Origin of the sequence: Falcatimonas sp. MSJ-15 (assembly GCF_018918265.1) — a bacterium.
Lineage (GTDB): Bacteria > Bacillota > Clostridia > Lachnospirales > Lachnospiraceae > Falcatimonas.
In genome coordinates, this window is the sequence record NZ_JAHLQC010000003.1 from 1 (window position 1) to 115,343 (window position 115,343).

The 115,343-nt window shown below is 34.1% G+C and carries 105 protein-coding genes, 4 tRNA genes, 1 rRNA gene, 1 pseudogene and 1 riboswitch (1 of these 112 running past the window's edge); of the genes and pseudogenes, 92 read left to right on the forward strand and 19 right to left on the reverse strand.

Annotated elements, in window-relative coordinates; genetic code table 11:
• The 9 genes from KQI85_RS02325 to thiE form a co-directional block, all read left to right on the forward strand.
• A 23S ribosomal RNA gene (locus KQI85_RS02325) occupies positions 1–119 on the forward strand; the annotation flags it as partial.
• Positions 120–193: 74 nt separating this feature from the next.
• Positions 194–265 (forward strand) — tRNA-Asn (locus KQI85_RS02330).
• 4 nt (positions 266–269) lie between these two features.
• Positions 270–341: transfer RNA gene (locus tag KQI85_RS02335), tRNA-Glu, on the forward strand.
• 58 nt (positions 342–399) lie between these two features.
• Positions 400–470, forward strand: a tRNA-Cys gene (locus tag KQI85_RS02340).
• Positions 471–516: 46 nt separating this feature from the next.
• A riboswitch (TPP riboswitch) is annotated at positions 517–628 on the forward strand.
• A 117-nt stretch (positions 629–745) separates the two neighbouring features.
• Positions 746–2,056, forward strand: coding sequence for a phosphomethylpyrimidine synthase ThiC (gene thiC, locus KQI85_RS02345; protein WP_216574719.1), 1,311 nt, complete (start codon positions 746–748; stop codon positions 2,054–2,056).
• Positions 2,057–2,284: 228 nt separating this feature from the next.
• On the forward strand, positions 2,285–2,839 hold the full coding sequence (gene thiW, locus KQI85_RS02350) for an energy coupling factor transporter S component ThiW (protein ID WP_216574498.1): 555 nt from the start codon (positions 2,285–2,287) through the stop codon (positions 2,837–2,839).
• Positions 2,840–3,010: 171 nt separating this feature from the next.
• The gene (thiD, locus tag KQI85_RS02355) at positions 3,011–3,793 is read left to right on the forward strand and encodes a bifunctional hydroxymethylpyrimidine kinase/phosphomethylpyrimidine kinase (RefSeq protein WP_216574720.1); all 783 of its coding nucleotides are present in this window, start codon (positions 3,011–3,013) and stop codon (positions 3,791–3,793) included.
• A gap of 69 nt (positions 3,794–3,862) precedes the next feature.
• Positions 3,863–4,738 carry a hydroxyethylthiazole kinase gene (locus KQI85_RS02360; protein ID WP_216574499.1) on the forward strand — a complete coding sequence of 292 codons (876 nt, stop codon included), beginning with the start codon at positions 3,863–3,865 and terminating at the stop codon, positions 4,736–4,738.
• Between the two features lie 188 nt (positions 4,739–4,926).
• Positions 4,927–5,541 carry a thiamine phosphate synthase gene (gene thiE, locus KQI85_RS02365; protein WP_253293717.1) on the forward strand — a complete coding sequence of 205 codons (615 nt, stop codon included), beginning with the start codon at positions 4,927–4,929 and terminating at the stop codon, positions 5,539–5,541.
• Positions 5,542–5,693: 152 nt separating this feature from the next.
• Here thiE and KQI85_RS02370 read toward each other — a convergent pair whose 3' ends face one another.
• Positions 5,694–6,677: a C39 family peptidase gene (locus tag KQI85_RS02370; protein ID WP_216574500.1), complete on the reverse strand. Its 984-nt coding sequence runs from the start codon at positions 6,675–6,677 to the stop codon at positions 5,694–5,696.
• Positions 6,678–6,866: 189 nt separating this feature from the next.
• Between KQI85_RS02370 and KQI85_RS02375 the strand changes: the two genes are divergently transcribed.
• The 11 genes from KQI85_RS02375 (at position 6,867) to KQI85_RS02425 (ending at position 16,030) form a co-directional block, all read left to right on the forward strand.
• Positions 6,867–6,940: transfer RNA gene (locus tag KQI85_RS02375), tRNA-Met, on the forward strand.
• Positions 6,941–7,272: 332 nt separating this feature from the next.
• Positions 7,273–7,995 (forward strand): NAD-dependent protein deacylase, encoded by a 723-nt coding sequence (locus KQI85_RS02380; RefSeq protein ID WP_216574501.1) that lies wholly within the window; start codon positions 7,273–7,275, stop codon positions 7,993–7,995.
• A gap of 74 nt (positions 7,996–8,069) precedes the next feature.
• The gene (locus KQI85_RS02385) at positions 8,070–8,270 is read left to right on the forward strand and encodes a DUF951 domain-containing protein (RefSeq protein ID WP_216574502.1); all 201 of its coding nucleotides are present in this window, start codon (positions 8,070–8,072) and stop codon (positions 8,268–8,270) included.
• Between the two features lie 162 nt (positions 8,271–8,432).
• Positions 8,433–8,723: a 30S ribosomal protein S6 gene (gene rpsF, locus KQI85_RS02390; RefSeq protein ID WP_216574503.1), complete on the forward strand. Its 291-nt coding sequence runs from the start codon at positions 8,433–8,435 to the stop codon at positions 8,721–8,723.
• A gap of 46 nt (positions 8,724–8,769) precedes the next feature.
• A complete protein-coding gene (locus tag KQI85_RS02395) occupies positions 8,770–9,228 on the forward strand; it encodes a single-stranded DNA-binding protein (protein ID WP_216574504.1) in 459 nt (152 codons plus the stop codon).
• Positions 9,229–9,249: 21 nt separating this feature from the next.
• Positions 9,250–9,519, forward strand: a complete 270-nt coding sequence (rpsR, locus tag KQI85_RS02400; protein WP_216574505.1) for a 30S ribosomal protein S18 — start codon at positions 9,250–9,252, stop codon at positions 9,517–9,519.
• 181 nt (positions 9,520–9,700) lie between these two features.
• A complete protein-coding gene (locus tag KQI85_RS02405; RefSeq protein ID WP_216574506.1) occupies positions 9,701–10,843 on the forward strand; it encodes a glycerate kinase in 1,143 nt (380 codons plus the stop codon).
• 373 nt (positions 10,844–11,216) lie between these two features.
• On the forward strand, positions 11,217–13,262 hold the full coding sequence (locus KQI85_RS02410; protein ID WP_216574507.1) for a DHH family phosphoesterase: 2,046 nt from the start codon (positions 11,217–11,219) through the stop codon (positions 13,260–13,262).
• A gap of 1 nt (position 13,263) precedes the next feature.
• Positions 13,264–13,713, forward strand: a complete 450-nt coding sequence (rplI, locus tag KQI85_RS02415; RefSeq protein ID WP_216574508.1) for a 50S ribosomal protein L9 — start codon at positions 13,264–13,266, stop codon at positions 13,711–13,713.
• 57 nt (positions 13,714–13,770) lie between these two features.
• Positions 13,771–15,099, forward strand: coding sequence for a replicative DNA helicase (dnaB, locus tag KQI85_RS02420; RefSeq protein WP_216574509.1), 1,329 nt, complete (start codon positions 13,771–13,773; stop codon positions 15,097–15,099).
• Between the two features lie 253 nt (positions 15,100–15,352).
• Positions 15,353–16,030, forward strand: coding sequence for a helix-turn-helix domain-containing protein (locus KQI85_RS02425; protein ID WP_216574510.1), 678 nt, complete (start codon positions 15,353–15,355; stop codon positions 16,028–16,030).
• Between the two features lie 279 nt (positions 16,031–16,309).
• On the opposite strand, the gene KQI85_RS02430 is transcribed toward KQI85_RS02425, so the two are convergent.
• Positions 16,310–16,480 (reverse strand): DUF362 domain-containing protein, encoded by a 171-nt coding sequence (locus KQI85_RS02430; protein WP_216574511.1) that lies wholly within the window; start codon positions 16,478–16,480, stop codon positions 16,310–16,312.
• A 388-nt stretch (positions 16,481–16,868) separates the two neighbouring features.
• Here KQI85_RS02430 and KQI85_RS02435 point away from each other — a divergent pair, with 388 nt between their 5' ends.
• Entirely contained in the window at positions 16,869–17,072 is a 204-nt protein-coding gene (locus KQI85_RS02435; RefSeq protein ID WP_216574512.1) for a DUF1858 domain-containing protein, read from the forward strand.
• Between the two features lie 160 nt (positions 17,073–17,232).
• On the opposite strand, the gene KQI85_RS02440 is transcribed toward KQI85_RS02435, so the two are convergent.
• Entirely contained in the window at positions 17,233–18,033 is an 801-nt protein-coding gene (locus KQI85_RS02440) for an adaptor protein MecA (protein ID WP_216574513.1), read from the reverse strand.
• Between the two features lie 1,182 nt (positions 18,034–19,215).
• Between KQI85_RS02440 and KQI85_RS02445 the strand changes: the two genes are divergently transcribed.
• From KQI85_RS02445 to KQI85_RS02470, 6 genes are all read left to right on the forward strand, one after another.
• Positions 19,216–20,928, forward strand: coding sequence for a glycosyl hydrolase family 18 protein (locus KQI85_RS02445; RefSeq protein WP_216574514.1), 1,713 nt, complete (start codon positions 19,216–19,218; stop codon positions 20,926–20,928).
• 100 nt (positions 20,929–21,028) lie between these two features.
• Positions 21,029–21,916, forward strand: coding sequence for an N-acetylmuramoyl-L-alanine amidase (locus KQI85_RS02450; RefSeq protein ID WP_216574515.1), 888 nt, complete (start codon positions 21,029–21,031; stop codon positions 21,914–21,916).
• Positions 21,917–21,945: 29 nt separating this feature from the next.
• Positions 21,946–23,004, forward strand: a complete 1,059-nt coding sequence (locus KQI85_RS02455; RefSeq protein ID WP_216574516.1) for an L-threonylcarbamoyladenylate synthase — start codon at positions 21,946–21,948, stop codon at positions 23,002–23,004.
• Between the two features lie 147 nt (positions 23,005–23,151).
• Complete coding sequence (rpiB, locus tag KQI85_RS02460; RefSeq protein ID WP_216574517.1) at positions 23,152–23,583, forward strand: ribose 5-phosphate isomerase B; 432 nt, start codon at positions 23,152–23,154, stop codon at positions 23,581–23,583.
• A gap of 65 nt (positions 23,584–23,648) precedes the next feature.
• Positions 23,649–24,278 carry a uracil phosphoribosyltransferase gene (gene upp, locus KQI85_RS02465; RefSeq protein WP_216574722.1) on the forward strand — a complete coding sequence of 210 codons (630 nt, stop codon included), beginning with the start codon at positions 23,649–23,651 and terminating at the stop codon, positions 24,276–24,278.
• A gap of 210 nt (positions 24,279–24,488) precedes the next feature.
• A complete protein-coding gene (locus KQI85_RS02470) occupies positions 24,489–24,977 on the forward strand; it encodes a dCMP deaminase family protein (protein WP_216574518.1) in 489 nt (162 codons plus the stop codon).
• A gap of 107 nt (positions 24,978–25,084) precedes the next feature.
• Here the strand turns inward: KQI85_RS02470 and KQI85_RS02475 are convergent, their stop codons facing one another.
• Positions 25,085–25,573: a DUF402 domain-containing protein gene (locus KQI85_RS02475; protein ID WP_216574519.1), complete on the reverse strand. Its 489-nt coding sequence runs from the start codon at positions 25,571–25,573 to the stop codon at positions 25,085–25,087.
• A gap of 232 nt (positions 25,574–25,805) precedes the next feature.
• Here KQI85_RS02475 and KQI85_RS02480 point away from each other — a divergent pair, with 232 nt between their 5' ends.
• From KQI85_RS02480 to KQI85_RS02560, 17 genes and pseudogenes are all read left to right on the forward strand, one after another.
• Positions 25,806–26,024 (forward strand): AtpZ/AtpI family protein, encoded by a 219-nt coding sequence (locus tag KQI85_RS02480; protein ID WP_216574520.1) that lies wholly within the window; start codon positions 25,806–25,808, stop codon positions 26,022–26,024.
• Between the two features lie 2 nt (positions 26,025–26,026).
• Positions 26,027–26,428 (forward strand): ATP synthase subunit I, encoded by a 402-nt coding sequence (locus KQI85_RS02485; RefSeq protein WP_216574521.1) that lies wholly within the window; start codon positions 26,027–26,029, stop codon positions 26,426–26,428.
• Positions 26,429–26,432: 4 nt separating this feature from the next.
• Entirely contained in the window at positions 26,433–27,176 is a 744-nt protein-coding gene (gene atpB, locus KQI85_RS02490; RefSeq protein ID WP_371820520.1) for a F0F1 ATP synthase subunit A, read from the forward strand.
• 44 nt (positions 27,177–27,220) lie between these two features.
• Complete coding sequence (gene atpE, locus KQI85_RS02495) at positions 27,221–27,490, forward strand: ATP synthase F0 subunit C (RefSeq protein WP_216574522.1); 270 nt, start codon at positions 27,221–27,223, stop codon at positions 27,488–27,490.
• Positions 27,491–27,535: 45 nt separating this feature from the next.
• On the forward strand, positions 27,536–28,051 hold the full coding sequence (atpF, locus tag KQI85_RS02500; RefSeq protein WP_216574523.1) for a F0F1 ATP synthase subunit B: 516 nt from the start codon (positions 27,536–27,538) through the stop codon (positions 28,049–28,051).
• Entirely contained in the window at positions 28,039–28,587 is a 549-nt protein-coding gene (atpH, locus tag KQI85_RS02505; RefSeq protein WP_216574524.1) for an ATP synthase F1 subunit delta, read from the forward strand. Before atpF ends, atpH begins: the two co-directional genes overlap by 13 nt.
• 32 nt (positions 28,588–28,619) lie before the next feature.
• The gene (atpA, locus tag KQI85_RS02510; RefSeq protein ID WP_216574525.1) at positions 28,620–30,125 is read left to right on the forward strand and encodes a F0F1 ATP synthase subunit alpha; all 1,506 of its coding nucleotides are present in this window, start codon (positions 28,620–28,622) and stop codon (positions 30,123–30,125) included.
• A gap of 35 nt (positions 30,126–30,160) precedes the next feature.
• Positions 30,161–31,018 (forward strand): ATP synthase F1 subunit gamma, encoded by an 858-nt coding sequence (gene atpG / locus KQI85_RS02515; protein WP_216574526.1) that lies wholly within the window; start codon positions 30,161–30,163, stop codon positions 31,016–31,018.
• 93 nt (positions 31,019–31,111) lie between these two features.
• Positions 31,112–32,503 (forward strand): F0F1 ATP synthase subunit beta, encoded by a 1,392-nt coding sequence (gene atpD, locus KQI85_RS02520; protein WP_216574527.1) that lies wholly within the window; start codon positions 31,112–31,114, stop codon positions 32,501–32,503.
• A 12-nt stretch (positions 32,504–32,515) separates the two neighbouring features.
• A complete protein-coding gene (gene atpC, locus KQI85_RS02525) occupies positions 32,516–32,926 on the forward strand; it encodes an ATP synthase F1 subunit epsilon (protein ID WP_216574528.1) in 411 nt (136 codons plus the stop codon).
• Between the two features lie 236 nt (positions 32,927–33,162).
• Positions 33,163–33,315, forward strand: a pseudogene (locus KQI85_RS02530) (transposase); the annotation flags it as partial.
• Positions 33,316–33,576: 261 nt separating this feature from the next.
• Positions 33,577–34,002: a hypothetical protein gene (locus KQI85_RS02535; RefSeq protein WP_216574529.1), complete on the forward strand. Its 426-nt coding sequence runs from the start codon at positions 33,577–33,579 to the stop codon at positions 34,000–34,002.
• A gap of 69 nt (positions 34,003–34,071) precedes the next feature.
• Positions 34,072–34,899, forward strand: a complete 828-nt coding sequence (locus KQI85_RS02540) for a hypothetical protein (RefSeq protein ID WP_216574530.1) — start codon at positions 34,072–34,074, stop codon at positions 34,897–34,899.
• A complete protein-coding gene (locus KQI85_RS02545; protein ID WP_216574531.1) occupies positions 34,896–35,657 on the forward strand; it encodes a hypothetical protein in 762 nt (253 codons plus the stop codon). The genes KQI85_RS02540 and KQI85_RS02545 overlap by 4 nt, the downstream gene beginning before the upstream one ends.
• Before the next feature lie 2 nt (positions 35,658–35,659).
• On the forward strand, positions 35,660–36,307 hold the full coding sequence (locus KQI85_RS02550) for an ABC transporter ATP-binding protein (protein WP_253293718.1): 648 nt from the start codon (positions 35,660–35,662) through the stop codon (positions 36,305–36,307).
• Positions 36,304–36,966, forward strand: coding sequence for a hypothetical protein (locus tag KQI85_RS02555; RefSeq protein ID WP_216574532.1), 663 nt, complete (start codon positions 36,304–36,306; stop codon positions 36,964–36,966). The genes KQI85_RS02550 and KQI85_RS02555 overlap by 4 nt, the downstream gene beginning before the upstream one ends.
• A gap of 103 nt (positions 36,967–37,069) precedes the next feature.
• On the forward strand, positions 37,070–37,351 hold the full coding sequence (locus KQI85_RS02560; protein WP_216574533.1) for a hypothetical protein: 282 nt from the start codon (positions 37,070–37,072) through the stop codon (positions 37,349–37,351).
• 16 nt (positions 37,352–37,367) lie between these two features.
• On the opposite strand, the gene KQI85_RS02565 is transcribed toward KQI85_RS02560, so the two are convergent.
• Complete coding sequence (locus KQI85_RS02565) at positions 37,368–38,876, reverse strand: leucine-rich repeat domain-containing protein (RefSeq protein ID WP_216574534.1); 1,509 nt, start codon at positions 38,874–38,876, stop codon at positions 37,368–37,370.
• 156 nt (positions 38,877–39,032) lie between these two features.
• Positions 39,033–40,718 (reverse strand): AAA family ATPase, encoded by a 1,686-nt coding sequence (locus tag KQI85_RS02570; RefSeq protein WP_216574535.1) that lies wholly within the window; start codon positions 40,716–40,718, stop codon positions 39,033–39,035.
• 203 nt (positions 40,719–40,921) lie between these two features.
• On the opposite strand from KQI85_RS02570, the gene KQI85_RS02575 reads away from it, so the two are divergent.
• The 4 genes from KQI85_RS02575 (at position 40,922) to KQI85_RS02590 (ending at position 46,555) form a co-directional block, all read left to right on the forward strand.
• Entirely contained in the window at positions 40,922–41,662 is a 741-nt protein-coding gene (locus KQI85_RS02575) for a YwmB family TATA-box binding protein (RefSeq protein ID WP_216574536.1), read from the forward strand.
• Between the two features lie 147 nt (positions 41,663–41,809).
• Entirely contained in the window at positions 41,810–42,964 is a 1,155-nt protein-coding gene (locus KQI85_RS02580) for an SAM-dependent methyltransferase (RefSeq protein WP_216574537.1), read from the forward strand.
• Positions 42,965–42,970: 6 nt separating this feature from the next.
• Entirely contained in the window at positions 42,971–45,460 is a 2,490-nt protein-coding gene (locus KQI85_RS02585; protein WP_216574538.1) for a hypothetical protein, read from the forward strand.
• A 69-nt stretch (positions 45,461–45,529) separates the two neighbouring features.
• The gene (locus KQI85_RS02590) at positions 45,530–46,555 is read left to right on the forward strand and encodes a nucleoid-associated protein (protein ID WP_216574539.1); all 1,026 of its coding nucleotides are present in this window, start codon (positions 45,530–45,532) and stop codon (positions 46,553–46,555) included.
• A 222-nt stretch (positions 46,556–46,777) separates the two neighbouring features.
• Here KQI85_RS02590 and KQI85_RS02595 read toward each other — a convergent pair whose 3' ends face one another.
• Positions 46,778–47,308 carry a hypothetical protein gene (locus KQI85_RS02595; RefSeq protein WP_216574540.1) on the reverse strand — a complete coding sequence of 177 codons (531 nt, stop codon included), beginning with the start codon at positions 47,306–47,308 and terminating at the stop codon, positions 46,778–46,780.
• 208 nt (positions 47,309–47,516) lie between these two features.
• On the opposite strand from KQI85_RS02595, the gene KQI85_RS02600 reads away from it, so the two are divergent.
• The 8 genes from KQI85_RS02600 to KQI85_RS02635 all read left to right on the forward strand — a co-directional run bounded on the left by KQI85_RS02600 (position 47,517) and on the right by KQI85_RS02635 (position 58,843).
• The gene (locus KQI85_RS02600; protein WP_216574541.1) at positions 47,517–49,793 is read left to right on the forward strand and encodes a YceG family protein; all 2,277 of its coding nucleotides are present in this window, start codon (positions 47,517–47,519) and stop codon (positions 49,791–49,793) included.
• Positions 49,794–49,797: 4 nt separating this feature from the next.
• Positions 49,798–50,946 carry a toxic anion resistance protein gene (locus KQI85_RS02605; RefSeq protein WP_216574542.1) on the forward strand — a complete coding sequence of 383 codons (1,149 nt, stop codon included), beginning with the start codon at positions 49,798–49,800 and terminating at the stop codon, positions 50,944–50,946.
• A 27-nt stretch (positions 50,947–50,973) separates the two neighbouring features.
• Complete coding sequence (locus KQI85_RS02610; RefSeq protein ID WP_216574543.1) at positions 50,974–51,555, forward strand: TerD family protein; 582 nt, start codon at positions 50,974–50,976, stop codon at positions 51,553–51,555.
• Between the two features lie 221 nt (positions 51,556–51,776).
• Positions 51,777–52,358 carry a TerD family protein gene (locus KQI85_RS02615; RefSeq protein ID WP_216574544.1) on the forward strand — a complete coding sequence of 194 codons (582 nt, stop codon included), beginning with the start codon at positions 51,777–51,779 and terminating at the stop codon, positions 52,356–52,358.
• Positions 52,359–52,393: 35 nt separating this feature from the next.
• On the forward strand, positions 52,394–52,987 hold the full coding sequence (locus KQI85_RS02620) for a TerD family protein (RefSeq protein ID WP_216574545.1): 594 nt from the start codon (positions 52,394–52,396) through the stop codon (positions 52,985–52,987).
• Positions 52,988–53,232: 245 nt separating this feature from the next.
• Positions 53,233–55,905, forward strand: coding sequence for a calcium-translocating P-type ATPase, PMCA-type (locus KQI85_RS02625; protein ID WP_216574546.1), 2,673 nt, complete (start codon positions 53,233–53,235; stop codon positions 55,903–55,905).
• A 349-nt stretch (positions 55,906–56,254) separates the two neighbouring features.
• Positions 56,255–57,163, forward strand: a complete 909-nt coding sequence (locus KQI85_RS02630) for a LysR family transcriptional regulator (RefSeq protein WP_216574547.1) — start codon at positions 56,255–56,257, stop codon at positions 57,161–57,163.
• A 489-nt stretch (positions 57,164–57,652) separates the two neighbouring features.
• Positions 57,653–58,843, forward strand: a complete 1,191-nt coding sequence (locus tag KQI85_RS02635; protein ID WP_216574548.1) for an MFS transporter — start codon at positions 57,653–57,655, stop codon at positions 58,841–58,843.
• 330 nt (positions 58,844–59,173) lie between these two features.
• On the opposite strand, the gene KQI85_RS02640 is transcribed toward KQI85_RS02635, so the two are convergent.
• Positions 59,174–59,659: a QueT transporter family protein gene (locus tag KQI85_RS02640; protein WP_216574549.1), complete on the reverse strand. Its 486-nt coding sequence runs from the start codon at positions 59,657–59,659 to the stop codon at positions 59,174–59,176.
• Positions 59,660–59,987: 328 nt separating this feature from the next.
• On the opposite strand from KQI85_RS02640, the gene KQI85_RS02645 reads away from it, so the two are divergent.
• Positions 59,988–60,458, forward strand: coding sequence for a methylglyoxal synthase (locus KQI85_RS02645; RefSeq protein WP_216574550.1), 471 nt, complete (start codon positions 59,988–59,990; stop codon positions 60,456–60,458).
• Between the two features lie 157 nt (positions 60,459–60,615).
• Here KQI85_RS02645 and KQI85_RS02650 read toward each other — a convergent pair whose 3' ends face one another.
• The 4 genes from KQI85_RS02650 to KQI85_RS02665 all read right to left on the reverse strand — a co-directional run bounded on the left by KQI85_RS02650 (position 60,616) and on the right by KQI85_RS02665 (position 64,877).
• On the reverse strand, positions 60,616–61,620 hold the full coding sequence (locus tag KQI85_RS02650; protein ID WP_216574551.1) for a LacI family DNA-binding transcriptional regulator: 1,005 nt from the start codon (positions 61,618–61,620) through the stop codon (positions 60,616–60,618).
• 39 nt (positions 61,621–61,659) lie between these two features.
• Positions 61,660–62,490 (reverse strand): carbohydrate ABC transporter permease, encoded by an 831-nt coding sequence (locus KQI85_RS02655; protein WP_216574552.1) that lies wholly within the window; start codon positions 62,488–62,490, stop codon positions 61,660–61,662.
• Positions 62,490–63,332, reverse strand: coding sequence for a carbohydrate ABC transporter permease (locus KQI85_RS02660; protein WP_216574553.1), 843 nt, complete (start codon positions 63,330–63,332; stop codon positions 62,490–62,492). The genes KQI85_RS02655 and KQI85_RS02660 overlap by 1 nt, the downstream gene beginning before the upstream one ends.
• 210 nt (positions 63,333–63,542) lie before the next feature.
• Positions 63,543–64,877 (reverse strand): ABC transporter substrate-binding protein, encoded by a 1,335-nt coding sequence (locus KQI85_RS02665; RefSeq protein WP_216574554.1) that lies wholly within the window; start codon positions 64,875–64,877, stop codon positions 63,543–63,545.
• Between the two features lie 583 nt (positions 64,878–65,460).
• On the opposite strand from KQI85_RS02665, the gene KQI85_RS02670 reads away from it, so the two are divergent.
• From KQI85_RS02670 to KQI85_RS16890, 7 genes are all read left to right on the forward strand, one after another.
• Entirely contained in the window at positions 65,461–66,195 is a 735-nt protein-coding gene (locus tag KQI85_RS02670; protein ID WP_216574555.1) for a type II toxin-antitoxin system PemK/MazF family toxin, read from the forward strand.
• 590 nt (positions 66,196–66,785) lie between these two features.
• Positions 66,786–67,514: a hypothetical protein gene (locus tag KQI85_RS02675; RefSeq protein WP_216574556.1), complete on the forward strand. Its 729-nt coding sequence runs from the start codon at positions 66,786–66,788 to the stop codon at positions 67,512–67,514.
• Between the two features lie 295 nt (positions 67,515–67,809).
• Positions 67,810–69,201, forward strand: coding sequence for an asparagine--tRNA ligase (asnS, locus tag KQI85_RS02680; protein WP_216574557.1), 1,392 nt, complete (start codon positions 67,810–67,812; stop codon positions 69,199–69,201).
• Positions 69,202–69,281: 80 nt separating this feature from the next.
• A complete protein-coding gene (locus tag KQI85_RS02685; RefSeq protein ID WP_216574558.1) occupies positions 69,282–70,331 on the forward strand; it encodes a DNA repair exonuclease in 1,050 nt (349 codons plus the stop codon).
• A 211-nt stretch (positions 70,332–70,542) separates the two neighbouring features.
• The gene (locus tag KQI85_RS02690; RefSeq protein WP_216574559.1) at positions 70,543–72,105 is read left to right on the forward strand and encodes an ATP-binding protein; all 1,563 of its coding nucleotides are present in this window, start codon (positions 70,543–70,545) and stop codon (positions 72,103–72,105) included.
• 124 nt (positions 72,106–72,229) lie between these two features.
• A complete protein-coding gene (locus KQI85_RS02695) occupies positions 72,230–74,554 on the forward strand; it encodes a transglycosylase domain-containing protein (protein WP_216574560.1) in 2,325 nt (774 codons plus the stop codon).
• A 225-nt stretch (positions 74,555–74,779) separates the two neighbouring features.
• A complete protein-coding gene (locus KQI85_RS16890; protein WP_216574725.1) occupies positions 74,780–74,863 on the forward strand; it encodes a hypothetical protein in 84 nt (27 codons plus the stop codon).
• 27 nt (positions 74,864–74,890) lie between these two features.
• Here the strand turns inward: KQI85_RS16890 and KQI85_RS02705 are convergent, their stop codons facing one another.
• From KQI85_RS02705 to murC, 4 genes are all read right to left on the reverse strand, one after another.
• On the reverse strand, positions 74,891–76,075 hold the full coding sequence (locus KQI85_RS02705; protein WP_216574561.1) for a ribose-phosphate pyrophosphokinase: 1,185 nt from the start codon (positions 76,073–76,075) through the stop codon (positions 74,891–74,893).
• Positions 76,076–76,221: 146 nt separating this feature from the next.
• Positions 76,222–77,211, reverse strand: coding sequence for an ATP-binding protein (locus KQI85_RS02710; protein ID WP_216574562.1), 990 nt, complete (start codon positions 77,209–77,211; stop codon positions 76,222–76,224).
• Between the two features lie 147 nt (positions 77,212–77,358).
• Complete coding sequence (locus KQI85_RS02715) at positions 77,359–78,633, reverse strand: DnaD domain protein (protein WP_216574563.1); 1,275 nt, start codon at positions 78,631–78,633, stop codon at positions 77,359–77,361.
• 339 nt (positions 78,634–78,972) lie between these two features.
• Positions 78,973–80,358, reverse strand: a complete 1,386-nt coding sequence (gene murC, locus KQI85_RS02720) for a UDP-N-acetylmuramate--L-alanine ligase (RefSeq protein WP_216574564.1) — start codon at positions 80,356–80,358, stop codon at positions 78,973–78,975.
• 706 nt (positions 80,359–81,064) lie between these two features.
• Between murC and KQI85_RS02725 the strand changes: the two genes are divergently transcribed.
• The 3 genes from KQI85_RS02725 to spoVG all read left to right on the forward strand — a co-directional run bounded on the left by KQI85_RS02725 (position 81,065) and on the right by spoVG (position 83,833).
• A complete protein-coding gene (locus tag KQI85_RS02725; protein WP_371820522.1) occupies positions 81,065–82,336 on the forward strand; it encodes a glucose-1-phosphate adenylyltransferase in 1,272 nt (423 codons plus the stop codon).
• Positions 82,336–83,457, forward strand: a complete 1,122-nt coding sequence (gene glgD / locus KQI85_RS02730; protein WP_216574565.1) for a glucose-1-phosphate adenylyltransferase subunit GlgD — start codon at positions 82,336–82,338, stop codon at positions 83,455–83,457. Before KQI85_RS02725 ends, glgD begins: the two co-directional genes overlap by 1 nt.
• Positions 83,458–83,545: 88 nt before the next feature.
• Positions 83,546–83,833: a septation regulator SpoVG gene (spoVG, locus tag KQI85_RS02735; protein ID WP_216574566.1), complete on the forward strand. Its 288-nt coding sequence runs from the start codon at positions 83,546–83,548 to the stop codon at positions 83,831–83,833.
• Positions 83,834–84,000: 167 nt separating this feature from the next.
• On the opposite strand, the gene KQI85_RS02740 is transcribed toward spoVG, so the two are convergent.
• A complete protein-coding gene (locus KQI85_RS02740; protein WP_216574567.1) occupies positions 84,001–84,279 on the reverse strand; it encodes a DUF2442 domain-containing protein in 279 nt (92 codons plus the stop codon).
• A gap of 167 nt (positions 84,280–84,446) precedes the next feature.
• Between KQI85_RS02740 and pth the strand changes: the two genes are divergently transcribed.
• From pth to KQI85_RS02765, 5 genes are all read left to right on the forward strand, one after another.
• On the forward strand, positions 84,447–85,016 hold the full coding sequence (gene pth, locus KQI85_RS02745; protein ID WP_216574568.1) for an aminoacyl-tRNA hydrolase: 570 nt from the start codon (positions 84,447–84,449) through the stop codon (positions 85,014–85,016).
• 109 nt (positions 85,017–85,125) lie between these two features.
• Positions 85,126–88,650 (forward strand): transcription-repair coupling factor, encoded by a 3,525-nt coding sequence (gene mfd, locus KQI85_RS02750; protein WP_216574569.1) that lies wholly within the window; start codon positions 85,126–85,128, stop codon positions 88,648–88,650.
• 60 nt (positions 88,651–88,710) lie between these two features.
• Positions 88,711–89,814, forward strand: coding sequence for a hypothetical protein (locus tag KQI85_RS02755; protein WP_216574570.1), 1,104 nt, complete (start codon positions 88,711–88,713; stop codon positions 89,812–89,814).
• Positions 89,815–89,882: 68 nt separating this feature from the next.
• Positions 89,883–90,827, forward strand: coding sequence for a magnesium transporter CorA family protein (locus tag KQI85_RS02760; protein WP_216574571.1), 945 nt, complete (start codon positions 89,883–89,885; stop codon positions 90,825–90,827).
• Between the two features lie 169 nt (positions 90,828–90,996).
• Complete coding sequence (locus KQI85_RS02765; RefSeq protein WP_216574572.1) at positions 90,997–91,422, forward strand: hypothetical protein; 426 nt, start codon at positions 90,997–90,999, stop codon at positions 91,420–91,422.
• A 71-nt stretch (positions 91,423–91,493) separates the two neighbouring features.
• On the opposite strand, the gene KQI85_RS02770 is transcribed toward KQI85_RS02765, so the two are convergent.
• Positions 91,494–92,951: a TrkH family potassium uptake protein gene (locus KQI85_RS02770; RefSeq protein ID WP_216574573.1), complete on the reverse strand. Its 1,458-nt coding sequence runs from the start codon at positions 92,949–92,951 to the stop codon at positions 91,494–91,496.
• Positions 92,952–92,967: 16 nt separating this feature from the next.
• Positions 92,968–94,356, reverse strand: a complete 1,389-nt coding sequence (gene trkA, locus KQI85_RS02775; RefSeq protein WP_216574574.1) for a Trk system potassium transporter TrkA — start codon at positions 94,354–94,356, stop codon at positions 92,968–92,970.
• A 248-nt stretch (positions 94,357–94,604) separates the two neighbouring features.
• Here trkA and KQI85_RS02780 point away from each other — a divergent pair, with 248 nt between their 5' ends.
• From KQI85_RS02780 to fliW, 20 genes are all read left to right on the forward strand, one after another.
• Positions 94,605–94,868, forward strand: coding sequence for a DUF4160 domain-containing protein (locus KQI85_RS02780; RefSeq protein ID WP_216574575.1), 264 nt, complete (start codon positions 94,605–94,607; stop codon positions 94,866–94,868).
• A gap of 14 nt (positions 94,869–94,882) precedes the next feature.
• Positions 94,883–95,191, forward strand: coding sequence for a DUF2442 domain-containing protein (locus KQI85_RS02785; protein WP_216574576.1), 309 nt, complete (start codon positions 94,883–94,885; stop codon positions 95,189–95,191).
• Positions 95,192–95,339: 148 nt separating this feature from the next.
• On the forward strand, positions 95,340–95,600 hold the full coding sequence (gene spoIIID / locus KQI85_RS02790; protein ID WP_216574577.1) for a sporulation transcriptional regulator SpoIIID: 261 nt from the start codon (positions 95,340–95,342) through the stop codon (positions 95,598–95,600).
• Positions 95,601–96,055: 455 nt separating this feature from the next.
• Positions 96,056–97,051 (forward strand): rod shape-determining protein, encoded by a 996-nt coding sequence (locus tag KQI85_RS02795; protein WP_216574578.1) that lies wholly within the window; start codon positions 96,056–96,058, stop codon positions 97,049–97,051.
• Positions 97,052–97,062: 11 nt separating this feature from the next.
• Positions 97,063–97,839 (forward strand): flagellar basal-body rod protein FlgF, encoded by a 777-nt coding sequence (gene flgF / locus KQI85_RS02800; protein ID WP_216574579.1) that lies wholly within the window; start codon positions 97,063–97,065, stop codon positions 97,837–97,839.
• A gap of 32 nt (positions 97,840–97,871) precedes the next feature.
• Positions 97,872–98,687: a flagellar basal-body rod protein FlgG gene (flgG, locus tag KQI85_RS02805; protein WP_216574580.1), complete on the forward strand. Its 816-nt coding sequence runs from the start codon at positions 97,872–97,874 to the stop codon at positions 98,685–98,687.
• Between the two features lie 141 nt (positions 98,688–98,828).
• Positions 98,829–99,185, forward strand: coding sequence for a rod-binding protein (locus KQI85_RS02810; RefSeq protein WP_216574581.1), 357 nt, complete (start codon positions 98,829–98,831; stop codon positions 99,183–99,185).
• A 326-nt stretch (positions 99,186–99,511) separates the two neighbouring features.
• Complete coding sequence (locus KQI85_RS02815) at positions 99,512–101,731, forward strand: ATP-dependent RecD-like DNA helicase (protein ID WP_216574582.1); 2,220 nt, start codon at positions 99,512–99,514, stop codon at positions 101,729–101,731.
• Positions 101,704–102,438, forward strand: coding sequence for a ComF family protein (locus tag KQI85_RS02820; RefSeq protein ID WP_216574583.1), 735 nt, complete (start codon positions 101,704–101,706; stop codon positions 102,436–102,438). The genes KQI85_RS02815 and KQI85_RS02820 overlap by 28 nt, the downstream gene beginning before the upstream one ends.
• Before the next feature lie 12 nt (positions 102,439–102,450).
• Complete coding sequence (locus KQI85_RS02825; RefSeq protein WP_216574584.1) at positions 102,451–102,858, forward strand: flagellar protein; 408 nt, start codon at positions 102,451–102,453, stop codon at positions 102,856–102,858.
• Positions 102,859–103,101: 243 nt separating this feature from the next.
• Positions 103,102–103,380, forward strand: a complete 279-nt coding sequence (flgM, locus tag KQI85_RS02830; RefSeq protein WP_216574585.1) for a flagellar biosynthesis anti-sigma factor FlgM — start codon at positions 103,102–103,104, stop codon at positions 103,378–103,380.
• A gap of 15 nt (positions 103,381–103,395) precedes the next feature.
• Positions 103,396–103,911 (forward strand): flagellar protein FlgN, encoded by a 516-nt coding sequence (locus KQI85_RS02835; RefSeq protein ID WP_216574586.1) that lies wholly within the window; start codon positions 103,396–103,398, stop codon positions 103,909–103,911.
• A gap of 17 nt (positions 103,912–103,928) precedes the next feature.
• Positions 103,929–105,725, forward strand: a complete 1,797-nt coding sequence (gene flgK, locus KQI85_RS02840; RefSeq protein WP_216574587.1) for a flagellar hook-associated protein FlgK — start codon at positions 103,929–103,931, stop codon at positions 105,723–105,725.
• 15 nt (positions 105,726–105,740) lie between these two features.
• Positions 105,741–107,324 (forward strand): flagellar hook-associated protein FlgK, encoded by a 1,584-nt coding sequence (gene flgK / locus KQI85_RS02845; RefSeq protein ID WP_216574588.1) that lies wholly within the window; start codon positions 105,741–105,743, stop codon positions 107,322–107,324.
• Between the two features lie 78 nt (positions 107,325–107,402).
• On the forward strand, positions 107,403–108,872 hold the full coding sequence (gene flgL / locus KQI85_RS02850; RefSeq protein WP_216574589.1) for a flagellar hook-associated protein FlgL: 1,470 nt from the start codon (positions 107,403–107,405) through the stop codon (positions 108,870–108,872).
• A 186-nt stretch (positions 108,873–109,058) separates the two neighbouring features.
• Positions 109,059–110,900: an NTP transferase domain-containing protein gene (locus KQI85_RS02855; protein ID WP_216574590.1), complete on the forward strand. Its 1,842-nt coding sequence runs from the start codon at positions 109,059–109,061 to the stop codon at positions 110,898–110,900.
• A complete protein-coding gene (locus tag KQI85_RS02860) occupies positions 110,830–111,552 on the forward strand; it encodes a phosphocholine cytidylyltransferase family protein (protein WP_216574591.1) in 723 nt (240 codons plus the stop codon). Before KQI85_RS02855 ends, KQI85_RS02860 begins: the two co-directional genes overlap by 71 nt.
• Before the next feature lies 1 nt (position 111,553).
• Positions 111,554–113,077: a BCCT family transporter gene (locus KQI85_RS02865; protein ID WP_216574592.1), complete on the forward strand. Its 1,524-nt coding sequence runs from the start codon at positions 111,554–111,556 to the stop codon at positions 113,075–113,077.
• The gene (locus tag KQI85_RS02870; RefSeq protein WP_216574593.1) at positions 113,070–115,103 is read left to right on the forward strand and encodes a sulfatase-like hydrolase/transferase; all 2,034 of its coding nucleotides are present in this window, start codon (positions 113,070–113,072) and stop codon (positions 115,101–115,103) included. Before KQI85_RS02865 ends, KQI85_RS02870 begins: the two co-directional genes overlap by 8 nt.
• A 176-nt stretch (positions 115,104–115,279) precedes the next feature.
• A protein-coding gene (gene fliW, locus KQI85_RS02875; RefSeq protein WP_216574594.1) for a flagellar assembly protein FliW crosses the window boundary here: on the forward strand, positions 115,280–115,343 show its 5' end (the start). 401 nt of this gene lie beyond the right edge of the window; only the first 64 of its 465 coding nucleotides appear in the window; the start codon lies at positions 115,280–115,282; its stop codon lies beyond the right edge, outside the window.

Sequence of the window (115,343 nt, forward strand, 5' to 3'; positions counted from 1 at the left end):
TGAGATATCCCAAGCGCAAGCTGTAAGACCCCTTGAAGACGACAAGGTAGATAGGACAAAGGTGGAAGCGTGGTAACACGTGCAGCTGATTGTTACTAATAGGTCGAGGACTTAACCAAAAGAAGAGGTTAACCTCAGAAAAAAAGGATTCTAAAAGATATAAATTCAGCGTGTAGTTTTGAATATATAATAATCCTCGATAGCTCAATGGTAGAGCGCACGGCTGTTAACCGTGATGTTGTAGGTTCGAGCCCTACTCGGGGAGTTTTGGCTCCATGGTCAAGCGGTTAAGACACCGCCCTTTCACGGCGGTAACAGGGGTTCAAATCCCCTTGGAGTCATTAAAAAATATATTGACAAAGCAGAAGATATTTGTTATTATATAAAAGCAGTTTGTTTGGCGACATAGCCAAGTGGTAAGGCGTGGGTCTGCAACACCCTGATCATCAGTTCGAATCTGATTGTCGCCTCTAATTACTTGAGATGAGAATCTCAAGTATTTTTTTTAACTAAATATTTTAATTTACGGGGAGCTTGTCGCTACAGGCTGAGAGGAATGATTTGAACGATTTCGACCCATGTACCTGATACGGATAATGCCGGCGTAGGAATAGTAAATTTATTATCTTATGTAGATTTTATAAGAGTGTACAGAATAATGTACACTCTTTTTTGTACGCCTGATGTTATCTTGTTTAGTATTAATACGTTAATATTATTTTTATATAAGGAGAATAAGATGGCTATGAGAGATTATAAGACACAGATGCATGCAGCAAGAATGGGGATTGTTACAGAAGAGATGAAATCTGTAGCAGAAAAAGAGAATATGCCAGTTGAAGAACTAAGAGAGTTAATGGCACAAGGAAAGGTTGTAATACCAGCTAATAAGAATCATAAATGCATAGATCCTAATGGTGTAGGTTCTATGTTAAAGACGAAAATAAATGTTAATCTGGGTGTTTCAAGAGACTGTAAAGATATGGATATGGAGATGGACAAGGTTAATAGTGCTGTTGAACTTGGTGCCGAATCCATAATGGATCTTAGCTCATTTGGCGATACAAGAAAGTTTAGAACAAAATTAACATCAGAATGTAAAGCTATGATTGGAACTGTTCCTATATATGATGCAGTTGTATATTACCATAAGGCATTAAAAGATATAACTACACAGGAATGGTTAGATATTGTAAGAATGCATGCAGAAGATGGTGTAGATTTTATGACAATCCATTGTGGCATTAATAGAGAAACAGCTAAGAGATTTAAACAGAATAAGAGACTTATGAATATAGTATCAAGAGGTGGCTCGATAATATTTGCATGGATGGAGATGACAGGCAACGAGAATCCATTCTATGAACACTTTGATGAAGTTCTTGATATATGTAGAGAATATGATGTTACATTGAGTCTTGGTGATGCATGTAGACCAGGATGTATCGAAGATGCAACTGATATATCCCAGATTGAAGAACTTATTGTACTTGGTGAACTTACTAAGAGAGCATGGGAAAAAGATGTTCAGGTAATTATTGAGGGACCTGGTCATATGCCACTTAATCAGATAGAAGCCAACATGAAGATTCAGCAGACAATATGTCATGGAGCACCATTTTATGTATTAGGACCATTAGTAACAGATATAGCTCCAGGATATGATCATATTACAGCCGCTATTGGTGGAGCTATTGCGGCAACATACGGTGCATCTTTCTTATGTTATGTAACACCTGCAGAGCATCTGAGACTTCCATTTATTGAAGATGTAAAAGAAGGAATTATGGCATCTAAGATTGCAGCACATGCAGCAGATGTTGCGAAAGGTATAAAAGGAGCAAAAGAATGGGACTACAAGATGAGTGCTGCACGTAAAAAACTTGATTGGGATGAGATGTTCGAACTATGTATAGATAAGGAAAAAGCTGTCAGATATAGAGCTGACGCAAAACCTGAAAAAGAGGATACATGTTCTATGTGTGGTAATTTTTGTGCAGTAAAAAATATGAATAGAATTCTTGATGGAGAGATTGTAAACATATTTGATGAATAATATAAGAACGGCAATAAGAAACAAATAGACATTCATAAGAGTCAAACAAGTGTCAATAAGATAGACAAGCGTCAATAAAATAGACAAGTGTCAATAAGATAGGCAAGCGTCAATTATAATACAGTTATCGTGTTAAGTATGTAGAAAAAAGAGAAAGGAAAATACTGTAAAACTATAATATAGTTAAAATGGTTAAGATTTTTATAGGTTTTCGGTAATGGATTAGCGATGAAATGTGAAAAACAGGAAGAACAGAAACGTATTGATAGTAGATGCAATAACATCTTAGCAAAAATAATACCGGAGAATAGAATTGTTAAGCTTACAGTTTCAGCTATGTATGTAGCATTAACTGTAGTATTATCAGCTCTGTCCATACCAGTAGGTGTAATGAGATGTTATCCTGTACAGCATTTTATTAATGTATTAAGTGCAATTACACTTGGACCAGAATATAGCATATTGATAGCATTTGTAACATCACTTATAAGGAATATTCTTGGAACAGGCACATTATTAGCATTTCCGGGAAGTATGGTGGGTGCATTATGTTGTGGCATGGTATTTAAGTATACACAAAAATACTACCTTACATATTTAGCTGAGATAATAGGAACAGGCATAGTGGGAGGCTTAATAGCTTTCCCTGTGGCTGCTTTTGTTATGGGCAAAAAATGTGCAGTTTATGCTTTTATATTGCCTTTTTTAGTAAGCACTATAGGCGGAACTATTATTGCAGCTATATTAATAGGTGTATTGAGAAAAATTAAATTTACAATATAGAGTATATAATATAGAGGTCAACTCCCCACCGCCTAAAGGTAGTGGGAGGAGCCTATGACAAACGAAAGAATTTTATATATGAAAGAATGTGATATTATGGAAAAGTGCAATATAAATGAAAAATGCACAGGGTTTGGAAATATGGGGAACAAGAATAGTATATTGCAAAAAATACCAACGGCACTTACAATTGCAGGTTCGGATTCAAGTGGTGGTGCCGGAATACAGGCAGATCTTAAGACTATGACAGTTCATGGAGTGTATGGAATGAGCGTGATAACAGCTATTACAGCACAGAACACAACAGGAGTATTCGGTATTGAAGATATTGATGCAAAGATGGTGGAGATGCAGATGGATGCAGTTTTTTCTGATATATTTCCTGGTGCAGTTAAGATTGGTATGGTGTCGAATGCACAGATTATAGAGTCAATTGTTAAGAAACTTAGAGAATGGAATGCCCAAAATATCGTAGTTGATACAGTTATGGTATCTACAAGTGGACATGATCTTATAGATCAAAGTGCAATGGAAGCACTTAAATCTAAATTGCTTCCAATCGCAGATATAATAACACCTAACATACTTGAAGCACAAAAATTGGCAAATATGGAGATAAAATGTAAAGATGATATGATAAAAGCTGCAAATATGATTAGGCAATATACAGATGCCAGTATTTTGATAAAAGGTGGGCATCTTGAGGAAACTGCAGATGATCTTTTGTGTTGTAAATCTGAAAATATATGGTTTAATAAAGAAAGACTTAATAATACTAATACGCATGGAACAGGATGCACACTTTCATCATCAATATGTTCTAATCTTGCAAAAGGCATGGATATTATAGATGCTGTTCGATGTGCTAAGGAATATGTATATGGTGCGATAAAAGACGGAATGGATATCGGAAAAGGAAATGGACCGCTTAATCATATGTACCAATATGTATAGGATTAGGAATTTAGTATATGTGTATAGGCTTTTTATGATATATGCTATAGGAGATAGGATGGTAATATTATGAATAAAAATGTAAAATTAAATTTAGATTTAATAAAAAATGAAGTGCAAAAAATAAGAGATCTAAAACCAAGAATACATATGATTCCTAATATTGTGACAGCAACTCTTTGTGCTGATGCACTATCAGCTGTTGGTGCAAGACCTATTATGGCAATGTATGCAGAAGAGCTAGAAGATGTTATACAACAGGCAGATGGCTTTGTTGCCAATTTAGGACAACTAGATGAAGATAAAATAAAAAGTGTGCATAGAGGAATTATAGCTGCTAATGAAAGAGGTATACCGATTGTTATAGATCCGGTTGGATGTTGTGCTACAGAGTTTAGAAAGAGATTTGTAAAAGATATATTAAGGTATGATTTCACTGGGATAATAAAGGGAAATTATGCAGAGATATCTAGCATACTTAATGGAGAAAGTATTAAAACCGGAGTAGATTCACAGTTACAAGCTGAAGACTTTGATAAGTTGCTTAATAATTATATTCAAAAGTCTAGAGAAGATATAGACGATAATGATAATAATAAGGATAAAAGAGTATATATAGCAACAGGTGAAACGGATTATATTTTAATAAAAAAGACAGCTAAAGGAACTGGAATGATAGGAACATCAATGTTAGACATAAGAACATCTGAATCAGAAATGATAGATGATAAAGCAACAGCATTAACATTACGATGGAATGTTACAGGAACGGGTTGCATGTATGGAGCATTACTTGGAGCCGTATATGCAGTAAATCCTAAAGAACCGGAAAAGGCAGCATTAGTAACGTCAATGTTGATGCGATATCTGCTTGCTAATGCAGATAATACCAGAGGATATGCGACTTATAAAAATAGCCTGTTAGATACATTAAGCCTTGTGTAAAAGTAAAAATTGCAGATGTAGATAATTATCTTATAAAAGCAGAAAATACAGATGTAGATAATTATTTTATAAAAGCAGAAAAATACAAATGCAGATAATTACCTTATAAAAGCAAAAAATACAGATGCAGATAATTAACCTTATAAAAGCAAAAATTATAAATATTAAAAATTATGGAGGATAGCATTATGATGAAAAAGACCGGAATATTGTATCTCATAACTGATTTTAGTTATGGAATAGATAAGATAGAAGAAGCATTAATGGCTGGAGTTGATTATGTTCAGCTTAGAGAAAAAGACATATCTTCAAGAGAGTATCTTCTAAGAGCAAGACTAATTAAGGAATTAACAAAGAAGTACAAAGTACCACTTATTATAAATGATAGAATTGATATTGCACTTCTTAGTGAAGCAGATGGTGTACATCTTGGAACTGATGATGTACCTATAAGAGATGCAAGGCATATTCTTGGAGAACATGCGATAATTGGTGCAACTGCAAGGAATGAGATAATAGCAAAGCAAGCACAGCAAGATGGAGCTGATTATCTTGGCAGTGGAGCATGGTTTGTAACTAATACTAAGAAAGATGCTGTTCCAATGGAAAAAGATACTTATAAAAGAATTCTTAAAAGCGTTACAATTCCATCTTTGGCAGTAGGTGGAATTAATATTGATAACTGTAGTGTTCCGCTTGAATGTGGAGCAGATGGAATTGCAGTATCAGCCGGAATAATGAAATCTGCAGATATTAAATCTACAATTAATATTTACAGGGACGTTATGAAACATATAAAATAGTATAGGTAAAATGATAGACATAAGATAGACATAAAATAAATGTAATACTACGATTAAGTCTGTCCTTCCATTGCTATGCCTGTATCTTGACATACTTCATAAAATAGGAGTAATACTACGATTAAATCCATTTTATGATAAGTATGTAACAGTTAGGAATAATAATCGATTACAACAGCTTGTCGTCCTAGTTCAACATAATATTCTAAAAATGCATTATAATCATATGTACATACTCCTTTTAGGGGATCATTTATTGTTACGGTATTGTTGGCGAGATCAAAACCCGTAAGAACCATACAGTGTTCGTTGGCGGGCCATTTGAGAATCTCACTATCTACAATCCAGGTATTATTATATGTTATATTAATATTAGGATTAAGTGATCCCCATATAATTACGGGAAGTCCACATCTGATATTATCAAATAGTTCATTAAGTTCACTTCCGGTAAGATTATAGGCATGAAGGGAACTATTTTGTTCAGTAAGGTATTTGTTGGCAGCATTTACTATTACCGGTGCAAAACAACCATAGGAGTTTGAATCTTTAGGATCTCCAAGAAATACTTTTTTATAGCTGTCAATACCGATAGTTCCTTTATCAAGGTAATTATCAGAGAGTGTAACTTTATCTATAGAATATCCCATATAGTTAAGAACCATATCAAGAGATGTTATCTCACATCCTGTTGGCAGTTCTGGAAGCTGATATATAACATTAACATCTATATTTACCTGATCGGACATATTTTTTTCGGAATCATTATGTTCTTTTCTGGAAAAATCAGTATTGTTACTAGTGGTTGTATTGGCAGATATAGAATTAGTATCTATATTAGTATCATTAGATGATGGTTCTAAGGATGCACTATTGTCGTTACTGTTGTTACTTGTATCAGGGACAATAGCAGAAGTGGATTCACTAATCTGGTTAGATGATTCTTCATAAGAAGCAGAAGTGTTCTCGCCAGAATTTTCAGTATATATTTCGCTATTGGTAGTATTGGAGCTACCTTGGGTTGATGCAGAAGATTTGAAAAATTTGAAAACAGCAAATATGCCTGCAAGGGCAATTAATTCTAGTACCAGTATTATTATTAAAATTTTGGTGAATACACTTGTTTTCTTTTTCATAAATAAAATCCTTTCATTGAACATATATATATGTTAATCGGTAGTATGTAAAGCAATATCAATGTTTTTATAAATTAAAAACAATTACATTCTCTACAAAAAAATAATCTTTTTTGGCATACGGGGCTAAAAATAGTCCTTTTGGGCAATTGACAATGTATGATAATTAAACTATACTATAAAAGTTGACGCGGGGTGGAGCAGTCTGGAAGCTCGTCGGGCTCATAACCCGAAGGTCGTAGGTTCAAATCCTGCCCCCGCTACTCTAATATATATATTATGATTTAATTAACCTTGTTCTGTACAGAGTTTATAGTTTATAGTTTATGACAGATATAGTATAGCAGTAATAAATAAAATAATAATTACAATAATTAATCTTTATAATTTCACAACTTTTAATTTTCTAAGTCTTTACAATTATATAATTGCTTTTTTTCACCTTTGTGTATAAAAGTCTTTAAATATCTGGGATATATTGACAATTCATATAGATTTCGTGTGGAAAATGATGACATTTTCTGTTATAATCGAATATGAAAGTGTTCGCAGTCACAGACAGATAACAGGGCTGATATGGGAGGTGTTATATTACATGGAAGATAAGATAGAATTGCTTAACAGATGGATTGAGGAGGCAGATAATATTGTATTTTTTGGTGGAGCAGGAGTATCTACTGAGAGTGGTATACCGGATTTTAGAAGTGTTGATGGACTTTACAATCAACAATATAAATATCCACCGGAGAGTATTATAAGTCGAAGTTTTTTTCAGAGCAATCCTCTTGAATTTTATCGCTTTTACAGAGACAGAATGATATATGATGAAGCAAAACCGAATTCAGCACATAAGATGCTTGCAAGACTTGAAAGTATCGGAAAGCTTAAGTGTGTAATTACACAGAATATAGATGGGTTGCATCAGATGGCTGGGAGTAAGAATGTGATCGAATTGCATGGAAGTATACACAGGAATTATTGTATGAGATGTCACAGATTCTATGATCTTGCATATATTGAGAACTCAGAAGGTGTTCCATACTGTGAGTGTGGTGGGATTGTAAAACCGGATGTGGTTCTATATGAGGAATGTCTTAATGAAGATGATCTTAAAAAAGCTGTTGAGTATATAAGCAATGCGGATATGCTCATTGTTGGAGGAACCTCTCTTGGAGTATATCCTGCAGCAGGGCTTATTGATTATTATTCAAAGGATAAGATTGTGCTAATCAATAAATCAGCGACACCATACGACGGACGTGCTAATCTGTTGATTAATGACAGCATAGGACAAGTATTTTCTAAGTTAAGAGTGTGATGAATTATCGCATGAATAAAAGGATAAAGCTAAGAAAGATAGAATAAGACAATATTTAATCAAAGGTGAATTATATGGTATATGAAGTTGGAGACATTGTAAAATTAAAAAAACAGCATCCATGTAAGAGTTTCGAATGGGAAATTCTACGTGTCGGGGCGGATTTTCGCTTAAAGTGTATGGGATGCGGACACCAGATTATGATAAGCCGTAAGCTGGTGGAGAAGAATACAAAATCACTAAAAAAGCCGGATGGAGAGATTCAGACACGGTAAAAGTGACAGAAAGTAAAATAAAATAAATAAATTATAAAATAAGAAAAATAAACTTGCATTAGTGGACAAAATATGGTAAAGTAGATCTTCGTGATAGTAAATATCCTTGCTCTTATTTTTTGATATAATAAGGGCCAAAAGACCAAAAGGAGGTGCAATAGCATGAACAAATATGAATTAGCAGTAGTTGTTAGTGCAAAAGCTGAAGATGATGTTAGAGTTAGTACAATTGAAAAAGTAAAAGAATATATTACTCGTTTCGGTGGTACAGTAACTAACGTTGATGAATGGGGTAAGAAGAGATTAGCTTACGAGATTCAGAAGATGAAAGAAGGCTTTTACTACTTTATTCAGTTCGAAGCTGACGCAGCATGCCCAGGCGAAGTTGAAAGCAACATTCGTATCATGGAAAATGTTGTCAGATATTTATGCGTAAGACAGGACGAAGAGTAATTTTTAACATAGTGTTCACTAAATGCAGAGAGAAAGAGGAGACAATATGAATAAAGTTATTTTAATGGGACGATTAACAAGAGATCCTGAGATTCGTTATTCACAGGGTGAAAGATCAATGGCAATTGCAAGATATACTCTTGCAGTAGACAGAAGACGCCGTAGTAATAATGGTGAGGAAGCTACAGCAGATTTTATCAGTTGTGTTGCATTTGACAGATTAGCCGAGTTTGCCGAGAAATATCTGCATCAGGGAACAAAAATTGTAGTATCAGGCAGAATTCAGACTGGTAGTTATACTAATAAGGACGGTCAGAAAGTCTATACTACAGAAGTAATTGTGGAAGAGTCAGAATTTGCTGAGAGCAAGGCAGCAGCCAGTGAATCACATGCATCTTATCAGGCTCCTTCACAGGGAAGACCAACACCTGGCAATGCCAATATCGGTGATGGCTTTATGAATATACCAGACGGTGTGGAAGACGAGGGCCTTCCATTTAATTAAAAACCAAAGGAGGTTTAGATTATGCCATATAATAAAGAAAAAAGCGATAAAGCAGATTCTCCAATGAAGAGAAGAGGCGGACGTAGAAGAAAAAAAGTTTGTGTATTCTGTGGTGATAAGAATAATACAATAGATTATAAAGATGTTAACAAATTAAAGAGATATGTATCTGAAAGAGGTAAGATTCTTCCTAGAAGAATTACAGGAAACTGTGCTAAACATCAGAGAGCTCTTACAGTAGCAATCAAGAGAGCTAGACATATCGCATTAATGCCATATACATTAGACTAATTTTTAGTGATTGGTTAATTAAGCAGATTAAGGCTGGTACATTCTTACGAATGTACTAGCCTTTTGTTGTGTGCAGAATAGATTGAACAGCACGTTATTAGGCTCTTTGTTAAGAGTTGGGGTAAATTTTTTTATTATACAGGAAGATTGAACAGCACATTATTATACGAGGAGGATTCATATGAAAGTTGTAGTAGCAATTGATTCATTCAAAGAAAGTATGACATCTATGCAGGCAGGCGAAAGTGCTAAAAAGGGAATTATGTATGCATATCCGGATGCCAATGTTGATGTCATGCCACTTGCAGATGGCGGTGAAGGTACAGTTGAAGCACTTGTAGCAGGATGTGGTGGCGAGATTAATAAGGTTATGGTAACAGGACCGCTACTTGATAAAGTTGAGTGTGAGTATGGAATTATAGAATCTACGAAGACGGCAATTATAGAGATGAGTGGAGCGGCAGGAATAACACTTGTCAGTGATAATATGAGAAATCCGCTTAAGACAACAACTTATGGCGTTGGAGAAGTTATTCGTGATGCGATAGAAAAAGGCTGTAGAAATTTTGTTATCGGAATTGGTGGAAGTGCAACTAATGATGGCGGAATTGGAATGCTTCAGGCACTTGGATTTGGTATGCTTGACAAGGACGGTAAGCAGGTGTCTTATGGGGCAGAAGGATTAGCAGAACTTCAGACAATTACAGGTGATAATGTGATAAAAGAGCTTAGAGAATGTACATTTACAATTGCATGTGATGTTAACAATCCATTATGTGGTGAGCAGGGATGTAGTGCGATATTTGGACCACAAAAAGGTGCAACATCTACAATGATAATGCAGATGGATAAATGGTTGTCATATTATGCAAAACTTGCAAGAGAGAAATATCCATGGGCAGATGCAAAATATCCGGGAGCAGGAGCAGCAGGTGGACTTGGATTTGCATTTAGAACATTCTTAAAAGGTGAGCTTGAATCAGGAATAAGCATAGTACTTAGAGAGACAAAACTTGAAGAACATATTAAGGATGCAGATATTGTTGTTACAGGCGAAGGAAGGCTTGACGCACAGACTGTTATGGGAAAAGCACCGGCAGGAGTTGCAGAGATTGCGAAGAAGTATAATATTCCTGTAATTGGTGTAGCAGGTTGCGTTACCAAAGATGCAGTAGCATGTAATGCGGCAGGTATTGATGCATATTTTCCGGTGCTAAGAACAGTTGTGACACTTGATGAAGCAATGAAGACAGAGAACGCAATGCAGAATATGACAGATACTGTAAGACAGATATTTAATCTTATTCATAGTATCAGAGATTAGCAGATAAGAAATAGATAATCAATCTTATTCATAGTATCAGAGGTTAGCAGATAAAAAATAGATAATCAATATTATTAACAGTATCAGAGGTTAACAGATAAGAAACAGACAATCAATCTTATTCATAGTATCAGAGATTAGCAGTTCTCATTGGATGTTCCATATAGCAGTTATCATACAACAAGCTATGTTAAAAATGCAAAGCATGATACACAAGTATATATATTCCACAGCCCTCTGCCGATTACAAGTGAAAAATAGGTCTTTAATTAGTTTCTCAAAAATGCTATAATAACTAATGAGTATGTCATAAATGACATAGAAATCGGGAAATATACGTAAGGTTTTCTTTTTTGATAAGGAGAATATTATTATGAAATCTAAGGTTAAAATGAACAGACAATTAAAAACGTATTTTCAATGGCCGGTTTATATGCTTATAGTGTTGGTTATGATGAATATATGGGCTTATACGGCAAGCGTTCGTATAGGAGTTGTATTCAGTATGATTATAGTCTTCTATGGTATTGGTGTATTTACAATGTACATGAAGTCAAGACCATATATAGAACATGAACTGATATCATTTGCAACAGAGTATGCACAGGCACAAAAGAAGTTAGTAGACGAATTTAAGATTCCTTATGCGCTCCTTGATACGAGTGGTAATATACTATGGATGAATAGAGAATTTTCAATACTTTCTAAAAAAGATAGAAGATATAGAAAGTCTATTACGACTATCTTTCAGGGAGTAAGTGTTCCGGAAGTATCAGCACTTGATGAGACTTTAAGCATAAAAGAGCAGTTTGAAGGAAAAGATTTGCGACTTGAATTTCAGAGAATTGGAATATCAGCACTTAGAATTAATCCTAAGGAATATAAAGATGTTGATATGAAACAATTCATGATAGCCGTATATATTTTTGACGAGACAAAACTTCGCAGCTATATGAAGAAAACAGAAGACGAGAAGATGGTAGCAGGCCTTGTATATATTGATAATTATGAGGAAGCATTAGAGAGTATAGAAGAAGTAAGACGCTCTCTTCTTGGAGCCCTTATAGACCGTAAGATTAACAAATTTTTCAGTTCCTATGATGGAATAGTTAAGAAGATAGAAAAAGATAAATATTTTATTGCATTTAAATATAAGTTTCTTCCTGATATGGAGAGAAACAGATTCTCGCTTTTAGAAGATGTAAAAAGTGTTAATATCGGTAATGAGATGGCAATTACACTGAGTATTGGTATCGGGATAAGCGGCGATAGTTATAATGCTAACTATGAACTCGCAAGAACAGCTATAGATCTTGCACTTGGACGAGGTGGAGATCAGGCAGTTGTTAAAAAAGGTGAGAAGATAAGCTATTATGGCGGTAAGAGTAAACAGGTTGAGAAAAATACAAGAGTTAAAGCAAGAGTTAAAGCACATGCACTTAAAGAGATACTCGAAGGTAATGATAAAGTAGTTATTATGGGACATCAGTTAGGAGATGTCGATTCGTTTGGAGCATCAATCGGAATATACAGAGTTGCAAAAGCACTTAATAAAAAAGCATTTATTGTAATTAATCAGATAACTACAACAGTAAGACCAATTATGAACAGATTTAAAGATAATCCGGATTATGATAAGACGATGTTCTTAAGCTCAAATGAAGTATTTGATTATGTCGATAATAGTACAGTTGTAGTAGTCGTTGATGTAAACAGACCAAGTTATACAGAATGTAAGGAATTACTTACAAAATGTAAGAACATAGTAGTACTTGACCATCATAGACAGGGAGCAGAAGTCATTGAGAATGCAGTACTCTCATATATTGAACCTTATGCTTCATCATCATGTGAGATGGTAGCAGAGATTCTTCAATATATTCAGGACGGTCTTAAGATAAAACCGGTTGAAGCAGATGCGATGTATGCAGGAATGCTTATTGATACGAATAATTTTATGAATAAAACAGGTGTAAGAACATTCGAGGCAGCAGCATTTTTAAAACGCTCAGGAGCAGACATTACAAGAGTAAGAAAGCTTCTAAGAGATGACATGAAGTCATACAGAGCGAAAGCAGAAGCAGCCAATAATTCGGAACTATTTATGGATTCTTATGCAATATCGATATGTCATGGAGATGATGTAGAGAGTCCGACGGTAGTAGGAGCGCAGGTAGCCAATGAGTTACTTGACATAGATGGAATAAAGGCCTCATTCGTAGTAACTGAATACAATGGCAAGTTGTACATAAGTGCACGTTCAATAGATGAGGTTAATGTCCAGATAATTATGGAGCGACTTGGCGGTGGTGGACATATGACCATTGCGGGAGCACAGCTTCAGGGCAAGAATCCTGAAGAAGGTGTAGAGATTATAAAACAGACATTAACAGACATGATTAAGGAAGGAGCTATCTAAGATGGAAGTTATATTATTACAGGACGTAAAGTCATTAGGTAAAAAAGGAGATAAAGTTACAATTAACGATGGATATGCAAGAAATTTCATATTACCAAAGAAGTTAGGATTAGAAGCAAATGCCAAGAATCTTAATGATCTTAAACTTCAAAAAGCAAATGAAGAAAAACTTGCAAAAGAACAGTTAGAAGCTGCAAAAGTATTAAAGACAAAGGTTGAAGAAAAACCTGTAAGACTTACAATCAAAGCCGGTGAAGGTGGAAAACTCTTTGGTTCAGTAAGCAGCAAAGAGATATCAGCAGCAGCAAAACAGCAGTTAGGTCTTGACATTGATAAGAAAAAGATGGTTATGCCAGAACCAATTAAGACACTTGGAAGCCATATTATACCTGTAAAACTTCATAGAGAAGTTACAGCAGAATTAACAGTTTCAGTAACTGAAGCAAAGTAGAATGAGAATAATAACAGGATAATAAAGATGCAGTCAGTTACAGAGAAAGGGTAATGTATGGAAGAAGCACTTATAAAGAGAGTACTGCCTCATAGCGTTGAAGCGGAGCGCTCTGTAATAGGTTCTATGATAATGGATAAGGATGCAATACTTACAGCATCAGAGATACTTACAAGTGACGATTTTTATCAGAAACAGTATGGAATAGTATTTGATGCCATGATAGAGTTGTATAATGAAGGCAAGCCTGTGGATCTGGTTACTTTGCAGGAACGACTTAAAGAAAAAGATGTTCCGCCGGAGATAAGCAGTTTTGACTTTATCAGAGAGCTTACAAGAATCGAAGCGATATCAGCAAATATAAGCTATTATGCCGGAATAGTAAGAGATAAAGCGGTATTAAGACGAGTAATAAAAGTCAATGAAGAGATAGAGAATGCATGTTATCTTGGAAAAGAAAAAACAGAAGATATACTTGCTGATACAGAAAAAAAAGTATTCGAACTTGTACAACGAAAAGGTGCCGGAGACTATCAGCCAATAAAAGACGTTGTAATAGATGCACTTGAGAAGATTGAGATAGCATCAAAAAGCAATGGAACAGTTACAGGTATTGCTACAGGATTTATAGATCTTGATTACAAGACATCAGGACTTCAGCCATCAGATCTTATACTTGTTGCGGCAAGACCATCTATGGGTAAGACTGCATTTGTACTTAATGTGGCACAGCATGTAGCATTCAAAGAAGGCGTTACAACAGCTATATTCAGCCTTGAGATGTCAAAAGTACAGCTTGTTAACAGACTTTTGTCGCTTGAATCCAAGGTGGATTCACAGGCGATAAGAACCGGTAACTTATCAGATTCAGACTGGGAGAAACTCATAGAAGGTGCAGGAACTATAGGCAATTCGAACCTTATAATAGATGATACACCAGGTATATCAATATCAGAACTTCGTTCGAAATGTAGAAAATTCAAATTAGAACACAATCTCGGACTTGTAATTATCGATTATCTTCAGTTAATGACAGGTAATGGTAAGACAGATTCAAGACAGCAGGAGATATCAGATATATCCCGTTCTTTAAAAGCACTTGCAAGAGAGATTAATGCTCCGGTAATAGCATTATCACAGCTTAGCCGAGCTGTTGAGCAAAGACCAGAGCACAGACCTATGTTGTCAGACCTTAGAGAGTCAGGAGCGATAGAGCAGGATGCCGATGTTGTTATGTTTATCTACAGAGATGATTATTATAACAAAGATACAGAACTTAAGAATATAGCAGAGATTATAATAGCCAAACAGAGAAATGGCCCGATTGGAACAGTTAATCTTGTATGGCTGCCTAATTATACCAAATTTGCTAATATGGAAAAATAGTAAAAATCATTCAAAAATAAAATATTGGAATTTGGAAAGACAGTAAAAATCATTCAAAAATAAAATATTGGAATATTTAGAAAGTACACAGCATATTATTAAATAAGAGTAGATGCTGTGTACTTTTTTATGTACATAATAGGTCAAAATGAGAGCCTATATTGGTGTGGAAGCCTAAAAGCATATAGAACATATATAATGGCAGCATATTTTGGAAGAATAGAAATCATCTAATATAACAGGGGGAATTGAAATGGAGAGACGATATATCATATCAGACGCATCAGAGAAAACAGGGCTTGAAGCTCATGTACTTAGATACTGGGAAGAAGAACTAGGGATAAATATTCCAAGAAATGAGATGGGACACAGATATTATCTTGATGAACATATAGAATTGTTCCGTCAGGTAAAGGCACTTAAAGAGCAGGGAATATCACTTAAAGCTATTAAGAATATAGTGACAGACGATATGCGAATTAACAAAAATGAGGCAAGCTCTAAAAAAGATGCACAAAAAGCTGTGACAGAAGATATGGCAAGAGCTGTACCGGATGGTAATACATGTAGAAAGTATGATGGAGATAAGACGCAGGCGGGTGACCTTATAATGTTTCGCAAACGTGAGCCGGTCAAAGAATCACAGAGTCCTATTATGGAAGACAGGCTTAGTCAGTTTGAGAAGATAATAGGCAATATAGTAGCAACAGCACTTAGAGAGAATAATAATTACATAGAAGAAAATCTGTCAGCCGGAATAAGCAATCGTGTGATAAAAGAGATGGATTATCTGTTTAGAATAAAAGATGAAGCAGAAGAAGAGAGATATAAGAAGTTTGATGAGATGCTAAGAAATAATATTAATAACAATCTTGTAAAAGGTAAAGATAAAGACGAGAAGAAACACAGAAGATTTTTTCAAAAAAGATGATTACATATATATAAATGCTTATATCAAATCTGACAAAGAATAAATAGCTAAGCAAAAGGATAAAATAGCTAAGCAGAGAGTACATAAAAAACAAACAGGAGAGCCATAAAAATCGGCTAGCTAAGCAAATAGAAACATTATAGAAAATTAAACGAAAAAACCACCACAGTATGATATGCGACTTATCAGGCAGACAAGTACAATATCATCTGTGGTGGTTTCTCTTGCATCATTTGTTTGTATCAAAGTATTTAACTAATATCAATATAAAACATTCTATTAGTTAGCTGATGGAGCTCCAACAGGACATGTAGCTTCGCATGTTCCGCAATCGATACATTCATCAGGATTGATTGTGTACTTTGAATCACCTTCTGTGATTGCACTTACAGGACATGCAGCAGCGCATGCTCCACAACTGATACATTCGTCTGAAATTACATATGCCATAGTTAATTTCCTCCTAATACTAATAATAAAAATAATAAATTTCGATGATACACCAACAGTGTTATCAAAACAGTGCCGTCAAAACACAGTGTTGTACAGTATCAGTCTAATTATAATCTAAAGCAGGGTATATTACAAGAAAATTATTCATATATAAAATCCTCGTTTGTCCTCGTTTGTCATAGTTTATCATAGTTTATCATAGTTAGAAACCCGCTACCTTTAGGTGATGTGTAGTTGATATTCTTATTATACATAAAAATTTTTATAAACTGTTCACAAATGCAGTGAATGGAATTACTTGAAAATAGCAAATATATATATTATAATGAGCAAGTACAATGTTAGCAGATGATATATATCTGCTTATTTTAAGGAGGATATAAACATGGCACAGGTTTCAAAAGATATGATAATCGCAGACCTTATTCAGATTGATACAGGAATTATTCCAATTTTAATGAATGCAGGAATGCATTGTATAGGATGTCCATCAGCTCAAGGTGAGAGCCTTGAAGATGCATGTATGGTACATGGAATGGATCCAGATTCAGTAGTTGAAGAGATTAATGCATATTTAGCAACTAAATAATTAAGCTGAATAATTACAATATGTAGAATTAATACATTAGTAATCCCCGGAGGTAGCTAACTTCCAGGGATTATTTTGTATTATATGAAAACTCTGTATTGCATGATGAATTAAGCATTATATGAAATCAAAATTGTAGTATAAATCAAGTATTATATGATTAATTCATCACTTCATCAAGTACGCTTATTGCGTTATTATCTATTATAAGAGTGCAATGTTCCTTAAGAAAAGCATCACTTGCGAGAGAATATTTTTCTTTTTTACCATATTCTGTAAGAGCAGTGCATATATTATTAAGATCGCAAGAAGCTGAACTGTCATTACTTAACACGAGCAGATAACGTCCGTTAGATGGATTCTTATAAAGACAGTTAGTTCCATTATATAGAGGTCTTATAATATGGGCAATCTTGCCAACAGTATCAAGGTTACTGAATGAGAATACTTTGAAGATGTTTGAAGTCTCATAATAATCATCATTCTGATTGTCATTGCCTGCCTTGTTAGGTGAAGCAAAAGGTGCGAATCTATCCGAAGAAGCAAAAGGCATCTTACCTGCCATAGATGGTTCATCATAATCAAATACATGATTAAAGATATCATTCATATCATCAGAGTCTAATTCCTCATCATAAAAATCATCAATAAAATCATCGTCATCATCATCTTCAGCCGGAGCAAATTTGGAAAAACGTGTATCTAACTCTGCAGGATCTTCAACTTTGGTTACGACAAGAACTATGCAGTCTGTTGATATTGGTATTGCTTCTATCATAAGAGGAATATCTTCAGCTTCAAAACCAAATTCGTATGAAGCCTGTTTCATCATGTCTTTGAATAATAGTTTGGCTTTTTCAGTTCCGTATGCCAGCTCGCTAAGTTTCAACTCTCTTTGAGACAAATCAGCCTGATTAAGAGTACAGCGTATCTGAGTGTCACTAAGTTTTTCTATTTTCATAAAAAATCACTTCCTGTTCTAAATATTTGTTACAACAAGTAATCGAATAAATCAAAGGGTTAACGCTTATTCAACTTATAACATAAATCGGTTGAATAATTTAAAAGAAATAGATAATAAATATAATAAAAAAATAAAGCTTGTTATATTTATTATATAGTATAAACCAACTATAATTCACATGTAAAGTGATAATTAATGTAAAAAAATGATATAAGTGTCATACATAAAGAAAAGAAAAAATGCTTGCTAAAAATTATGTTAAAGTGTATAATTGCATAGAAATAAGGAGCAGGCAGCATACCGGAATCCCTTAAAGTGTCAACAGTTGTAGACATCAATATGAATAATACGAATAATATAAATATTATAAACATTATGAATAATACGAACAACATGAATAACATAAACATTATGAATATAATCAATGGCAGTTCGCCACATAATATCACATTTTAGATTAAGAATAACAGATAGAATTCGTAGAAGGATAGCATACAGAGTTCATAGGTAATCCAAATGATAGTTATGGAGACTACAAAATAAGTTCTGATATAATTCAGTCAAATCAGAATATTTAGTTTACATAATGTAAATAATTAAGGATATACGCAATCAGTCAGCGTAAGATTATCTATGAATATTATACCATCAATCGATGTAAGATTATCTAAGATATACGCAATCAGTCAGTGTAAGATTATCTGGGAATATTATACCATCAATCGATGTAAGATTATCTAAGGATATACGCAATCAGTCAGCGTAAGATTATCTATGAATATTATACCATCAATCGATGTAAGATTATCTAAGATATACGCAATCAGTCAGCGTAAGGTTATCAAAGAAATCGCACAAATCAGTCGGTGCAGGACTATCTGGAAATTCATAAGAACGCAACTGATAATAATATAAAAAAAATATGCTGTCGGGTGGGATCGGGAAGAATAAATTAAGTAAATATTAAGAAAAAATGTATATTTGTAAGAAAAAGTGTAGTATACACATAATGCGAAAAATGATATAATTGTATAATATAAGTTAGGCATATTTGAGCTTTTTTATATGATAACAACACAGGGTGTTTTACATAGGTTGTAGGCTTAAGGATGCTTAATAATGGATAAAAGGGAAAGGAAAGGTACCGGACAGATAAGTGAGCTTCGGTAAGGGGATTTTATGAAAGAAAAAGTAAAAAAATTTATACCACTTTTTGTAGTTACAGCACTTATATTTGTAATACTTTTGGGGGTAGTTATAGTAAAAGTTATACAGAGATATACACCTGGTAAAGAGCGTGTTGATATTAATGAATATTATAATGTGAATGGCAGTGATGCAGCACTTATATACAATGATGTGATGACAGAAGATCTTGTGAAAGTGATAGATAATAATATATACATAGATATAGATGACGTGACTTCTAATTTTAACCAGAGATTCTATTGGGACAGTTATGAAGGACTTCTTATATATACAACAGATAAAGATGTGATTAAGACTTATGCAGGAACAAAAGAATATACAGTGTCAGGCCAGAAGAATAATACTGAATATGATATAGTTAAGATAGATGGTCAGAATGTATATGTCGCACTTGATTATATTAAAAAATATACTAAGATTGATTATGAATACTATGAGAATCCGGGAAGACTCTATCTGTATAGTGTGGATGGCATTTATCAGACTGTTAAAGCCAAGAAAAAATCAGTAATTCGTAGAAAAGGTGGAATTAAGAGTCTTATAGTTGCAGATGTAAAAAAAGGTGAAGAACTTAAGATAATAGAAGAGATTGACGGATGGACAAAAGTTAAGACCGAAGAAGGATATATTGGATATATAAGTAATAAACATCTTGCAAAAGACAGAGGAGAACAGACAAGAACAATTGAATATACAGACATAGTTTATACAGGAATTAAAAAAGATTATGATATAAGTCTTGTTTTTCATCAGGTGACAAATGTGCAAGCCAATGCTAAAATATGGGAACTTATGGACAGAACAAAAGGAGTTAACACAATATGTCCAACATGGTTTCAATTAAGCGATACACAGGGCAATATTAATTCACTCGCAGACTACTCATACGTGCAGAGTGCTAAGGCAAAGGGATATGAAGTCTGGGGACTTGTAAGCAATCTTGAGATAAAAGTTGATATGTATGAACTTCTTGCACATACGACAAGCAGAGAAAATCTTGCTAATCAGCTTGTAGGACAGGCAGTAGCCAATGGGCTTGATGGACTTAATGTGGATTTTGAGTCACTTGATAGATCATGTGGACCGGCATATATTCAGTTCATAAGAGAACTTGCAATAAAGTGTCATAACAACGGAATAGTATTATCAATAGATGATTATGTTCCGTCAGAGTCAACAGAATTCTATAATCGTAAAGAACAGGGAATAGTTGCCGACTATGTGATAGTCATGGGATATGATGAACATTGGGGAACAAGCAAGGAGAGTGGTTCGGTAGCATCAATAGGATTCGTTGAAGCAGGTATTAAAGATACATTAGAAGATGTTCCAAAAGAAAAACTAATTAATGCAATACCTTTTTATACACGACTATGGACAGAGACTACAGATGCGAATGGACAAGTGAATGTCACATCTAAGACGTATGATATGAATACATCAAAAGAACTTTTATATGCATCATCAAACCTTGTTGAATGGAATGAGGAATGTGGCCAGTATTATGGTGGATATGTTAATGATGACGGCTCAGTATGTAAGATGTGGCTTGAAGATGCAAGATCAATCGAAGAAAAGATGAAACTTATAGATAAGTATGATCTTGCCGGTGTTGCGTGCTGGAAACTTGGACTTGAAAGTGAAGACGTGTGGGATGTAATACCAAAATATATTAATAATTAATAAAAAAATCATAATTTCATAAATAAAATATTCATTCATTAAGAGAAGATGCGCTGCATAATATGTTAAGAAAACTTATAAAAGAGGAAAGAGACATATTATGCAGCGTAAATTATTAGAAGTAATAATGGCTGTACTTATGATAGCAGCAGTATGGATTCTGTCACAGACAGATATAAGAATAAAGAGTACATATACAGGAACTAAAGAAGATATAGATAGCAATAGCATATACATAACAGATGAGCAGAGTATAAACAATGATATATATACAGATAATACAAATAGGCAAGAAAGAGATTCTAAAAACAATAATTCTAATATTAACAATCTTAATGAAAATGATTTAGATAATAGTAATTTAGATAAAAGCAATTCTAACAACAGTACAGAGAATTTGTACACTAAGACAGTGGTAATAGATCCCGGTCATGGTGGCATGGATTCAGGTAAAGTCGGTATTAATGGAAGATATGAAAAAGAGATTAATCTTGAGATATCAATACATCTTAAAGAATATCTTGAAAAAGAAGGATTTAAGGTATATCTTACAAGAGATAGTGATTCAGGATTATACTTAGACAGCGATAGTAATAAAAAAGCTAGTGACATGAAAAAAAGATGTGATATAATATATAGCGAAAAAGCGGACATAGCAGTAAGCATACACCAAAACAGTTTTACAGATGAAGCTGTAAGAGGTGCACAGGTATTTTTTTATACCCATTCAGAAGAAGGCAAAAAACTTGCTAATATAATTCAGGAAAGTATCAAAAATATTGCAGATCCGGATAATACAAGGACTGAAAAAGCCAATGACAGTTACTATATGCTTATTAATACAAAATGCCCAACTGTTATAGTCGAATGTGGATTTCTCTCAAACAGAGAAGAAGCAGACAGATTATCACAAGAAGAATATCAGATTCTTATAGCTAAGGCGATAGGCGAAGGTATAAAAGCATATACTGGTGAGATGAAATATTAATACAATGCCTGAATAAGGAGAAAGAAAAAATGGAAACAAAAATAATCAAAATCAGTGAAGATGACGTATCAGAAGACAAATTTAGAGAAGCAGGTCAGATAATAAGAGATGGTGGACTTGTAGCATTTGCAACAGAGACAGTATATGGACTTGGAGCAGATGCACTTAATAAGGAAGCCTCTGCTAAGATATATGCAGCTAAAGGAAGACCATCAGACAATCCACTCATAGTTCATATAGCAGATGTTAAAGCACTTGATGAACTTGCAAAAGATGTTGATGAAAAGACAAGAATGTTAGCAGAAGCATTCTGGCCTGGTCCACTTACAATGATAGTTAATAAAAGTGATATAGTACCATATTCAATAACAGGAGGACTTGATACTGTAGCAATAAGAATGCCTAATCACAGAGTAGCTCTTGGGCTTATTAAGGCATCAGGACGTTATATTGCAGCACCAAGTGCCAATACATCAGGCAGACCAAGTACAACTAAAGCAGAACATGTAATAGAAGACCTTAATGGCAAGATAGATATGATAATTGATTCAGGAGCAGTTAAGATAGGGCTTGAATCTACTATTGTAGACATGACATCTAAAGTGCCAACAATACTAAGACCGGGATATATAACAAGAGAGGCACTAAGCGATGTGATAGGTGAAGTTGAGGTTGATAAAGCTATAACAGAAGGCGGAATGGTAAGCAAAGATGTAGTTCCAAAAGCACCGGGAATGAAATATCGTCATTATGCACCAAAAGCTGCACTTACAATAGTAGAAGGCGAAGAAGAAAAAGTAATAAAATATATAGAAGAGAAGATGGCAGAGCATAAAAAAAGAGGAGAAAAAGCGGCTGTAATGGCAACAGATGAGAGTATGGATAAGTACTCATGTGACAATGTGTTCAGTGTAGGAAGAAGAAAAGAACAGACATCAGTTGCCACACATCTATTTGCACAGTTAAGGGATTTTGATGACCTTAATATGGAATATATATATTCAGAAAGCTTCTCAAGAGAGAACATAGGTCAAGCTATAATGAACAGACTTATGAAAGCAGCAGGCGGTAACATAGTCAGATTATAATATTTAGCTTATAATGACATTATGATATTTTACATGGCAATAATATGTATGGATATCAGACAAGATGCATATTATAAAGATGTTAAGATATATATTTAGTAATACTACCAACAATACCAACAAACAGATTTTTTAGGAGGAACAAGAATGAAAGTAGCATTAGGCTGTGATCACGGCGGATTTGAATTAAAACAGGAGGTAATTAAATATCTTAAAGAAAACAACATAGAGTTTGAAGATTATGGATGTTATAACACAGATTCAGTTGATTATCCTGTATATGCAAAATTAGTAGCAAATGCAGTAGTAGAGAAGAAAGCAGACAGAGGAATTCTTATATGTGGAACAGGAATTGGTATATCAATAGCTGCCAATAAAGTAAAAGGAATAAGAGCTGCATTATGCCATGACTGCTTTAGTGCAGAAGCAACACGACTTCACAACGATGCCAACATACTTGCAATGGGTGGACGAGTAGTAGGTCCCGGACTTGCAGTAAAGATTGTTGATACATTCCTAAATACAGAGTTTTCTAACGATGAGAGACATATCAGAAGAATCTCAATGATAGAAGAATAATAGTTTTGCAATCACCTGATGATAAATTAATAAAAAGGAGAGGACGTTACGTCCGTGTGAATAATATGTCAAAAGTAACAATTATGGAACATCCATTAATCAAACATAAAATTGGAATTATAAGAAGAAAAGAAACTGGTTCAAAAGATTTCAGACAGATGATTAGTGAGATAGCAATGCTTATGTGTTATGAAGCAACAAGAGATCTTAAGTTACAGGACGTTGATATAGAGACACCAATATGTAAGACAACTGTTAAAGAACTTGAAGGCAAGAAACTTGCAGTAGTTCCAATATTAAGAGCGGGCCTTGGAATGGTTGATGGAATGTTGACTATGATACCAGCGGCAAAAGTCGGACATATCGGATTATATAGAAACGAAGAGACATTAGAGCCGGTTGAATATTATTGTAAACTACCAAAAGATTGTAGTGAAAGAGAGATATTCGTAGTAGATCCAATGCTTGCAACAGGTGGTTCATCAGTAGCTGCGATTCAGATGTTAAAAGAACGTGGTTGCAAAAATATCAAATTTATGTGTATAATAGCTGCACCGGAAGGTGTTGAGAGAATGCAAAAAGAACATCCGGATGTTGATATATATGTAGGTGCACTTGACGAGAAACTTAACGAGAACGGCTACATAATACCGGGACTTGGCGATGCAGGCGATAGAATATTTGGCACAAAATAACATTTGCATTATTGCCGGATTAGCATTATATTAAAAGAGAGAAAACTGCAGAAATGTATTTTTGGCAGTTTATCTTTCAGACGAATATTGTATGCAATATACTTATACCTGTATGAAAGCAACCTAAAACAACAGACTTGTAAGTATGTAAAAGTTATGAAAGGAAAAACTGTTTGCACGAAAGTGGAAGTAACAGCAGGAAGAGAGAATATGAGCGACAAAAGAACAGATTATATATCGTGGGATGAGTATTTTATGGGAGTTGCGATGATGTCTGCCATGAGATCTAAAGATCCCGGTACACAGGTAGGAGCATGTATAGTAAGTCCTGATAATAGAATATTGTCAATGGGATATAATGGATTTCCAAATGGCTGCTCTGATGAAGACTTCCCATGGAAAAGAGAAGGAGCACCACTTGAGAATAAATATTTTTATACAACTCACAGTGAGCTTAATGCGATTCTTAATTATAGAGGAACAGTGAGTCTTGAAGGTGCCAAGATATATGTAACACTTTTTCCATGTAATGAATGTGCCAAAGCTATTATACAGGCAGGAATAAAAACTGTGGTATATGCAGATGATAAATATGCAAAAACAGATTCTGTAATAGCATCTAAGATGATGCTAAAAGCAGCAGGAGTTGAGATAATTAAATATAAGAATACAGACCGTAGTATTACACTAACTTTATAGCAACTGGTCTAAAAACGAGGTGTAATATGAAACACCTCGTTTTTTGTCTATATGGGCAACGAGCCAAAGTCTGAGATTGCACTAGACTCTGGCGATTGCTATGATAACTAAGAGCGACTTGTAAAGCATCCGTCCATGTAACTGTTAAGTATATCCTGATATCTTATAAAAGAACCGTCATATATCATATTAAGAAGATTATCAAGAGTTCTTAAAGCACTTGACAGATCCGATAAAGATATAAGATTCTGACTTACAGCATCCGAAAGTTCGTCAAGATCAACGACTTTGTATGTCGAATCGGGATATATTATTACATCTGCGAGCAGATCAGTAAAAGTATATGAAGTGTTATCCGATGATATTTTTAGAATATCACAATACCAATATACAAGCTTATTATCCGAACTTAAGAATTTACTGACTTTTATATTATTCTCAAGATCGTAATAAGAATAACCTTTGGCGAATTCAGGCTTAAACCTTAGCGTGTTCCAGCTGGTTATAATACATGATGGATCTTCAAAAAGGATAATATCATTATCAAGAGGGATAATTTCACTTGGAATTATTCTTTTACGGTATAATCGAAGCATAGGCAACATCCTTTCGTGGTAATATTCTTGCATTGTATTATATCAGTAAAATAATGTGTAGGCAATAGAGTAAAAAGAAACAAATTATCGCAAAACATTTTTGCAAAATTGTATAAAATTAAAAAAACATAAACAGTATTAAAAAAATATTTTTTACATTCCCAATATATTGTAGGATTGTAGAAATTACGAATAATGTTATAATTAGTCGAAGAAAGTTGCAGGTGGCATGATGAAATATAAAAAAAGTGTTTTTAAAACTTTGTCATTAATTACACAGTTAGGAATAAGCATGATTGTTCCGATATTCCTTTGTGTGTATGTGGGAAGCTATCTTGATAATAGATTTCACTGGCATACATTTATACCACTTATGGTGCTTGGGATACTTGCAGGATTTAGGAACTGCTACATTCTTGTAAAGGATGCAAACAGAGACGAGGAGGGCTAGAGATGTTTCGTAATATTAATGAAACTGTAAAAGGCATGATAGCAATAATAATGGCTTATGGAATTATTGGAATGATAATAATTCTTTTGCTTGCAAAAGAGGAGCATACATACTGGCTTGGATTTTTAATAGGAATTATAATGTCAGTTTTTTATATTATGCACATGAATGCCTCACTCGATAAAGCACTTGATATGGATGAGAAGTCTGCACTTAATAAAATTCGTAAATCTTACGCAATAAGAATAATGGCATCACTTGCTATTATGATTATATGTATATATATAGATTTAGCCAATCCGATATTTATGCTTGTCGGATTAACATCAATGAAAGTAGCGGCATACCTACAGCCGTTTACTGATAAATTAATTAGAAGAAATTCTATGGAAAAAGGAAGGTGAGAATGTGATAGAACAAATGGCTGCTTTATCCACTGGTTCAGTTGGAAGATTCCTGGCGGCTGATGCGGATTTCATGATTAAAGGACTTTTCAAATATACATTATTTGGAAAAGAACTTTATATTACAACAACACATGTTGCGATATTCATAGTAGATATTCTGATATTGATACTTGCTATTGCAGCACGAAAAAAAGTGAAAAACGCAAAAGAAATACCGGACGGATTTCAGAACTTTATTGAACTTATAGTAGAGTTCCTTGATAAGTTCGTTGCAGGTATTATGGGTGAAAATGCCAAGAGATTTGCCAATTATATTGGTTCGATATTTATATTCATAATAATATGTAATATATCGAGTTTAATTGGTCTTAGGCCACCTACGGCAGACTACGGTGTAACATTACCGCTGGGTCTTATCACATTTTTCCTGGTACAGATCAATGGTGTCAGGAAGAACAAGTTACAGCATTTTGGAGATATGTGTAAACCTGTTGTATTAACACCAATTAATATCATTGGTGAGCTGGCAGTTCCACTTTCTCTGTCATTACGTCTCTTTGGTAATATTTTATCAGGAACAGTTATGATGGGACTTATATATGGACTGTTGCCAATATTCTTAAAACTTGGTTTACCAGCAGTATTGCATATATACTTCGATTTATTCTCTGGCGCAATCCAGACATACGTATTTTGTATGCTGACAATGGTATATGTCACAGACAAGATAGGTACAACAAAATAAACATCATGTATGTAATTTAATTTATTTTTAAGGAGGACAATATTATGAGTCAAATCACAAACGAAGCTTTAATTTATGCGTGTTCAGCCATTGGCGCAGGTATCGCAATGATCGCAGGTGTCGGTCCTGGTATTGGACAGGGTTATGCAGCAGGACAGGCTGCAGCAGCAGTAGGACGTAACCCAGGCGCAAAATCAGATATCACATCAACTATGCTTTTAGGACAGGCTGTTGCCGAGACAACAGGTCTTTACGGTTTCGCTGTAGCTATTATTCTGTTATTCGCTAACCCACTTCCAGGTAAACTTAAATAGATTTTAGTTAAATAACCGATTTTTGTGCCGAAGGGAGGCGAAACCTTGGAAAGAATATTTGATTTGGATCCCCAGTTACTGCAGGATGCCATAATATTAGCAATTAACGTTTTCATACTTTTTATACTCTTGTCATATATGCTTTTTAACCCTGTAAGAGATATGTTAAAGAAAAGACAGGATTCAATTCAGGGCAACATAGACAAAGCTTTAAGCGACAAAGATGAAGCTGAAAAGATGAAAGCTATGTATGAAGAAAAACTTAAAAATGCTGATAAGGAAGTTGATGTAATCCTTAGCGAAGCAAGAAAGAAAGCTCTCAAACGAGAAGAACAGATTGTTGAAGAAGCCAAGGAAGAGGCAGCAAGAATCATTGCAAGAGCTAATGAAGAGGCAGAACTTGAGAAGAAGAAAGCTGCTGATGATATTAAGCAGGAGATGATTACAGTTGCGTCATTAATGGCAGCAAAGGTTGTAAGAAATTCAATCAATACAGATATTCAGAGTTCTCTTGTTGAGGAAACTATTAAAGAGATGGGTGATAACACATGGCTAAGTTAGTATCAAAAACATATGGTGATGCACTTTTTGAACTTGCCGTAGAAGAAAATTGTGTTGATTCTATCAGTGAAGAAGTTATAGCAGTAGAGGAAGCGCTAAAGACAAATCCGGATCTGTTCAAACTTTTGAATCACCCTAAGATTGATAAAGTAGAAAAAATCAAATTAGTAAAAGAAATATTCGATAAGAAAGTGTCAGATAATCTTGTTGGATTCTTAACAATCATGATTGATAAGGAAAGACAGAATAACATTATTGAGACTTTTGAATATTTTACAGCAAGAGTTAAAGAATATAAGAATATAGGAGTTGTAACAGTTGCAACACCTATGGAACTTAGTGAAACTCAAAAAGAGGAGCTTGTTAAAAAGCTGCTCGCTACTACTAAATATGTCAAACTTGAAGTTGACTATAAGATAGATGAAAGTCTTATCGGCGGAATGGTAATCCGTATAGGCGACAGAGTTGTAGACAGTAGTATAAAAACAAAACTAAGTGAGCTTACAAAAGATCTTACAAAGATCCAGCTTGCTTAAATATACATTACAGAAAGAAGGTGCGAAGCTCCATGAATTTGAGACCAGAAGAGATCAGTTCAGTTATTAAGGAACAGATTAAAAAATATTCAACAGAGCTTGAAGTATCAGATGTTGGTACTGTTATTCAGGTAGCTGATGGTATCGCACGTGTCCATGGATTAGAGAATGCAATGCAGGGCGAACTTTTAGAGTTCCCTAACGATATTTTTGGTATGGTTCTTAACCTTGAAGAGGATAATGTTGGTGCTGTATTACTTGGTGATTCAAAGAACATCAATGAAGGTGATACAGTTAAGACAACAGGCCGAGTTGTAGAAGTACCAGTAGGTGACGCTATGCTTGGACGAGTTGTTAATGCACTTGGACAGCCTATTGATGGCAAAGGACCAATCGTAACAGACAAATATCGTCAGATAGAACGAGTTGCGTCAGGTGTTATCTCAAGAAAATCAGTAGACACACCACTTCAGACAGGTATTAAGGCTATTGATGCCATGGTTCCTATCGGAAGAGGACAGCGAGAATTAATTATCGGTGACCGTCAGACTGGTAAGACAGCTATCGCCATCGATACAATCATTAATCAGAAGGGACAGGGTGTTAACTGTATCTATGTTGCAATAGGACAGAAAGCATCAACAGTTGCTTCAATTGTAAAAACATTAGAAGAATACGGTGCTATGAGTTATACAACTGTAGTAGTATCTACAGCCAGTGAACTTGCACCATTACAGTATATTGCACCATACTCAGGATGTGCGATAGGTGAAGAATGGATGGAGGAAGGAAAAGATGTTCTTGTAGTATACGATGACTTAAGCAAGCACGCTACTGCATACCGTACACTCTCATTACTTCTTCGTAGACCACCAGGACGTGAAGCTTACCCAGGTGATGTCTTCTATCTTCATTCAAGACTGCTTGAAAGAGCAGCAAGATTATCAGATGAATTAGGTGGAGGTTCACTTACAGCACTTCCAATCATTGAGACACAGGCAGGTGACGTATCAGCATACATCCCTACTAATGTAATATCAATCACTGATGGTCAGATCTACTTAGAGACAGAGATGTTTAACTCAGGTTTCAGACCTGCTGTTAATGCCGGTCTTTCAGTATCACGAGTTGGTGGTGCTGCTCAGATCAAAGCTATTAAGAAGATTGCAGCTCCTATTCGAGTTGAACTTGCACAGTATAGAGAACTTGCAGCATTCTCACAGTTCGGTTCAGAACTTGATGCCGATACAAAAGAGAAGTTAGCACAAGGTGAACGTATTAAGGAAGTATTAAAACAGCCTCAGTACAAACCAATGCCTGTAGAATATCAGGTAATCATAATCTATGTTGCAACTAACAAATATCTTCTTGATGTAGATACAGCAGATGTACAGAGATTTGAAAAAGAATTATTTGAATTCATTGATACTAAATATGCTGAGATACCTAAGAAGATCAAAGAATCAAAAGTTCTTGATGAAGAGACAGAAAAGACTCTCGTAAAGGCAATAACAGAATTCAAGAAAGAGTTCAGATAAAAACAGGCTTTATAAAAGGAAAAGGGTGATATTTCATGGCGTCAATGAGAGATATAAAAAGACGTAAAGAGAGTATCCAGAGTACCGGCCAGATCACAAAAGCCATGAAGCTTGTTGCTACTGTAAAACTGCAAAAGGCAAGAACCCGTGCAGAGATGTCAAAACCATATTTTGACCACATGTATACAACTGTTGCAAGTATGCTTGCAAAAACAGGTGATATAGACTACAAATATCTAAAGGCAGGAAACTCCAAGAAAAAAGCGATTATCGTAATCACTTCAAACAGAGGTCTTGCCGGAGGATATAATAGTAATATCACTAAGTTAATTACAGGTGGAGATATTCCTAAGGAAGATATAGTTCTCTATACAGTAGGAAATAAAGGTAAAGACGCATTAAGCAGAAGAGGTTATACTATTGCAGGAGATTATTCTGATGTAATTAATGAGCCATTATATACAGATGCCATGAATATCGGTGAAGCTGTACTTAAAGGTTTTGAAGCAGATGAATTCGGAGAGATTTATCTTGCCTATACATCATTTAAGAATACGGTAAGTCACGAACCAAAACTTGTAAAACTCTTACCAATAGATAAGAGTGCTGCAGGTGAGAGCAGTGATGGCGATTTGACTCTGATGAATTATGAGCCGGAAGAGACACAGGCTCTGGATGTCATTATACCAAAATATATCTATAGCCTTATATATGGTGCGCTTGTAGAAGCTGTTGCAAGTGAAAACGGTGCGAGAATGCAGGCAATGGATTCAGCAACAAGCAATGCTGATGATATGATTAGCAGTCTTACACTTATGTATAACAGAGCCCGTCAGGGATCTATTACACAGGAACTTACAGAGATTATTGCAGGTGCCGAGGCTATATCATAATAGAAAGAATATTATATAATTGCAGATTACATTTTATGCGAATTAAGAACTGTGATTATAACTAAAAAAATACTAGGAAAAGGAGTGAAAAAAGTGGCGGATAAAAATATTGGTAAAATCACTCAGATTATCGGTGCTGTACTTGATATTAAATTCAGTGAAGGACAGCTTCCAGAGATAAATAATGCGATTGAAATCAAAACAAAAGACGGCGGTAAACTTATCGTAGAAGTATCACAGCACCTTGGCGATGACACAGTAAGATGTATAGCCATGGGTCCAACAGACGGACTTGTTCGTGGTATGGACGCTATGGATACTGGCGCACCAATCTCAGTACCAGTTGGTGAGAATACATTAGGTCGTATGTTCAACGTACTTGGTGATCCTATTGATAACAAACCAGTACCAGAAGGTGTTGAATATTCACCTATTCATAGAAAAGCCCCTAAATTCGAAGAACAGTCAACATCAACAGAGATGCTTGAAACAGGTATCAAAGTTGTTGACCTTCTCTGCCCATATCAGAAGGGTGGTAAAATCGGTCTATTCGGAGGTGCCGGTGTAGGTAAGACAGTTCTTATTCAGGAGCTTATCCGTAATATCGCTACAGAGCATGGTGGATATTCAGTATTCACAGGTGTTGGCGAGAGAACACGAGAAGGTAATGACCTTTACTATGAAATGAAAGAATCAGGAGTTATCTCTAAGACAACAATGGTGTTCGGACAGATGAACGAGCCACCAGGAGCCAGAATGAGAGTTGGTCTTACAGGACTTACAATGGCTGAGTACTTCAGAGATAAAGGTGGTAAGGATGTTCTTCTGTTCATCGATAATATCTTCCGATTCACTCAGGCAGGTTCAGAAGTATCAGCACTTCTTGGACGTATGCCATCAGCCGTAGGTTATCAGCCTACATTACAGACTGAGATGGGTGCACTTCAGGAACGTATTACATCAACTAAGAACGGATCTATCACATCAGTTCAGGCTGTATATGTACCAGCCGATGACTTAACTGACCCTGCACCAGCGACAACATTCGCACATCTTGATGCAACAACAGTTCTGTCACGTTCTATCGTAGAACTTGGTATCTATCCAGCAGTTGATCCACTTGAATCAACATCAAGAATCCTTGATCCACGTATCGTTGGTGAAGAACACTACAAAGTAGCCAGAGGAGTTCAGGAGATTCTTCAGAAATATAAAGAATTACAGGATATCATCGCAATCCTTGGTATGGACGAACTTTCAGAAGATGATAAGTTAGTTGTCTCAAGAGCAAGAAAGGTACAGAGATTCTTATCACAGCCTTTCTTCGTAGCAGGACAGTTTACAGGTCTTGAAGGAAAATATGTTCCTATCAGTGAGACAATTCAGGGATTCAAAGAGATACTTGAAGGTAAACATGATGACATTCCTGAAAGTTACTTCCTTAATGCAGGTAACATAGATGATGTTTTGGCAAGAGTAAAGTAGAGGTTGATGCATATGGCAGATAACAAATTTAAATTGGAAATCATTTCTCCTGACCGAGTATTTTACACAGGTGAAGCCAGTATGCTTGAACTGAATACAAGTGAGGGTCAGATGGGTATCTATGCTAATCACATTCCTCTAACAGCAGTTCTCGTTCCGGGAATATGTACAATACATGAAGACGGTGGCGAGAAGTATGCAGCTTTACATGCTGGATTTATCGAAATACTTAAGGATAAGATAACAGTTCTTGCAGAGATAGCTGAATGGCCTGATGAGATTGATAAGAACAGAGCCGAAGAAGCGAGAATTCGTGCAGAAAGACGTCTTAGCGGAGCAGGCGAAGAAAATGTCAACATGCTTCGTGCCGAGATGGCATTAAAGAGAGCACTTACACGTATTGGTCTTGCAGAACACAAATAATAATAGAATATATTATCAGAAACAGGGTGATACTGCTTTGGCAGTATCACCCTGTTTTTTTCGTATGGGCTTTAGCCTGTTGAGAGCATTGGAGTTTTTCGTGATCCGAAAAATGAAAATGCTCGAAACAAAAACCCACCTGCTTTGCGGGTGGAGTCAAATCGTTATACAAAAAATCACCTTTCCGTTACAATAGAGTTGTTCAGGCACTATTGTAAGAAAGGAAAGGTGATTTTATGACAAACAAGAATAACGATTTAGCTCACACAAAGTGGATGTGCAAATACCATATCGTATTCACTCCTAAGTATAGACGAAAAATAATATATAATCAATTAAAAGCTGATATCAGAGATATTCTGAAACAGTTATGTTCTTACAAAGGAGTACCTTGAGACGCTGTCCGGTGTCAAGGGGTTATACCCAGCGAGTCGAGCCACCCGTTTTGCGGGTGGCGGCGACTAAGTAAAACAAAGAACCTAAATGACAAAAGTTGACATAATATTTTGACAATATATAAAAAATCAAAAAAAATAAATACTAATCGAAAATTATCCAAAAAAATATTGACACAAACTTTCGAAATATGTATAATGAAATTATTAACACATTAGTGTGCTAATAATTTTACTATAAAGGAGAGAATGTTAATGAAGAAACTAATTAATTCGCTAGGTATGATTTTACTTTTAGCAATGGTGCTATTGTTAAATGCTGATGTGAAAGCAATGGCTAGTAGTGGAAGTGGAACGGTGTACGTAAGAGAAAACTGTATAATGTCAAGAGCAGTTGCAGGAGCTACAAGAAGTATGCAGAATAGTTATGTACTTGTTTCAGCAGATAGTGTATATCCGGTTAGTGGGGAAGATACATATAAAAAATGTAGAACGAGGTTATATCATCCTGCAATTGGCAATACACCTATATCAGATGAATATGTGCTTACAGAAGGTACAGGTTATACCAAAATTGTTATAAAGGAAGGGTATTTAGGCTGGAATAAATTTGATTTGTATTTTGCTGGAAATAATCCTGCACTTTCAGCATATGTAGCATATTCATATAATGGAAAGTAAGTTATAGCAATAAAACGTTAGTGGCCAAGAACTTTGGCTGCTAACATTTTAAAATAGGGAGGTAAAAGTATGGTGGTCAAAGTATTAAAAATGCAAATATCATCAATGCTTAGAAAAAAAGAAACGGTATTAACTTTTTTTATTGTAATGGCATTTATGTTTGTTAATTTTTATTATAATATGTATCTGAATTACAAGGTAGGAAATATATCGCAGATGCAAGATTTTGTAAAGATGCTTACATTATCGGATTGGACGATAAGTGGGTATTTTTTTACAGATTTCTTACCATTACTTGTTGTAATACCGACAGCATGTTCATATATAGCAGATAGAGATACAAGAATTAAATTATATATGGAAGCTCGATGCGGTAAGCGTACTTATTGGTACAGCAAGTTATTATCAGTATTTATTGTAACATTTCTAATATTTACAATTCCTTTTTTAATAGAAATAATAATGTCGGCAATATGTTTTAATATAAGCTCTAATGGAGATCCATCGCGGTTGGAATATTATCAGACAATAGAAAATGATGCAAATTATGAGCTTGCAAGCCTGTATATTAATAATAAAATATTATATGCAATAGTGATGACTCTGATATTTGGTATAATATGTGGAATTCTTGCAACTTTTAATTTTGCAGTTACAACAATTCCAATTTTTAGATTTAGGATTTTTACCTTTTTCCCAATATATATATTATTATATGCGATAATATTTATTGGAAGAGTAGCCAAACCAGATTTTACAATTAATTATATGCTGATAATTAGAATGTTTGCTTCGGGCAGCAGGAATTATATGGTATATGGAATATTCCTTGTAGCATTAATTATTGCATCATTGTCTATGATTAATATAAAGATAAGGAGAGATGAAATATTATGAGATATTATCTCAGATTTATGTTAGTGGCGGCAGGATGTGGAGCTTTTGCAATGATATATTACATATTTCCAGATAAGACTATATCATCAGCACAATTAATAGATATACTGGCAATGGTGAATGTGATGGATGAACCTACATATCTTAATCATATAACTTTTCTGTATGCACCTATGCTATTCTTTGAGATATTCTTTGGGATGTATATATATAGGCATTTTTGTACAGCTAATTATTATTTTTTTTCAAGAAAAAATAATAGAGTTAAATGGTTTTTATGTGAATGTGTAAAACTATATGGATATGCATTAATTTATATATTGTCTACAATACTTGGAGCCGGTATATTCGCAATGTGTAGTAAACTTGTATATTATGATGCACTTATGTGGCGAGAGTGTCTTTATTATGTATTGATATATGCATCACATCTTGTTGCTGTAACTTTACTAATTAATGTGATAGCGATATTAACTAATAGTACAGTAGCTTTTACAATAGTTGAATTAGCTGTTATGACACAGATTGCGGTATATTCAATGTCTTCTAAATTGTTTGGAGGAGAAACAGGGGAATTTAAGGCATTAAAGTATAATCCGTTTGCATATCTGGTATTCTGGGTGCAGCAGGAATATAACAGATATGTGCAGGGAATAGTAATCTATCTGGTATTGGTGATATTAGTAGCTATGGTTGGTTGTATAGTTGTAAGCAGACATGATTTTATACAATCGAATAATGAGACGGAGGGCTTTTGATAATGAGACTAGATGTTAGTAATGTAACTAAGAAGATTAAAGGGAAGATGATTCTCGATAATATTAACCTTGAACTTGTAAGTGGCAGAATATATGGATTTGTTGGAGAGAATGGTTCTGGTAAGACGATGCTTTTTCGTGCAATATCAGGTCTTATGAGACTTACGTCAGGACAGGTAAGTGTTGATGGACAAGTGCTTCACAAAGATATAAGTGTATTACCGGGGCTTGGGATAATAATTGAAAATGCAGGGTTATATCCGGAACTTACAGGACTTGATAATCTAAGACAGCTTGCTAAGATTAATAAAAAAATTGATGATGAACAGATAAAAGAAGCGATAATAAGAGTTGGTCTTGATCCTGATGATAAGAGAACTTTTCGTAAGTACTCACTTGGAATGAAACAGCGAATAATTATAGCACAGGCGATTATGGAGAAACCTGATATATTGATGCTTGATGAGCCGACTAACGCACTTGATGAGAATGCTGTTAATATAGTACGAGATATTATAGACGAGGAGAGAAAAAGAGGTGCACTTGTATTGATTGCCAGTCATAATAAGGAAGATATAAAGCTTCTTTGCGATGAGATATACAGAGTGAAGGATGGAAAAGTTATAAAACAGGAGGGTGATATTGCATGAAGATAAAATATACAGCATTAATTACAGCAATTCTTGTAGCAATATCAGTTATAATTGGTCTGTATTATAAGAGTACCTATACAGATTATAAAGGGCTTGAAGATTTCTCGGTTGCTATGATGAAGGAAGATACATTTGATAATATTATGCAGGTGATAATACCGGAACTTGGCAACAGTAACGTGATTGTAAAAGTAAGATGTGATGAGGAATTTAAATTTAGGTATAAGTGTGCTTCGCAGAGAGTAACAGCACTTGAAGTATATAAAGGTGATACTCTTAAAGCTGGCGATACATTTGAGATAATAAGAGATAATTCAACTATCGGAGATACGGCAGATAACCTTATAGGTGGTATGCCTATTATAAATATGGGATTTGTTAATGAGATGACAGTAGGCAAAGAATATCTTGTATTTCTCGGCAAGGAACTTAATACTTATAGCAATGATAGAATATACCTGACTGCTGATTATACTATTGTACCGATATTTGCCTGTGATAATGTTGAGAATATTATGGATCCTACACTAACAGACGGTGTGATATATACAAGCTATGACAGAGTAAGTGGTGCAGAATTCTTCGTATTATCGGATAATCTTCAGGAAAAAGTATGGAATTATAAGCAGCAGATATTCAATATGTATATGAAGTAGTAAAAAATATATATATTAAAAAAATATAAAAATTGCAAACAAAACCTAAATATGCTATTATAAAAAGAGAAATTAGAAAAGGGTATGAAAAGGGGTAATACATATGGAGGTTATACTTGAATTAGTATTAGAGTTGTTAATTGATGGAGCAATAACGGCTGTATCAGAACGAAAAGTTCCAATATGGCTAAGAGTATTAGCTGGTGCAATACTTACGTTGTTCTACGGCTTTTTCTTTGGAATATTTGCATGGATAGGAATTAGAAATAAGAGCATACTTATGGTTACAATAACAGGAACTATTGCTATTGCAATTCTTGCAGTAGTAATAGTTAAGAGTAATAAGATAATTAAGAGAAGAAAAGAAGGACAAATGAGCTGTTAGCTCATTTGCCCTTCTTTTATGGTTGAAGTTCTAGGAATGGGATATTATGTTCTTTAGCATAACTAAAAGCAGTAGAATCAAGAGAAGCAACTATAGTAAGATTTTTGCAAAATGCTATCGATTTGGGTTCAAATATTGCATTTTTATTAAAAATATACACATTCTCTATAGCGTCATTTGCCCATAGTGCATAAGTGTCAAGATGTTCTACACTAGCAGGAATATGGAGATTAGTTATATGTGTTGCTCGTATAATATGTCCTGGAAGATTGCGGATATACTTCGGAAGAGTAATATTATTAAGGTTAGTACATCCGTCAAATGCAGAATCTGAGATATATCTGACACTGTCAGGGATAATAATATCAGTAACTGTTGATACGTTTGGTTCATGATGAAGCACATCATTGAATACATTGGAAGCGATTCCCTTAGTACCCTCTTTTATATATAATACAGGTGTAAGAGGATCTATTGCTTTAATAAGCCAATTATCTATATAGAGAACATTGTCTTTCCAGCTATCTTTATTATTAAATATAGCAGTATTTAGAAAAGCACGACATCCTATATGTGTAACAGAGTCGGGAATATTAATCTTACACAGATTAGAACATCCTGAAAAAGCATCATATTTTATTGAAGTAACGGAATCAGGAATGACAACTTCTTTGAGAGATGTTATATTTCTAAAGCCGCTTATATTTGTAGTACCATATGGAAGTACAAGTTTTTCAAGAGAGAAACAGTTGCCAAGAACAGATTCATCAAATGAATTTACCGAACCTTTAAAATCAACAGTTTTAAGAGAAGTACAATTATAAAAGGCATTATCACAGACGTGTTTAACACTGTCAGGGATGATAATATCAGTTATATTAGTACAATTTTTCAATGCGCCACTAGCAATTCCCTTAGTGCCCTCTTTTACAGTAAAAGTGCCAGAATAGTCCTCTGTTACTTTGATAAGCCAATTACACAGATATAGTGCATCATCTTCAAAATTAAGTTTGGTATTAAAAAATGCAGTGTTGTAAAACGCATCTTCACCAATGTAGGTTATTGAATCAGATGAGAATGTAATAGAGTTAAGATTTATACAGTTTTTAAATGCTTCATGTTCAATTGTAGTAACAGTGTCTGGTATATTAATAGATGTAAGAGCTGTATTATTATTAAATCCAAGCCTGCATATATAGTTAATCGTATAATCGCCATATTGGCTATATATGGTGTAGTCACCTTCTGGATCATGGTAATTGGAGCTATCAATAAAAGTATCGACTTCGTAAGAGGAACATCGTTTCTCTTTATAGATTACACCATACATATCATAGACAGATTCTTCAGGACAGGCATATACACCATGCATAGCGGCACTGTAAGCTTGTGAGTTACGATAATAATATTCCAGATATCTTGCACCTGATTGGCTTACAAGTGAGTTGTGTCCTTTGCCATCGCAGTAGATAAAGTGTTTACCATCATAAGTAACATAATCTTCCCAAAGTGTAAATGTATTCATAAGAAACCTCTCTCCCATTCCTTTATTTATTAAAACACACTCAATATACTTAACGTTAATAAAAATGTCAAGCTGATTAAATACTTTACATAGATTTTACCATTTACTGCTGTCATGGCAGGAATTATGCTTACTAAAAAGAATAAATAGCATACATTAAATTCGTTTGACAATTGCATTCTTTCCACGGAATGCAATTCCTATTTTTACTATATTTTCAACTCCAAGCGATTTTAATTCTGTATCATATTTTTTCGATTCAATCTGTTCTAATGCATTATCTGCTAATATACTAAGATCTTTATTCTCATCATTAGTATGTTTAAACTCAAATATAAAACCTGGCATTCCTTTAACTTTTGGTGCTAATTGAATGTCAAATCGCCCAAAACCAGATTCTCTATTTGAACGTACCTGATAACGGTTACTAAGAACAGCGCACAAGCCAAGCATCATGCCATGGTAAAAACTTTCATTAGCTCCATCTATAGATGCAATTGACTGTAACATATATTCTTCAAGAAGTTGTTGTAATCTAAGTACATCACCGGAAAAAATAGCCTGTTGTACTGATATAGCCATACCATTCTTATTAGTCTTCGCTAATACTTCTTTTTCGTATACAAAAGCTATCTCCTTATTTGGGATTGATACATCACACATATAATTTCCATCATATTGAGGATACATGCTAACCACTTTTAGATATCCTGTCACAAGCAGAAAACTATATATATTCTGTGGATTGTTCTGAACTTCCGGATATATAACACTAGTGTCAACATAAGTAGTAATCTTTTCATTCATCATAAGTTTTTTTAGATTCTCAATAATCTCAGGAGTAGCATTAGCTATAATCTCACCAATAACATCATTACTGCTTGTTGACTGCCAAAAGGCTTTAGGTCTGCATTCATCTGAGATATAATTTATAACTGACCAAGGATTAAATATCTCCGTATTACCAAACAAATATCCATCATACCATTCACATATTTCATTATATTTTTCGCCAACATTATAATAATCAATAAGTTCTCGAACTTCCATACTGGTAAATCCAAAATACTGACTATAAGCATTATCCATAATAGAATTATCCTTCAGATTATTCAATCCACTAAAGATACTTTCCTTAGCAACTTTTAGTATTCCTGTTAAAAAGCCATATGCAAGATGTGAATTATCTTTTAGACCGCCAGAAAAAAAATTGCGCATAAAGTTCACAACTTCCGGATAAAAATCACAATTATGTCCCTGTTGAATAGGAGTATCATATTCATCTATTATAATAATTGCTTTTTCATCATAATGTCTGTGTAATAACTGAGATAATAATTGCAATCCCATCTGATAGTCAATGTCTCCGGCTCTACCATTTGCCATTAATGAATACTGCTCTCTTTCATATATATTAAGAGTCGGGCTATCTTCCAATTCAATATGACGCTGAAACTCTAATACAATTAGTTTTTTTATTTTTTCAAATGTTTCTTTCCATGATGAACATTTAACATCTTTAAATGTCAGGAAGATTACCGGATATTGTCCCTGATATTTTGTATATTCATCTCCACATTTCCATATTTTTTTATCTCTAAAATAGCATGAAGTATCTTTAACATCTTTTTCAAAAAATACTCTAATCATATCCATATTTAGAGTCTTTCCAAAACGGCGTGGACGAGTAAATAATGACACCATAGGTTTATTGTCAAGAAAGTCTTTAATCATAAGCGTCTTGTCTACATAATAATAATCAGTAGTTGCCACTTTATAATCTGAGATTCCAATAGGTAGTGGCTTTTTCTTATCAGATTTACATATTTTTGTATTACTCATATACTCATTCACCTCATTTTACATATTATTTATCTAATTATATCATACTTCCGCTTTAATATAATCTGTTTTTTTATATGCCGGATATCTTTTTTCCAAATTTAGTGAGTAGTATTTTTGCTAACGTTAATTATAAGGTAAAAGCTTTTTTAATGTATACTAATGGATAAAAGTGGGAATTATCATTGTGAGGTGATAATTCTATGAAAATAAAAATAGCAATAATAATATTAACAATAGCAATACTTGCAGGTTATGTAACAAGAGTAGAAAAGCATAATATACAGGATGCATTCCTAGAGATAAAATATGATGAAGTAAGTTCTGCAGTCGAGGGCTTTGGTGAATATAAGTCCTCGTATGCCACAGAAGAAGACAGTAAGAATATCATTATGACAATGGCTGATATTCTTGAGATGAGAGCAGACAGAGAAGATATCATTATTAATAATGTAAAAGGAAGAAGAGAAGCTACACTTTATAAGCAGACAAAAAACTGTGATGTCACAATCGAGTTTATCACACATGAAGAAGAAGGCAGTAATAATGTTATGATGTGTACACAGTATGTATATGTCTTAATGGACTTTAAGAATTCCACACAATATACACAGACATATAGAGAAGTTGTGGAAAAGATGTTTGATAAGACTGGAGTAAGTGGAAATGTATATACACATTATAATGGAATAACAAAAGGCAATACCAAAGAGAGTCTAAGAGATAATATAAGTAATATAATTCTTAAGAGTATGAACGCAAAGACTGTATCAGAATATAGTGATGATACATCTACTATAATCTACGCATATTCAGATAAGATAGATGACAGTATAGAAGTTAATGGCAAGGACATCAATATGAATATAACAGTAACATATTCTGAGGCTGATGATAAGACAATCTATACATTATCAACACCAATCAATAATAGCGATTTCTAAACACCGAAGATATATTTCCTTAAAAGAAAAATAAGAAAATAATAGTTGTCCTTTACCTGCAAAACTATTAAAATATATATCGAAAAGTATCATAAAATGATAACGCAGGATAATGCATAGGACGGCATTTTTTTAAGGAGAAAAAATATGAATTTGGATGAATTACTAAACCAGACAATAGATATTAATATGATAGACATGACAATAAGTAACCCAAGGAACAAAGACGGAGTTACAAAAGTTAAGATAAGACCTGTTATAATAGCAGGCAATGTGTTATATCAGACAACGGAATATATTGGAACACAAGTATTTCATAAGAATAGCACACAGGAAGAAGTAAAAGAGAAGATAATATTCTATCTTAATAACAACTTTAAGCAGGCACATCTTGAGACTAAGGAATTAAGAGCAGATATTCTTGTCAGCAAAAAAGGCATTGTGACTATCAAAGTAAAACAGAATAAGAATGTACAGATAGTTAACAATACACTTTCACATAATCGTAATAAGAGATATATACTTGAAGAAGGCAAGCCGGTTGACTTCCTAATTGATCTTGGAGTAATGACAAGAGAAGGTAAGATTGTGAATGCAAGATATGATAAATTCCGTCAGATTAACAGATTTCTTGAATTTATTGAAGATATACTTCCAAAACTTGATAAGAATGAAGAACAGACTATTATTGATTTTGGATGCGGTAAGTCATATCTTACATTCGCAATGTATTATTATCTTAAAGTTCTTAGAGGATACAATATTAATGTAATAGGACTTGATCTTAAAAAAGATGTAATTGAGAAATGCAACAGACTAAAAGACAAATATGGATATGAAAAGTTAAATTTTTATCTGGGAGATATAGCATCTTATGAAGGCGTTAACAAAGTTGATATGGTAGTTACACTTCATGCATGTGATACAGCAACAGATTATGCACTATATAAAGAAGTTAACTGGGGAGCAAAAGTAATACTCTCAGTTCCATGTTGTCAGCATGAACTTAATAAACAGATTAAGAATGATACGCTTGCACCGGTGTTTTCCTATGGAATAATCAAAGAGAGAATGGCAGCACTTATGACAGATGCGATGAGAGCAGAACTTCTAAAACAATGTGGATATGATGTGCAGATACTTGAATTTATTGATATGGAACATACACCTAAGAATCTTCTTATAAGAGCAGTATATACAGGTAAGGTGGCAGATACTAAAGATAAGACCGACAGGATAAAAAAAGAGTACAATATGGATCTGACACTTGATAAACTGATAAAAGAAATGAAAGGTGAGTAACATAATATGAAAAAATATGTATATAGAATTCTACTCATGGTTGTATTGTTCTGCGTAGTTGTGCTTGGTGTATTTTTTATTACTAATAAGGAAGAAGAACTTCCAAAAGTAACAACTATGGATATGGCAACACTTCCTATAGTTAATCTCAAATTAGAAGATTCAGACATTAATATGCTTCATGGATATACACAGAATGTTGATGCTACAACAGTAAGAGACAGCATAACACCACTTATGGCAGATAGAAAGCTTCCAATAAGTATAAAGACATACAATAATACTGTTAACAGAATAGAATATGAAGTCAGAAGTCTTGATATGACAAGGCTTGTAGAAGATACAGAAGTAAAAGAGTTTTCGGCAGGTGAGGGCTACGTTAATGCTACGCTTAATATTAAGAATCTGCTAGATGAAGGCAAGGAATATCTTTTAAAGATTAAGATAACATGCAACGAAGATAAAGAGATAGACTATTATACAAGAATCATATATTATCAGACATCAGATGCAGTAACATATATGAACTTTGCTAAAGGATTCTCTGATAATACATTTAGTCAGGATACAATAGAGAATGTAATTCCATATCTTGAGACAAGTTCACTTGGAGATAATACTAACATTGGTAAAGTTAATATTAATTGCAAGATGTCACAGATAGGATTTGCAGGAATTAATCCGGTTAAGACAAGTGATACAAGAGTGACATTTAAAGAGATAGCAAAGAATCTTGTTACAGTTGAACTTGATTATACAATGCAAAGTTCTGATGACACATACACATATAATTATGAAGCAAAAGAAGTATATAAATTAAAATATTCAAGAAATACAATGTATGTTCTTGCGTATGACAGAGAGCTTAATCAGATATTCTCAGAATCAGGAGCACTTACATCAACAGGCAAGGTTAATCTTGGAATAAGTCCGGATTATACATACGACTATATGACAGATGAGGACGAGAACTTTGTATGTTTTGTAATTAACAGAGAACTATGGTGCTATAATATAGAAGAAAATACTTTTACAGAGATATTCTCTTTTAGAAATAAAGAGACAGATGGTATTAGAGAGAACTTTAATAATCATGACATTAAGATACTCTCAATCAGTGATAAAGGTATAGTAAGATTCATGGTATATGGATATATGAACAGAGGCGTTCATGAAGGAAAAACAGGACTTGGAATCTTTGAATTCTCCTATGAAGATAATATGGTTAATGAGATGTTATTCATACCTGCATCAACAGGATATGAAGTGCTTAAGACACAGATAGACAGCCTTCATTATCTGAGTGACAAAGACATACTATATGTAATGTTTGAAGACAGTATCTATTCAATAGATCTTGTAGGTAAAGAGAGTATGGTAATTGTAAAAGATGCGAGAATCGGAAGTTATGTTGTATCAGAAGATAATACAATTCTTGCATGGCAGGAAGAAGGAGAAGAATATAATTCAAGAACAGCTAATGTGCTATATCTGACAACAGGAGATAAGAATACATTTACAGTTGCAGATAATATGAGAATAAAACCACTTGGATTCATCAATCATGACTTCATATATGGCGAAGCAGATGCGGGTGATGTTATTAATTCATCAACAGGCGAGATGCTATTCCCTATGTCGAAGATAACGATAGTAAGTGATCAGAATGTTGTAAAAAAAGAATATCAAATAGGTGGAATATATGTAACAAAGGCAGCAGTTGATGGTAACAGAGTCACATTCAAGAGAATGACAAAGAGTGAAGATGACACATTTGTAGCGACAAGTGATGATCAGATAATAAGCAGTGATTCAGCAGAAGAATCCAAGATAGGACTTACAGTAGTTGCAACGGAAGCAAGACAGAAAGAGACATATCTTACACTTGGAGTATCTGCAGTTGATATAACCAAAGTTAAGATGCATTCGTCAAAAGAAGTTATATTCAGTGAAGCTGCACAGATGGAACTTCCAAAGAGCGATCATAACCAGGAGATATATTATGCGTATGGTAATGGTGGACTTATAATAAGAACAGATTCAATGGCAGAAGCAGTTGCCATAGCAGACAAACAAAAAGGTGTTGTGACAGATGGAAGAACAGGAGAGATTCTGTGGGTTAATGCACTTAGAGATTCTTATGGAACAAGTGATATAGCAGAGATTACAGCAGCAGATGGTAATGGAATGGCGGAGAGCCTTATAATAATGAATCAGGTGATATATAACAATACATCATCAGAGCTTAACAGTAATATGAGAGGACTTACCGGTTGTACATGTGATATGATGTTATATTATGTAAGCAAAGGCTGGCCTGTAATGGCAAAAATATCAGCCAACACTTATGGCGTTATATATCAATATGACCAATTTAATATAACAGTATACGATCCTGTAACAGCGACAAGTACCAAGATAGCAAGAGATGAAGCTACAGATTATTTTGCGCAATTTGGCAATATATTTGTGACAGCAGTATATACAGACAGATAATCATATATGAGTGGCAAAAGACATTTTGCCACTCATATAAAATATATCAGGGAGAAAGGATAATATAAGATGGAGAAGGACGACATAAGATTAAAATATGCAATAGTTCATATATTAAATTCAGAACAGGCTATGCCCGTTCTGTCTGATACAGTACTTACATTCGGTTCAGATTTTGATGATTTTATAAGAGGACATATATGTAGAGTTGTGATGGGAGATGATGTTAAACCCGGTAAGTTTGATGAGGAAGAACCATCAGCAGCTTATAATATTATTAAAGCATACAATAGGACAGAGCAGGATTTTGTACAGAGAACGCAGGATCTTGCAACAGAATTATTTAAGATAATGAATAGTAACATAGACATACCACCAGCTGATATTATTATGGTACATTATGAAGCTGATGGTGAAGAATATTTTGCTATACTTAAGATGAATTATAAGACATCATATACACATCAGACGAGTAGCGATTCACTTGGCAATATTAATGATATAATTCTTCAAAAAGCACTTTTGCCATCAGAGACACAGAAATTGTCAGAGGCATGTATAATTAATCTTACAGATTATTCAGTGCGGATAGTAGAAAAGAAGTATGATGTTAATGGTGTAAAAGTTAATTATATGTCTAAGATGTTCTTAAACTGTACAGGACGTTTATCTACCAAATCTAAGATAGCTATTGTAGAAAAAGCAGTTAATAATGCAGTTAAGAAGTATTATAACGAATCAGAACAGTTTGAAGTTCAGATGGAGACAAAGAGTATTATTAATAAAGAGATTGAAGAAGCAGGAACAATAGATGTACCTGTTGTAATAGACAGAATATTCAAAGAAAATGTAAGTATAAAAGATGAAGTAAAAGAAGATTTATCAAAATACCATCTTGAAAAAGAACCATTAACACCTGTTAATAAAAATACTACAAAAAAGTATGAAAAACAGTTTTTAAAGACAGATACAGGAATTGAGATAAAAATTCCTATGGAACAGTATAATAGTAAGGATGCTATTGAATTCATAACGAATCCTGATGGAACAATATCAATGTTGATTAAAAATATTGGAAATATTAAAAGTAAATAAAAAATATTAAAAAAATAAAAATGAATGATTACAATTAAAAAGTAAATATGCTATTATAATTATATCACGATAAAGTGTAACGAGTTAATGCATTAATTCAGATATCTGAAGGTGAGATAGTAGGTTAAGATAAAAGACGGGCAGAGATATATGCCCGTCTTTTATAATTTTTAAATCTTAAAATAGATATATAAATATTGATGATATCTATATATCGTAATGCTATCTTAAAATAGCATTGATCTTTTCATCGTGTTCTTCCTTAGAGATAATACCCATCTCATACTGCATATCAATTTTTTTGATAATATCATAATTATCAATTCTTTTTTTAGCAGCATCAAGTTTTGTATAGTATTCAGCCTGAGTAATTATATCCATTGCAAGAGCTTTGTCAAGACGGGCTTTTTCTTCAGCAAAATTGTTTTCGGCTTTTTTATATTCTTTTGCATCGTTTGCTGCTTTGATTAGATTGGTCTTGTCTGATATCTGAATTTTAATATCTGACAGTTTTTGAAGTTCTGGTTTTATAAGTTCTAAGATGTCATCTACATTGAATAGAGAATCAGTGTCGCATTTTGTGATATATTCAACATATCTTTTACCTATCTCACAGTATGAATCATCAAGCTTTTTCTCGATAAGTGATTTTTGAACATTGAGTCCCGCTAATTCACTTTGATCCTTAGTAGTGTTGTAGATGTTAGAACCAAGATTTTTCGCTGCTTTAGCAGCCTTTTCAAACATATCCATATTAAAAACCTCCTGTTAATAATTATTATTTACCCTCCTCAATAGTATCGTATTATGAGAACTGTTACAACACCTTAATGGCTTGTAATCAACAATAGTTTCGTGCATTTTTTGACAGATTAGATGTATTGAAAGTGCAATACTGCTATGGTATAATTAGCAAGTGGATATACTATATATAGAACAATTCGAATTGAGAGGAAAAGTCATGTTTGAGCGAAAAAATATATATGAATTAAATGATTTTTTCAAAGAATTGAATAAGAGACCAGACAGAGGCGTCTATTTCTGCAGAATAGACGGTTATAATGATGAGGTCAGAGAATTCGTGGTTAAATATTATGAGATTGCAAGGAAGAATGGCGTAGTAATCGAAGGCAGAATACCTAATCCGACAGAGAGTAATCTCGCTTATTATGATGAGATGATGGGCAGAGATTTTGTTATGAATATGGATTATATTGAGAAAAGCCTTAGAAAGTGGCTGCCAAGAGTACATGATCATGAGAGACATGAGATGGCAGTGGCGATGAATGATACTTTTGCAATGCTTGTAAGTCAGGGCAAGAATGAGAATATGATTAAGAATACTTATATTAAGTTCATGTGCTGGTTATATTATAAGTTTGAACGAATTGTCAATAATCTTGGAAGTAATGATGTTCCTAAGATTATATATGATGGTGATATTAGTCATTATGAATTACTGCTTCTTAATGTACTTAATAAGACAGGATGCGATATTGTATTATTGCAGACGAATGGTGAAAGTGCTTATATGAAGATTGATCCTAAGAGTAGTATGTCTGAGATATATAGAAGTGATACCCTTAAGGAGTTTCCAGAGGGTTTTGGAATAAAAGAGATAATGAGAGAGTTACAAGATAAGGCTGAACGTGAGAGAATATATGGCAGCGAAGGCGGAATTAAGCCTTGTACCAATGCATGGATTAAGGGTGATGGGATTGATGATATCAAAGTTGAACCTAAGGAACGTGGAAGTGATGACTCGTTTTTCTATAACTGTTTTATAAGAATTAATGGTGTGTGGGATAAGGGCAGTTATATGAATGAATTGTATCAGATGTATATGGAACTTAAGTCTGATAACAGGAATGTGATAATAACAGACGGTACTATTAAACCACCGGATGTTGATGAGATTGCCCGTATAAAAAGAGATAATTATAAGTCGGTAGAACAGCTTATTGGTGGTATGGCACAGAATTTTGTATTTATATCTAATACAGAACTTAGACAGACTGTTAAAAGAGCATTTATTAATGAAGCTCTTAAAGTATCAGATGAGACAGGTATGAATATCAACAGGCTGCTTAACAGAATGGTATTCTTATTAAGCTATTTTAGAAGATATTTTGATACACTGTTTCGTGGATATAAAAAAGGAGATGTAGCTTGTTTTGTTCACATGGGACCATGTACAGATGAGAATGATGTGATGTTTCTTGAATTTCTGGCACAGACACCGGTAGATGTACTTATATTAAATCCTGATTTAACAAAACATTGTATGCTTAAGAGCAATACCTTATATGAGATTAATAATGAGCTTTCGCTTACAACAGAGCATTTTCCGATTGACGATTCATCAGCAAGAATGGGAACACTTGCGTATGAAGCAGAGAGAGAACTTGATAGTATCATGTATACGGGAACAGGGTTGTACAGAGGACATCAATATGAGAATGCTAATACTATTACATTAAAGACTATGTATGAAGAGATAAGCATATTATGGAGGCAGGATCTTAAGTATAGACCTAACTTTAGTATAACAGATGGCAAAGTTAATATTCCTGTTATTTTTGCCAAAGTATGTGGAGTTAAAGAGGATAGTGAGAGCGAGTACTTTAATAATATCAAGAAACTTGTAACAGAAGATACAATGGTTATTACCAAAGTTCCAGTTATACATCAGACTGATATTAATCCAGTTAAACCTTATGTTACAGAGTTTTATCGAAACAGAAAGCTGTTAAGAGATAAGATAAAGGCTCATTCTTCATATCAATATGGTTATATTAAGGAAGAAGTGCAAGACTATATTCTTGATAAACTTGAACTGCTCATTAATTCACAGGTTATTAAAGGAACTTTTGAGAATGGTATGGAATATACGATTATAGCAACTGTTCTTAATATGAAAAAAGAGATTGTAAGAATGATACAAAACTTTGACTTTACAAAGAGCAATCCAAAGATTATATATATACTTACAAGTGAAGATATATTATCAAGAGAAGATGCGATAGTTACAGCATTTCTCAATCTTGTTGGATATGATATAATTATGTTTGTACCGACAGGCTATGAATCGGAGGGAAGATTTTATAATTCCCAGATAATGGAGAGACATGAAGCCGGAGAATATAAGTATGATTTAAGAGCACCAGATGTGTCACAGTTTGTTCCATATACAGACAGGCAGACATTTTTTGATAAAATTTTTAAGAGAGGAAGATAATGTTATGGGATTAGATTTTACTAAGACAGCAACACAACAGCCGCAGATGCAGACTGCTATGGATACTAAGAATGAGATAGAACCGGTTAAGGCATATGATATAGTAGAGGACAGACAGACATTGAATGCTGAACTTGTTAATTCGCCGGAGGTTGATGCACTTGTAAGTACTATTGAGATTGATAATCTTGAATCAATAGTTACATTTGGTTCAGAAGCTGCAGAAGAGATATCTAAAGCATCTGATGTAATTCTTAATGGTATGAATATGTCACAGCTTGATGATACAAGCGAGATGCTTACTACACTTGCAAAGATTATGGATAAGTTTGATGTTGAGGAACTTAAAGATAATCCTGGATTATTCGACAGACTCTTTGGCAACCTTAGAAAGCAGCTTGATAAGATTCTTGCCAAATATCATACAATGGGTGATGAAGTAGATAAGATATATGTTCAGTTAAAACAATATGAATCAGAGATTAAGCAGTCTAATAGGAAGCTTGATCAGATGTTTGAAGCTAATGTTAATTATTATCATGAACTTGTTAAATATATTCTTGCCGGTGAGCAAGGATGCAGGGAACTTGAAGACTATATTGCAAAAAGACAGGCTGATATGGAAACAACAGGAGATAATTCAATTCAGTTTGAACTTACAACACTTAATCAGGCACTTATGATGCTTGAACAGAGAACACAGGATCTTAGAACAGCAGAGAGTGTTGCAATGCAGTCAATTCCTATGATTAAGACAATGGAATTCAGTAATATGAATCTTGTAAGAAAGATTAATTCAGCATTCATAGTAACACTTCCGGTATTCAAGCAGGCACTTGCCCAGGCAATAATGCTTAAGAGACAGAAGATTCAGGCAGAAGCTATGTCAGCTCTTGATGAGAAGACGAATGAACTTCTTGTTAAAAATGCGAAGAATACTGTAGAACAGTCTAAGCTCACAACCAAACTTTCAACAGGAAGTTCAGTTAAGATAGAGACTCTTGAGACAACATGGAGAACTATTGTAAATGGTATTGATGAGACAAGACAGATTCAGGAGAACGCAAGAAAACAGCGTATCGAAGATCAAAAACGTCTTGAAGCAATTAAGAGTGAGTTCAATGAGAAATATCATGTACCAGACAAGAGATAATACTGGTAGTAAAAGGGGGAATTAATTATGCCAATTAATTTAACAAAAGGACAAAAAGTAGATTTAACAAAAGGAAATCCATCACTTAGAAAGATAACAGTAGGACTTGGATGGGATGTTAATGAATTCGATTCAGGAGCAGCATTCGACCTTGACGCAGCATGCTTTATGGTAGGTGAGAATGGCAAATGTCCAACAGAAAAAGAATTCATCTTCTATGGTAATCTTGAACATACAACAGGATCAGTTAAGCATCTTGGAGATAATAGAACAGGTGAAGGTGAAGGCGATGATGAACAGATTCAGGTTGATCTAAGTCTTGTTCCGGCTAACGTATCAAGACTTGCATTCACTGTAACAATATATGATTCAGATGTAAGAAGACAGAACTTTGGACAGGTGTCTAATTCATTCATAAGAATAGTTGACGACATTACAGGTGAAGAGATTATAAGATATGACCTTGGAGAAGACTTCTCAATCGAGACAGCAATCGTTGTCGGTGAGATATATCGTAACAATGGTGAATGGAAATTCAATGCAATCGGAAGTGGCTTCCAGGGTGGACTTGCAGCATTATGTAATCATTATGGAATAGAAGTAGAGTAACAAGAATAGATGCATAATAATATTTAAGCAAGAAACGGCGAAGATTTTACTTCGTATATAGTTTGATGTGTTAATAAATAAATTAGGAAAGGAAAAGCTATTTAGATGGAGCTTATAATAATTGACAAAATGGAATTATAATTATATGCCAATTGTGAGATTATAGCGAACCATCTAGCATATACAAGATAGTATATGTATTTAGTAGTAGGGTTTAATATATGCCAATTAGTTTATCAAAAGGACAAAAAGTAAGTTTAACAAAGGATAATCCGGGACTTAAGAAAGTAGTAGTTGGACTTGGATGGGATGTCAATGGATTTGACACAGGAGCAGCATTCGACCTTGATGCAGCAGCATTCATGTTAGGTGATACAGGAAGAGTAACAAAATCAGAAGATTTTGTATTCTATGGCAATCTTAAAGATCCTTCAGGCAGTGTTACTCACATGGGAGATAACAGAACAGGTGCAGGCGAAGGCGATGACGAACAGATTACAGTTGATTTAACTTTAGTACCTGCTAATATAACAAGAATTGCTTTTACAGCAACAATATATGAAGCTGAAGCAAGAAGACAGAACTTTGGACAGGTTAACAACGCATATATAAGAATATATGATGAGACAACAGGTGCTGAACTATTAAGATATGACCTTGGAGAAGACTTCTCAATCGAGACAGCGGTTGTATTTGGTGAATTATATAAGAATGGTACTGAATGGAAGTTCAATGCAATCGGAAGTGGTTACCAGGGTGGACTTGCAGCATTATGTGGTAACTATGGTGTTGAAGTAGAATAATTATCTGATAACTAAGAAGACAGGGGGACATTGATATGTCAGTTAGTTTAAAAAAAGGACAGAAAGTAAGTCTTACAAAAGAGCGTGAAGGATTAACAAAAGTGATAGCCGGACTTGGATGGGATGAAGTGAATCAGAAAAAAGGCTTTTTTTCATTCGGTGCTAAAAAGCAGGATATAGACTGTGATGCATCAGCTATTATGCTTAAGAATGGCAAATTAAGAGACAGTAAAGATGTTATATATTTTAACCACTTAAGACATAAATCAGGTGCAGTTACACATATGGGTGATAATCTTACTGGAGCCGGTGACGGAGATGATGAACAGATAGTTATCAATCTTAAGGAAGTACCAGAAGAGTATGATAAGATAGTACTTGTTGTTAATATATACAAAGCAAAAGAGAGAGAACAGCACTTTGGAATGATTAAGAATGCATTTATAAGAATTGTAGATGCATCTAATAATACAGAGATATGTAAGTATGACCTTTCTGATGATTATAATAACATGACATCAGTTATATTTGGTGAAGTATATAAGCATGATGGAGAATGGAAGTTCAATGCAATCGGTCAGGGAACTGCTGATAACGGACTTACAGCACTATCAAAAAGATTTATGTAAGATAATGTGATTATAAAACTGAATTATTAAGGATGATTAAGTAAGAAGACACAATTATGAGATGGAATTATCCAATAATATTTAAGTAAGAAGACACAATTATGAGACAGAATTATCCAAGAATATTTAAGTAAGATAATATAATTCAAAGACGTATTGTATTAGGAAGATATTATATAATGACTAAGTCTTTAGCTTAAGTTAAGTAATCACTTTATAAAATAATAAAATGAGGAGAATACAAGATGAAATTTAATGGTTTGACAGACAAAGAAGTCGAAGAGTCTAAAGCAAAAAATGGCTCTAATGCCATTCCTGATTCTGAGCCGACTACGTTTTGGCAGGAATTCAAGGAGACATTTAAAGATCCAATGATCAGAGTATTACTTGCTATCGCAGCACTTATGATAGTAATGTTCTGTTTTGGTTATGCAGAGATCTATGAACCACTTGGAACAATAGTTGCAGTTATTATTGTTGCAATAGTATCAGCTAAGACAGGTGTTGCCAGTGATACTAAGTACAGAGAGTTAAAAGATAATACTAAAAAAGATCAGTGTAAAGTACACAGAAATGGTCTTGTAGTAGTTATTGATGTTGATGACGTAGTAGTCGGAGATAAAGTTCTCTTACAGTCAGGTGACAAGATTCCGGCAGACGGTATCTTAATTGATGGTAAGTTAAAAGTTGATAACTCAGCTTTAAATGGTGAAGCAGAAGAATGTAAAAAAGAAGCAGCAGATCCATCATTCCAGCTTGCTGATGATATCACAGGTGATACATTCGTTGATAAGCACTCATTATTCAGAGGTGCAGTAGTATTCGATGGTGAAGGTATCCTTGATGTAAGAAAAGTCGGTCTTAAGACTATGATGGGTAAGATGGCTGAGGAGATGCAGGATGATGAGCCAGACTCACCACTTAAAGTAAAACTTGCAAAACTTGCAAAACAGATATCAACATTTGGATATATAGGTGCTATTGCAATCGCAGTATTATATCTTATCTATGATATTATAGTAGCAGGTGGCGTATCACCATTCTTCGCACTTGGTGCAGAAGTAGTAATTGAGAAGTTAATTAATGCAGTATCACTTGCAGTAGTTATTATTGTATGTGCAGTTCCAGAAGGTCTGCCACTTATGATTTCACTTGTACTTATGCAGAATACAAGCAAGATGCTTGATCATAACGTTCTTGTAAGAAAAGCAGAAGGTATTGAGACAGCAGGTTCACTTAATATTCTTTTTAGTGATAAAACAGGTACAATTACAAAAGGTATGCTTGAAGTTGTTGAATTCTTCACAGCAGATGGCAATGATATTCCACTTGAAGATCTTAGCAGACATAGCAATATAAAAGGTCTTCTTGATCTTACAATAGGTAAGAATACACAGTCAATGTTCGATTCATCACATAAAGTTATCGGTGGTAATGCAACAGACCAGGCACTTATGAAGTTCATTGGCGAAGATACATTCAATACACTTATGGCATCTAAAGAGTATGTCATAACACAGCAGCAGGGATTCAACTCAACTAATAAGTTCAGTCAGGCAAGAATAGATTATGTTGGCAAGACATTCTATAAGGGTGCGCCAGAGAGACTTCTTGCAGTTGCAACAAAATACCTTGATGAAAATGGCAATATAAGAGATATTGATCAGTCAGTATTAAATAGAAAAATAGATGAACTTGCAGCAAAAGCAATGCGAGTTCTTGCATTTGGTTATTCAGAAAAGACAATGGTAGAGAATAAGATTAATGATGACCTTGTTATCATCGGTCTTGTAGGTATCAGAGATGATGTTCGTGCAGAAGCAAAAGATGCGATAAAAGAAGTTCAAAAAGCAGGTATTCAGGTTGTTATGATTACAGGTGATAGACTTGAAACAGCAGTAGCTATTGCAAAAGATGCAGGACTTCTTAAGAATGAAACAGACAGAGCATTATCATCAGCACAGTTAAATGAGATGTCAGATGATGAAGTTAAGAAGATTATTCCTAACATAAGAGTTATAGCAAGAGCACTTCCAACAGACAAATCAAGAATGGTAAGATTATGTCAGGAGATGAACCTTGTTGTAGGTATGACAGGAGATGGTGTTAACGATTCACCTGCACTTAAGAGAGCAGACGTTGGTTTTGCAATGGGTAGTGGTACAGAAGCTGCCAAAGAAGCAGGTAAGATTGTAATCCTTGACGATAACTTCAGATCAATTAAGGATGCTATCTGGTACGGAAGAACAATCTATCATAACATACTTAAGTTCTGTAAGTTCCAGCTTGTAATTAATGTTGCGGCCGTAATCGTAAGTGCGATAGCACCATTCTTTGGAGTTGAAGAACCACTTAAAGTTACACATCTGTTATTCGTTAACCTTGTAATGGATGGACTTGGAGCAATGATGCTTGGTAATGAACCTGCACTTGAAGAGTACATGGAAGAAAAACCAAGAAGAAGAGATGAGAGTATCATCAGCAAGAAGATGATGGCACAGATTGTTACTATGGGTGTATGGCTTACAGTAGTTAGTTTCTTATATTTAAAATTACCATTCTTTAAGAATCTATTCACAGAGAATGGTGTATATAGTGAAGGTAAACACCTTACAGGTTACTTTGTATTATTCATCGTAAGTGCATTATTCAATGGATTTAATGTAAGAGATGAGCATTTTGGAATATTCAAGGGACTTAATGAGAACAAAGACTTCTTAAAAGTTCTTCTTATAATTGTGGCAGTTCAGTTCTGTATTGTTAACGCAGCATTAATTCCATTTGTAGTATTCAAGTGGATTGGTAATATGTTCAGCTGTGTTCCATTCGGAATTCAGGGCTGGATAGCAGTAATATTACTTGCATTTACAATGATACCTGTAGATCTTATAAGAAAAGCTATAGTTAATAGAAAATAATTGTAAACTATTTATGATTACAACTATATAACAAAAGATATAATACTCGAAACATATAACACTCAAAACATAACGCAGATATGAATAACAATTTGTAGATACGATTATAGAAGTTAATAGTACAGGCTTCGGGCTGATTAGCAGTCTGAAGCCTGTATTAGTCTATCATTAAAGCTAGTACCACGTCTATAACACTTGCATAGGAATTATGTTCGCATGAGAGTATATTTCTGACTTGGAAAAGTTCAATGGAAAATGGCTTGCGTAGGGACTATGTTCGCATTAAAGTTGGTAATTCATAAATAAAAGTTAGAAGATTGGATTGTATATAGAAAAGGCGGTGGCAGGATTGACGTTACAACAATTAAGATATGTAGTTACAGTAGCCAAAAAAGGCAATATAACAGAAGCAGCCAAAGAGCTGTTCATCTCACAGCCAAGTCTTACGAATGCTATTAAGGATCTTGAAAAAGAGATGAATGTAATAATATTTGACAGAACCAATAAGGGCGTAGCAGTATCCAAGGAAGGAGAGATATTCTTAGGATATGCAAGGCAGGTATTAGAGCAGGTTAATCTTCTTGAAGATACATATAAGCAGAATTCAGGTAGAAAGTTAGAATTCTGTGTATCAACGCAGCATTATTCATTTGCAGTTAACGCATTTGTAGATCTTATAAAAGAATATGGAAGCAGTGAATATGACTTCTCATTAAGAGAAACTCAGACATATGAGATAATAGATGACGTAGCCAGAATGAAGAGCGAGATAGGAATACTATATCTTAATGAATTCAATAGAAAAGTTCTAAAAAAAATAATGAAAGCGAATGGACTTATATTTACAGAACTATTTATTGCAAAACCACATGTTTTTATAAGTAGCAGACATCCACTTGCCACTAAGAGAAAAGTTACATTGTCAGAACTTGATGAATATCCATATCTGTCATTCGAACAGGGAGAGCATAATTCATTCTACTATGCCGAAGAGATGTTAAGTGATGTTCCAAGACGTAAGAATATAAGAGTAAGAGACAGAGCAACACTTTTTAATCTCCTGATAGGACTTAATGGATATACTATCTGTAGTGGTGTAATCGATGAAGAACTTAATGGCAAAGATATTATTGCAGTTGAACTAGAAGCTGCCGGCAGAATGCAAGTAGGATATGTAATGCATGAAAAAGGAGTACTTAGCAGACTTGGAACAATATACCTTGAGGCACTTAAGAAGATATGTGAAGGATATAGATAAGTTGAACATAAGACTTAATCATAAGTAAAACATTCAATGTTTTAATGGTACATATAGATATTATGCTATACCTATATTCCAAAACTTATGGAATATTCATATGGTATACGAATACAGGTTAAACTTGGCAGTAAGAACCGAACGTCAACACGTAGCAAGTGATAAAATCGGTGTACGATTACAGGTTAAACTTGGCAGTAAGAACCCAACAGGCAAGCCTGTGGGAGTAGTCAGATGAGAACATGCGGAAGATGTAGAAAATATATCACTCGCATGTTTTTTTGATATTGGTAGCAGGATTAATTGTTTCTATGCTGAATTGTCTAAAAAAAATAGAGAAATATATAATTGAAAGATAAAAATATTGAAATATAAGATTACACAGCATAAATAAACAAAAAGTAAAAAGAGTGAAATATTGACAATGCTAAAGTAAAGTGATACACTTTTAAAAATATACAAATAATATATAAGAGAGGCATTGTAATAATGAATAGAAATAAGATTTTGCTAATTCTTGCAATTGCAATAAACAATATTGGAGATGTTATATTCGATATGTTTATTACATGGAAATTAGCTGCAACTACAGGAAGATTTATGAATGCTGTATATGTAATAGGAACATCAATTGCATTTCGGGCTATACTTTCATTTTTCATTGGAAGTTTTGTTGATAAGCATATTAAAAAGAAAATGATGGTATTATCACATGTTTTATCAATTGTTATTATAACTTGTTTTGGAGTATGTTGGAATATAGCATGTGAGTTTATAATTGTTGGAATAGTATTTGTACTGCTTAATGATATTAATAATGAATTATTTTCAAGAAGCTATATATCGATGACATCAGATATGTTTGATGAAAATCAGTATATTAAGTTTCAAAGTTATACCAATATAGTGATTAGAATAGTTGGAATAGCGGGTGCAGCATTTGTTGGAATATTAATAGATCATATACCTGGTAATCTTGTATTTGGTATAGATATTGTTACATATCTGATATCTCTAGTTCTTATATGTGCGATACAATATGATGAAAAGGTTGTTAATAATACTAAGAATGTTGGTATCGTGAAGAATATTATCTTAGATGTAAAATATACACTTAATAATATATTCAAATCAAAATATCTATTAACATTTATTGTTCTTATGTTTGTGTTAAATTTGGCTTATGGATATATTCCACAGATATTGCCTGTATTCAAAGCTAATATGGTTAATTCAGCAACACTTTTGGGATTGTTAAAATCAGCAATGACAATTGGAGAGATTATTGGACTTGCAGTTGTAAGCAGAGTTTCAAAGTATGTAAGTGCAACATTCAAAATAAGTATGATACTTAATATTTTTATTATAGTAATAATATATATTACCAGAAACCCATATCTGCTTATTACACTTTTTACATTGTATGGATTTTCAGATTCGCTTACACAACCACTTTTTGGATATACGGTAGCCAATCTTGACAGTGATAACAGAGGAAAATTATTAGGTGGAATTGATGCGATAATTATGTTCTCGCCAAGTATAGGAATATACATAATTTCGGCAGTTTCTAATTATAGCCAGATTGCAGGTGGAATTCTGCTTTCAGCAATATTCTTAGCAGGATTTTTAATTATAATATTGAATGATGAACTTCGAAATATTAAACTCGAAAAATAAATTAAAATATTGCAAAGGATAAGGTGATTTATAATTGTAGGATGATTGCAATTATAAACTTATATGATATGGTGGACAATATGGATTATATAATTAATAGAAGATTTAGTAAATAGTGAAAACTATTTAAAAGAAAGATTGTATAGATATTATAAATAGGCTGCTAAAAATGCCCCAAAGTATTAAGAATAATTGAGCTTAATACTTTGGGGCATTTTGTTGATTAAAAATTAATAATAAAAGAATTTAAATATATAATTGAAATGTTTAAAATTATATATAATGTCAAACATACAAAGTCAGATGTAGTGGTATACTAAGTATAGATATTTAATTAGTCTTAAATATTACATGTCTATATCTGTTAAGTGCAAATAATAATATCATTCCAAAGATACCACATACAATAAGCTCTCCGACTCCGACAGTGAGGAACATATAAGGGATAGCTTCTGGTGTGCCATATCCGAATTTTAATACAAAAGGAACGATTAATGTATTGGCAACAATTGGTGGAACTGGAGCTAACCATTTATATCGTCTTAATGCATAAGTTCCACATGCACCGATTAGAGTTGCAATACTTCCGAAGATAACATCAGCAGGGATAGCTCCACCTAAGATATTAGCAAGAAGACATCCAACGAATAATCCGGGAATAGCTGCCGGTGTGAAAAATGGAAGAATAGTTAATGCTTCGGCAATTCTGAACTGAATAGGTCCAAAGCTCCAATAGTTAAAAATTGTTACAAGAACAACATAGATAGCAGCAATCATAGCTGCCTGCACTGTAAAAAGTACTTTTTGATTTTTCATAATTTAAATCTCCTTTAGTTTTGTTTTACGAGTGGAAGGTCACGAACACTCGAATAATTAACCCTTAAGACCTTGTTTTTATGGGCAACAACCACAGATTTTATCATTTTTAGAAAAACGTGTCAAGGCTCTTAGAAACTTTAATTTTGTATATGTTAAGAATAGTAATCTTAGAAATATTATGATAAAATATGATTAAGAAGATAGAATATCAAGTAAGCATAGTATACTTGCAGATAAGATAAGAACTTATATGAGCGTAAGTGATTATTGGCTATAAGTTAGAAAACTTATGTGTTATATAAGAAAAGAGATAGGAGAGATGAGTATGGAGCAGGATTTTGTTACATTAACAATTGGAGCGACAAAGAATATTGCATTAATTGCACATGATAGTAAGAAAGCTGAACTTATCAAATGGTGTCAGGATAATAAGGATATACTTGAGAAGCATAATCTGTGTGGAACAGGTACAACAGCGAGAATGATAACTGATAAGACAGGACTAAGTGTAAAAGGATATAATAGTGGTCCTTTAGGTGGTGACCAGCAGATAGGTGCTAAGATTGTAGAAGGAAGAATTGACTTTGTAGTATTCTTCTCAGATCCACTGACAGCACAGCCACATGATCCGGATGTCAAGGCATTGCTTAGAATTGCACAGGTATATGACATTCCGATTGCTAATAATAAAGCAACAGCAGACTTTATGATTAAGTCAGAATATATGGATACAGAGTATAATCATACAGTGATTAATTTTAGAAAAAATATCGCAGATAGAGCTAATACATTATAGAATAACAAAAACTGCACTGACAATGTCAGTGCAGTTTTTGTTATTTTAATGAATTTTTACTATCAACATATAATGTAGTTATTAATGTATGATGTAGCTATCAACGTATGATGCAATTATTAACCCATGATATATAGTAAAAATATAAATGAGCTGATTAGATGGCTTTTACACTTTCACGTTCAAGAAGTTCATAAGGTACAGAGTCATTCCTTGCTGAACCAGGATAATGAGTCTGAAGAAGCATAAGTTCTACACTCTTAATAGCCATTGCATCAGTATCCTGTCTTATTGTAGTTAGCCGTGGAACACAATAGTTAGACAGGCTTATTCCATCAAAACCGACAACAGATATATCATCAGGAACTCTTTTACCACGATCACATATTGCTCTTATAGCACCTGTTGCGATTGTGTCGCTAAGGGCGATAATTGCAGTGACATCAGGAGTATTATCTAGCAGTTTTAGTGTTGCCTGATAACCGTCTTCCATTGAGAAACGGCATGGAATATACATCTTATCTTCATCAAATAGAATATTGTTCTCTTTAAACCCTTTAATGCATCCTTTATATCTGCTTGAAGCAATCTGGTTAACGGCGAGAGATCCACCTATAACCCCAAAATGCTTATGCCCATGTTCTGCAAGGTAGCTGCATAATCTGTAAGAGGCGTCTTCATCATCTGTATAAAAAGATGATAGATTATCATAATCAAGAGAACTTACACTGTTAGTAAGGACTATACATGGAACTTCAATATTCTTAAAAGCATCTGTAAAATAGTTAAGATTAGCACCGAGAAAGAATATGCCTTTTGGATTGCGTTCTCTGCAAAGAGCGAGTGCACATTCTACCTCGTTTGAATCTTCATCAATATATGAAACTTCGGCAGGTTCACCATGTTCTGATAAAAGCATCTGTATTTTTTCAAGAATATCAAGGAAAAGCATATTCTGGTTACCTTTTACAATGATAGCCAGAGAAGACACAGTCTGTCTCTTTAAGTGTCTGGCATTACTATTTGGCTGGAAGTTGCTTGCCTCAATAACTGCCAGAATTTTATCTCGTGCCTTATCACTGACATCGGGATGGTTGTTAAGAACTCGTGATACAGTTCCAACTCCGTAGCCAGATAATTTAGCAATATCTTTTATTGTCATGAATCTATACAGCCTTTCTTTAATAACATATATAGTATTTTAACCTTTTACAGCTCCGGCTGCAACACCTTTTATAATATATTTCTGACAGCTTAGATAGAATACGATAACAGGGATAACTGCCATTATAAGACATGCCATAATAGCACCCATATCAACACGTCCATAACTTCCTTTCATATACTGGATAATAATAGAGATAGTCTTGTATTTCTTAATATCTAGTACAAGGTAAGGTAAAAGGAAGTCATTCCATATCCACATTGCTTCAAGAATACCAACAGATATGAGAGTTGGCTTCATCATTGGAATTACTACATTAAAGAAAGTTCTTACAGGGCTGCATCCATCAATCATAGCAGCTTCTTCAACTTCTATAGGAATTGATTTTACAAAACCACAGAACATAAATACTGCAAGACCTGCTCCAAAACCAAGATATACGATTAATATACCCCATGGTGTGTTAAGTCCAAGTGCATCTGCTGTACCTGAGAGTGTGAACATAACCATCTGGAATGGAATTACCATTGAGAATACACATAAAAGATAGATTAATTTGGTAAGCTTAGTCTGAACTCTTGTTATGTACCATGCACACATTGAACAGCATACTAAGATTAAAGCAACACCACCAACAGTTATGAATACAGTCCAGCCAACTGCCTGTATAAAATCATAGTGTGTGATGGCTTCCTTGAAGTTGTTTATACCGGCGAAAGTCTCAGCGTTAGGTAATTTGAAAGTCTCAAGGTTGATATATGTCTTTTTCTTAAAAGAGTTCATTAATACTATAAAAATTGGCGATACGAACACAAGCGATAATATTGTGAAAAATAATGTTGCGATTGTTCCTTTTGCTTTTTTCATTACTGTTGTACCTCCTTGCTTCTTGTGAGTCTAAGCTGTAGCATGCCGATTATAACAACTGCTAAGAAGAATATAACGGCTTTTGCCTGTCCGATTCCTTCGTAACCTACTCGGCCATAGAATGTCTGATATATGTTTAATGCAAGCATCTCTGTCTGGTGAAGTGGTTCACCACCTGTAAGTGAGAGGTTCTGATCAAACAGTTTAAATGAGTTGGTGATTGTAAGGAATGTACATATTGTGATTGATGGCATCATATTAGGAATTGTAACATGGAAGAGACGCTGTCTTTTGTTAGCACCGTCAATCATGGCAGCTTCTTTAAGAGATTCAGGAATTGCCTGAAGACCTGCGATATATACAATCATCATGTAACCTATCTGTTGCCAGCAGATAAGAATTACAAGTCCTATGAAACCTAAGTTTGCATCAAGTTTTAATGCTGTATTGAAGTGGCTGAATATTCCATCGAATATAAGCTGCCAGATGTAACCTAATACGATACCACCGATTAAGTTAGGCATAAAAAATATTGTTCGGAATATGTTAGTGCCTTTTATTTTCTGAGTTAATGCAAGTGCGATTGCAAATGCGAGAATGTTGACAAGTAATAAAGTTACTATTGCAAATAATGTTGTAAAACCAAAAGCATGTGGGAATGTCTCGTCCTTAAATGCTTCTATATAATTACTAAAACCTACAAATTTGGCATCTCTGATTGTTGTGAATTTACAAAAGGAGAGATATATGCCTTCGATAAATGGTACTATAAAACCTATTGTGAATGCGGCCATTGTTGGAAGTAAGAATACTGGCCAGTATTTTTTGATTGCCTTTTCCATAATATTCCCCGTTTCTGTGTTTGATATAAGTTGTTTATGAAGCTATGTTTTGTAGAGATTACGCCTGCCAGTTTGAATTATGGTAAAACCGGCAGGCTGTTATATCTCTATTATTAGCAATAAAGCTGTTTCATTTTAATAATAATTATCAGCCTTATAATTATTTAGTTAAAATCCTACTTTTAAACTTAGCGTTGTTATGTTATCTGATTATTTGCTTGCAGCAGCGGCAGCTTCTTTTGCCCAACCGTCAACAAATGCTTCTTTTACTGTATCCCAGTTAGCATCTGACTGATCAGCAGCGTATGTTGTAAGAGCTGAACCAAGGTCGTTTTTCCACTGCTCTGAAGGCATTGTTGTGAAGTTCCATGTTACAGGTTTCTTACCATCTTTAACATAGTTGTTAGCAATGTTAACAAGAAGGTTGTCTGATTCAAGGTTTTTCTTAAATGGAATTACAAATCCCATTCCGTCAGCTCCTGAAGGCATAGCACCTTTTGAACCACACATTGCTTTAACACCTGTATCATCAGATACACACCAGTTGATGAAATCAAGAGTTGCGTTTATATCAGCTTCTGAAGCGTTCTTGTTGACACACCAGTAGTTCTCTGTACCTGTACAAAGTCCCTGATTCTCTTCGCCGTCAGCACCAATGTAGATTGGAAGCATACCAAGGTTATCATCGCCTACTTCTGCTACATCTGAGTAAGCCCATGTACCATTCTGGTAGAATACAGCTTTTTCTGTAACGAATTCTGCAACAGCGTCATCACCTGTCTTAGTACTTAACTGTTTAGGATCTGTTGTTGAGTTGTTGATGTAGAGATCCCAGATATTACGATAGTTGTCAAGATATGTACCTTTGATTGCATCTGTTGAATCTATGCCATCTGCCTGATATTCATAGTAGATTGGAAGGTTAGCAAGATGTGTTTTAAATCTCCAGTCAGAACTTCCATCCATACCTGATGATGTGAATGCTGAGAAACCAAGTTCGTCAGATCTCTTAGTGATGTCTTCACATACAGATTTAAGATCATCAAAGCCTTTAATATCATCTTCTGTATAGCCAGCTTCTTTTAGAAGTTTTTTGTTATAGATAATTCCATATGATTCAGTAGCATAACCAATACCTTGTACTGCATCGCCATCTTTGAGGATGAAGTCTTCGCTTGTAAGCTGATCCATGATAGCTGCGTCTTTTAAGTCATAGCAGTAATCTTTCCATGAAGCAAGGCCGACCGGACCATTAACCTGGAATAGAGTAGGTGCGTCTTTTTTACCCATCTCACTCTTAAGTGTTGTTTCATACTGGTTAGAAGCAGCAGTAACTACAGTTACTTCAACGCCTGTTTCTTTAGTATAGACTTCAGCAAGTTCCTGCCATGCTTTGTCAGCTTCTGGTTTGAAGTTGAGGTAATATACTTTACCGTCACTTGACTTATCATTACCTCCATTAGTCTCTTTGTTGCCACAGCCTGTAAATGCTGATGCAGCCATAACGGTTGCAAGACAAAATGCTATAAAATGTTTCTTTCTCATAAAATGCCCTCCTAATATTGTGGATAGTTTTAATGGAAACTAAAACATAAATGAAACTGGAAATGTTTTCGGAAATGTTTCCAACAAGTTGTAACTAAAGATTATACCATTTGGATAAAAAATACAATATATTTTTGAAAAAAAATAAAAAATTATTAACGTTGCATAAAAGTATGTCGGAATATGACGAAAGAAATGAATATGCTTTGTGCAATTTTTACAACAGATGTGATATTTTTAACGAAATTATGTATACTAAAAAAGTTTTCGTAAAAGAGTGCTTAGGCGAAACTCTGGCATATGTATATAGGATTGTGAGAGTGTAAATAGCATCAACAAAAACACACTCTCGCAATCCTGTGCAAAGATTTTTGAAAAAGGTGGAAAGAATTGCGAAAATAGAGTTGGCGGTGCCAAAACGGTGCCGAAATCCTAGAAGTTAAGAAATATTGATAATAGCTAGAACAATAATCAATGGAAGCAGCTCATTTAGAATGCAGGGGTAATATATATTAGTTATAATGTTGAATTATGTAGATTAATATAGTACAATTAATGGGTAAATAACTGTTGGAGGATTAAGATGATAGAGAAACTTTACGATGAGGTAATAAGTAAGTTAAGAAAGTATGTAAATTCTATAGATAGACAAGATGTTGACAGCGCAAAAGCTGTTGAAAAGTTTCTGGAAAATCTTATTAACAGAATAGAGTATGTAACAAATATTGATAATACGCATAATGTATTAGAGGGAAGGCTTCTCAGAGAACTTAGAAAGTTTTCTAAAGTATTATTTGTAAAAACTGCTAATAGAAAAATATACGAAGAAAAGATGCAGAGAAATATAGATAGATTGGCTTGGATTAATCTTAAATATAAGATAAACACATCTGCGAGAACATATACGGTAGCTCAGCGAGAAATTTTTTATGCTAATTTGGGAGATAATGTAGGAAGTGAGCAGAATGGCAGAAGACCCGTTATTATATTGCAAAATAACACAGGAAACCGAAAAGGAAATACAACGATTATTGCCCCTGTTACAACGCATCAAAAGAGTGCATTAAAGTATGATACATCAAAAAATATGTATTACATAGAGAAAATTGTAGATGGTAGTATTAAAAGAAAGTATTTAGGTCAATATGAAATTCCACTGAAACTTGAAGGAAAAGAAACTGGATTATATGGATTTATAAATGTAATGCATATGCGTGAAATTGATAGAAAAAGAATTGACAGTAGAAAAGTGGGTATTGCTACGGAAAAATGTTTTGAGGAAGTAATAAAGGCAATAAATAGAAATTTGCAGGTATAATGTTGACACGGACGGTGAATAATGATAGTATAGTAATTACTAAGACGGCTTGTGTCGTCAATAGCAGCGTTTACGCTAGGCGTAAATTAGAGGAAAATCTAAAGTAGCAGAGTGATGCAAGGCATTACTCAATCAAAGGAGCATCTTTCGAGATGCTCTTTTTGACTGTATTTTTTAGATAGTTACCACCCCTTAATCTGTTTAATCTATTTTGCCTGATAATCCTTTATATTTGTTGTAACTATCCATATTATTTCTATGGGCTACCTTCTCAACCAGGAAGCCATTTAAAAATCTCTAGAAAACGTATATCACTTCCGACCAGATTAATATATATCAAAAGAAAACAATGTGGTAATCGTCGGCACTTAGTGCGTTGGAAGGCAAAGACTTCCAACAAACTTAGTACCGTTACGATGTACACTTAGCGAAAGCGGGTTTTTGTTGATATATATTAATCTGGTCGGAGCTTATACACTACCTTGTGAGATTTTTAAATGTATACAGGGTGTTAAGATGGCATATAGTATAGTCGAAATATATATGGGGTATACCCTATGTAAGGAGATTAAGGAAAGGAGGCGAGTGGTATGGTATCAGGAATTAGTAACAATTACATTAACTCATTTTTTAATAATCTGTATGGTAATGGTAGTAACAGCACAAGTAATTCGACATCCACTTTTTTAAGTGACTATGCAAGTATTAAAAATGGCAGTTATAAAAAACTTCTTGGAGCATATTACAGACTGGGCAACAATAATAGTACATCGTCTTCTTCGGACACTACGTCTGAGAGCAAGGATGCGACAAAGAAGATGCAGGCAACTAAACTTGCGGCATCGGATCTTAACAAATCAGCCAAGACACTTATGGATGACAAACTTTTTGCAAAAAATAAATCTGTTAAAGATGAGCAGACTGGCGAAGTGACTTATGAATATGACAGAGATAAGATAGAGAGTGCAGTTAAAGACTTTGTGAAGAATTATAATGCTATGATAGAAAATGCAGGTGATTCTGACTCTAATTCAATCTTAAGCAAAGGCGTAATTCTAACAGGTGCAACGAAAGCTAATACTAATATGCTTGCAAAAGTGGGAATTACAATAGGCAAAGATAATAAGCTGGTACTTAGCGAAGAGGATCTTAAGAAAGCAGATGTAAGCGATATAAAATCATTATTCCATGATAAATATTCTTATGGCAGTACAGTTGAACGTAATTCATCTGCTATGTATTATAGTGCATCTTCTAAGATTAACAGCTATGCGCAAAAATATGGCAGCAGTGGTGTTAATTATGATTATTCGGCATAATTAGTATAATGAGATGACAATTTTTTGGTATTAGTTTTATTTGTTATTTTTATTTATTAATAAATAAAAGATACAGTAGAAAGATTGGCATAAGTATTGGAGCTTCATTCAGAAATTGAGTGAAGCTCCTTTTTATGTAATTATGTGAATTACGTGAAAAGGAATTACGTGAGCAATTACGTGAATTACGTGAAAAGGTAGGTGAGTAATATATATTTCTTGAAAATAAAGTGTTAATGAGCTATAATGAAACTATATGCGATAAAATTTATTTTTATTTTAAGGAGATAGAAAGATGGATTTAATAAATGTAAGAGATCTGTACAGAAATAAAGAAGAGTATCTCGGCAAAGAAGTTGAAGTAGGCGGATGGGTTAGAAGTGTAAGAGATTCTAAGACATTCGGATTTATTGTAATTAATGATGGTACTTTTTTTGAGCCACTTCAGGTAGTATATCATGATGAGATGGCTAACTTTGCAGAAGTTTCAAAACTTAATGTAGGAGCAGCGATTATAGTAAAAGGTACATTAGTAGCAACACCAGAAGCTAAGCAGCCTTTTGAGATTCAGGCAGAAGAAGTATATATAGAAGGTGCATCAGCATCAGATTATCCACTTCAGAAGAAGAGACATTCATTTGAATATTTAAGAACAATCGCACATTTACGTCCAAGAACTAATACATTTGAAGCTGTATTCAGAGTACGTTCACTTGTAGCATACGCAATCCATAAGTTCTTCCAGGAGAGAGATTTTGTATATGTTCATACACCACTTATTACAGGAAGTGACTGTGAAGGTGCAGGTGAGATGTTCCAGGTAACAACAATGGATCTTGCTAATGTGCCTAAGAACGAAGATGGAACAGTTGATTTTTCAAAAGATTTCTTTAACAAACCAACTAACCTTACAGTTTCAGGTCAGTTAAATGGTGAGACATACGCTATGGCATTTAAGAATATATATACATTTGGTCCAACTTTCAGAGCAGAGAATTCTAATACAACAAGACATGCAGCAGAATTCTGGATGATTGAACCTGAGATAGCATTTGCTGATCTTAAAGACGATATGATTCTTGCAGAGAGCATGATCAAATACATTATTAAATATGTTATGGAGAATGCACCAGAAGAGATGCAATTCTTCAACCAGTTTGTAGATAAGGGATTAATCGAGAGACTTAACCATGTTGTTAATTCAGACTTTGGACATGTTACATATACAGAAGCAATTGAGATTCTTGAAAAACATAATGATCAGTTTGATTATAAAGTATCATGGGGATGTGATCTTCAGACAGAACATGAGAGATTCCTTACAGAACAGATCTTTAAACGTCCTGTATTCGTAACTGATTATCCTAAAGAGATCAAAGCATTCTATATGAAGTTAAATGATGATAACAAGACAGTAGCTGCTATGGACTGCTTAGTTCCTGGAATTGGTGAGATTATCGGAGGAAGCCAGAGAGAGGACGATTACGATAAACTTGTTAAGAGAATGGAAGAGCTTGGTCTTAACAAAGAGGATTATGATTTCTATCTTGACCTTAGAAAATATGGTTCAGCAAGACATGCAGGATTTGGTCTTGGATTTGAGAGATGCGTAATGTATGTAACAGGTATGTCTAACATTCGTGACGTAATCCCATTCCCAAGAACAGTTAATAACTGTGAATTATAATATATGACATAGAAGAATCACACCCCACTCGTGTCAGTGCGAAAGGGGTGTGTTTTTTTATAAGAACAGGGGGACATCGAATGAAATTTATACATATATCAGATGTACATCTAGGAGCAGGTAAGGATGTGCTTAGAGAGATTGGAATTAATAGATATGATGAGATATGGCAGACATTTAGAAAGGGTATCGAGACTGCGATTAGGATGCAGCCGGATCTGGTACTTATAACAGGAGATCTTTTTCACAGAGAACCTCTTTTAAAAGAACTTAGAGAAGTTAATTATATTCTGTCAGGACTTAGAGATTCAAAGGTTGTAATAGTTGCAGGCAATCATGATTATATATCAGACAGTTCATATTATAGGACGTTTAAGTGGAGCGATAATATCGATATGATAACTAATGACAAGATAACTTGCATACGTTATGACGATATAAAGACAACTGTATATGGTATGAGCTATCATACAAGAGAGATAAGAGAGAACATATTTGACAATATAGTTCCTGATAATGATGAGATTAATATTCTGATTGCACATGGCGGTGATGAGAAGCATATACCTATGGATTACAAGAAGATATTGTCTAATGGATTTGATTATGTTGCTCTTGGTCATATTCATAAACCTAAGATATACGAGGGCGAGAGGATGGCATACGCAGGTTCGCTTGAACCAACAGATATTAATGACTGTGGAGAAAGAGGAATGATTGTTGGCGAGATCAAGGATGATGGAGCGATTGATATTAAGCCAATACGAATGTGTAAAAGACAATATGTTCATCTTGAAGTCACACTTACACCCGAATGGACCAAATATATGCTGTGTGATAAAGTTGAAGAGATGATAAGAGAGCATGGCAGAGAGAATATATACCGGATTATTCTTAGAGGTCAGAAGTCTATTGATTTTGATGAGGATCTTACAAGTGTATATAGAACAGGAAATGTAATAGACATAGAAGACAAGGCAGTATATACTTATGATTATGACAGATTGTATGAAGAGAATGAAGGCAATCTGATGGGCAATCTTATACAGACACTTAGAAACCGAGATGAAAAGGCACTTTTTTATGGTGTAAAAGCGTTGTATATGGCATCTAATCAGACACTTGAATGAGATAATATAGATGCCAGAGTAAAAAAGATCTAAGCTTACATGAGATTGCTTATGAGTGGGTGAAAGAACTCTTGATTTAACACTTGATTTTGACATTACAAGGTTAGATTATAACTGTAAAATATGCTTGTGTGTGAAGAATGTCAGCATATTTTTGATTAAAAATATGCGATTATCTTAGTTAAAATACATCAGAAAGGACATACCATATATGCTTATAGATGAACTTATGATAGACAATTTTGGAAAACTTAATAATACTGATATAAAGCTTGAACCGGGATTTAATGTGATATATGGAGAGAACGAGTCAGGTAAATCAACAGCATTTGGTTTTATAAAAGCGATGCTGTTTGGCGTTAACAGATCAAGAAGCAGGAATATAGCTGCAGATGAATATACATTTTATGAACCCTGGGTTAATAAGAACTTCTATGAGGGTAAGATGCGTATTAAGACTGGTGGAACTACATATAGGATTGAGAGAGTTTTTAGTAAAAATGGCAGAGAGTTTCATCTTATTGATGAAGAAGAAGGCAAAGAGATATATCCGGATGGTGCGTTGTATAAGAAGATAATTCAGGAACTTAGTGAAGATACATTCAGCAATACGTTATGGATAAGCCAGAATAAGTACAATATAGGCGATGGACTTGTTGGCGAGATTAAGAATTATGTGAGTAATATAAATGGCTCTAAGGCGATGGATATGGATGTTAAGAAAGCCATAGCAGAGTTAAAAAAAGAGAAAAAAGTATTTGAAAAGAAGATAGCCGCACTTGAGATTGCAAGAACGGAAGATGAACTTCAAAGATATGGTGCACTTGATGCTAGTATAATTAAGCTTAAAAATCAGCTAAAAGATATAGAGAATCAGGCAAAAGAATATGGTATAACATTTGAAGAGAAGATTGCAGAGCCTAAGAAAGAACCGGAAGAGAAGAAAGAAGAAAAAGAAGAACCTTTTGACAGTACTACAAAAGCATGGATAATAGTTGCGTTTATATGGTTTTTAAGTATAATTTTTATGTTTTTTGCAGGAGTAGGAGTAGGACTTGTGACAGGAATTCTTACGAGTTTTGCATTTATGATATATAGAATTCTACCACAGTTTCGAAAGGAAGAGGAAAAAGAGGAAGAAAAACCGGAAGAACCTAAGTATGATGAGGCAACAGTTGAGAATAAGAGACGTGAATATACAAGAGCAAGAGATAAGATTAACTGGTCACTTGATGCGTTGTACGATAAGCGTAATACTTATCTTGAACTTAAGGAGCGTTATGAGAAGTTAAAGAGAAAAAAAGCTCAATATAATGAGGAGATAAGGGCAATCAACGTTGCGATTAAGACAATAGAAGAACTCTCTAATGATATACAGTCTGATTTTGGAAGTGATATTAATGAACTTGCATCTGAATATATAAGTTATTTTACAGGTGGCAAATATAGTAATATTACTGTTGATGAAGATTTTAATGTTTTTCTTAATGAGAGGGACAAACTTATAAAGATAGAACAGCTAAGCAGTGGAACAGCGAGACAGGTATATCTTGCTGTAAGGCTTGCTGTGGCGAGAGTGTTGTTTAATGAAGAAAAGATGCCGATATTCCTTGACGAGAGCTTCGCAATGTATGATGATACCAGACTTACGAATACACTTAGAGGTCTTATGAGAATAAGTGCATCTCAGGTAGTCATATTTACATGTGTGAAGAGAGAGATGCATATTCTTGATGAATTAGGAATCAGATATAACAAGATTGTATTAAGATAATGTGATATTAATAATAGCGTCATAGATTTTACAGATAGAATTGTGGCTTTGTTATAAAAAATGATGACTTTGCAATAATGAGAATTGTGTGCTCTGACTCAAATAAGACTATGGGGGCTATGAGATGGCATCTGATAATAACAGAGGAAAACTTGTAACAAGAATACTGTTGCTTATAGTATCTTTGCTTGCAGCAACTATACTTATAATAATATCACCTTATATAATTAAGATTAGAAATATAGAACGTGAGATGTCAGAGATTGCTAATAGTGCAACGGCTGACACTTTTAGAACAAGTGAGACAAGTATATGTTATGATGCGTATGGCAATGAACTTGCCAAATTCAGTGGAATTAAGGATCTGTATTATGTTACATCAGATGAGATTCCCGAATATGTTAAAAATGCTTTTGTCGTAATGGAAGACAGAAGTTTCTATGAACATTCAGGCATTGATATAAAAGGTATAATAAGAGCTGTTGTCGCTAATATAACTAATGGCGGAATTACTCAGGGTGCAAGTACAATTACACAACAGCTTGCAAAGAATACTTTTCTTACACAGGACGTAACCTGGGAGAGAAAGATAAAAGAGATTATTCTCTCAGAAAAACTTGAGAAGAAATTTACCAAAGATGAGATCTTGGAATTCTATCTTAATAATATTTATTTTGGCAATGGATATTATGGAATTGAAGCTGCATGCAGGGGATATTTTGGTAAGACAATATCAGAGACTTCTCTTTCGGAGATAGCATTTTTAAGTTCAATTCCTAATAATCCACAGAAATATGATCCATATACTAATTATGAAAAAACATTAGAGAGACGTAATCTTGTGCTTAATACTATGTACAATGAAGGTGCGATAAGTGGGCTTGACAGAGAGCTTGCAAGGACAGATGAGATTGTGGTAGTGCAGGATGACGAACAGAAATTAGATTATGTTGAGACTTATATTTTTTATTGTGCAACAAGAGCACTTATGCAAAAGAATGGATTTGTGTTCAGATATATGTTTGATAATGAGAATGATGAAGAGATATATGATGAACAATATAGCAGACTGTATTCAGAATATCAGGCATCTCTTTTTACAGGAGGATACAGGATATATACGTCAATAGAACCGGACAAGCAGACACTTTTACAGCAGGCTGTTGATGAAGGACTTGCTGAATTTGATTCTGTTAATGAAGCCGGGATATATGAACTTCAGGGAGCATCGACATGCATTAATAATGATACCGGTATGGTTGCAGCGATAGTAGGTGGAAGAAGTCAGGATACAGAAGGATATACACTTAATCGTGCTTATCAAAGTTACAGACAGCCGGGAAGTTCGATTAAGCCACTTAATGTATATACGCCATATCTGGAGCTTGGGCATAATCCGGACTCTCTTGTGTCTGATACTTATACATCAGGAGGTCCTAAGAATGCTGATGGAGTATATCTTGGGGCGATAACTCTTGAAAAGGCAGTCTGGTTATCTAAGAATGCTGCGGCATGGAATGTATATCAGGAGATTACACCATCATACGGAATGCAGTTTCTTATAGATATGGAGTTTAAGAGGATAGATCCGGTTAATGATTATGGACTTGCAGGTGCACTTGGAGGTTTTACTTATGGTGTCTCAACAGTAGAGATGGCATCAGGATTTGCAACACTCAATAATGATGGCAAGTTCATAAGACCTGGATGTGTTGTTAAGATAACAGATTCGCAGGGCAACATGATTGTGGATAATCAGAATCCTGAGCAAAAAGTGATATATGAAGCTAATGCAGCAAGAATGATGACATCAATTCTTCATAATGATCTTCTATATGGAACAGGTAAGAATATCAATATATCAGATGGTATAGCAGCAGGTAAGACAGGAACGACTAATGATAATAAAGATGGATATTTTGTAGGATATACAAGATATTATACAACAAGTGTCTGGGTAGGATATGATATGCCACGGGAACTTGAAGGATTATATGGAGCAACATATCCGGGACGTATATGGAATCAGTATATGGAACAGATACACGAAGGCAAGGAACTAAAAGAATTTGATTCGTATACTAACTATGATGAGAATAATAGTGGTACAAGTGCAACCGGCACAGATAGTAATAATGCAGGAGATAATCTTGGTGAGAATGCAAGACCATCAGGAGATGGAGACTCAAATATGAATTCCGGTGCATTGCCAGATGCGGAGAGAGATATTGGCACTGGCATAGATTCAGATACTAATAATAATGGTTATTCAGGTGGCAGTAATACTAATAATGGTAATGGTTATTCAGGTGGCAGTAATACTAATAATAATGGTAATGGCTATTCAGGTGACAGTAATAATGGTGGCACTGGAACAGGTGGACTAAGTGGTGATAAGAATAGCCTTGGGATAGAAGAAGATTATACAGGAACTTATCCTAATGAGTAATAGAATGTAATGGTAGAGAATAATTTAAGATCTATATAATGATAGCTAGAATCTGATTACAGCGATAATATATAGTTTACAATAGTAGATAAAAAGTGGTGATAAGATGAGAAGAAAATAACATTCTATAGAGCCAAAAAATTTGAAAATACTATTATGGAATAAAATCAGAACCTGCGATGGAATATGATGAGATGGAGAAGATGATAAGTTAGTGGCAAATATATATTAAATGCTTTTGACTGCCATTATTCAAATGGTTTTACAGAAGGAATTAATAAAAAAGCCACTCGTAAGAGTGGCTTTTAGATTATAAACAAAGTTAATTTTCAAATATTATAACTGGTTATGAGCTTCTTTATATTCAGTAACTTTTTTATGAATACGTTCAACAGGATTAAGTAATTCGCTGATTGAAGCATCATGGTTAAGTGTATCGATGATTAAAGCGATATATTTGCTTAGATCAACACTGATATACCAAGGTTTTTCAAGTAATTCAGGTGTCTGATAAGTAAGGTTAGTTGTAAGAACACGATCGATAAGACCTTTTTCATAATAGTCATCAAACTTAGCAAGACCATTAGTGAACAGACCAAAAGTAGTACAGATAAATACTCTCTTAGCTTTTCTTCTCTTAAGTTCCTTAGCAACATCAAACATACTCTCACCTGAAGATATCATATCGTCAATGATAACAACATCTTTACCTTCAACTGAAGAACCAAGGAATTCGTGAGCAACGATAGGATTACGTCCGTCAACTACACGAGTATAATCACGTCTCTTATAGAACATACCCATATCAAGACCAAGAACGTTAGCAAAGTATACTGCACGTCCCATACCACCTTCGTCAGGGCTGATAATCATCATGTGATCACTGTCGATTACAAGATCATCGATGTTATTTAAAAGACTCTTAATAAACTGATATATAGGCTGAACTGTCTCAAAGCCTTTAAGTGGAATTGCGTTCTGAACTCTAGGATCATGAGCATCAAAAGTGATGATATTCTCAACACCCATGCTTGTAAGTTCCTGAAGAGCAAGTGCACAGTCAAGAGATTCTCTTCCGCTTCTCTTATGCTGTCTGCTTTCATATAAGAAAGGCATAATAACTGTGATACGTCTTGCTTTACCGCCAACAGCAGCAATAATACGTTTCAAATCCTGATAGTGATCATCAGGTGACATATGGTTGACCTGACCACAGAGAGAATAAGTTAAGCTATAGTTACCAACATCAACAAGAAGGTAAAGATCATCACCACGAACAGATTCGTTAATAATACCTTTAGCTTCACCTGAACCAAAACGTGGTACTTTAGCATCTACGATATAAGTATCTCTTTGATAACCTGAGAAAGCAATAGTACTCTTATGCTCATTCTTGCTTTCTTCTCTCCATTTAACAAGGTAATCATTAACCTTATTACCTAAAGCTTTACATCCCTCAAGTGGAATAATTCCAAGAGAACCAACAGGGATAGTTTCAAGATTTCGTTCTTCGCGCAACATAATATTTCCTCCATAAATTAAACGCCATAGCGTATCATAACTTCGTGCCATATGCACACATACATATAATTATATACCATTATGTGTGTGATACGTCAATAGACTTTGTATACAAAAAACTAAGCAAAACTGCAAAACAATTCTCATTAAACAGTTTTTTTCTTAATTCTTATGTCATCACCATACATCTTAAGCATTGTATAAGAGCTTGTCAGACGTGAAAAGATACGTTCTGAGTAACGCTCAATAAGCTCCTGGAAAGACAGATTCGTTGAGATGATTGTAGATTTCTTATTAACAATCCTTTCATTGATACAATAAAAGAGTTTGCTATTAGTAAAAGAATTATTCATCTCAGTTCCAAGATCATCTATAATAAGGAGATCACAGTTAAGAATATGTTCATACATATCTTCTGCCTTAACTTCCGGATCACGATTGAATTCATATTTTGCAAAAGTATCAAAAAGTTCAATAGAAGTAAGATAGATTACACTGTAAGCCTTTTTGATAAGTTCATTAGCAATACAATGTGACAAAAAAGTCTTGCCAACACCGGTGTCACCAAAGAATAAAAGATTGCCATGCATAGTATCAAAAGTATTAAGAAAATCAAGACATGCAGGCATAACATTAGTATGCATATTGTCATAAGAAGTAAGTCCGGTTGCTTCATCAATTCTATCATTAGGATACCAGTCATAAGAGAAATTTTTGAAATTCTCAAAAGCAAGAACTTCTTTGAGATTAGACTGAGTATACAAAAGATCAATTGCTGCCTGCATAAAACAGTGACACTTCTTAGAACCGATATAACCTGTATCTTTGCAGTCAGGACAGTCATACTTCATATCAAGATAATCTGAAGGATAACCATTCTCACGAAGAAGTTTCGCTCTTTTATCTGCCATACATGCGATATCAGATTTGAGTGTTGCAAGAGCATCTGTATCACCGCTTAGGAGCTTTTTAGCCTGACTGACTGACATAGAAGCAATGCTCTTATCAATCTCGGCAATTGCAGGAACATGCTCATATACTTCATTTACTCTTTTATCTTTCTCATGCTTGTGTTCTAATTGCCTGCTGTAATAGGTTCGTAAAATGGTATCATATTGTGAATTTCTAAGAGCCATCTTTTACTACTCCCTTCAATATTATTTAATATCAATAATTTAAAAACTTAATATATCGAAAAACTTTGCTATATTAAAAACCTTTATTATATTGAAAGACTATTGTGATATAGCAAAGGTTTTACTATTAGCTACTTAGCAATTAAACTATTTGTTAAGTAACTGTTTTTCAAGTTCTGCATAATCATAAGAACGCTGTGGAAAACTGTTGAATTTGTTACTGGTTCCAGACTGACGTGCATTAGCTGAAGTCTTTGAGCTATTATTAGTGACATTCTCTTTGGCTTTGGCATCTTTATTCTTAGCATGTTTTTCGTCAAGAACTTTGAGATCACTTAAACCTTTAACTTCCTGTTTTCTCCATTTTTTAAGAATAGAATCTGCATATTCAAAACTTGGCTGATGAATCGTCTGGATTGTACGGTTACATGCTTCTATGATTATATCAAGTGAGAAACCGTAGCTGTTATACCACATATCAATATATTTTTTCTCAGAATCACCAGGACCTCTGCCATTAAGACCAAATGCCTTCATTACAGCAAATACATTCTTTGAATAAGTATTAGTCTGTTCCTTGGCTTCACGCACAGTTCTTATACCGGCTTTGTCCCATTCAAGGGCAACTTTTTCGATATAACGCATGCTCTGTGTACCTTTTGATACACAATATTCAACGAGATAATCTATAAGTTCAGCAGGGAACTTTAGCGTATCATAAAAATATAAGATAGTACTTGCTTCAGTCTGATTAAGCGTCTTGCCAAGATATTTTTCTGTTATAAATAAAAGTTCAGATACTTCGTCATTCTCAAGTAATGGTTTAAGTTCAGACTTGGTATAGATCTTCTTCTTAGGAACATCGTCAGTAACTTCGGTATTATCCTTATTGAATTCACTCTTTAATTCAGTATTAGTATCAGATATATGATTAGAACTACCAGATGAAACTGCTGAATATTCATTATCTTCAGTATAAGAAGCTTTGTTAGAATCCATGACAGAAGCATTATGGGAAGTTCTGTCGGAATTCATAGCTGAAGTATTATAAGAAACATTATCGGAATTCATAGCAGAATAATCATCAGAGTCGGCAATCCTTACAATACCACCCTGTGGTGTTTCACCTGTAAGAGGAAGAATTGTGACACCTGTTAATACTTTTCCACGATACTCTATCTCTACGAGATTGATAGATGCCCAATATCTTAATGCACGTTCTACATCATTATCTGTAATATTAAGTTTATCTGCGATAAAAGAGACAGATACATTCTTTGAAGGGTCAGTAAGACATCGAAGCAGGTATAGATATACCTTAACAAAATCTCCATTAGCCTGCGGCATATAGTTGTCAAAAAAATAGTTAGAAATAGCAGTTGCGTCTGGAATATATGTAGTATTAAGTTTAATATTTGTCATAATAATCCACCTTATCTTAAAATAGTAATCCACAAAACTAATCCACAAAAAAATAGTTTTACACTTATCTTTGTGTATATAAAAGTAAATGTATTATAACACATAAAAAATAAATTTCAAACATTAAATTTTGCGCAAACCTAGTAAAATCAAGGGTTGTAGCGATTTGGTGGAAATTGTGGATAATGTGGATAAGTATAGTGGATAAAAAATATCAGACCCGCAAAGCCAGTAAATACAAGGCTTTAGGACGTGGATAACTAAAAACACATTTTAACAAGAAATCCACACATTTTCCAACACTAAATTGTTGAAAAATATGTGGATAATGTGGATAACTTATCTATTAAGAATGTCCTCGCCCACTTTTAGTATATTTCCGGCACCCATAGTTATCAACAAGTCACCGTTGATACAATGTTCAATTAAAAATTGTTCAATTTCTTCAAAAGAACCAAAATAATATGAATCAGTACCAAGTTTTTTGATTGCATCGCTAAGATCTTTTGAACTTATACCAAGAGTATCAGTCTCTCTTGCGGCATAGATATCTGCAAGAACGACATGATCGGCAGCTGAGAGAGCTTTTGCAAAATCGTCAAACAATGCTTTAGTACGGGTATAAGTATGTGGCTGGAATACACACCATACGTCTTTGTGTGGATATTTAGCTGCAGCACTTAGAGTCGCACTTATCTCATCAGGATGATGTGCATAGTCATCAACAATAGTTATTCCATTATAAGTTCCTTTATATTCAAATCTTCTGTCAGTTCCTTTAAAATGCATAAGTCCGGCTTTTATACTGTCCATATCAATGCCAAGTTCCATTGATAGAGCGATTGCTGATAGAGAATTATATACATTGTGTATACCTGGAACATTAAGAGTGATATGGTCGATTGTTTTACCACTAACCATAAGATCATAAGAACAGCATGCTTTGTCATCAAAGACTATATTACAAGGCGCATATTTACTCTTAGTGGAATCACTGCCGAATGTAATTATATTCTTACAGGTAATGTCATTGTAAAAATACTCGCAATCATCAATATCACTATTAATGATAAGCATACCATCTGCAGGGAGCATTGAAGCGAATTTTTTAAATGAATGTCTTATATCATCAAGATCTTTAAAGAAATCAAGGTGATCAGCTTTGACATTAAGAATAATCTCTATTGTTGGATTGAATGAGAGAAAACTGTTAGTATATTCGCAGGCTTCAGTTACAAAAGTCTCAGACTTACCAACACGAATATTGCCACCTATAGTATTAAGAATACCACCAAGTGATATAGTAGGATCTGCATCGGCAGCAAGTAGAATCTCTGATACCATAGAAGTTGTAGTTGTCTTGCCATGAGTTCCGCTTATATTAATTGCAGTCTTATAATTAGCCATAATCTGTCCAAGAAGTTCAGCTCTTGTAAGAGTAGGAATATTTTTTGCTCTTGCAGCAACAAGTTCTTCATTGGTATCTTTTATTGCAGCAGTATATACAACAAGATCAATATCATCAGTAATATTTTCACCAACCTGTGAATAGAATATTGTGCATCCCAAACTGCTTAAGTGATCTGTAAGGGCAGATTCCTTAGAATCAGAACCCTGAATGTGAAAACCTTCATTGACAAGTATCTCAGCAAGACCGCTCATGCTGATGCCACCGATGCCTATGAAGTGTATGTTAGCAGGTTTATTAAAATTAATTTTATACATTAGAGTAACCTTCCTATCTTTAATATAGAATATAAACTATGATATTCCGCCCTTGGGCGAACTTTACCGTATAAGTATTATAACATTATTGTTCAAAAATAAAAGTAAAAGTTTCTTTTTTGTAAGTTAGAGCGTAAAACTAACTACCTTTAAGTGGCGGTTAGTTAACTTAACATATATACAATAAGAAAGCAAACATGCGATTATTGAGTAAATAACTGTCATGCGATTATTGAGTAAATAACTGTTAAGTGGTTAGTTAACTTATGCATAGGAATAGGAAAAAAGACCTAACGAATGAGCGAGAGTACTATAAAAATGATATAAAAATGATACAAAACAGGAACAAATTTTCTGATAAATAAAAAATGGTAACGGATTCATACGATAATAGTAGGAAAAAAGAACTGTAATAAAGCTAAAAATAAAAAACAAAGCGGTAAAAAAATATCAATCGGTTAAATCTAAAAAAATATTAATACAATAGAAAAAAACTGTATATAATTTTTTATTATTACTTTAATGAAAGAAAAAAATATGCTATAATACAGGTAAGTTAGAAAATGAGAGCCCGCTTTCGTTTGACAAACTGAAGGTATTTCTGTAAAAGTTCCGTAAAAGAGAGATACTTTCACAAAAAGAGAGACAATTTTACAAATTAACAAAGAAATTGTTCTCAAAAATAACATTACAGAGGTGATAGCGTGTGATTAAGAAAGAAATGATAGCCATGTTATTGGCTGGTGGTCAAGGAAGCAGATTAGGTGTATTAACCGCAAAGGTTGCCAAACCTGCTGTTGCATTTGGGGGCAAATACAGAATCATTGATTTCCCACTTAGCAACTGTATTAATTCAGGAATCGATACAGTCGGAGTTTTAACGCAATATCAGCCATTAAGACTGAATGCGCATATAGGAATAGGTATTCCTTGGGATCTTGATAGAAACGTTGGTGGTGTTACTGTTCTTCCACCTTATGAGAAGAGTAACAGCAGTGAGTGGTATTCAGGTACTGCTAATGCGATCTATCAGAACCTTGCATATATGGATTCTTATAATCCGGATTATGTATTAATCCTTTCAGGTGATCATATCTATAAGATGGATTACGAAGTGATGCTTGATTACCATAAGGCTAACAATGCTGATGTAACAATAGCAGCAATGCCTGTACCTATGGAAGAAGCAAGCAGATTCGGTATCGTTGTTACAGACGAGAAGAATAAGATAACAGACTTCCAGGAGAAGCCGGAACATCCAAGAAGTAATTTAGCTTCAATGGGTATCTACATATTCAGTTATAAAGTCTTAAAAGAGGCTTTGTTAAAATTATCAAATCAGCCGGGATGTGATTTTGGTAAGCATATAATTCCTTATTGCCATGAGAATGGTAAGAGATTATTCGCTTATGAATATAATTCATATTGGAAAGACGTTGGTACACTTGGTTCATATTGGGAAGCTAATATGGAACTTATTGATATAATTCCTGTATTTAATCTATATGAAGAATACTGGAAGATATATACTAAGAGTGATGCACTTCCACCACAGTATGTTGCAGATACTGCCAAGATAGAAAAATGTATAATTGGCGAAGGTTCTAACATATATGGTGAAGTATACAGTTCAGTAATTGGCTGTGGTGTAACTGTTGAAGAAGGCGCAGTTATAAAAGATTCAATTATTATGAAAGGCGCAGTAATTGGTAAGAATACTAAGATTGATAAAGCAATAATTGCTGAAGATGTAGTTATTGGAGATAATTGTATAATTGGTGAAGGTGAAGATGTACCTAATGAAAAAGAGCCAAAAATATACTCATTTGGACTTGCCACAATCGGAGAAGGCGCAGTTATACCTGATGGAGTTACAATCGGTAAGAATGTAGCGATAACAGGTGTGACAACAATTGAAGACTATGACAATGGAGTTCTTGCGAGTGGAAAGAGTTTGATTAAGGCAGGTGAAGTATAATGAGAGCAATAGGTATTGTTTTAGCAGGCGGTAATAATAAGAACATGAAAGAGTTGTCAATTAAGAGAGCAATCTCAGCGATGCCAATAGCAGGAAGCTATAGAAGTATTGACTTTGCACTCAGTAATATGACTAACTCACATATTAAGAAAGTAGCAGTAATAACACAGTATAATGCAAAATCACTTAATGAGCATTTAAGCTCATCAAAATGGTGGGATTTCGGAAGAAAACAGGGTGGACTTTATGTTTTTACACCAACAATAACTTCTGAGAATAGCTATTGGTATAGAGGAACAGCAGATGCAATATATCAGAACATAAGCTTTTTAAAGAGCAGCCATGAGCCTTATGTTGTAATTGCATCAGGGGATGGAGTATATAAGCTTGATTATGGTAAGGTATTAGAATACCACATTGAGAAAAAAGCAGATATAACAGTTGTATGTACAGATCTTCCTAAGGGAGATGATGTGACAAGATTTGGTGCATTGAAACTTAATGATGATATGAGAATTACTGACTTTGAAGAAAAACCAGTTGAGACAGATGCGACAACAGTTTCAACAGGTATATATATAATAAGAAGAAGACAGTTAATAGAGCTTCTTGAAAAAGCGGCATCAGAGGACAGACATGATTTTGTAAAAGATATACTTATAAGATATAAGAACATTAAGAGAATATATGGCTACAAGATGGAAAGTTACTGGAATAGTATCTCAAGTGTTGAGGCATACTATAGAACAAATATGGACTTCTTAAAACGAGAGGTAAGGGATTATTTCTTTAACCAATACCCAGAAGTGTTCTCAAAGGTTGAAGATCTTCCGCCGGCGAAGTATAATCAAGGAGCGGAGGTTAAAAACAGCCTTATATCGAGTGGATGTATCGTTAATGGTACAGTAGAGAATTCGGTTATATTCAAGAAGGCTTATATTGGTAATAATTGTGTTATTAAGAATTCAATTATTCTAAATGATGTATATATAGGTGACAATACCTATATTGAGAATTGTATTGTTGAAAGCAGAGATACAATTAGGGCTAATATGAGGTATGTAGGTGAAGAAGGTGAGATAAAAGTAGTTTTAGAGAAAAATGAACGATATACACTCTAATTCATTTAACAAAACCTTCCGATACATAAGTTAGCCACGGCAAGATTTAATGTAACAATTATACAGACTAGGAAGGGGTTTTGCTAAAATGCAAATTACAGACGTAAGAGTAAGAAAAGTATCAAAGGATGGAAAAATGAAAGCTGTTGTTTCTATCACTATCGATAATGAATTTGTTGTTCATGACATCAAAGTTATCGAAGGTGAGAAAGGATTATTTATCGCAATGCCAAGCCGTAAGGCAGCAGACGGTGAATACCGTGATATAGCTCATCCTATTAACTCAGAGACAAGAGACAGAATTCAGAATATTATCCTTGATAAGTATGAGACAACACTTATCGAAGGAGATGCAGAAACTGTTTCTGAAGAATAATAATTATTATTATGCGTTAAGAAAATGTGCAGGAAGCCACGCTAAAGTTAATATGCTTTAGTGTGGCTTTTTTGCAGTTTCCTGATTTATTGTTAAAGCAGTTTTTATGCCGCTTTTTTTGTATAGATTTAAGATTGTGGTAAAAATAGCCACTTTTTTGTATAATCTTAGGCACTAAAACGTTCTGCCACATGCTCAAGACTGTGTAACATATCAGGATCAATATCTATGCATTTAGAAGCATCTCGACTACCTGATATATCCCATGCTAATGTATCATTTAGTATAGTGCATGAATTCATAAATAGATTAATATCTTTTAATGGTTTAAAAACTTCTTTGTCTAATAAATTTTTTGCATTATAACATACAATTTTACCGTCTTCAAAATATACATATACCGTATAATCTTCATAAGGAATAACCTGAACTACTTTATAAAACATAGTAAAATCCTCCTTGTAAGTTTAGACTAATGGATTGATCTATATAATTATTATAATATACATTTTATATAAAAGGCAATATTTCTGCTAAAGTTGTAATAATAAAACATATGTGCTAGAATATTATCTGTTGCGATTAACTGATAGATACATTAGGAGGATTAAAGATGTATATAGTTGTAGGTCTCGGTAATCCGGACAAAGAATATGATAATACAAGACATAATATAGGCTTTGCAGTAATAGATGCAATAGCTGATAAATATAATATATATGTAGATACTAAGAAACATAAAGCACTTATTGGAAAAGGAATTATTGAAGGCAACAAAGTTGTACTTGCAAAGCCACAGACATACATGAACTTAAGTGGTGAGAGCGTAAGAGAACTTGTTGATTTCTATAAGATTAATCCTGAAGACGAGCTTATAGTAATATATGATGACATCGCACTTGATGTTGGAAGACTTAGAGTAAGACCTAAAGGAAGTGCAGGAGGACATAACGGAATTAAGAATATAATTGCATGCACAGGAACAGATATATTCCCAAGAATAAGAGTCGGAGTAGGCGATAAGCCTAAGAACTATGACCTTGCAGATTACGTACTTGGACATTTTTCTAAGGAAGAACAGACTATAATGAAAGATGGAATTGATGAGGCAATAGAAGCACTTGTCGATATTATGAACGAAGATGTAAGCTATGCCATGAATCGCCACAATTCAAAAAAATAATAAATAGTTAATTGCATGATCCAAATCAAAATGATTTTTAATGTTGATGAATAAAATGATAACGTGGTTTTACAATTAATTAAATAATATATTAACAGGAGGCGAAGAGATGAAAAGTTTGGACAGTCCATTAATGGAACTTTATGAATATGATAATATCCGCAAAGATATAGCAAATGGTAATACACCAGTGCTTGTTACAGGATGTACTAACTGTGAAAAGGCACATATTATGAGTAGTTTTGGCGATCTGTCAAAGCAGAAGATTGTAATAACTTACAGTGAGATAAGAGCAAGAGAACTTTTGCAGGATTACTCTTTTTTTACAGATAATGTATATTACTATCCGGCTAAGGATCTTATATTCTATAGTGCAGATATACATGGTAATCTTATTATTAATGAACGAATGGATGTTATAAAACATCTGTTTGAAGATGATGAGATTACTGTGATTATGACAGTTGATGCACTGTTTGACAGACTTTTGCCACCTGATAAGATTAAAGAGAATATTATAACTATTGAGAACGATGCAGAGATAGATCTTGATAAATTAAAAGATACTCTTGTAATGCTTGGATATGAACGAACACTTCAGATAGAAGGTAAAGGGCAGTTTGCAATAAGAGGTGGAATTATTGATATATATCCACTTACGCAGGATGCACCAGTAAGAATAGAACTGTGGGATACTGTTGTAGATTCGATAAGGAGTTTTGATATAGACAGTCAGCGTTCAGTTGAGAATATGGACGAACTTAAGATATATCCGGCAAGAGAGATAATACTTACAGACAAGGAGACTAAGTCAGGAATAGCCAAGATAAAAAAAGAGATGGAGAGCTACTCTAAGACTCTTCTTAAAGAAGACAGATTAGAAGAAAGTCATAGAATAAAGACAATTATTCAGGAATTTATAGAGAATCTTGAAGAATGTGAGAGCGGAATGGCACTAGAAGGATATATACAATATTTTTATAAAGACACAGTATCATTCCTTGATTATTTTTATAAAGATTCGCTTATTATAATAGATGAACCACAGAATGTAAGAGAAAAATGTGAGAATACGCAGGAAGAATTCAGAGAGAGTATGGTTGGAAGGATTGAAAAAGGTTATATACTTCCCGGACAATCAGATATGATATACAACTCAAAAGAGATTCTTGCAAGACTTGCCGGAGCAAAAAAAGAAGTCGTATTTGCTACATTTACGCCAAAACTTGACTATATTCATGTTAAGAACGAACGCTTCATAGATGTTCGCAATATTAATTCATATAATAACAGCTTTGAACTTCTGGTTAAAGATCTTAAGAAATATGTAGAAGAAAAATATAAACTTGCACTTTTATCCGGTTCAAGAACAAGAGCAGAGAGACTTGCAGGAGATTTAAGAGAATTCGGGCTTAATGCAGTATACTCCGACAAGTATGATGAGAAACTTAAGCCCGGAGAGATAAGAGTATACTATGGTAATTTAAGACGAGGCTTTGAATATCCGTCTATTAAGTTTGCGATTATAACAGAGAGCGATATATTTGGAGCAAAAGAGAAGAAAAAGCGAAAAAAGACACGCTATGAAGGTAAAAAAATACAGAGCTTTACAGATCTTAACATTGGTGATTATGTTGTACATGAAAATCATGGACTTGGCATATACAGAGGAATTGAGAAAGTTGAAGTAGATAAAGTTACCAAAGATTATATAAAGATTGAGTATGCAGGAAGTGGCAATCTGTATGTACCGGCAACAGGTCTTGATGTAATTATGAAATATGCAGGAAGTGATGCAAAGAAGCCAAAACTTAACAAACTTGGTACTAAGGAATGGATTAATACAAAGACAAAAGTAAGAGGTGCAGTCAAAGAGATAGCGAAAGAACTTGTCGAACTATATGCAAAAAGACAGAATACAGAAGGATATATGTATGGACCGGATACAGTATGGCAGACAGAATTTGAAGAGATGTTTCCTTATGAAGAGACACAAGATCAGCTTCTTGCCATAGAAGCTACCAAAAAAGATATGGAAAGCCATAAAGTTATGGATAGACTTATCTGTGGTGACGTAGGCTATGGTAAGACAGAGATTGCAATAAGAGCGGCATTTAAGGCAGTACAGGAAGGCAAACAGGTAGTATATCTTGTTCCGACAACGATTCTTGCCAAACAGCATTTTACAAACTTTGAACAGAGAATGAAAGATTATCCGGTAAAAGTAGAACTATTATGCAGATTCAGAACACCGGCACAGAATAAGAAGACCATTGAAGAACTCAAAAAAGGTATGGTAGATATTGTAATAGGAACACATAGAATATTGTCAAAAGATGTTAAGTTTAAAGATCTTGGACTGCTAATAATAGATGAGGAACAACGTTTTGGTGTTGCACACAAAGAGAAGATAAAACAGATGAAAGAGAATATAGATGTTCTTACACTTACAGCAACACCTATTCCAAGAACACTTCACATGAGCCTTATTGGAATAAGAGATATGAGTGTTTTAGAAGAACCACCTATTGACAGACTTCCTATACAGACATTTGTCACAGAATATAATGAAGAGATGGTAAGAGAAGCTATTAATAGAGAACTTGCAAGAGGTGGACAGGTATATTATGTATATAATAGAGTCAATGATATAGATGAAGTGACAACAAGAGTTGCAAAACTTGTTCCGGAAGCAACAGTATCATTCATTCATGGACAGATGAGTGAAAGAGAAGTTGAGAAGATTATGTATGATTTTATTAATGGAGATATAGATGTTCTTGTTGCAACAACTATTATAGAGACAGGATTAGACATATCTAACGTTAATACAATGATTATCCATGATGCAGACCAATTAGGACTATCACAGTTATATCAGCTTCGTGGACGTGTTGGAAGATCTAACAGGACTTCGTATGCTTTTTTGATGTACAGACGCAATAAGATGCTAAAAGAAGTGGCAGAAAAGCGACTTCATGCAATAAGGGAGTTTACAGAACTCGGTTCAGGATTTAAAATAGCTATGAAAGACCTTGAGATACGAGGTGCTGGTAATCTTCTTGGTGCCGAGCAGCATGGACATATGGAAGCAGTAGGATATGATCTATACTGTAAGATGCTTAACGAGGCGGTTAATGCAGCCAAAGGCAAAGAAGAAGAGGAAGATTATGAGACTTCAATAGATATAGATGTCGATGCATATATTCCAGCAACCTATATCAAGAGTGAGATGCAAAAACTTGATGTATATAAGCGTATTGCTGCTATTACAACAGAAGAAGAATTGATGGATATACAGGATGAGCTTATAGATCGTTTTGGCGAGCCGCCACGTTCAGCGGTTAACCTTATTAATGTTGCATTTCTTAAGTCTATGGCGCATGAAGGCTATATAGAAGATGTTAAGGGTAACAGGGCAGAGCTTACTCTTAAGATGTATAAGAAAGCCAAAGTTAATACAGAACTTATCTCGACATTAGTTAATAACTATGGCAGGAACCTGAGAGTAATCCCAGGTGAAGAACCGGTATTTGTATATAAGTTTAAAAAAGAAGATGTTAAAGATAATGACACATATATGGATACAGTAAAAAGAGTTCTTACAGATATATGCTCACTGCGCATTAAATAAAAGATGTAAGAAGTATACAATGCCTTTATAAAAAATGAGGCATTACTATTAGGAGGAAAAATGAAAAAGGCTAGAAAATTAATAGCGGTTTTACTCTGTTTTATTATGACATTTGCAATGATGGCATGTGCTAAAAAGGATACAGAGGAAGAATCGACAACATCAGTTGAGAATCAGAGAGTAATCATAGGAACAGTAGCAGGACAGAATGTATATCTTGATGAAGCTAAAGTATATCTTCGAGTTACACAGTTAAGATATGAACAGTTATATAGAGAAGATCTTGGAGAAGAACTTGACAATGATCTATGGGAGACTGTTATTGAATCTACAGGCAAGACACTTGGCGAGACAGTTAAGGACGAAGCAATGTCACTTATTGTTCAGACTAAGATTATACTTGCACATGCAGACGAATATGGAATATCACTTAGTGTTGAAGAAGAAGATGACATAGCAAGAAAAGCAGAAAGTTTTATGAATAGTACATCAACAGCATTTGTTAATGCAAGCAGTGCGTCGGGAGCTGTTATGAATCAGATATATACAGAGAATGCAATAATTGATAAGGTATACCAAAAAGTATGTGACGGTGTAGTGCTTGAAGGAGAAGAAGCAGCACTTCGCCAGATTAATATTAAATATGTTGACATCAGCCTTACAGATGGTCAGACACCTATAAGCGTGCAAGATGCCAAGAATATAGCAGAATCAATCAAAAAGAAAGTAACAGAAGGTGCAAGCGTTGAAGATGCAGCAGCAAGTTATGGATACTCAGCAAAAAGTGCGAGCATAAGCACAGATGGTTCTGACAATGCAGTCAAACAGACAGCTATGGAACTTAAGACCGGAGAGATGGGAATAGCACAGACAGATTCAACAGTATATATGATATATTGTGAGAATGAGAATGATTCAGACGCAATCGCATCAAAAGTTGAATCAATGTTAAAAGACAAGCAGACAAATGAATTTAAGAATATTTTTGCACAGTGGGAGCAGGAAGCAGACAAAAATATAAGCAAAGATTTATGGGAGGGGCTTAAGTTAGACTTTATCTTATCAAAACAGATAGAAGACGAATTAAGAAGTAAAGGTGAAGAACCGACAATAACAGATATCTTTGGTGGATTTGATACAGATGATAATGTAACACAAGATTAGAAGATAAAATGTGATTAATGATAAGCATTATCATTATAGATAATAAGATAGAAAAGGACGGTGCTGCAATGTATAAAATATATAGCATGGAAGACGGATATCTGAAGGAGACAGATGAATTAAAAGAAGACGTATGGATCAATATGCAGCAGCCAACTATGGACGAGAGCTGTAAGATAGCTAATTATTATAAAATTGATTTTGACGATATTATTGCAGCACTCGATGATGAGGAAAGCTCACGAATATCAGTTGAAGATAATTATACAATTATACTTGTCGATGTTCCTATTAATGAGACGAGAAATGAGAAAAGAGCATATACAACAATTCCTCTTGAGATAATTCTTCTTGATAACTCAGTTATTACAATATGTGCAGAAGAGACATCAGTTATCCATGCATTTACCAATAAGATAATTAGAGATTTTACAGTCAAGAAGAAGATGCGTTTTATCTATCAGATAATATACAGAGCGGCACTTGAATACCAGTCATGTCTTCGTAATATAGATAGAAGAAGAACTGTAATTGAGGAAAAAGCAGTAAAAAAAGAGACAGATGAAGGAGACTTAATCGAACTTCATGAACTAGAATCCAACCTTGTATATTTTGAGACATCACTTAATGCCAACAGAGTTGTTCTTGACAAGATGGTTCGTAACAGCCGAATCAAGCAGTATCAGGAAGATATGGAATTATTAGAAGATGTAATTATCGAGAACTCACAGGCGGTAGAGATGGCTAACATATATAAAGACATCATACATGGAAGTCGTGATCTTATATCAACAATTATTAATAATCAGCTTAATGATACGATGAAATATCTTACAATAATAACAGTAGTAATGGCTATTCCTACAGTTATATCAGGATTATATGGAATGAACGTTGATACAGGCGGAATGCCATTTGCACATATAGATATGGGATTTGGAATAATTACATTGTTAATAATGTGTATCTGCATACTTGCATTAATATTTATGAAAAAAAGAAGAATATGGTAAGAATGTACCAGTATAAAGACATCTTCAATCATCAGATCTATAAGAACTGATAAGAAATAAAAATTAAGATGCATAATAAGAATTAAGCTAAGAAAAAGAAATAAGATAAGAATTAAGAATTTGCAATTATCTTGTCTTATGATATATAAGAAAGGAAAATAATTATAATATGACTACAGAAGATTTACACTCGTGTGGTGCGATATATTTTGCTAATATTAGAGAAGGATTTGAAAGATACAGACATCAGACAGTAAAACTGAATCGTCAGGCAGCAGTTAATATGATAATGTCTGAGATAAAGCAGGGAAGTCAAGGATACATAGACTTTTATTATTACAAACTTGAAGATGAAGCAAGAGCAAAAGTCGATGAGATGCTCGATGAAGATGAGAAAGAATATTTAGAAGAATTATCAAAACAGGTGGAAGATAAGGAAACTGATATAGTCTTTGAACTAACAGAAGAACTCTTAGACATCGTAACCAGACTAAATGAGATGGAAACTCTCTTCTCAACAATCTACCTTGTCGGCAACACCAGAAGCACATGGTGGGGCAACTATAATGGAGAATATGTTATATTCACAGAGTAATCCATGAATAATATATAATACAAATATGTACAACGCCCCCTGAATCACAAGGATAGGGGGCGTTTGTAAGTTTAATGCTTGCCACGTGTAAAGAAGTCTTTTATAAGTGCAGGATGGAATAATAGTAACAATGGGAATAATTCAAGTCTTCCTGCAAGCATATCAAACATAAGCACATACTTAGTAAGCGGAGACAGGAATCCAAAGTTACAGGTAGGACCGGTTTTACCAAGACCGGGACCTATATTGTTTATACAAGTTGTTACTGAAGTAAAGGTTGTTATAAAGCCGTGCCCTTCAAGAGATACAAGTAATGTTGATATTACGAATAACATTATAAATGTTATAAAGTATACATTGATTGAACGGATAGTCTCATGTTCAACAGGTTTACCATCCATCTTAATCTTCTTAACACATCTTGGATGAATAAAAGATGTAATCTCTTTGAATATAGTCTTGATGGTTACAACAAATCTGGAAACTTTAATACCACCGCCGGTACTTCCTGAACATGCGCCTATGAACATAAGAAGAACAAGGATAGCTTTACTAGTCTCATCCCATAAGTCAAAATCAGTAGTTGAAAAACCGGTAGTAGTTATAATTGAAGAAACCTGGAATGCAGAATCAGTAAGTGCAGTACCAAAACTTTTTGATATTCCAATAATTCTTATTGTAATAATAGCAGTAGCAGTAAGAATTATTATAAAATACCATTTAACTTCATCAATTAAAAAAGCCTTTTTATCACGACTAAAAAGCAATATGTAATAAGCATTGAATGATACTCCAAAAAGTGTCATAAATATAGTAACTACCCATTTGATATAGAGAGAATAGTTTGCCATTCCATCATTTTTTATACTAAATCCACCGGTTCCGGCAGTACCAAAACTTATTGTAACAGAATCAAATAGGTTCATTCCGCCAAATAATAAAAGAGCTATCTGAATCAAAGTAAGACTAAAATATATAATATATAGAATTCTTGCTGTATATCTTACTTTTGGAACAAGCTTACCAACAGTAGGTCCGGGGCTTTCTGCTTTCATAAGGTTGATGTTAGAGCCACCACTTAATGGAACAATTGCAAGTAAGAATACTAATACACCCATACCACCAATCCAGTGAGTGAAACTTCGCCAGAAGATAGAACAGTGACTAAGACTCTCAACATCAGATAGAATACTTGCACCAGTAGTTGTAAAACCTGATATAGTCTCAAATAAAGCATCTGTATAAGAAGGAATCTCACCTGTAAGTACGAAAGGAATAGCACCAAACATACTTAGAAGAATCCAGCTAAGAGCAGTTGTAACACAGCCTTCTTTGGTATATATAAGGTAGCTTTTTGGTTTCTTCCTAGACATAAGAAAGCCTATAACTTCACACAGAGCAGCTACAATTAAAAAATATATACCATTTCGTTCCTGATAGAACAATGCTACAAGACATGGAAGAAGCATAAGTGCTCCCTCTATAATAAGTATATGTCCGAGGACATAACGTATAATTGATTTATTCATACTAATAAAGCCTCCACTACGCAAGAATGTCACGAATATCATTAAATCCTGTATGAGTTGTAAATATCATTACAGTGTCACCAGTCTTTATGCAATCCTGACCAGAAGGAATTATGATATCGCCATTGCGGTTAATGAAAGAGATAAGAAGATTATCCTTTAACTTAAGCTCCTTAAGTGGAATATCATTAAGTTCAGTATCTTCGGATATTCTGAATTCAATTGCTTCAACATTCTGATCAAACATATGATAAAGTGTTTCAATATTACTATTCTTAGAATTAGTCTTAGCTCTTACATATCCAAGAATTGTCTCGGAAGTAATATATTTTGGATAGATAACACTTCCAAGATCAAGCTGTGAGATAACTTCTCTAAAAGTAATACGGTTAATCTTAGTAATAACTTTTGCAGTTGATACACGTCTTGCATATAGAGTAAGAAGAATATTCTCCTCATCAATACCTGTAAGAGCGACAAAAGATTGTGCATTACTTATGCCTTCTTCCTTAAGAAGCGCTTCATCAGTACCATCTCCATTAATAATGATAGCTTCAGGCAGGAGAATGCTAAGTTCTTCACATCTGGCTTTATTAAGCTCAATAATCTTTACAGAGATTCCCATAGACAGAAGATCTTTTGCAAGATAATAAGCAGCTCTTCCGCCACCGATAATCATAGTCTGTTTAACCTGTTTGGTATTAAAACCTATCTTGTTAAGGAACTTTCTTGCGTTCTCTCTGTGAGATACAAAAGAGATAATATCACCGGCATTAATCTTAAAATCACCGGAAGGTATATATACATTATTCTCTCGCTCAACTGCACATACAAGTAAGTTAGAGAAAATATTCTGACTTAGATTAGCAACTGTAATTCCGTCAAGTATATTGTGGGCAGGTACTTTGAACTTGATAAGTTCAGCCTCACCATGAGCAAATGTATTAATCTCAAGAGCTGTTGGCAGATATAACATTCTTGCAGTCTCTTTGGCAGCTTCAAGTTCAGGATTAATAATCATTGCAAGACCAAGTTTCTCACGAAGATAACTTACTTCCTTGCTATAATCAGGGTTTCTTACCCTTGCGATTGCAGCACAGTTACCAACTTGTGTTGCGATTGTACAACATAGAAGATTAAGTTCATCAGAGTTAGTAACAGCTATAATAAGATCTGTATCTTCAATTCCAGCCTCCATCTGAACACTATAACTTGCACCGTTGCCAATAATTCCCATAACATCATGCAGATTAGTAGTCTCTTGTACTCTTACTGCGTTAGTATCAATGATAGTTATGTCATGTCCTTCTTTGCTAAGTTGTTCGGTAAGCGTACGTCCAACCTTTCCACAGCCAACGATAATAATACGAAGTCCCGTTTTGTCGTTTGCTTTATGTTCAAACATCTTGATAATCCTCCTAAAAAAAATAATGCCTAAAAAGGCAAATATAATATAACCTTGAATATAACATCTAAATGAAAAAAAAGCATTGTACAATATACATAAAAATACTATGCTTAAATCAGTAATATTATAGTATAGAAACAACGTTTTTGGCAAATATCTGGTGAATGTGGGGAAAATTATTTTATTGGTCTTTTGAAATAATATATCATGTGGTACAATGAATATAGAAAAAAAGGAGTGATACAATGCCGGAACTTAGCAGATTTGGTGGAATGGTTATTTATATGTTATTTATGGACACAAAACAACATAATAAGCCACATGTACATGTGTACTATGGGGACTATGAGGCTGCAATTGGAATAGATGGAGAATTATTGGCAGGCGCTCTTCCAAAGAAACAGTTAAAAATGGTAGTAGGCTGGTTAGCATTTCATGAAGAAGAAGCATATAAAGCGTGGAACTTAGCTGTTAGAGGAGAACATTTTGAAAAAATAGCGCCTATGTAAGGAGGTATACTGATATGTATGTTATTGATGATGTGTGTTATGCAGGAGAAGTAGTGCCGGATATTAGAGTAAAAGATGCTACTGTGCTTAGAGGAGGTATACTTTTAATTACATTTTCTACAGGAGAACAAAGACTATTTGATACTACATTATTGAAAGGTTCTGCATTTGAACCTTTAAAAAATGAAAAAACATTAGCAGATTTTACAATTTTTCATGGTGTTATGACATGGATGAATGGTGATATTGATATTGCACCAGAAACTATGTATGCAGATAGCTATCCATATACATCCAGAAATGCATATATCGCAATTGGATAAAAATAGTATTTTATAATTGAAAAGTTCGTAATATTTCGTGAATATGAATATTACGAACTTTTTCAATTATAAAAGTGTTAGCAAATATTAATTGCATACATGCCCCACCCCCGGCATAGATTGTAAAAAAGCAAAAAAGGAGTCCGCTTTGAAAGACTATATTGAAGAACGGGCAATAGAAATCGGCGAATATATTATAAGTTCAAAAGCGACAGTAAGACAGACAGCCAAGAGATTTGGAGTGTCAAAGTCAACTGTACATAAGGACTGTACCGAACGACTCGCAAGAATAAATCCATCACTTGCAGCGGGTGCGAGAAAAGTACTAGACCTTAACAAATCAGAACGCCATATAAGAGGCGGAATAGCTACAAGAGAAAAATACGCACATATGCATACACAGGCATAATATAAAGATGAATTTAGACCGATAATAGGATGAAAGCATGTAGATGATTAAATGATGATCTGCATAAAAATAGCAAAGAATAATTCCGAAAAGTTCCCATAAAAGGGGAGATGGCCGGCAATATATAATTACCGGCCATGAGTTATGAAAATGTTAGCGTTACAGTACTATGTAACACAAAATGTGAAGTTACACCTACCGTGTAACACAAGTGTATTGTAAAACACAAATGTGACGAATGTATGAAAAAAAATAAAAAAAATTGCAAAACCTTAAATTTTTTTTAATTCCGCAAAAAAGTCCTTTTAAAATGGTTGATCTTTGTATATAATGGGGTATAGGTGCGAAAAAACCGGACTTTAAATAAGAAAGCATAAGCACTATATGTTTTGCGTTGTAAAAAGACGACAATAATAACCTTAGAATATATATCTTTAACTTGAAAGGGGATAAATATGTTAACAACAGATATAGGAATTGATTTAGGAACAGCCAGTATACTTGTATATGTAAAAGGAAAAGGAGTAGTATTAAAAGAGCCATCAGTAGTGGCTTTTGATAGAGATACTAATGATATAAAAGCAATTGGTGAAGAAGCAAGATTAATGTTAGGAAGAACACCTGGTAATATTGTGGCAGTAAGACCATTAAGACAGGGTGTTATCTCAGATTACAGAGTCACAGAAGTTATGTTACAGTACTTTATAAGAAAAGCAGTTGGTAAAAAGACATTTAAGAAACCTGTCATAAGCGTATGTGTACCTAGTGGTGTTACAGAAGTTGAGAAAAAGGCAGTAGAAGATGCAACACTTAATGCCGGTGCAAGAAAGGTTGAGATTATAGAAGAACCTATCGCAGCAGCAATTGGTGCAGGAATAGACATCACAAGACCATGCGGTAATATGATAGTAGATATCGGAGGCGGTACTTCAGATATAGCAGTTATATCACTTGGAGGACCGGTAGTAAGTACATCAATTAAGATTGCCGGAGATGATTTTGACGAAGCAATAGTACGTTATATGCGTAAGAAACATAATCTGTTAATCGGTGAGAGAACAGCTGAAGACATCAAGATTAAGATTGGTTCAGCTTATAAGAGACCGGAAGTAGCAACACTTGATGTAAGAGGAAGAAATCTTGTAACAGGACTTCCTAAGACAGTAACAGTTACTTCAGAAGAGACAGAAGAAGCTTTAAAAGAGACAACTTCACAGATAGTTGAAGCTGTACACAGTGTATTAGAGAAGACACCACCAGAACTTGCAGCAGATATTGCAGACAGAGGTATCGTTCTTACAGGTGGCGGAAGCTTACTTCAGGGTCTTGAAGAATTAATAGAAGAAAAGACAGGCATTAACACTATGACAGCCGAAGATCCTATGACAGCAGTAGCAATAGGAACTGGTAAATACGTTGAATTCTTAAGCGGCAACCATAAAGACGAATAGGAGGAGTCTCAATGGTTAGAGGTTTGTATACCGCTTATACTGGTTTAGTTAACCAGCAGAAACGTTTAGACGTTGTAAGTAATAATTTAGCTAATTCAGCGACTACAGGATATAAGAAAGAAGGCTGTACGACACAGTCTTTTGATGAAGTAATGGCAACAAAAGTAAAAGATTCATCTGAAGCATATGTTAATCGTAACATAGGTAATCTTACACTTGGAGCAAAGATAGGCGAGACTTATACGAACTATGACCAGGGCTCATTTAAGAATACAGGCAATACCCTTGACTTGGCATTAAGCGGTGAAGGGTTTTTTGCGATCTCTTTTACATCAAAAGACGGAGTTACATCAACTAAGTATACAAGAGATGGTTCATTTACAATGACTAAAGAAGGCAATCTTGTAACTAAAGATGGTGACTTCGTGCTTAATGATGGAGGAAGCGAGATAATAATTCCAACTAACGCATCAGAGATAACAGTCAACGAACTTGGAGATATCTATGCAGATGGAGAATATGTAGATACACTCTCACTTGTTGATTTTGAAGATAAGAACTACCTCACAAAATATGGTGAAAATATGTATGATACAGTTGAAGGATATCAGATTTCTGACGATAAACCAACTGTAGTACAGGGCTATCTTGAGATGTCTAATGTAAATGTAGTATCCGAGATGGTAGACATGATAACTATATCAAGAACATTTGAAGCTAACCAGAAGCTTGTCAATGCGATAGATGATTCACTTGCAAAGACAGTTCAGCTTGGAAGTGTTAAATAGAGATAACTATTATCAGTGAGGAGGAATAGTATATGATGCGTTCATTATGGACTGCAGCGTCAGGAATGACAACACAGCAGTTAAATGTAGATACAATAGCTAATAACCTTTCTAATGTTAATACAACAGGTTATAAAAAAGAAACAGCAGAATTTAAGACTCTTTTATATCAGACAATACAGACTAAGACAACATCAGCTAATGGCGAGAATAAGCCAGTTGGCGCACAGGTTGGTCTTGGTGTCAGAAACAGTTCAATAACATCACATTTCACACAGGGAGCACTTAATGCAACAAGTAATACACTTGGTGTAGGAATAAGTGGCGATGGTTTCTTCTGCGTACAGAATGCGAATGGAGAGACATGCTATACAAGAAATGGTGATTTCAAACTTGGTGTAACTAATGACGGATTTATGCTCTGTACATCAGAAGGATATCCGGTACTTGACGACACAGGTGCACCAATCGAATTCTCAAGCGATTATGTAGCGAATAAGTTAACAATAGATACTAATGGACAGATATGCTATCCAGATGCAAGTAATAATCCACAGCCAATAGGTGTAACAATCGGACTTGTGCAGTTTACTAATGCATCAGGACTTAATAAAGTAGGCTCAAGTCTATATATGGAATCAGATGCATCAGGCGAACCACTTAACGAGAGCGAGAATACAGACCTTAAGAAAAGTGAACTTCGTCAGGGATATCTTGAAGCATCTAATGTAGACGTAGTAGACGAGATGGTTAATCTTATTGTAGCACAGCGAGCATACGAGATGAACTCAAAAGCAATCACAACATCAGACGATATGCTCTCACAGGCGAATAACCTTAAGAGATAGAATATGTAATTAGAAGATTTTCATAAAAAATACGCCAGACAATTTTACTATATTATTGCAAAAATCACAGCTCTTAATATAGTAAAATTGTCAGGCTGCGTTATCTTGATATTTTAATTATAATAGATAGGAGTGAAAAGCATGAGCATATCAATCGGTAGTGGAAATATAACATCTGCGTATGCTGATATATATGGTACAGGCAGTGCATCATCATCAAAGACAGAAGAAGTCGCAAATAAAGATTATTCTAATGCAACCGAAGAGGAACTTATGGATGCCTGCAAAGATTTTGAAGCATATTTCCTTGAACAGGTATTTAAGGCAATGGAAGCAACTGTTGATAAGAATGAAGATTCCAAGACATCAGGTGTGAATGTGATGGACTATTTCGGAGATACATTTTATCAGGAGATTGCTGAGCGAGCAACAGAAGGCGAAGGCATTGGAATTGCAAAGATGCTTTATGAACAGATGAAGCGTAATTATGACATTTAAAAATTAGTTGTAAAAAACTTCCCTGACAAAACGCATAGATTTGTCAGGGAAGTTTTTGGTATATGACGAGTAAAAATTCTTTATTTACAAATCCCCCCAATACTGTTATACTATTACAAGTTTGCATATTTCTAAAACATCAAATCCTATTGACAATTCCATAAAAAACATTCAATATAATAATATTAAAATTATGAGACCTGTACGAAAGCACAACAATATAATAAGACAAGAATAGGATTGCACTTTGTACATACAAAACGGCAATTTTAGGATTACATAAATAAAGTCAGAGACAACCACAAACTCAGGAAAGAAGTGAGATAATGTCAGCCATAGAAGGATATGTTGAAAAAATTGTATATAGAAATGAAGACAATGGTTATACAGTACTAACTGTAACAGACAAAGGAGATGAAGTTACAGTTGTAGGTTCATTTAACTACATCGGAGAAGGCGAATTATTGTATGCAAGCGGAGAGTATACAACACATCCGATGTATGGTGAACAGCTTGTAGTAAGCGAATATGAGATAAAAGCACCAAAAGACACAGTTGCAATCGAGAGATACTTAGGATCAGGAGCAATAAAAGGGCTTGGAGCATCACTTGCAGCAAGAATAGTAAGAAGATTCGGGCTTGATACATTTAAAATAATAGAAGAAGAACCGGAGAGACTTGCAGAAGTCAAAGGAATAAGCGATAGAAAAGCGATAGAGATATCAGAACAGATAGAGAGCAAGAGAGATATGCGAAAGGCTATGATATTCTTGCAGGAATATGGAATATCAATGAATCTCTCAGCCAAGATATACAATACATACGGTCCGAATATGTATACAATAGTTAAAGAGAATCCATACAAGATGGCAGATGATATACCAGGAGTCGGCTTTAAGATAGCAGACGATATTGCTGTAAAAGCAGGAATAAGAAGCGACTCTGATTTTAGAATAAAAAGTGGAATACTCTATACACTTATGCAGGGAAGTGCCAATGGGCATACATATCTTCCGGTAGAATCACTTCTCAATCATGCAAGAGAACTATTATGTCTTGACATCGAAGATATAGACAGATATCTTATGGATCTTCAGATAGAGAAAAAAATAGTAGTAAAGGAACTTGAAGGAATAAAAATAGTCTATACATCACAACTATACCATCTAGAACTTAACGTTGCAGGCAGACTTAGAGAACTTGATGGCAAATATACAATAGATGAGTCGGAATTCACAAAGAATATGGCGATGATAGAGAAAAATGAGAATATATCACTAGATGATATGCAACGCAGATCAGTAAAAGAAGCGATGGAGAATGGCATACTCGTAATAACAGGAGGACCGGGAACAGGTAAGACAACTACAATTAATACAATAATCAAATATTTTGAACTAGAAGGTCTTGAGATAATGCTTGCAGCACCAACGGGAAGAGCAGCAAAGCGAATGAAAGAAGCAACCGGATATGAAGCACAGACAATCCACAGAATGTTAGAGATTAATGGTGGAGGTGCAGACGATACAATGTCTAATGCCAATGCACACTTTGAACGTAATGAGCAGAATCCATTAGAGACAGACGTTGTAATAATAGATGAGATGTCTATGGTAGATATAGGACTTATGAACAGTCTTTTAAAAGCGATAGCACATGGAACAAGACTTATACTTGTAGGAGATGTCAACCAGCTTCCATCAGTAGGACCGGGTAATGTCCTAAAAGACATAATCGACTCGGAAGCATATAGCACAGTAAAACTTACTAAGATATTCCGACAGGCAACGACCAGCGACATAATAGTCAATGCACACAAGATTAATAAGGGAGAAAAAGTAGACCTAACAGCTAAGAGTCTCGACTTCCTTTTTTTAAAAAGAAATGATGCCAATGCAGTAATAAGTGCGATGATAACACTGATAAAAGAAAAACTTCCAAACTATGTACATGCCAAACCATTAGATATTCAGGTACTTACACCAATGAGAAAAGGTGCACTTGGAGTAGAAAGACTTAATACAATACTTCAGGAATATCTCAATCCAAAATCACCGGATAAGATAGAAAAAGAAACGGCAAATGGATTATTCAGAGTAGGTGACAAAGTAATGCAGATTAAGAATAATTATCAGTTAGAATGGCGTATAGGCAACAGTACCTTTTCAACCGAAAAAGGGCTTGGAGTATTCAATGGAGACTGTGGAATAATAAGGAATATCAATACTTTTTCAGAAGAGATAGAGATAGAATATGATGAAAACCGTTTTGCAACATACAGTTTCAAACAGCTAGATGAGATAGAACTTGCGTATGCAGTGACAATTCACAAATCACAGGGAAGCGAATATCCGGCAGTTATAATACCACTTCTTACAGGACCAAGAATGCTTATGAATAAGAATCTATTATATACAGCAGTAACAAGAGCAAAGACCTGCGTTACAATAGTCGGAATGCCACAGACATTCTATGATATGGCATCTAATGAAAGTGAACAAAAGAGGTATTCAAGCTTATGGGCAAGAATAAAAGAACTATCATAGATTATATATACCCTCCAAGATGTCCTATATGTGATGACATCTTAGAGGAGGGGAAGAATATTCCATGTCTAAGATGCAGACATCATATAAGATATATCACATCGCCAAGATGTATGAAGTGTGGCAAACAGATAGAAGATGAATATACAGAATACTGTTATGACTGCCTTAAAACAAAACATTATTATACAAAAGGAATCGCAGTATGGTCATATCAGGACTGCATAAAACAGTCCATCTACAATTTCAAATATAATAATAAACGTGAAAATTCCAAATTCTATATAAATGAGATATTAAGAATATATGAAAAACAGATAAGACAATGGAAAGCAGATGTCATAATTCCAATTCCGCTGCATAGAATAAGAGAGAGAAGACGTGGATATAACCAGGCAAGGCTCATAGCAGATGGAATATCAAGACAGTTAGAGATTCCGGTTAATAATAATATTCTAATAAGAACTATTAATACACGTCCCCAAAAAGAATTAAATGATAAAGAAAGAATTAAAAATCTTGCAGGAGCATTTGCACTTACAGATACTTTCAAAAAATCACATACATCGCATAACATAAAGAAAGCAATTCTTATAGACGATATATATACTACAGGAGCCACGATGGATATATGTGCAAAGCTGTTAAGGGAAAGTGGCTTTGAAGAAATATATTATATATGTGTATGTACGGGAAAAGGATATTAAGGAGGAAGTATCATGGATGTAAGAAACTGTAGAAGCTGCGGAAGATTATTTAACTACATGGAAGGTATGCAGATATGTCCGATATGTCGTGAAAAACTTGAAGAAAAATTTCTCCAGGTAAAAGATTATATCAGAGAAAATAAAAATGCTTCAATATCAGAAGTAGCTAAAGCTAATGATGTAAAGATATCGCAAATTGAAAAATGGATAAGAGAAGAAAGACTTGTATTTGCAGCAGATTCGCCACTTGGAATAGAATGTGAGAATTGTGGAGCACTTATTAAGACAGGAAGATTCTGTAAGAACTGTAAAGACAGTATGGCACATAATCTTAGTGCAGCAATAGAAAAACCTAAGAAGATTGAACCACCAAAAAAAGAAGTAAAAGACAGAGCGAAGATGAGATTTCTTGATCAGTAACTGACTATTCCAACAGGCAAGCCTATGGTTTATATCACGAATTAATAACGGGATATAGAAAAATATAGTGAGCAAGAAATGAAAAATGTGTGAAAATTGTGTGAAAACAGGACTGAAGACCTAGAAAATACAGGGTTTCTAGTCCTTTTTTACTATAAAAAAACGGTGGGAATAGTATAATATAATAATTTTTAGGACCGATATTTTATGTAGAAAAAATTAGTAAAAAGAGAGGTGTATAATATGCGAATAGATGCTTTTAATCAGATTAATCAGATATATAAGGCAACAGAGACAACACAGGTAAGAAATGTTTCTAAAGCATCTGCGACAGACAAATTGGAGATATCACAGACTGGAAGAGATTACCAGATTGCGAAAAAAGCATTAGAAACAGTTCCCGATGTAAGACAGGATAAAATAGATGCAGTAAAAGCCAGAATTGATTCAGGCAATTATGATGTATCAGCTGATGATTTTGCGAACAAATTGTTAGAAAGTTTTAGAAAATTAGATTTCTAAGTGAGGGGATAATATTTGGCTAGTTTGATAGAAGAATTAATAGATGTATTACAAAAAGAGAATGAAGAATACCAAAAATTACTCGCTATATCGATGGAGAAGACACCGGTTATAGTAGAGGGCAATATTACAAAACTTCAGGAGATTGTTGCAAGGGAGCAGGAAGTAGTTGACGTAATCGGGCCTTTAGAGAAAAAAAGAATAAATGTTTTAAATGGAATTGGTAATGTTTTAAACAAAGACCCCGATAAATTAAGTGTTGGTAATTTGATAAAACTAATGGAGAAGCAGCCAAAGTTTCAAAAACAGCTTACTGATATCCACGATGCATTGAAATATACTCTTGACCAGATGGTAACAGTTAACGAAAATAACAAACTTCTACTGCAGCAATCTCTTGAGCTTGTAGAGTTTGATCTTAATATAATGCGTGGTTTCAGGAGCGTTCCGGAAACTGCTAACTATAATAAAGGTGCATACAACGAGATTGGAAGCAACTTAGGACGAGGCTACTTTGACACTAAACAGTAATTAAAGGCGGTGAAAAAATGGCAGGAACAATGTCCGGGCTGTCAGTAGGTGTCTCTGGATTGCAAAAAAGCCAGACAGCACTTAATACAACGGCCCATAATCTTTCAAATGTTAATACGAGCGGTTATACAAGACAGCAGGTACTGTTTGGAGACAGCTCATATAACAATCTTAATGTGACATCAGTTGGAACTAATCAGATAGGTATTGGTGTAGACATAACACAGATACGAAGAGAAAGAGACGATTTTCTCGATAAGACATACAGAAGACAGACAGGCAGACAGGCATTTTACGAGACACAGTATGAAGCGATATATGAGATACAAAATGATCTCGGCGAACTATTTGGAGAGAATTATGGTAATGTTCTTAATGAATTATGGACATCACTTCAGGAATTAAAAAAAGCACCGGATGATTCAGTATACAGAGCTTCAGTTGTAGAAAATGCCGTTAATTTCACACAGAGATCCAAAGCAATATATGACCAGTTAAAAGCATATCAGGAAAATCTAAATACTAAAATCCAGACTACAGTAGACAGAATCAATACACTTGCAAATACAATATATGATATGAATAAGAAGATAAGTCAGGTAGAATCAACAGGAGTTGAGAATGCTAATGATTACAGAGATACAAGAGATTCTGCACTTGATGAACTTTCAACACTTATAAAAATTGAATATGAAGAGACGACTAATGGAGTAGTCAATGTCTTTGCGGAAGGAGTCCCACTTGTATACAGTGATTTTTGCCTCGGTATGTCAACAGAATATATTGAAGGAACAGCACTGTTAAAACCGGTATGGGACTTTTTAGATGGTAAGGAAGTATTTAATCTTGACGCAGATATAAAATCTTCAGACGAATCTGATTGTGGAAAATTAAAGAGTATGTTACTCGCAAGAGGCGATGGCGCCTTAACTTACAAAGATTTAGACGAAGACCAGGCTAATGGAACTAATAAAATACAGATGAACACATCATCAATATCAGCAACAATGGCAGTCTTTGACAGACTTGTTAATGGTATTGTAACACATATCAATGATATGTTATGTCCTAATACAACACAGACTAATAACTTTAACTTCACATTACAAAATGGACAGACCGGAACATATAGGTATGATCAGGCAACACAGACCGGCAGTATCACATATACAGATCCTAATACAGGTAAGACATTAAAAGTTGATGGTGTTCTCTTCCTTGATACAGACAAAGCGTCATTCAGTCAGGATGGAAGCGTGCAGGGAACAGAATTATTCGCAAGAGCTGATACAGAGAGATATACAGTTATAACAGGTAGTGATGGTAATACATATTATCTGTATAATGCACCGGGACAGGCAAAAAGTGCTAATCCGGATGATCTTAACGGATTATATACAAGTGCTAATCTTACAGTAAGAGAAAGCCTTCAGGATAATACAGCACTTTTACCTTTTACAAAAGCTAATGGTGATAATGATCAGGAGCAAATAGATGCAATATGCAAACTATGGGAAGATGCATTCGCAACAGTCGGCAATGAGACAACAACAGAATATAGATATACAGACTATTATCAGAGTTTTGTTAACAGACTTGGTAATCTTGGAAGTACCTATAATAATGTTGCAGAGAATCAGTCAAGTGTATCATCAACAATAGATGATAAACGTCAGGGAGTTGCAGGCGTTAACTCAGATGATGAACTTACGAATATGATAAAATTCCAGAACGCCTATAATGCGGCATCAAGATATATTAATGTTGTAAGTGAGATGATAGAACACATCGTAACACAGCTTGGCAGCAGATAAGGAAGGTGATAGACAATGCCATCAACATTTTTTGGACTGACAATCGGTCAGAGTGGGCTTAATGCATCACAGATTGGAATTAATACAACCGGTCACAATATATCTAATGAGAATACAAAAGGATATTCAAGACAGGTTACAGATATGCAGGCATCAACACCTATCAGATCATACTCAAGCAGTGGTATGATGGGAAGTGGTACAGATGTAACAGGAATAAGCCAGATAAGAGAACTATATTATGATAGAAAATATTGGGGTAACGAGACAAACTATGGAAGATATGAAGCACTAAGTGGTTATATGCAACAGCTTGAGAACTATTTTAACGAGACTAATCTTGAAGGCTTTACAAAAGAATATGATAACGTATTCACATCACTTGAAAGCCTTAAGAACAATAGTTCATCAACGTCATACAGAGCAGCATTTTTACAGTCATGTGTAAGCTTTACAGAATATCTTAATACATTATATAACAACGTATCTAACATACAAAGTGACCTTAATCATCAGGTAGCTGTAACTGTTGACGAGATTAACAGCATAGCAGCGAGCATAGCAACAATTAATAAGCAGATTAACACCGTTGAGATGAATGGAAGTTCAGCTAACGATCTTAGAGATAAAAGAGCACTTCTTATAGATCAGTTATCCGCAATCGTTCCTGTTGAAGTAACAGAGAAGAGTCTTGGCAATGGTGTAACAACTTATGATGTTAAGATATGTAATCAGGATCTTGTTAATACATATAGTTACTATTCATTAAAGACAGAACCAAGAGCTGACAGAGCCAATGCAAGTGATATAGAAGGTCTATATGAGATAAAATGGGCGAATGGTAACGACTTCAATATGTACAGTTCTTCAGTTAATGGCTCATTAAAAGCACTTATAGACATGAGAGATGGCTGTAATGGTGGTTTTGAGAAAGAGACAAACCTATTAGATGGGAATGGCAACGTTGTAACAGATGCCAATGGTAATCCTGTAAAAACATTACAGATTGATTATGGTACAGGCAAGTTAGTCACAACTTACAAAGGAATACCATATTATCTAAATCAGTTAAATCAATTTGCAGAAGAATTTGCAAAAATGTTTAATGATATAGTAACAGATGGAGAAAGTCAGGACCTTGACGGTAACGCAGTAACTAAGAATCTGTTTATTAACAAATATGATCAGGCTAATACAATTACTGCACTAGGAATAAAAGTTAATGACGAATTCCTTAATAATCTTCGCCTCCTACCAACAGGAACTAAGATGGTTAATGGTAAAGAGAACACAGATGTAGTAGATAAGATGCTTCAGATTAAGAAGTCAGATTTCCTAAACAGTGATTCACCAGCGGGATATCTTGAATCGATAGTTGCACAGATAGCAACAGATACTAAGATAGCAAGAACATTCGAGAGTAATTACTCAAGCATTGAGACTATAATAGACAAGCAGAGAATGTCAATCTCAGGAGTAGACAGAGATGAAGAAGCAATGAATCTTGTAAAATATCAGAATGCGTATGAATTATCATCTAAGATGATACAGGTCCTTACAGAGATATATGACAGACTCATATTAGAGACTGGCGTATAGCAGTGATAATCTTGCGTAAGCTACATAATAGTTAATAGTTAAAGAAGATATAACAACTAAAAGAAGGAAGTGATTAAGATGCGAGTTACTAATGGAATGATGATTAGCAATTCTATGAATAATATCAATACTAATAAGCAGCTTATGAGCATCTATGAGAATCAGCAGGCAACAGAGAAGAAGATTATGCGTCCTTCAGATGATCCTGTTATTGCGATTAGAGCTTTAAAATACAGAACTTCATTAAATGAGATAAGTCAGTATGTTGATAAGAACATTCCGGATGCAGAATCATGGATATCAACAACACAAGGCGCACTTAATAATATAAGTGAGATGTTTACAGACATATTCCAGTACTGCAATCAGGGAAGTACAGACTCTTTTAAGACAGATAACAGAGAATCAATTATTGACAGTCTTCAGAAGTTAAAAGACAGTATATATGGAGAAGGTAATGTTGACTTTGCAGGAAGATATGTATTCACAGGATATAAGACAGACAAGACACTTATATTCCAGTCAGACGATGCAAGTCTAAAATATAGCATTACACAGAATTTTAAAGGAACTGATATTGAGAAGTTCACATATACAACGAACAAAGTTGATGTTAATAACATAACAGACCTTACAAGCTCTGTACCAGACGGCAAAGATGTATATCTTATTAAGTTTGCTTATAATGATACAGATGATAAATTACCTACATTTACATATACAGATGCCAACGGTGCTGTGAAGACTGTTAATATAACAGCAGCAACACAGGCAAACAACGCATACGAGACAGTACTTAATGCTAATGGTGCAAAAGTATCTTACGATGCTGTTAATGGACAGCTTGTTATGAATGAAGCAGCATACAAACAGTATATTGAGCAGGACAATATGACAATAACTTATGAGAAGACAGGATTTAATAAAGGCGAAGTTCGTCCTGAACATTATTTTAAATGTTCAGACATAACAGATGCTGCGAATCCTAAAGATTATAATGTCAATGCAGTAAGCCAGGATATATATTATAATATTAACTATGGTCAGACACTTAAAGTTAATACACAGGCTAACGAATCAATTGACATATACATAGGAAGAACAATTCAGGATATGCAGAATACATTGTCAACATTAAAGACTGCAGAAGAAAAAGTTAGCAAGTTAAAAAGCATGATAAACAGTGGCACTTATACAGGTAATGACCTTGATAATCTTAATTCAATGTTAGAAGCAGCTAATATGGAAGTAGATTATGCCAAGAAGAATGTTCAGACAGTATTCTCACAGAGCAATACTAAGATGCAGAATTACCAAAAGACAGTAGAACTTGGTCTGTCAGAACTAGGTTCAAGAGATAGTAGATTATCACTTGTTAAAGCAAGACTTAAAGAGCAGCAGAACAATATCAAGGAACTCCAGTCTAAGAATGAAGATGTTGAATTAGAGGAAGCAGTAATTAATCTTGCACAGGCACAGATGGTATATAACGCATCACTTAATGCGGCATCAAAGATAGTACAGCAGTCATTGGTTGATTTTATTTAAGATGGATTATAAAAATAAGTAATAAGAATATACTTGATTAGTAAAATATTAAATATAAATAAAAGGATAGAGAATCTAAGATGAAAAATTATCTTAGAAAATTCTATCCTTTTATATTTTTATGATTACTAAAAGGCTCTAATATTAATGCCGATATGTTCATCAAACGTATAGGAGGTGTTTTTGATGAACAAAATATGTGGTGACATCATAAGAATATTATTTGACAAAAATTATATTAATCAAAGAGTACTTAGAGATGCTACAGGATATTCGCTAGGCACAGTTAATAAGTCATTGAATGAATTGCAAAAAACAGGATATCTTGATGATAAATTTAATTTGACAATTAAAGCATTGAAAGAAATCAAAGATAAAAAACCAAGAAATGCAGTCATATTAGCCGCAGGATATGGAATAAGAATATTTCCGATTAACTTAGAATATCCAAAAGGGCTTTTAGAGATAGATGGAGAACCACTTATAGAGAGAATGATAAAACAGCTTCATGAAGTAGAGATAAATGATATATATGTTGTAGTGGGATATATGAAAGAAAAATATGAATATCTTATTGATAAATACAATGTAAAATTAATTGTTAATTCAGAGTATGCAGTCAAGAATAATATACATTCACTTAATAAAGTAAGACAATATCTTGGTAATACATATATTATGCCATGTGATGTGTGGTGTAAAAATAATTTGTTTAATAAAAGTGAACTATATTCATGGTATATGGTGAGTGATGCTAAAGATAGCAAGAGCGATGTAATAGTTAATAAAAATAGTCAGCTTATTTTAAAAAAAGGTAATTCATTAGGTAATATGATGATAGGAATTAGTTATATTACTTATGATGACGCAGATAAAATAAAAGATAAGCTTGAAGAATATTGTAATAATAGTATTTATAATAATCTGTTTTGGGAAGAAATTTTATATAAGAATGGAATGACGAGTATATATGCAAAAATTATAAACAATGCAGAAGTTGCAGAAATTAATTCGTATGAGCAGCTAAGGAAACTTGATAGTTCATCAAAACAACTGATGACAGATGCAATAAAGACTATTATGAAAGAATTCAATGTGACTCTTAACGAAATAACAGATATAAGATTGTTAAAAAAAGGAATGACAAACAGATCTTTTATATTTGAATGTAAAGGTGAAGAATATATTATGAGAATTCCTGGAGAAGGAACGAACAAGCTTATAAATAGGCGTGAAGAAGCGGAGGTATATTCTGTAATATTGGATAAAAATATATGTGATGATATAAAATATTTTAATCCGGAGAATGGATATAAGATTACAAGATATTTTAAAGACTCAAGAACATGCAATCCTAATGATAAAAATGATGTAGCAAAATGTATAGAACTGATTAGAAGCTTGCATGAGAGAAAAATAAAAGTACCACATACATTTGACTTGTTTGGTCAAATTGAATTCTATGAACATTTAAGAGGGGATAGAGTATCACTTTATAAAGATTATAATGATACTAAAAATAAAATATGGGAATTAAAAGAATATATTGAAGCTAATAAAGAAGAGATGGTGCTTACACATATTGATGCAGTATTTGACAATTTTTTGTTCATAAGAGATGGAGAAAAAGAATATATAAGACTTATTGACTGGGAATATGCAGGGATGCAAGATCCACATATTGATATTGCGATGTTTGCTATATATGCTTTTTATGACAGAGAGAAGATAGACTATATAATAGACTGCTATTTTAACAATAATTGTGAATGGGCGGTAAGAATCAAAATATATTGTTATGTAGCTATATGTGGACTACTATGGAGCAATTGGTGTGAATACAAGAGTACACTTGGAGTTGAATTTGGAGAATATTCAATAAGGCAGTATCGTTATGCCAAAGAATATTATAGTATCGCAAAAAGTGAAATTAATAAGATGAAAGCAGGTGATCAAAGTGTCAGAGGTTCAAAGAGCGATTATATTAGCAGCAGGTATGGGGAAGAGAATGAGACCATTAACAGATAAGATTCCAAAACCACTTATAGAAGTTAATGGAAAGAGAATGATCGACACAATAGTTGATGGCTTGAGTGAGAATGGAATTAAGGACATATATATTGTCGTTGGATATATGAGCGATAAATTTGAAGCGTGGAAAGAAAAATATCCATATATCCATCTTATTAACAATCCATATTATGCTACTTGTAATAATATTGCATCGCTTTATGTAGCGAGAGATTATATTGAGGATGCAATAATTCTTGATGGAGATCAGATAATATATAATTCTAAGGTACTTAATCCATATTTTGAACGTTCAGGATATAACAGCGTATGGGTTAATGAGAATACAACAGAGTGGCTGCAACAGACAGAAGATGACATTGTTGTTGAATGTAGCAGAACAGGTGGAAGACGTGGATGGCAGTTATATAGCATATCAAGATGGACAAAGTCAGATGGTAAGAAACTAAAAAAACATCTTGAACAGGAATTTGAAGAGAATAAAGATTATGATATATATTGGGACGATATAGCATTATTTAAACATAAAGAAGAATATCAGCTTGGGATATATCCAATGAATAAAAGCGATGTGATAGAAATTGATAATGTAATAGAATTATCGAATGTGGATACATCCTACCAAAAATATATTAATGGAGGATGCTAATATGGGGAAAGATAGAAAAGATATAGATTGGGTAATAACATTAGTACCATTTATTTTAATTATTGCATTATGTATTATGTTTTTTATAATGCCTGAACAGTCAAAGATTTTATTAGAGAGAATAAGAACGTTATTTGGTGATACATTTGGAATATATTATTTAATTATAGGACTTGGAGTATTCTTAATATCACTATATCTTGCATTGTCTAAGTATGGCAATATAGTGCTTGGTGGAAAAAGTGAGAAACCTAAATATACATTTTTTAAATGGGGCGCAATGATGTTTACTTGTGGATTGGCGGCAGATATTTTATTTTATTCTTTTTCAGAATGGATTTTATACGCATCAGATCCACATATATCAGAACTTGGAAGTGTGCAGGAATGGGCAGGAGTATTTACATTGTTTCATTGGAGTTTCATACCATGGAGCTTATATTTGGTACTTGCAGTTGCATTTGGTTTTATGATCCATGTGAGAAAAAGAGACAGACAAAGATATTCGGAAGCCTGTCGGTTTCTAATTGGGAGACATGCGGACGGAATAATTGGCAGAATAATAGATCTTTTGGCTGTATTTGCTCTTTTGGCAGGAACAGCGACTACGTTCAGCGTGGCAACTCCATTAATGTCAATTCTTATAGAGAAGATTTTTCATATACAATGCGACAGAAACATTATCACTGTAGTAATTCTTGTAATAACATGTATAATATATACAATTTCGTTATTGCATGGAATAAAAGGAATTGGTAGATTAGCAGATATATGTGTCTATTTGTTTTTCGGATTATTAGGGTATGTGTTAATATTTGGTGGTCAGACACGATATATTATTGAAACAGGTTTTGAATCTTTAGGAAGAATGATGCAGAACTTTATTGTATTATCAACTAATACAGATCCTTTAAGAACATCTGGTTTTCCACAGAATTGGACGATATACTATTGGGCTTATTGGATGGTATGGTGCGTTGCAACCCCTTTTTTTATAGGAAGAATATCAAGGGGAAGAACTATAAGACAGACAATTCTTGGAGGATATATATTTGGTGTAGGATCAACAATTATGAGTTTTATTATACTTGGTAATTATTCAATGGGGCTTTATGTTAAGAATGTGTTTGATTTTGTAGCACAATATAACGAGTCGGGAGATTTGTATCAGGTTATTTTTAATATAATAGATACTATGCCGGGTGCTAGTGTAGTTATGATTGTAGTGTTGATAACAATGATTGCTTTTTATGCAACGTCATTTGATTCGATAGCATTGGTTGCATCACGTTACTGCTATAAAAAACTTGGTGAAGACCAAAGACCTGATAAAAAGATAGAGCTTATGTGGTGTATATTATTGATACTCTTACCAATAGCATTATTATTTGCAGATAGTTCAATGAGTAACTTACAGAGTGTGAGTATTATTGCAGCGTTTCCAATAGGAATAGTAATAATATTAATTATAATAAGTTTTTTCAAAGATATCAGAGAATATGAGAGGGGTAATAAGAATGAATAATGAACTTAAAGATAAGCTAGATAGTGCATTTGCTAGAATGGATGTGGTTACAATTAACAATATGCTTACAGAATATGGTGAAAGATATCCTAAGGATAGAGATCTGTGGTTTTACAGGTATAATCTACTATTCATACAGGGACAATATGATGAAGCAGCAGAAATAGCTAAGATGTGTGTTGAACATTTTCCTACAAGTTATGAAGCATATTATTATCTGGGTGCAAGCTATCAACATGAGGGAAATGTTATGGAAGCATTAAGATGTTATGAGACAGCTATGTATTTACATATGTTTTTAAAATATGATAATAATGATATATATGAGGATATCATAGTACAGATTAGAGAATTACAGCAAAAATTATCTGATATACAACAAAGATATGTGGATGATAATAATGTTGAGAAACTGAATGAGATTATGTTATTTTTAAATGGTGAAAAAACTATATGGGAAAAAGAAGATGATTCTATACGAGATCGGAAAAGAATAGTAATTGGTACAAAAAATAAATATGGAAATGACATAAAATACATAGGTGCATATAGATTATTAAATCACAGAATTGTGGGTGAAGAAGTATATAATCTTATTCAGACACAAGGAGAATTCTTAAATATTATATATGAAGGAAAAGAATTCTCACTGAATGGAGGAGAAGAATATTTACTTCCAATTGCGAGTAGTGAAGAATGTAATATGTATTATTTTAAGGAAAAAGGAAAAGAATATTATGTTCCACAAATTGAGCCAAAACACTTTAACTATTATAGACTAAACGGAGATATTGAGTTTGTCTCAAAAAACAATATATATCTTAGTAATCCAATTCCGTTAAAGCATAGTAAAAGCAGAAGAAAATTAGTGCTTAGTTTTTTTGTAGACGGTCTTGCACAGGAGATAATAAAAGGTTCTGAATTTGAGCGATTAATGCCTAATACATATAAGTTCTTTAAGAAAGGAACTATATGTACCAATACTTATAGTTGCGCTGAATGGACATATCCAAGTCTTGCATCATATCAGAGTGGATTAGGGATACTTAATCATATGTTATTTCATAATAACATAAACAGTGAACTGCCTAAGAATAATACTATGCTGTTTGAGTATATTAAGAGCAGGGGTTATCACACATGTAAGATGGATGGAGATTGGAGAAGTTCATATCTGTGTGGATATACCAGAGGAATAGATCAGTATGTATATCAGATACAACCAATGGGATCAAGAGCTGAACAGGAGATAATTAATGCTATTGAACACATAGAAACATTTAAAGATACAGATCAATACATGTGGATGTGTGTTGGTGACTTACATGATATAGCCGACAGATATGATCTGTCATTGGCAGTACAGAGTAATCTGACGCTTGAAGAGAGACAGCATGTAGAATCAGGAGAGACCTCTGTAAAACAGCCATATAGCATACAGAAGATAGAATGTTATAAAAAGACAATACAATACATGGATACACTATTTGGCATACTGTACAATTATATAGAAACACATTATGCAGAAGATGAATACATGATAAGCCTGTTCGCAGATCATGGACAAGGATATATGGTACCAAAAGGAAGACATTTTTTGTCAAAAGAGAGAACAAAAGTAGCATTTATGTATAGAGGAGCAGATGTTGAAGCAAAGGTTACAGATGAGATAATGTCAACAGCAGATTATTTGCCAATTATGTGTAAGTTACTGGGTATAGAACTTAAAAAAGAAAACATAGATGGTATGCTTCCAGTAGCTTTTGGTGGTGATACAGAGAGAAAATATGCCATTACAGAATCATTGCATCCGGGAGATATATATTCTGCTGTAGCAAATACAAAAGGATATGAAGTATATTTTGACAATGGAGAAAAGACAGATGACGAAGGAAGGTTCCATCTAAAAGATTATAAGATATATGGTTATTATAGAGATGGAAGCAAGCTAGAAGATAGAGAATTATTGGCACAATATGAGAGAATATTTGTAGAGAGAATAGCAGAAAAAATTATCTATGATTAATGTGAAAAAGGCAGCTTGCTAAAGAAAATAGATGATTTGCAATTAATAAATTAAAAATCATTCATAAAACACAACAAGATTCCGAAAAAGATATAGAGAACCTATACTCTGATTCGGAGTCTTTTTTTGCATAATTGGATAGAAAAAATAACAACTTATAATAAGAGGTGACAACAATGAAGATAGCAACCAAAATATTCGGTAACATAGACATTGGAGACGAGAAGATAATCGAATTTC

What these genes read in the sequence shown, in the direction of transcription:
- spoVG (WP_216574566.1), top strand. Translation starts at nt 83,546, where the DNA reads ATGCAAATTACAGACGTAAGAGTAAGAAAAGTATCAAAGGATGGAAAA.
- atpH (WP_216574524.1), top strand. Translation starts at nt 28,039, where the DNA reads ATGGCTAAGTTAGTATCAAAAACATATGGTGATGCACTTTTTGAACTT.
- KQI85_RS02560 (WP_216574533.1), top strand. Translation starts at nt 37,070, where the DNA reads ATGGAGGTTATACTTGAATTAGTATTAGAGTTGTTAATTGATGGAGCA.
- KQI85_RS02705 (WP_216574561.1), bottom strand. Translation starts at nt 76,075, where the DNA reads ATGTTGCGCGAAGAACGAAATCTTGAAACTATCCCTGTTGGTTCTCTT.
- atpC (WP_216574528.1), top strand. Translation starts at nt 32,516, where the DNA reads ATGGCAGATAACAAATTTAAATTGGAAATCATTTCTCCTGACCGAGTA.
- KQI85_RS02765 (WP_216574572.1), top strand. Translation starts at nt 90,997, where the DNA reads ATGACTACAGAAGATTTACACTCGTGTGGTGCGATATATTTTGCTAAT.
- thiW (WP_216574498.1), top strand. Translation starts at nt 2,285, where the DNA reads ATGAAATGTGAAAAACAGGAAGAACAGAAACGTATTGATAGTAGATGC.
- KQI85_RS02620 (WP_216574545.1), top strand. Translation starts at nt 52,394, where the DNA reads ATGTCAGTTAGTTTAAAAAAAGGACAGAAAGTAAGTCTTACAAAAGAG.
- KQI85_RS02865 (WP_216574592.1), top strand. Translation starts at nt 111,554, where the DNA reads ATGGGGAAAGATAGAAAAGATATAGATTGGGTAATAACATTAGTACCA.
- KQI85_RS02825 (WP_216574584.1), top strand. Translation starts at nt 102,451, where the DNA reads ATGGATGTAAGAAACTGTAGAAGCTGCGGAAGATTATTTAACTACATG.
- KQI85_RS02645 (WP_216574550.1), top strand. Translation starts at nt 59,988, where the DNA reads ATGGAGCAGGATTTTGTTACATTAACAATTGGAGCGACAAAGAATATT.
- KQI85_RS02565 (WP_216574534.1), bottom strand. Translation starts at nt 38,876, where the DNA reads ATGAATACATTTACACTTTGGGAAGATTATGTTACTTATGATGGTAAA.
- flgM (WP_216574585.1), top strand. Translation starts at nt 103,102, where the DNA reads ATGCGAATAGATGCTTTTAATCAGATTAATCAGATATATAAGGCAACA.
- KQI85_RS02810 (WP_216574581.1), top strand. Translation starts at nt 98,829, where the DNA reads ATGAGCATATCAATCGGTAGTGGAAATATAACATCTGCGTATGCTGAT.
- KQI85_RS02570 (WP_216574535.1), bottom strand. Translation starts at nt 40,718, where the DNA reads ATGAGTAATACAAAAATATGTAAATCTGATAAGAAAAAGCCACTACCT.
- KQI85_RS02855 (WP_216574590.1), top strand. Translation starts at nt 109,059, where the DNA reads ATGAACAAAATATGTGGTGACATCATAAGAATATTATTTGACAAAAAT.
- KQI85_RS02795 (WP_216574578.1), top strand. Translation starts at nt 96,056, where the DNA reads ATGTTAACAACAGATATAGGAATTGATTTAGGAACAGCCAGTATACTT.
- KQI85_RS02780 (WP_216574575.1), top strand. Translation starts at nt 94,605, where the DNA reads ATGCCGGAACTTAGCAGATTTGGTGGAATGGTTATTTATATGTTATTT.
- KQI85_RS02380 (WP_216574501.1), top strand. Translation starts at nt 7,273, where the DNA reads ATGGAAGATAAGATAGAATTGCTTAACAGATGGATTGAGGAGGCAGAT.
- KQI85_RS02475 (WP_216574519.1), bottom strand. Translation starts at nt 25,573, where the DNA reads ATGCTTCGATTATACCGTAAAAGAATAATTCCAAGTGAAATTATCCCT.
- KQI85_RS02870 (WP_216574593.1), top strand. Translation starts at nt 113,070, where the DNA reads ATGAATAATGAACTTAAAGATAAGCTAGATAGTGCATTTGCTAGAATG.
- KQI85_RS02575 (WP_216574536.1), top strand. Translation starts at nt 40,922, where the DNA reads ATGAAAATAAAAATAGCAATAATAATATTAACAATAGCAATACTTGCA.
- flgF (WP_216574579.1), top strand. Translation starts at nt 97,063, where the DNA reads ATGGTTAGAGGTTTGTATACCGCTTATACTGGTTTAGTTAACCAGCAG.
- KQI85_RS02405 (WP_216574506.1), top strand. Translation starts at nt 9,701, where the DNA reads ATGAAAGTTGTAGTAGCAATTGATTCATTCAAAGAAAGTATGACATCT.
- KQI85_RS02535 (WP_216574529.1), top strand. Translation starts at nt 33,577, where the DNA reads ATGAAGAAACTAATTAATTCGCTAGGTATGATTTTACTTTTAGCAATG.
- KQI85_RS02785 (WP_216574576.1), top strand. Translation starts at nt 94,883, where the DNA reads ATGTATGTTATTGATGATGTGTGTTATGCAGGAGAAGTAGTGCCGGAT.
- atpG (WP_216574526.1), top strand. Translation starts at nt 30,161, where the DNA reads ATGGCGTCAATGAGAGATATAAAAAGACGTAAAGAGAGTATCCAGAGT.
- KQI85_RS02675 (WP_216574556.1), top strand. Translation starts at nt 66,786, where the DNA reads ATGGTATCAGGAATTAGTAACAATTACATTAACTCATTTTTTAATAAT.
- KQI85_RS02485 (WP_216574521.1), top strand. Translation starts at nt 26,027, where the DNA reads ATGTTTCGTAATATTAATGAAACTGTAAAAGGCATGATAGCAATAATA.
- KQI85_RS02635 (WP_216574548.1), top strand. Translation starts at nt 57,653, where the DNA reads ATGAATAGAAATAAGATTTTGCTAATTCTTGCAATTGCAATAAACAAT.
- upp (WP_216574722.1), top strand. Translation starts at nt 23,649, where the DNA reads ATGTCAAAAGTAACAATTATGGAACATCCATTAATCAAACATAAAATT.
- KQI85_RS02445 (WP_216574514.1), top strand. Translation starts at nt 19,216, where the DNA reads ATGAAAGAAAAAGTAAAAAAATTTATACCACTTTTTGTAGTTACAGCA.
- dnaB (WP_216574509.1), top strand. Translation starts at nt 13,771, where the DNA reads ATGGAAGAAGCACTTATAAAGAGAGTACTGCCTCATAGCGTTGAAGCG.
- rpsR (WP_216574505.1), top strand. Translation starts at nt 9,250, where the DNA reads ATGCCATATAATAAAGAAAAAAGCGATAAAGCAGATTCTCCAATGAAG.
- KQI85_RS02600 (WP_216574541.1), top strand. Translation starts at nt 47,517, where the DNA reads ATGTTTGAGCGAAAAAATATATATGAATTAAATGATTTTTTCAAAGAA.
- KQI85_RS02685 (WP_216574558.1), top strand. Translation starts at nt 69,282, where the DNA reads ATGAAATTTATACATATATCAGATGTACATCTAGGAGCAGGTAAGGAT.
- KQI85_RS02740 (WP_216574567.1), bottom strand. Translation starts at nt 84,279, where the DNA reads ATGTTTTATAAAGTAGTTCAGGTTATTCCTTATGAAGATTATACGGTA.
- trkA (WP_216574574.1), bottom strand. Translation starts at nt 94,356, where the DNA reads ATGTTTGAACATAAAGCAAACGACAAAACGGGACTTCGTATTATTATC.
- KQI85_RS02395 (WP_216574504.1), top strand. Translation starts at nt 8,770, where the DNA reads ATGAATAAAGTTATTTTAATGGGACGATTAACAAGAGATCCTGAGATT.
- KQI85_RS02815 (WP_216574582.1), top strand. Translation starts at nt 99,512, where the DNA reads ATGTCAGCCATAGAAGGATATGTTGAAAAAATTGTATATAGAAATGAA.
- KQI85_RS02545 (WP_216574531.1), top strand. Translation starts at nt 34,896, where the DNA reads ATGAGATATTATCTCAGATTTATGTTAGTGGCGGCAGGATGTGGAGCT.
- KQI85_RS02820 (WP_216574583.1), top strand. Translation starts at nt 101,704, where the DNA reads ATGGGCAAGAATAAAAGAACTATCATAGATTATATATACCCTCCAAGA.
- flgG (WP_216574580.1), top strand. Translation starts at nt 97,872, where the DNA reads ATGATGCGTTCATTATGGACTGCAGCGTCAGGAATGACAACACAGCAG.
- KQI85_RS02440 (WP_216574513.1), bottom strand. Translation starts at nt 18,033, where the DNA reads ATGAAAATAGAAAAACTTAGTGACACTCAGATACGCTGTACTCTTAAT.
- KQI85_RS02690 (WP_216574559.1), top strand. Translation starts at nt 70,543, where the DNA reads ATGCTTATAGATGAACTTATGATAGACAATTTTGGAAAACTTAATAAT.
- rpsF (WP_216574503.1), top strand. Translation starts at nt 8,433, where the DNA reads ATGAACAAATATGAATTAGCAGTAGTTGTTAGTGCAAAAGCTGAAGAT.
- KQI85_RS02770 (WP_216574573.1), bottom strand. Translation starts at nt 92,951, where the DNA reads ATGAATAAATCAATTATACGTTATGTCCTCGGACATATACTTATTATA.
- asnS (WP_216574557.1), top strand. Translation starts at nt 67,810, where the DNA reads ATGGATTTAATAAATGTAAGAGATCTGTACAGAAATAAAGAAGAGTAT.
- KQI85_RS02715 (WP_216574563.1), bottom strand. Translation starts at nt 78,633, where the DNA reads ATGACAAATATTAAACTTAATACTACATATATTCCAGACGCAACTGCT.
- KQI85_RS02585 (WP_216574538.1), top strand. Translation starts at nt 42,971, where the DNA reads ATGAAAAAATATGTATATAGAATTCTACTCATGGTTGTATTGTTCTGC.
- KQI85_RS02540 (WP_216574530.1), top strand. Translation starts at nt 34,072, where the DNA reads ATGGTGGTCAAAGTATTAAAAATGCAAATATCATCAATGCTTAGAAAA.
- KQI85_RS02385 (WP_216574502.1), top strand. Translation starts at nt 8,070, where the DNA reads ATGGTATATGAAGTTGGAGACATTGTAAAATTAAAAAAACAGCATCCA.
- KQI85_RS02605 (WP_216574542.1), top strand. Translation starts at nt 49,798, where the DNA reads ATGGGATTAGATTTTACTAAGACAGCAACACAACAGCCGCAGATGCAG.
- glgD (WP_216574565.1), top strand. Translation starts at nt 82,336, where the DNA reads ATGAGAGCAATAGGTATTGTTTTAGCAGGCGGTAATAATAAGAACATG.
- KQI85_RS02610 (WP_216574543.1), top strand. Translation starts at nt 50,974, where the DNA reads ATGCCAATTAATTTAACAAAAGGACAAAAAGTAGATTTAACAAAAGGA.
- KQI85_RS02550 (WP_253293718.1), top strand. Translation starts at nt 35,660, where the DNA reads ATGAGACTAGATGTTAGTAATGTAACTAAGAAGATTAAAGGGAAGATG.
- KQI85_RS02755 (WP_216574570.1), top strand. Translation starts at nt 88,711, where the DNA reads ATGAAAAAGGCTAGAAAATTAATAGCGGTTTTACTCTGTTTTATTATG.
- KQI85_RS02710 (WP_216574562.1), bottom strand. Translation starts at nt 77,211, where the DNA reads ATGGCTCTTAGAAATTCACAATATGATACCATTTTACGAACCTATTAC.
- KQI85_RS02760 (WP_216574571.1), top strand. Translation starts at nt 89,883, where the DNA reads ATGTATAAAATATATAGCATGGAAGACGGATATCTGAAGGAGACAGAT.
- KQI85_RS02370 (WP_216574500.1), bottom strand. Translation starts at nt 6,677, where the DNA reads ATGAAAAAGAAAACAAGTGTATTCACCAAAATTTTAATAATAATACTG.
- thiC (WP_216574719.1), top strand. Translation starts at nt 746, where the DNA reads ATGAGAGATTATAAGACACAGATGCATGCAGCAAGAATGGGGATTGTT.
- thiE (WP_253293717.1), top strand. Translation starts at nt 4,927, where the DNA reads ATGATGAAAAAGACCGGAATATTGTATCTCATAACTGATTTTAGTTAT.
- KQI85_RS02360 (WP_216574499.1), top strand. Translation starts at nt 3,863, where the DNA reads ATGAATAAAAATGTAAAATTAAATTTAGATTTAATAAAAAATGAAGTG.
- KQI85_RS02670 (WP_216574555.1), top strand. Translation starts at nt 65,461, where the DNA reads ATGATAGAGAAACTTTACGATGAGGTAATAAGTAAGTTAAGAAAGTAT.
- atpA (WP_216574525.1), top strand. Translation starts at nt 28,620, where the DNA reads ATGAATTTGAGACCAGAAGAGATCAGTTCAGTTATTAAGGAACAGATT.
- KQI85_RS02455 (WP_216574516.1), top strand. Translation starts at nt 21,946, where the DNA reads ATGGAAACAAAAATAATCAAAATCAGTGAAGATGACGTATCAGAAGAC.
- KQI85_RS02580 (WP_216574537.1), top strand. Translation starts at nt 41,810, where the DNA reads ATGAATTTGGATGAATTACTAAACCAGACAATAGATATTAATATGATA.
- mfd (WP_216574569.1), top strand. Translation starts at nt 85,126, where the DNA reads ATGAAAAGTTTGGACAGTCCATTAATGGAACTTTATGAATATGATAAT.
- KQI85_RS02695 (WP_216574560.1), top strand. Translation starts at nt 72,230, where the DNA reads ATGGCATCTGATAATAACAGAGGAAAACTTGTAACAAGAATACTGTTG.
- flgK (WP_216574588.1), top strand. Translation starts at nt 105,741, where the DNA reads ATGCCATCAACATTTTTTGGACTGACAATCGGTCAGAGTGGGCTTAAT.
- KQI85_RS02615 (WP_216574544.1), top strand. Translation starts at nt 51,777, where the DNA reads ATGCCAATTAGTTTATCAAAAGGACAAAAAGTAAGTTTAACAAAGGAT.
- pth (WP_216574568.1), top strand. Translation starts at nt 84,447, where the DNA reads ATGTATATAGTTGTAGGTCTCGGTAATCCGGACAAAGAATATGATAAT.
- rpiB (WP_216574517.1), top strand. Translation starts at nt 23,152, where the DNA reads ATGAAAGTAGCATTAGGCTGTGATCACGGCGGATTTGAATTAAAACAG.
- KQI85_RS02430 (WP_216574511.1), bottom strand. Translation starts at nt 16,480, where the DNA reads ATGGCATATGTAATTTCAGACGAATGTATCAGTTGTGGAGCATGCGCT.
- murC (WP_216574564.1), bottom strand. Translation starts at nt 80,358, where the DNA reads ATGTATAAAATTAATTTTAATAAACCTGCTAACATACACTTCATAGGC.
- KQI85_RS02410 (WP_216574507.1), top strand. Translation starts at nt 11,217, where the DNA reads ATGAAATCTAAGGTTAAAATGAACAGACAATTAAAAACGTATTTTCAA.
- KQI85_RS02555 (WP_216574532.1), top strand. Translation starts at nt 36,304, where the DNA reads ATGAAGATAAAATATACAGCATTAATTACAGCAATTCTTGTAGCAATA.
- KQI85_RS02650 (WP_216574551.1), bottom strand. Translation starts at nt 61,620, where the DNA reads ATGACAATAAAAGATATTGCTAAATTATCTGGCTACGGAGTTGGAACT.
- KQI85_RS02665 (WP_216574554.1), bottom strand. Translation starts at nt 64,877, where the DNA reads ATGAGAAAGAAACATTTTATAGCATTTTGTCTTGCAACCGTTATGGCT.
- atpE (WP_216574522.1), top strand. Translation starts at nt 27,221, where the DNA reads ATGAGTCAAATCACAAACGAAGCTTTAATTTATGCGTGTTCAGCCATT.
- KQI85_RS02590 (WP_216574539.1), top strand. Translation starts at nt 45,530, where the DNA reads ATGGAGAAGGACGACATAAGATTAAAATATGCAATAGTTCATATATTA.
- flgL (WP_216574589.1), top strand. Translation starts at nt 107,403, where the DNA reads ATGCGAGTTACTAATGGAATGATGATTAGCAATTCTATGAATAATATC.
- KQI85_RS02655 (WP_216574552.1), bottom strand. Translation starts at nt 62,490, where the DNA reads ATGAAAAAAGCAAAAGGAACAATCGCAACATTATTTTTCACAATATTA.
- KQI85_RS02640 (WP_216574549.1), bottom strand. Translation starts at nt 59,659, where the DNA reads ATGAAAAATCAAAAAGTACTTTTTACAGTGCAGGCAGCTATGATTGCT.
- KQI85_RS02595 (WP_216574540.1), bottom strand. Translation starts at nt 47,308, where the DNA reads ATGGATATGTTTGAAAAGGCTGCTAAAGCAGCGAAAAATCTTGGTTCT.
- KQI85_RS02425 (WP_216574510.1), top strand. Translation starts at nt 15,353, where the DNA reads ATGGAGAGACGATATATCATATCAGACGCATCAGAGAAAACAGGGCTT.
- KQI85_RS02480 (WP_216574520.1), top strand. Translation starts at nt 25,806, where the DNA reads ATGAAATATAAAAAAAGTGTTTTTAAAACTTTGTCATTAATTACACAG.
- KQI85_RS02435 (WP_216574512.1), top strand. Translation starts at nt 16,869, where the DNA reads ATGGCACAGGTTTCAAAAGATATGATAATCGCAGACCTTATTCAGATT.
- KQI85_RS02450 (WP_216574515.1), top strand. Translation starts at nt 21,029, where the DNA reads ATGCAGCGTAAATTATTAGAAGTAATAATGGCTGTACTTATGATAGCA.
- KQI85_RS02470 (WP_216574518.1), top strand. Translation starts at nt 24,489, where the DNA reads ATGAGCGACAAAAGAACAGATTATATATCGTGGGATGAGTATTTTATG.
- rplI (WP_216574508.1), top strand. Translation starts at nt 13,264, where the DNA reads ATGGAAGTTATATTATTACAGGACGTAAAGTCATTAGGTAAAAAAGGA.
- KQI85_RS02625 (WP_216574546.1), top strand. Translation starts at nt 53,233, where the DNA reads ATGAAATTTAATGGTTTGACAGACAAAGAAGTCGAAGAGTCTAAAGCA.
- KQI85_RS02660 (WP_216574553.1), bottom strand. Translation starts at nt 63,332, where the DNA reads ATGGAAAAGGCAATCAAAAAATACTGGCCAGTATTCTTACTTCCAACA.
- flgK (WP_216574587.1), top strand. Translation starts at nt 103,929, where the DNA reads ATGGCAGGAACAATGTCCGGGCTGTCAGTAGGTGTCTCTGGATTGCAA.